General features: G+C 33.7%; 73 protein-coding genes, 1 tRNA gene and 1 pseudogene (1 of these 75 cut by a window edge). 26 read left to right on the top strand and 49 right to left on the bottom strand.

Annotation, left to right across the window (positions count from 1 at the left end; translation table 11 throughout):
- Together gcvP and IPN31_14160 are read left to right on the top strand one after the other, a co-directional pair.
- Window positions 1-2031: aminomethyl-transferring glycine dehydrogenase (gene gcvP / locus IPN31_14165; GenBank protein MBK8683020.1), on the top strand; the 2031-nt coding region annotated here is incomplete at its 5' end.
- 33 nt (window positions 2032-2064) lie between these two features.
- Entirely contained in the window at window positions 2065-3345 is a 1281-nt protein-coding gene (locus tag IPN31_14160; protein ID MBK8683019.1) for an acetyl-CoA hydrolase/transferase family protein, read from the top strand.
- 12 nt (window positions 3346-3357) lie between these two features.
- Here IPN31_14160 and IPN31_14155 read toward each other — a convergent pair whose 3' ends face one another.
- The 3 genes from IPN31_14155 to IPN31_14145 all read right to left on the bottom strand — a co-directional run bounded on the left by IPN31_14155 (window position 3358) and on the right by IPN31_14145 (window position 5259).
- On the bottom strand, window positions 3358-3750 hold the full coding sequence (locus IPN31_14155; protein MBK8683018.1) for a T9SS type A sorting domain-containing protein: 393 nt from the start codon (window positions 3748-3750) through the stop codon (window positions 3358-3360).
- 463 nt (window positions 3751-4213) lie between these two features.
- The gene (locus tag IPN31_14150) at window positions 4214-4624 is read right to left on the bottom strand and encodes a hypothetical protein (protein ID MBK8683017.1); all 411 of its coding nucleotides are present in this window, start codon (window positions 4622-4624) and stop codon (window positions 4214-4216) included.
- A 17-nt stretch (window positions 4625-4641) separates the two neighbouring features.
- On the bottom strand, window positions 4642-5259 hold the full coding sequence (locus IPN31_14145) for a hypothetical protein (protein MBK8683016.1): 618 nt from the start codon (window positions 5257-5259) through the stop codon (window positions 4642-4644).
- Between the two features lie 356 nt (window positions 5260-5615).
- Between IPN31_14145 and IPN31_14140 the strand changes: the two genes are divergently transcribed.
- Window positions 5616-6650, top strand: a complete 1035-nt coding sequence (locus tag IPN31_14140; protein MBK8683015.1) for an acetyl-CoA hydrolase/transferase family protein — start codon at window positions 5616-5618, stop codon at window positions 6648-6650.
- 23 nt (window positions 6651-6673) lie between these two features.
- On the opposite strand, the gene IPN31_14135 is transcribed toward IPN31_14140, so the two are convergent.
- The 4 genes from IPN31_14135 to IPN31_14120 form a co-directional block, all read right to left on the bottom strand.
- Window positions 6674-7273, bottom strand: a complete 600-nt coding sequence (locus IPN31_14135; protein ID MBK8683014.1) for a hypothetical protein — start codon at window positions 7271-7273, stop codon at window positions 6674-6676.
- Between the two features lie 485 nt (window positions 7274-7758).
- Window positions 7759-8997, bottom strand: coding sequence for a T9SS type A sorting domain-containing protein (locus tag IPN31_14130; protein ID MBK8683013.1), 1239 nt, complete (start codon window positions 8995-8997; stop codon window positions 7759-7761).
- 117 nt (window positions 8998-9114) lie between these two features.
- Entirely contained in the window at window positions 9115-10056 is a 942-nt protein-coding gene (locus IPN31_14125) for an alpha/beta hydrolase (protein ID MBK8683012.1), read from the bottom strand.
- Window positions 10037-10231, bottom strand: a complete 195-nt coding sequence (locus tag IPN31_14120; protein MBK8683011.1) for a hypothetical protein — start codon at window positions 10229-10231, stop codon at window positions 10037-10039. Before IPN31_14120 ends, IPN31_14125 begins: the two co-directional genes overlap by 20 nt.
- A 101-nt stretch (window positions 10232-10332) precedes the next feature.
- Between IPN31_14120 and IPN31_14115 the strand changes: the two are divergent.
- Window positions 10333-11299 (top strand): annotated as a pseudogene (locus IPN31_14115) (deoxyhypusine synthase family protein).
- A gap of 11 nt (window positions 11300-11310) precedes the next feature.
- On the opposite strand, the gene IPN31_14110 reads toward IPN31_14115, so the two are convergent.
- The 4 genes from IPN31_14110 to IPN31_14095 all read right to left on the bottom strand — a co-directional run bounded on the left by IPN31_14110 (window position 11311) and on the right by IPN31_14095 (window position 14212).
- Window positions 11311-12264, bottom strand: coding sequence for a DUF3078 domain-containing protein (locus IPN31_14110; protein MBK8683010.1), 954 nt, complete (start codon window positions 12262-12264; stop codon window positions 11311-11313).
- A 76-nt stretch (window positions 12265-12340) separates the two neighbouring features.
- On the bottom strand, window positions 12341-12754 hold the full coding sequence (gene mscL / locus IPN31_14105) for a large-conductance mechanosensitive channel protein MscL (protein ID MBK8683009.1): 414 nt from the start codon (window positions 12752-12754) through the stop codon (window positions 12341-12343).
- Between the two features lie 97 nt (window positions 12755-12851).
- Entirely contained in the window at window positions 12852-13328 is a 477-nt protein-coding gene (locus IPN31_14100; GenBank protein MBK8683008.1) for a GNAT family N-acetyltransferase, read from the bottom strand.
- A 269-nt stretch (window positions 13329-13597) separates the two neighbouring features.
- Window positions 13598-14212 (bottom strand): YigZ family protein, encoded by a 615-nt coding sequence (locus IPN31_14095; protein MBK8683007.1) that lies wholly within the window; start codon window positions 14210-14212, stop codon window positions 13598-13600.
- A 178-nt stretch (window positions 14213-14390) separates the two neighbouring features.
- Here IPN31_14095 and IPN31_14090 point away from each other — a divergent pair, with 178 nt between their 5' ends.
- The 6 genes from IPN31_14090 to IPN31_14065 all read left to right on the top strand — a co-directional run bounded on the left by IPN31_14090 (window position 14391) and on the right by IPN31_14065 (window position 21095).
- Window positions 14391-15053: a nitroreductase family protein gene (locus IPN31_14090; protein ID MBK8683006.1), complete on the top strand. Its 663-nt coding sequence runs from the start codon at window positions 14391-14393 to the stop codon at window positions 15051-15053.
- 104 nt (window positions 15054-15157) lie between these two features.
- Window positions 15158-16414: a hypothetical protein gene (locus tag IPN31_14085; GenBank protein ID MBK8683005.1), complete on the top strand. Its 1257-nt coding sequence runs from the start codon at window positions 15158-15160 to the stop codon at window positions 16412-16414.
- 32 nt (window positions 16415-16446) lie between these two features.
- The gene (locus IPN31_14080; GenBank protein ID MBK8683004.1) at window positions 16447-16839 is read left to right on the top strand and encodes a hypothetical protein; all 393 of its coding nucleotides are present in this window, start codon (window positions 16447-16449) and stop codon (window positions 16837-16839) included.
- Between the two features lie 116 nt (window positions 16840-16955).
- Entirely contained in the window at window positions 16956-19352 is a 2397-nt protein-coding gene (locus IPN31_14075; protein MBK8683003.1) for a T9SS type A sorting domain-containing protein, read from the top strand.
- 63 nt (window positions 19353-19415) lie between these two features.
- Window positions 19416-20546 (top strand): glycosyltransferase family 4 protein, encoded by a 1131-nt coding sequence (locus IPN31_14070; GenBank protein MBK8683002.1) that lies wholly within the window; start codon window positions 19416-19418, stop codon window positions 20544-20546.
- A gap of 21 nt (window positions 20547-20567) precedes the next feature.
- On the top strand, window positions 20568-21095 hold the full coding sequence (locus IPN31_14065) for a hypothetical protein (protein MBK8683001.1): 528 nt from the start codon (window positions 20568-20570) through the stop codon (window positions 21093-21095).
- 16 nt (window positions 21096-21111) lie between these two features.
- Here IPN31_14065 and IPN31_14060 read toward each other — a convergent pair whose 3' ends face one another.
- The 9 genes from IPN31_14060 to IPN31_14020 form a co-directional block, all read right to left on the bottom strand.
- A complete protein-coding gene (locus IPN31_14060; protein MBK8683000.1) occupies window positions 21112-22152 on the bottom strand; it encodes a response regulator in 1041 nt (346 codons plus the stop codon).
- A complete protein-coding gene (locus IPN31_14055; GenBank protein MBK8682999.1) occupies window positions 22149-22526 on the bottom strand; it encodes a response regulator in 378 nt (125 codons plus the stop codon). Before IPN31_14055 ends, IPN31_14060 begins: the two co-directional genes overlap by 4 nt.
- A gap of 9 nt (window positions 22527-22535) precedes the next feature.
- Complete coding sequence (locus IPN31_14050; protein MBK8682998.1) at window positions 22536-24617, bottom strand: hypothetical protein; 2082 nt, start codon at window positions 24615-24617, stop codon at window positions 22536-22538.
- A 9-nt stretch (window positions 24618-24626) separates the two neighbouring features.
- A complete protein-coding gene (locus tag IPN31_14045) occupies window positions 24627-25856 on the bottom strand; it encodes a GHKL domain-containing protein (protein MBK8682997.1) in 1230 nt (409 codons plus the stop codon).
- An 851-nt stretch (window positions 25857-26707) separates the two neighbouring features.
- Window positions 26708-30151 carry a GAF domain-containing protein gene (locus tag IPN31_14040; protein MBK8682996.1) on the bottom strand — a complete coding sequence of 1148 codons (3444 nt, stop codon included), beginning with the start codon at window positions 30149-30151 and terminating at the stop codon, window positions 26708-26710.
- A 72-nt stretch (window positions 30152-30223) separates the two neighbouring features.
- The gene (locus tag IPN31_14035) at window positions 30224-33748 is read right to left on the bottom strand and encodes a hypothetical protein (protein ID MBK8682995.1); all 3525 of its coding nucleotides are present in this window, start codon (window positions 33746-33748) and stop codon (window positions 30224-30226) included.
- Entirely contained in the window at window positions 33748-39006 is a 5259-nt protein-coding gene (locus tag IPN31_14030; protein MBK8682994.1) for a nuclear transport factor 2 family protein, read from the bottom strand. The genes IPN31_14035 and IPN31_14030 overlap by 1 nt, the downstream gene beginning before the upstream one ends.
- A gap of 142 nt (window positions 39007-39148) precedes the next feature.
- On the bottom strand, window positions 39149-41749 hold the full coding sequence (locus IPN31_14025) for an SUMF1/EgtB/PvdO family nonheme iron enzyme (protein MBK8682993.1): 2601 nt from the start codon (window positions 41747-41749) through the stop codon (window positions 39149-39151).
- Between the two features lie 256 nt (window positions 41750-42005).
- Entirely contained in the window at window positions 42006-42404 is a 399-nt protein-coding gene (locus IPN31_14020) for a hypothetical protein (protein MBK8682992.1), read from the bottom strand.
- Between the two features lie 154 nt (window positions 42405-42558).
- On the opposite strand from IPN31_14020, the gene IPN31_14015 reads away from it, so the two are divergent.
- Window positions 42559-42909 carry a hypothetical protein gene (locus IPN31_14015; protein MBK8682991.1) on the top strand — a complete coding sequence of 117 codons (351 nt, stop codon included), beginning with the start codon at window positions 42559-42561 and terminating at the stop codon, window positions 42907-42909.
- Window positions 42906-43307: a hypothetical protein gene (locus tag IPN31_14010; GenBank protein ID MBK8682990.1), complete on the top strand. Its 402-nt coding sequence runs from the start codon at window positions 42906-42908 to the stop codon at window positions 43305-43307. The genes IPN31_14015 and IPN31_14010 overlap by 4 nt, the downstream gene beginning before the upstream one ends.
- A 14-nt stretch (window positions 43308-43321) precedes the next feature.
- On the opposite strand, the gene IPN31_14005 is transcribed toward IPN31_14010, so the two are convergent.
- Window positions 43322-44299 (bottom strand): haloacid dehalogenase-like hydrolase, encoded by a 978-nt coding sequence (locus IPN31_14005; protein ID MBK8682989.1) that lies wholly within the window; start codon window positions 44297-44299, stop codon window positions 43322-43324.
- 271 nt (window positions 44300-44570) lie between these two features.
- Between IPN31_14005 and IPN31_14000 the strand changes: the two genes are divergently transcribed.
- Complete coding sequence (locus tag IPN31_14000) at window positions 44571-46178, top strand: hypothetical protein (protein MBK8682988.1); 1608 nt, start codon at window positions 44571-44573, stop codon at window positions 46176-46178.
- Between the two features lie 13 nt (window positions 46179-46191).
- Here the strand turns inward: IPN31_14000 and IPN31_13995 are convergent, their stop codons facing one another.
- The 9 genes from IPN31_13995 to IPN31_13955 all read right to left on the bottom strand — a co-directional run bounded on the left by IPN31_13995 (window position 46192) and on the right by IPN31_13955 (window position 55470).
- Window positions 46192-47475, bottom strand: coding sequence for a hypothetical protein (locus IPN31_13995; protein MBK8682987.1), 1284 nt, complete (start codon window positions 47473-47475; stop codon window positions 46192-46194).
- Entirely contained in the window at window positions 47465-47875 is a 411-nt protein-coding gene (gene rnk, locus IPN31_13990; protein ID MBK8682986.1) for a nucleoside diphosphate kinase regulator, read from the bottom strand. The genes IPN31_13995 and rnk overlap by 11 nt, the downstream gene beginning before the upstream one ends.
- A 251-nt stretch (window positions 47876-48126) precedes the next feature.
- Window positions 48127-48483 (bottom strand): 6-carboxytetrahydropterin synthase QueD, encoded by a 357-nt coding sequence (gene queD / locus IPN31_13985; GenBank protein MBK8682985.1) that lies wholly within the window; start codon window positions 48481-48483, stop codon window positions 48127-48129.
- Window positions 48484-48581: 98 nt separating this feature from the next.
- Window positions 48582-49940 carry a flippase gene (locus IPN31_13980; protein MBK8682984.1) on the bottom strand — a complete coding sequence of 453 codons (1359 nt, stop codon included), beginning with the start codon at window positions 49938-49940 and terminating at the stop codon, window positions 48582-48584.
- On the bottom strand, window positions 49940-51238 hold the full coding sequence (locus IPN31_13975; GenBank protein ID MBK8682983.1) for a polysaccharide biosynthesis C-terminal domain-containing protein: 1299 nt from the start codon (window positions 51236-51238) through the stop codon (window positions 49940-49942). The genes IPN31_13980 and IPN31_13975 overlap by 1 nt, the downstream gene beginning before the upstream one ends.
- A 50-nt stretch (window positions 51239-51288) precedes the next feature.
- Complete coding sequence (locus IPN31_13970) at window positions 51289-52473, bottom strand: MFS transporter (protein ID MBK8682982.1); 1185 nt, start codon at window positions 52471-52473, stop codon at window positions 51289-51291.
- A gap of 1 nt (window position 52474) precedes the next feature.
- The gene (locus IPN31_13965; protein ID MBK8682981.1) at window positions 52475-53848 is read right to left on the bottom strand and encodes a hypothetical protein; all 1374 of its coding nucleotides are present in this window, start codon (window positions 53846-53848) and stop codon (window positions 52475-52477) included.
- Window position 53849: 1 nt separating this feature from the next.
- Window positions 53850-54428 (bottom strand): redoxin domain-containing protein, encoded by a 579-nt coding sequence (locus IPN31_13960; protein MBK8682980.1) that lies wholly within the window; start codon window positions 54426-54428, stop codon window positions 53850-53852.
- Complete coding sequence (locus IPN31_13955) at window positions 54418-55470, bottom strand: agmatinase family protein (GenBank protein MBK8682979.1); 1053 nt, start codon at window positions 55468-55470, stop codon at window positions 54418-54420. Before IPN31_13955 ends, IPN31_13960 begins: the two co-directional genes overlap by 11 nt.
- Before the next feature lie 84 nt (window positions 55471-55554).
- On the opposite strand from IPN31_13955, the gene IPN31_13950 reads away from it, so the two are divergent.
- Window positions 55555-55971, top strand: a complete 417-nt coding sequence (locus IPN31_13950; GenBank protein MBK8682978.1) for a hypothetical protein — start codon at window positions 55555-55557, stop codon at window positions 55969-55971.
- Between the two features lie 11 nt (window positions 55972-55982).
- Window positions 55983-56477, top strand: coding sequence for an asparaginase (locus IPN31_13945; GenBank protein ID MBK8682977.1), 495 nt, complete (start codon window positions 55983-55985; stop codon window positions 56475-56477).
- A gap of 410 nt (window positions 56478-56887) precedes the next feature.
- Here IPN31_13945 and IPN31_13940 read toward each other — a convergent pair whose 3' ends face one another.
- The 10 genes from IPN31_13940 to IPN31_13895 form a co-directional block, all read right to left on the bottom strand.
- Complete coding sequence (locus IPN31_13940) at window positions 56888-57316, bottom strand: hypothetical protein (protein MBK8682976.1); 429 nt, start codon at window positions 57314-57316, stop codon at window positions 56888-56890.
- A gap of 54 nt (window positions 57317-57370) precedes the next feature.
- On the bottom strand, window positions 57371-58582 hold the full coding sequence (locus IPN31_13935) for a T9SS type A sorting domain-containing protein (GenBank protein ID MBK8682975.1): 1212 nt from the start codon (window positions 58580-58582) through the stop codon (window positions 57371-57373).
- A complete protein-coding gene (locus IPN31_13930; protein ID MBK8682974.1) occupies window positions 58582-58980 on the bottom strand; it encodes a hypothetical protein in 399 nt (132 codons plus the stop codon). The genes IPN31_13935 and IPN31_13930 overlap by 1 nt, the downstream gene beginning before the upstream one ends.
- A 181-nt stretch (window positions 58981-59161) precedes the next feature.
- Window positions 59162-59500, bottom strand: coding sequence for a response regulator (locus tag IPN31_13925; GenBank protein ID MBK8682973.1), 339 nt, complete (start codon window positions 59498-59500; stop codon window positions 59162-59164).
- Window positions 59494-59655 (bottom strand): hypothetical protein, encoded by a 162-nt coding sequence (locus tag IPN31_13920; protein MBK8682972.1) that lies wholly within the window; start codon window positions 59653-59655, stop codon window positions 59494-59496. Before IPN31_13920 ends, IPN31_13925 begins: the two co-directional genes overlap by 7 nt.
- A gap of 24 nt (window positions 59656-59679) precedes the next feature.
- The gene (locus IPN31_13915) at window positions 59680-60030 is read right to left on the bottom strand and encodes an Hpt domain-containing protein (protein ID MBK8682971.1); all 351 of its coding nucleotides are present in this window, start codon (window positions 60028-60030) and stop codon (window positions 59680-59682) included.
- Window position 60031: 1 nt separating this feature from the next.
- Window positions 60032-60433 carry a response regulator gene (locus IPN31_13910; GenBank protein MBK8682970.1) on the bottom strand — a complete coding sequence of 134 codons (402 nt, stop codon included), beginning with the start codon at window positions 60431-60433 and terminating at the stop codon, window positions 60032-60034.
- Complete coding sequence (locus IPN31_13905; protein MBK8682969.1) at window positions 60384-61361, bottom strand: hypothetical protein; 978 nt, start codon at window positions 61359-61361, stop codon at window positions 60384-60386. The genes IPN31_13910 and IPN31_13905 overlap by 50 nt, the downstream gene beginning before the upstream one ends.
- Before the next feature lie 46 nt (window positions 61362-61407).
- Complete coding sequence (locus IPN31_13900) at window positions 61408-62160, bottom strand: NRDE family protein (GenBank protein MBK8682968.1); 753 nt, start codon at window positions 62158-62160, stop codon at window positions 61408-61410.
- 33 nt (window positions 62161-62193) lie between these two features.
- On the bottom strand, window positions 62194-63363 hold the full coding sequence (locus IPN31_13895; protein MBK8682967.1) for a class I SAM-dependent rRNA methyltransferase: 1170 nt from the start codon (window positions 63361-63363) through the stop codon (window positions 62194-62196).
- A 50-nt stretch (window positions 63364-63413) separates the two neighbouring features.
- On the opposite strand from IPN31_13895, the gene IPN31_13890 reads away from it, so the two are divergent.
- The gene (locus IPN31_13890; protein ID MBK8682966.1) at window positions 63414-64259 is read left to right on the top strand and encodes a UbiA family prenyltransferase; all 846 of its coding nucleotides are present in this window, start codon (window positions 63414-63416) and stop codon (window positions 64257-64259) included.
- Here IPN31_13890 and IPN31_13885 read toward each other — a convergent pair.
- Window positions 64256-64678, bottom strand: coding sequence for a hypothetical protein (locus IPN31_13885; protein ID MBK8682965.1), 423 nt, complete (start codon window positions 64676-64678; stop codon window positions 64256-64258). The two genes, IPN31_13890 and IPN31_13885, sit on opposite strands and share 4 nt — an antisense overlap.
- A gap of 51 nt (window positions 64679-64729) precedes the next feature.
- On the opposite strand from IPN31_13885, the gene bioB reads away from it, so the two are divergent.
- Window positions 64730-65707 carry a biotin synthase BioB gene (gene bioB / locus IPN31_13880; protein ID MBK8682964.1) on the top strand — a complete coding sequence of 326 codons (978 nt, stop codon included), beginning with the start codon at window positions 64730-64732 and terminating at the stop codon, window positions 65705-65707.
- 166 nt (window positions 65708-65873) lie between these two features.
- Here bioB and IPN31_13875 read toward each other — a convergent pair whose 3' ends face one another.
- Window positions 65874-67802, bottom strand: coding sequence for a T9SS type A sorting domain-containing protein (locus tag IPN31_13875; protein ID MBK8682963.1), 1929 nt, complete (start codon window positions 67800-67802; stop codon window positions 65874-65876).
- Window positions 67803-67906: 104 nt separating this feature from the next.
- Here IPN31_13875 and IPN31_13870 point away from each other — a divergent pair, with 104 nt between their 5' ends.
- The 3 genes from IPN31_13870 to IPN31_13860 all read left to right on the top strand — a co-directional run bounded on the left by IPN31_13870 (window position 67907) and on the right by IPN31_13860 (window position 73086).
- Window positions 67907-69682 (top strand): hypothetical protein, encoded by a 1776-nt coding sequence (locus IPN31_13870; GenBank protein ID MBK8682962.1) that lies wholly within the window; start codon window positions 67907-67909, stop codon window positions 69680-69682.
- A 201-nt stretch (window positions 69683-69883) separates the two neighbouring features.
- On the top strand, window positions 69884-70798 hold the full coding sequence (locus tag IPN31_13865) for a T9SS type A sorting domain-containing protein (GenBank protein ID MBK8682961.1): 915 nt from the start codon (window positions 69884-69886) through the stop codon (window positions 70796-70798).
- Between the two features lie 359 nt (window positions 70799-71157).
- Entirely contained in the window at window positions 71158-73086 is a 1929-nt protein-coding gene (locus tag IPN31_13860) for a T9SS type A sorting domain-containing protein (protein ID MBK8682960.1), read from the top strand.
- Window positions 73087-73209: 123 nt separating this feature from the next.
- Here IPN31_13860 and IPN31_13855 read toward each other — a convergent pair whose 3' ends face one another.
- The 3 genes from IPN31_13855 to IPN31_13845 form a co-directional block, all read right to left on the bottom strand.
- Window positions 73210-73773, bottom strand: coding sequence for a fasciclin domain-containing protein (locus IPN31_13855; GenBank protein MBK8682959.1), 564 nt, complete (start codon window positions 73771-73773; stop codon window positions 73210-73212).
- 283 nt (window positions 73774-74056) lie between these two features.
- Window positions 74057-74866 (bottom strand): anti-sigma factor, encoded by an 810-nt coding sequence (locus IPN31_13850; GenBank protein MBK8682958.1) that lies wholly within the window; start codon window positions 74864-74866, stop codon window positions 74057-74059.
- Window positions 74856-75407: an RNA polymerase sigma factor gene (locus IPN31_13845; protein MBK8682957.1), complete on the bottom strand. Its 552-nt coding sequence runs from the start codon at window positions 75405-75407 to the stop codon at window positions 74856-74858. The genes IPN31_13850 and IPN31_13845 overlap by 11 nt, the downstream gene beginning before the upstream one ends.
- A gap of 205 nt (window positions 75408-75612) precedes the next feature.
- On the opposite strand from IPN31_13845, the gene IPN31_13840 reads away from it, so the two are divergent.
- A complete protein-coding gene (locus IPN31_13840; protein ID MBK8682956.1) occupies window positions 75613-76740 on the top strand; it encodes a pyridoxal phosphate-dependent aminotransferase family protein in 1128 nt (375 codons plus the stop codon).
- A complete protein-coding gene (locus tag IPN31_13835; protein ID MBK8682955.1) occupies window positions 76737-78293 on the top strand; it encodes an FAD-dependent oxidoreductase in 1557 nt (518 codons plus the stop codon). The genes IPN31_13840 and IPN31_13835 overlap by 4 nt, the downstream gene beginning before the upstream one ends.
- Before the next feature lie 3 nt (window positions 78294-78296).
- Here IPN31_13835 and IPN31_13830 read toward each other — a convergent pair whose 3' ends face one another.
- Window positions 78297-79814, bottom strand: coding sequence for a serine hydrolase (locus IPN31_13830; GenBank protein ID MBK8682954.1), 1518 nt, complete (start codon window positions 79812-79814; stop codon window positions 78297-78299).
- Between the two features lie 10 nt (window positions 79815-79824).
- Window positions 79825-80436, bottom strand: a complete 612-nt coding sequence (locus IPN31_13825) for a WbqC family protein (protein ID MBK8682953.1) — start codon at window positions 80434-80436, stop codon at window positions 79825-79827.
- Between the two features lie 111 nt (window positions 80437-80547).
- Between IPN31_13825 and IPN31_13820 the strand changes: the two genes are divergently transcribed.
- The gene (locus tag IPN31_13820; protein MBK8682952.1) at window positions 80548-81972 is read left to right on the top strand and encodes a GWxTD domain-containing protein; all 1425 of its coding nucleotides are present in this window, start codon (window positions 80548-80550) and stop codon (window positions 81970-81972) included.
- A gap of 57 nt (window positions 81973-82029) precedes the next feature.
- Window positions 82030-83082: a glycosyltransferase family 2 protein gene (locus IPN31_13815; GenBank protein ID MBK8682951.1), complete on the top strand. Its 1053-nt coding sequence runs from the start codon at window positions 82030-82032 to the stop codon at window positions 83080-83082.
- On the opposite strand, the gene aroQ is transcribed toward IPN31_13815, so the two are convergent.
- Window positions 83065-83496, bottom strand: coding sequence for a type II 3-dehydroquinate dehydratase (gene aroQ, locus IPN31_13810; GenBank protein MBK8682950.1), 432 nt, complete (start codon window positions 83494-83496; stop codon window positions 83065-83067). The genes IPN31_13815 and aroQ overlap by 18 nt on opposite strands.
- Before the next feature lie 81 nt (window positions 83497-83577).
- On the opposite strand from aroQ, the gene xerD reads away from it, so the two are divergent.
- Window positions 83578-84480, top strand: a complete 903-nt coding sequence (gene xerD, locus IPN31_13805; protein ID MBK8682949.1) for a site-specific tyrosine recombinase XerD — start codon at window positions 83578-83580, stop codon at window positions 84478-84480.
- 49 nt (window positions 84481-84529) lie between these two features.
- Window positions 84530-84613 (top strand) — tRNA-Leu (locus IPN31_13800).
- 40 nt (window positions 84614-84653) lie between these two features.
- On the opposite strand, the gene IPN31_13795 is transcribed toward IPN31_13800, so the two are convergent.
- Window positions 84654-84779 carry the 3' portion of a PspC domain-containing protein gene (locus IPN31_13795; GenBank protein ID MBK8682948.1) on the bottom strand. 102 nt of this gene lie beyond the right edge of the window, so the window shows 126 of its 228 coding nt (coding positions 103-228); its start codon lies beyond the right edge, outside the window — the gene reads right to left on this strand; its stop codon occupies window positions 84654-84656.

The raw sequence follows: 84779 nt of genomic DNA, 5'->3' as shown, positions 1-84779 counted from the left end.
GCATATTTTGCAACAAAAGATGAATTTAAAAGAGATATTCCTGGAAGAATAATTGGTGTCTCCATTGACAAATACGGTAACAATGCTTTGCGTATGGCTTTACAAACTCGTGAGCAACATATTCGCAGAGAAAAAGCAACTTCAAATATTTGTACTGCACAAGCATTGCTTGCAATTATGGCCGGAATGTATGCAGTATATCATGGTGAAGAAGGTATTAAAAATATTGCAACGAAAGTGCATAGCCTAACTTGTTTAGTGAAAAATGGATTAGAAAAATTAGGCTATAAAATTTTGAATGAATCCTTTTTTGATACAATCACTATTGAAGCATCAGGAAAAATAGATGCGATTAAAAAACAAGCACTTGATGCAGAAATGAATTTCTTTTATGGAGAAAATAATATTTCAATAGCGCTTGATGAAACTTCAAATTTGCAGGATGTAACGGATATTATTAATGTGTTTGCAAATGCATCCGGCAAAAGCAATGGTCAATCTCCTGATACAAAAAATGTAACCTCATCACTGCAAAATAATCTGCTCAGAGAAGATGATTTTTTATCACATCCTATCTTTAATTTATATCACAGCGAAAGTGAAATGATGCGGTATATTAAACGATTGGAAAATAAAGATCTTTCATTAACTACATCCATGATTCCATTGGGATCCTGTACAATGAAATTAAATGCTGCTACGGAATTGTTTCCGATTACATGGCCGGAGTTCAGTGCTATGCATCCGTTTGTTCCAAAAGATCAGGTGAAAGGCTACTATGAAATATTAACTGAGCTTGAAAAAGATTTATGTGAGATCACAAGATTTGATGCATGTTCATTACAACCGAATTCAGGTGCGCAAGGCGAGTTTGCAGGCTTAATGGTAATTCGTGCTTATCATATTGATAAAGGTGATTCGCACCGCAAAGTAGTTTTAATTCCGGCTTCTGCTCATGGAACAAATCCGGCGAGCGCAGTAATGGCAGGAATGAAAGTAGTTGTTATTAAAAATGATGCTTTAGGAATTATTGATATTGAAGATTTAAAAAATAAAGCACAGCTACATAAAAATGATCTTTCCTGTTTAATGGTTACTTATCCTTCTACTTATGGAGTGTATGAAGAAGCTATCACCGAGATATGTAATATTATTCATGAGAATGGCGGATTAGTTTATATGGATGGTGCAAATATGAATGCACAAGTGGGTTTGACCAGTCCTGCAAAAATTGGTGCCGATGTTTGTCATTTGAATTTGCATAAAACATTTGCAATTCCTCATGGCGGCGGCGGTCCGGGCATGGGACCTATTTGTGTAAACGAAAAATTAAAACCGTTTTTACCCAAACATTCATTTGTGGAAACCGGTGGTGAAAAAGGAATTAATTCGGTGAATAGTGCACCATTTGGAAGTGCAAGTATTTTATTGATTTCTTATGCATATATAAAAATGTTGGGAGCTGATGGTTGTACAAATGCAACGAAGTTTGCAATACTAAATGCGAATTATTTAAAAGCATGTTTAGAAAAACAATATGATGTGTTGTATTCCGGTGAATATGGTAAAGTAGCACATGAATTTATTATTGATTTCAGAAAATGGAAAAACAGTATTCATCTTGAAGTAGAAGATATTGCAAAGCGATTAATGGATTATGCATTTCATGCACCCACTGTTTCTTTTCCTGTTGCAGGCACATTAATGATTGAACCAACAGAGAGTGAAAGTAAAGAAGAGTTAGACAGATTTGTGGAAGCAATGCTTTCTATCCGTGCAGAAATTGAAGAGATTGAAAATGGTAAAGCAGATCAAGTGAATAATGTTTTGAAAAATGCACCGCATATTTTAAATGATATTACAAGTGATTCCTGGAGTCATCCTTACACAAGAGAGAAAGCTGCATTTCCTGCGCCGTATGTGCGTGATAGAAAATTCTGGCCAAGCGTGGCAAGAATTAATAATACTTATGGCGATCGTAATTTAATTTGTGTGTGTCCGCCAATAGAAGATTATGTAGATGTAGAATAAGCAAATGTGTAAACTATTTTTTTTATGAATCCAATTCCTCCATATGTAAGTGCTGAAGAAGCATTGCAATGTATTCATTCGGGTGATACTGTATTTATTCAAGGCAGTGCGCAAACTCCAATAGCCATGTTGCATAAGCTTGCAGAAAGGAAAAATGAACTGCGAAATGTGCAACTTGTATTCATAAGTTTATACGGCGATATTATGTTGGATAAACCGGAATATGAAGAAGCATTTGATTTAAATTCCATGTTTGTTTCAGGAACGCTCCGCAATGCAGTTAACGAAGGACGAGCAGATTATATTCCTGTTTTTTTAAGTGAGATTCCGGAGTTGTTTAAACAAAAAATTCTGGATTTGAATGTTGCAATAGTACAGGTTTCTCCGCCGGATAAACATGGCTATTGTTCACTCGGTGTGTCAGTAGATATTGCACGTACTGCGGTGAATACAGCTAAGCTTGTTATTGCACAAGTAAATCCGAATGTTCCTCGCACACATGGCGATAGTTTAATTCATTCCACACGATTTCATAAAATGGTTTGGATAGAATCACCTTTACTTGAAATAACTTTTGGAGAAGAGATTTTGGAAAGTGATGCGTTGATTGGAAAATATATTGCAGAATTAATTGAAGATGGCAGCACTCTACAAATGGGAATTGGTTCGATCCCGGAATCTGTATTGCGATGTCTTACCAATCATAAAAATCTGGGTGTACATACTGAAATGTTTTCGGATGGATTAATACCCTTATTTGAAAGTGATGTAGTTAATAATAAATTTAAAGTAATAGAGCCAAACAGAACTGTAACAGGTTTTGCTCTTGGTACAAAAAAATTATATGATTACGTGCATGATAATCCGGGGTTTGCTTTTATGGATATTGATTATGTGAATGAACCTGCAGTAATAAAATTAAATCCAAAAGTGTGTGCAATTAATAGTTGTATAGAAGTAGATCTTACCGGACAAGTAGTTTCTGATTCAATTGGTACATATCAATATTCAGGTGTGGGCGGACAAATGGATTTTATTCGTGGTGCTGCATTAAGTGTAGGAGGTAAACCTATTATCGCACTTTCATCAAGAACGAAAAAAGGCATTTCACGTATTGTGCCGATACTTAAACCCGGTGCCGGTGTTGTTACCACTCGTGCGCATGTGCGCTATATAGTTACTGAATATGGTGTCGCATTTTTATTCGGGAAAAATTTACGACAACGAGCAAAAGCATTAATCGAAATTGCACATCCGGATGATAGAGAATTGTTGCATAAATCTTGTTTTGAAAGGTTTAAGATTTTTGTATAAAAAGAATTGCTCTCACTCCACCATCACTTTCAAAGTAGTAACCAACCCAGAATTTTCACTTTTCAGATATACCAAATAAATTCCGGAAGGCCAACCGACAACAGAAATATTTGTGTTTGTTTGAAAACTGTTTGAAATAATTTCTCTGCCGGTGATATCCATAATTTTAAATTCAATTATTTCCGCATTATCAGTGAATAAAGTAAATTCTTTATTCGTGGGATTTGGATATAATTCTATATTGAATTCTGTATCTGAAAATTCGTCTGCTAAGCGACCTGTATAGAAGGGTTGTTGACAATGTACTGTTGCTAACAAAGAACACAACTCTACATACATTACTGCTTCTCTGTATAAAGTATTACAAACTCCCTTTGTTAATCCTTGAGGATAATTTTGATTCACTTTATTTTTCAGATAAAGAAAACTCTGATACGCATAATTATAATCACCATCAAGATATTTTAAATATGCAGTTCTGAATTGTTGACCAACTGTTACTGTTCCTCCACCACCGGGTTTTGGTATTGTAGAATTGCATGAAGTAGCTGCAAGACGCAGTGTAATTTCTTCTTCGGTTAACTCTTCTTCACAATATTCTTCATCACAAGTGCATGAACTTGGTTTAGTTATTATCTAATCATCCGTATCAAAATTTATCGAAGTACAAGGATGCGTATCCTCATCAAATCCTGCTTGAAGATAGCCAATTGCAGGACCCGCTCCGGTTTGCCAATGATTATGTTCCGCTAAGATTTCTGTGCCACCTAAATCATCTGCATCATAATAATCATAGCATGCTTGTATGCCATATAAATTTCCATCAAAACGATTTGGTATTGGATTACCCGGATCATCATCATTATTATCATGTATTATCTGATGAATAATACATCAGGTTGCTATCCAGCGCATATTCTTTAATGACATTATACTTATAGTTAAGAATAGTTATTGGAACAATATTATTTATTGCATCAGCATTCACCATGTTGCGCAAAGAATCAAGGGTAATAATTGAATTATTAAGGTTGACCGAACCGACCTTCATGTCGAGCAAAATCTGCCTAAAATTATGCATACTTATAGCTGTATCATTAATTATATTAAAGGTATCCGCTTTGCCGAAGCGGTATGTCTTATCATATAAAATTCCGGTGCTCATATCGGTGGTGTCCAGATACATGAAAATGCTGTCGAGCTTGCTGAGCGTCTGTTGAGCGTAGGTTTGATTTTTAATAAATAAACTGAGTGCAATGAGTAGGGTGTAGTATTTCATGTTGTTGGTTCAAATGGTTAATAAAGTATTTCGTAGTAAGTAGTGTCAAAAGCCGGGCAATAAATTGAATCCGTATAAGTTTCTATACCGCTTGTAGTAAAATCTTCTAATACCCAGTAAAGTGGCTTATATTGATTACCAAAAATAACGCCTGTTAAAATTGTATCAAGTTCAGTTGCGCTTACCCAAAAAGAACCGTTAAATGGAGTCATTCTGAACTCAGTATTTATTGTAAACGGCATTGTATCTCTTATAGTTAATTTCAACCACCCCTCCGGATGCAAATACACAATAACATCTGTTTCACCTCCGGTATCATCAACAAAAGTTATATTATCGGTTTGGTTATTCCAATATTGGTCTTTTATTGCCTGCACATAATAGCTATAGCCATTGCGGGCTTCAAAATCAAAAGTGAATTTGCCTGCGGCATCAGAATATATTTCGTCAATTAAAACACCGCCTAAGCCAAAGGCGCTTTCGCCGTCTGTTTCAAATAACCCTACATCGGCATTTGCAATTCCCGCATTGGTGGTTTTGTCTTTTACGCTGCCGTTAATAAATGTTGGTCCGCTTTCTTTTTCACAAGAAATAATTAATAAGCTTATTATCGTTAATAAATATATTTTTTTCATAATCTTAATGTAGATTAGTCTATTCAAGTTATACAATTAAATAAAATGATAAATAATTATTCTGGTGTAATATATTTTGCAACTTGTATTCGAAACTCAAAAGAATAATTAAATTATTCATGGTTTATACTTTTGGATTATCTAAATTAAATCAGATAATTATAAAAAACAAATTTATTTTTAAGTAAAGAATAGAATAAATGTGTTTTATTTTAATATTTGCGATTGAAATTTAGGATTAAATAAATAGTAAAATAAAATTTACTTAATTAAACGTAGGTTCTCAAAGGCTTACGCACAATGCTGCGTTTTGAGGAACTTGGTACGGCGGGGGAACATGTGAGGAAGAAAATGCAGTGAACGAAGGAAGAGCAGATTATATTCCTGTTTTTTTAAGTGAAATTCCGGAGTTGTTTAAACAAAAAATTCTGGATTTGGATGTTGCAATAGTGCAGGTTTCTCCGCCCGATAAACATGGGTATTGTTCGTTGGGTGTATCAGTAGATATTGCACGCACTGCGGTGAATACATCTAAGCTTGTTATTGCGCAAGTGAATCCAAATGTACCTCGCACACATGGTGATAGTTTAATTCATTCCACACGATTTCATAAAATGGTTTGGATAGAATCACCTTTACTTGAAATAACATTTGGAGAAGAGATTTTGGAAAGTGATGCATTGATAGGAAAATATATTGCAGAATTATTTGATGATGGCAGCACTTTACAAATGGGAATCGGATCGATACCGGAAGCTGTATTGCGATGTCTTACCAATCATAAAAATTTGGGTGTACATACTGAAATGTTTTCGGATGGATTAATACCCTTATTTGAAAGTGATGTAGTGAATAATAAATTTAAAGTGATAGAGCCAAACAGAACAGTAACCGGTTTTGCTCTTGGCACAAAAAAATTATATAATTACGTTGATGATAATCCCGGGTTTGCATTTATGGATATTGATTATGTGAATGAACCTGCAGTAATAAAATTAAATCCAAAAGTATGTGCAATTAATAGTTGTATAGAAGTGGATCTTACCGGACAAGTAGTTTCTGATTCAATTGGTACATATCAATATTCAGGTGTGGGCGGACAAATGGATTTTATTCGTGGTGCGGCTTTAAGTGAAGGTGGTAAACCTATCATAGCACTTTCATCAAGAACGAAAAAAGGAATCTCCCGCATTGTACCCATACTTAAACCCGGTGCCGGTGTTGTTACCACTCGTGCGCATGTGCGCTATATAGTTACTGAATATGGTGTCGCATTTTTATTCGGGAAAAATTTACGACAACGAGCAAAAGCATTAATCGAAATTGCACATCCTGATGATAGAGAGTTGTTACATAAATCTTGTTATGAGCGATTTAAAATTTTTGTCTAAATAGAATTGGGTTCAATTAAAAGTTAGTAAAGTAATTCGTAATAAGTTGTGTCAAATGCAGGGCAAAAAATAGTATCTGTATTTACCGCAACACCATTTAATCCCCAGTAAATTACAATATTAGTATTTCCATTAATTTGAAAGGTCATTAGAGAATCTATTTCATTCCCATAAAAATGAGCAGTAAATGGACCATTAATTCCTAATTGATCCCAAGGTTCTGAAGGTAAAATATTTTGAACATGCAATTTTATATATCCTTCAGGACTTAATAGCACATCTTTAATTTCACCATATTGTATAAAGGTAAGTCCAGTGCTTTCTATATAATGTTCCTTATTTGCTAGCAGGGCATAACCATATCCAATTATTTTTTCGAATTCAAACTCAAAATTTCCATACACATCAGTTACTAAGGAATCCTTATAATAATATCCAGCACCTGGGGAGTCACCGCTTTCTAATAAATAAATTGTGGCATTTGGAATACATTCGCCTGTTGTTTTATCTCTCACAATCCCGCTTACTCCGGTATAAGGTTCAGGTGTATAATTCAAATCACAAGCAGCTAAAATGAAAACTATGCTGCAAATAAATAAAAATATAGAGTATTTAAATTGCATGCATCTTTTTTTGGATTATCTAAGTTAATGCAGGAAAAATAAAAAAGCGAATTTATTTTAAGGTAAAGAAAAGAGTGAATAGGTTTTATTTTAATATTTGCGATTATAATGTGTGATTTAATAAAAAGAAAAATAAAATTTTATTAAGGATAGTCAGGTTCTCAAAGGCTAACGCACAAGGCTATGTTTTGAGGAATCTGCTGGCACGTTGGGGGGGAACATGGCGGGAAGGAAAAAGAGCGAATGAAGTTTATTCTCCACGGTTGTCGGCCAATCCGATTTATTAATTAAAAATTCTAATCGCTATTTTTTACTACTGGATTTAATAATTAACCCAGCATTTAAATTTTCAAAAGTTAATCTGTTACATACCTATTTAATCCGGAAGATCTTTTATGGATTAGACGCAAACCATGGAGAATAAAAATTTAATTACTCTTCGGTAAATCCGTGTAAGGAAAATGTTGTACTTGTATTTAAACTATTTATTTTCCGCAAAATAATTTTCCGGATATAAAATTTGTAGGTGATTGCATTGTGATTGTGTAAATACCTGTCGGAATATTTATATCAATTAATTCATCCTTTTGAGTAATTGTTTTTGTAAATACTTTCTTACCGGCAATATCATAAATTGAAAGATTTGTATCTCTAAATAAGTCGTAAGAATGCACATGAAGTTGAGCATCGGCATAATAAATATTTGCTGACGATTGAAGTGATTGTATAGAAACAGGTAAATTCAATTCAACACCATTTGAAACATCTGAAACACTCATAGGGTAAGTTGCAAAATGGTTATAACTTAACACACCTGCATAATAAATAACTCCGGGAACAATATCAAATCCAAAAATGTCTTTTACATCTTCAGTAAAATTTGCAGTTATATTTTCACCGGTAGGCAAAATAGAAGTAAATCTATCCTCTGGTAAAGCCAAAGCAAATTCTGTTGTAAAATATGCACTTTCGTTTGTTGGAGAAATAAAAACATGATAAGCATCAATGGCAGATTCTTCTTCTGCTTTTGTAAAATTCACTTGTAAATCAGTTACATTTAAGTTGTCCGAAATATCTGAAAGTAAAACATCCGAAACTTTACCGGTAGCCTCAGCAATTGTTCCAGTAGTTCTGCCCGCAATTATAGGTACATCAGGTAATGATTCATAAGCATAATCGTGAATTGTTATTTCATAAAATTCATTCATACTCATGCGTATCCAGCCGTAATGATATTCACTATCAATTTTAAATTTGATGGCGCAAAATTTTTCAGATTTATTTACCCATGATCCCAGCATCTGACCACTACCATAACAAGGGTAATCATCTTGTGAAACTGATGCAAATATTATTTCTTCATTTGCAAACTGCATATCTGCGCTTATGGTATCTTCTGCATTGAGTACAGGTGCTACTTTCTGCACATTTAAATATGAAGAACATTCTCGAAATGAACTGTCCAAAATATATCCTGCCGCATTGCTTCCCAAAGGTTGAATAGCAGCGAAATACTCATATCCTGCATAGGCAGTAAAACCCCAACTATACACTTGAAAATGGAAATCGTTGGTTCCATCGCCATTTATATCCATATCAAAACCATCATCATAATATGGCAATAGCATTTCATCCGGATCTATATCTGTGTAAATGATTTGTGCATCAGATTTCTGAGCAATTAATAAAAAAGATACACTTAATGCAGAATAACCAATCAGCATTGTATTGAGGTTTGTTATTTTCTTTTCATAATAATGCTTTATCAAATGTAAATATAATCTCAGATTATTTGTAAACCTATCATCACTTTAATTGACTGATATATTATGACTAATTGTTTACGTTATCTCCAACTCTGCTTTAGAATTATTGTAGGTTAATCCTGCAAATGCATTTAAATCATTCACCATCGCAAATTGTTTTATACTGCTTGGAATTTGTGAATTACTTGTAATAAAATACCGATGATCATCTCCTTTTTCTTTTAATTTAAGATCATGTAAATTATTTGCATTCACCGGAATAATAATTCCAACTTTCATTTTTTTCTTGCGCAATCCTGTTGTACCTAATCGGTCTTTCATTGCAAATAAAAATCGTGAAAGTGAAAGTGCGGAATCATCCATTCTATAAAACACAAATACTTTTTCTGCAATTCTATCTACGTTTTCCAAAATGCATTCCGGTTCAAATACGTCATTATCTAAATCGGGCGCCATCATAAATGCTTGTTGAAATTTCGGGAGCTTTGCTTTTTTATATCGTGTTATCTTTTTTACAAAATATCCGAACACCTGATTACCCATTGACTGTGTCATGATGCTGAAATTTTTTTGATACACATTTTTATAAAAATCCGCATCCTCTTTTTTTACATATTGCTCACCAAAACGCCAAAGCTTTTCATAAAAGTTTGAGAGAATATTTCCACATGCTTTTGTTCTTTCCAATGTTTGATTCCAATTTACCATTCCGATTTTTTCGGGTAATATCTTTCCGGTTTGGCTTGGCCAATTATACATGATAATGCGTTTAAAAGGACTGTTAGGATCAGTTATATATTTCTCATGCATTTGTTTTAAAAAATCAATTGCCTTGGCTTGAGATACCCAAAATCCGAAGAGAAAAATTAAAGTTTGATTTTGTGTTGTATTTCCCGATTCATATTCTGTTTTAATATCCTGATATAATTCAGCAAAAAAACGTTGTGATCCTTTTAATTTTTCAATAGAACCTAAGCGGGAATATTGCACTTGCGTTTTATTTTTTAGAAATTTCATATTCATTTTTTAATTCAGGAATTATTTCAACAGAATTGTCGGCACAATTAAAAAATGCAAATCTTGTATTATACACTTCCTGAGTATCCCAATCATCTAAGAATACTTCTTTTTCAAATTGCCATGCATAATTGCGATTGCTAAAAATGTAATGGCGAGTCGTAGTTGATTTCATATTGTTGGATTTACAACATCTAATCTACACATAAAATAGAATAATTGGATTCAGTATCTATAAAATAATCATTTACTTTGTGGGCATAACAAAGAAAAATTATGGGACCTATATCACAATTCATGCAACATCATTATCGTCATTTCAATTCAGCCGCTTTAATGGATGCAGCTAAAGGATATGAAACACATTTGAATGAAGGTGGGAAGATGATGATTACACTTGCCGGTGCAATGAGTACTGCTGAACTTGGAATTTCACTGGCAGAAATTATTCGTCAGGGGAAAGTAGATATTATATCATGTACAGGTGCAAATCTTGAAGAAGATATTATGAATCTTGTGGCGCATACGCATTACAAACGTGTACCGCATTGGCGTGATTTAACACCGCAAGATGAATGGGCTTTATTGGAAAAAGGATTGAATAGAGTAACGGATACTTGCATTCCTGAAGAAGAAGCATTTAGAAAAATTCAAAAACATATTCAAAAAATATGGACAGATGCACAAGCAGCAGGTGAGAGATATTTTCCTCATGAATATATGTATAAATTATTGTTGAGTGGTGTGATGGAAAATGATTATGAAATTGATAAAAAAAATAGTTGGATGCTTGCAGCAGCAGAAAAATATTCCGATCATAGTTCCAGGCTGGGAAGATAGTACGATGGGAAATATTTTTGCTTCTTATTGTATCAAAGGTGAATTGAATCCTTCCACTATGAAATCAGGAATTGAATACATGATGTTTTTAACCGAATGGTATAGAAATAATTCAGCAGGCAAAGGAGTTGGATTTTTCCAGATTGGTGGTGGTATTGCCGGTGATTTTCCTATTTGCGTAGTGCCGATGATGTATCAGGATTTGGAATGGCATGATGTACCGTTCTGGAGTTATTTCTGTCAGATTAGTGATTCAACTACATCCTACGGTTCTTATTCAGGAGCAGTACCCAATGAAAAAATAACCTGGGGGAAATTAGATATCAATACACCGAAATTTATAATTGAAAGTGATGCCACCATTGTAGCACCACTTATTTTTGCTTGGTTATTAGGTTGGTAAAAAAATATTGATTATTCTAATTTATCACCAATAGTATAGCTTAATCCAATACCGAATATTTCTTTGAATTGTGTTCTGGGTCCTTCATCAATTTGAACATTAGCGTCATTATAAATTGGAATAATTATATCATGATCATAAATTACTTCTAGGTATAAAGAGAGGGTAAATAATTTTCCAAGGGCATAGGAAAATGTATTATAAAAATTCACATCAATATTTCCTCGATTTTCTTTAATAGGATCAGTAAAATTATTGAACAAAGTAAGTTTACCAGTGGTATTGAATTTTGGTGCAAGATCAACACTAAGGGTAGCAATTAACGAAGCACCAAATTCACTGCGAAAGCTATCACCATCTGTTACAATATTTCCCAAAGAATCAATTACACCTGGAGTATTTCCGTAAGTACCCAATGCAGCGATATAGGGATCCATAACAAATGTAAATTTTCCGGTTGCAGGCGAGAGATAAAGTGAAAAATATTCGGTGGGTTTATAATCTAAACCAGCCGATAATGTGAGATATCCCAGGCCAAAAAAGTCTGAAATTGGAGTGGTTGCTTCTGGATCCACAATGTAATCATATCCCGGTCTGAATTGCGAAAGAAAGTTTACCAAACCTGCATAATAAAATTTACCAAACGCATATCTGCCATATTTGGAGTTAAGTTCCATACGGTCATTATTTTTTCTGATATCCTGATTATCATTTGCAGTAACCACACCGTAATTCAGCATGATCATATTATCCCACGATGATTTTTCGAAATTATAATTCGCATATAAATTAATAAATGCATTTCCGGAAAATGAATTTTCACCACCAGATGCCCAGTTGGTTAAACTGTTTTGATTAAAGGTTAAAGTAGATAATCCGCCAACTGTCCAGATAGTATCTATTTGTGAAAATGTATTTGCAATAGAAAATGAAAATACAGCGAGAATAAAAATTATTTTTTTCATAGTTTGTTTTTTGAATTAAAAAAAAATTCCATAAATCGTAATTCATGGAATTAATTGTAAATAATATAAAAGCAGTTTATTTTTTTAGTAAATCTCTGATTTCCATAAGTAACACTTCAGATGAAGTTGGCGCTGGTGGTGCAGCAGGTACGGCTTCTTCTTTTTTCTTCATTGAATTAATTCCTTTGATAACCATGAACATTACAAAGGCAATAATTATAAATTCAATGGCTGTTGAAATAAATGTTCCGTATTGAATAGCAACTTCTGCATTTGCTACTTTTCCTTCCGCATCCATTGTGGCATCTTTAATTACATATTTCCAATCTGACATATCTTTGCCTTGAATCATTCCGATTGGAGGCATTACGATACCATTAATAAATGTAGTGGTAACTTTTGCAAAAGCGGCGCCCATTACAAAGCCCACAGCAATATCTACAAGGTTGCCTTTCATGGCAAACTCCTTAAATTCTTTCAACATTCCCATAAAATTTCAGTTTTAGTTTAAATTAATTTGATTCAGGATAAATATTCTTTATAAACTTTCAAGAAGAAGGAAACACATCAAGCGTCAATTTGTTTATTTAAAAATTGATCATAACCTTTTCAACGTTGCGCAACATTTCTACATGTTCAATTCCATCCAAAAGATAAGTATCGCTATTCACAACAAAGCCATAATTTTCATAAAACTTTAACAGGTATTGTTGGGCTTCTAAACGGATTGAAACTTTTCCGTAACGGTCGTCAATAAACGCCATTGCTTTTTCCATCAATATTTTTCCCAATCCTGTTCCACGCACGTCTGTATGTGTTGCAATTCTGCCGATGGAAACATCGGGGACTGTAACACTTGGTTGCACAATGCGACAATAAGCAAGCACTCTTCCATCATCATCTACACCAAAAATATGTTCGCTAAACTGATCCTTTCCATCCGCATCCAAATAAGCACAATTCTGCTCTACCACAAACACTTCCTGTCGTAAACGGAAGATTGCATTCAGTTCAAATACATTCATTTGATGAAAACTCCGGATCTTCCACAATAAATTTTTCATAAGTTTTTTTGTAATTACAATTCAATTTTATCAAACACATTTTTCTTTTTCTAGGTTTGTTGATAATTTGATATTAACTGTGAATAAAACGAGGGTATTGTATAGCGAATCTGGACTTAATCTAAATTGACAGTTAACATTGACTATTGACATAGACCATTGACAAAATACTCATCACCTATCACTCATTATTGATTACTCATTAATTTTTTTTCATTTACCATTTACCCTTTACAATTGCTAATTGTTAATTGCCTATTGTTTATTGCTTATTCACCCTTCACCATAGTCAATTCTGCCTGCCAAAATTTTTCAATTAAAGTTTCCAAATTTTCTTTTTGTTCTGCCTTAATTCGAATATTGAAATTACATTGAGTACCATATTCTATTTCAAAAACAGATGCACCCATTTGGTTGAGTGCATGAATGAGATTATTAAAATATTGCTCTTCAACAGAAACGGAATAGTGATGAAAAATATCTTTAATAATTACTGTATTATTTTCAATTGCATTTTCGGCTGCTGTTTTATATGCACGAATAAGTCCGGGGATACCTAATTTTTTTCCACCATAATAACGTACAACACAAATCGCAATATTGGTGAGTTGATGACTGCGCAATACATTAAGAACAGGTAAGCCAGACGAACCTGCAGGCTCACCATCATCGCTGCTTTTTTCTATTTCATTATTTATACCCAAGCGATAAGCAAACACAATATGCACTGCTTTATGATGTAATTTTTTTAATTGAGTTCTATAAGTATTAATATCACTTTCAGAATTAATGGGATAAGCAAATGCAAGAAACTTACTAGACAATTCTGAATAACTTCCTTCTGAATTAGTATTGATGGTTCTATATTGATTGGATAATTGCATTTCACCAAAACTAATTCTTTGCCTATAGACTATTGACAATGACTATTTACCATTGACTATTGACAAAAAACTAACTATTAATTTCATTACCGATTTATTTTTTCACTCACTACTCACCATTAACTATTAACTACTCGTTCCGAACAAGTAATTTCACTAATAGAAAACAAATCAAGCAATGAAGAAATATCCATTTATCTCCTATCATCATGCAACATACTCCAATAAAGAAATGGAGGAGAGAAGCAAAACTTTTTATGCATTTATGCAGAAGAGAAGATCGGTGAGAATGTTTAGCAGCGACCCCATTCCTGATGAAGTAATTAATAATATTATTATGACAGCATCCACTGCTCCATCAGGTGCAAATAAACAACCCTGGACTTATTGTATCGTTACGAATCAAGAATTAAAACATGCAATTCGAATGGCTGCCGAGAAAGAAGAAAAAGAAAGTTATGATAGGCGCATGCCTGCCGATTGGTTAGAGGATCTTGCTCCATTAGGTACGGATTGGCATAAAGAATTTTTGGAAATTGCGCCTGTATTAATCGTGGTTTTTAAACGTAATTATGAAATAGTGGATGGACGTAAAAAGAATAATTATTATGTAAGCGAATCTGTGGGACTCTCCTGCGGAATGTTGTTGGCGGCAATTCATAATGCGGGATTAATTGCACTTACACATACACCAAGTCCGATGAATTTTCTGAAAGAATTATTGAAGCGACCTGAAAATGAAAGTCCATATTTATTAATACCTGTTGGTAAACCACATCCTGAAACTACAGTGCCTGATATTCAAAGAAAAAAAATGGAAAGTGTGATGATAACGTATTAAAAATGTTGTCACAGAGTGGAGAAGAAAGTAAGAATAAAAATTTGAATCATGCAGTCTTTTACTTGCGCACTTCATCATAGTTTCTAAATTCGCTTCTCGTAACAATGACCTCTTTAGGAATAAACATCAACTGGGAATCTGTAGGGCTGTTTGCACGCAACATTTCTAATACTACCACCTTTGACGAAACCTGTCAGGTTATTGGCAATTTTATAATTGACAGTATAGGCTTGGAATATTGCATGGTATTTTCTCAGGAACAAAAGGACGGAGTATATATTCGCCGGTCACTAATAACCCGTTCAAAATATTCAAATGGTATTATAGATTTTCCGGTATATCTGAAATCAACCGATGCTTTTGAGCGTATAAAAAAAGATGTTTGCAAAATCATCAGACATGATAGATCAGGATTCTTTGAATCAGAACCAATGACTTCCGGTTCCTATTTAGTGATTCCTGCCGGGGCAGATGAATTTCCGTATGCATGTATAATTGCGGGTGATAGTGGCAATATTGAAATTGCCAGTGGAGATAAAGAATTGGTTCGGGCAATATGCAGTATAGCGGCTGGTGCGCTGGCAAAATTTCAAGTTGTAAATAATGCGATAGCAAAGGATAATAGTTATCAAGATTTAAATATTGATCAATCACGCCAATTAAAAAATATCAATGATAAACTGATTCGTTCCAATGATGAATTGAAACAATTTGCATATTCTGCTTCACATGATTTACAGGAACCATTGCGCACCATTTCTAATTATATTGGATTGTTTTTCAGGCGATATGGATCTATCATTGATAATGAAGGAAAAGAATATCTGGAGTATGCAAAGGATGGAGCAGAACGCATGCATAACATGATAAAAGATTTGCTTGCTTATTCACGATTAGATTATATTGAAGAACCGATGAGTGAGTTTAATGGTGAAATAATGCTGGAAGAAGTGATGCGGAATATCAAAGTGAGTATAGAGGAAAATGATGCCATTGTTTTCTATAATGATTTGCCCGGTGATATGAAAGGATATCAAAAAGAAATTGTAAGATTATTTCAAAACCTGATTGAAAATGCTGTAAAATTTAAGGGTGGTGCCGCACCTATGATTTTTATAGAAGTAAAAGATTTAAAAAATAAATGGGAATTTGGTGTCACCGATAATGGAATTGGAATAGATAAATCTTTTCACGATAAAATTTTCCAATTCTTCTCACGCTTACATTCGTCAGCCGAATATAAAGGGTCAGGATTGGGCCTATCCATCTGCAAAAAAATTGTTGAGAAACATAGTGGTGAAATCGATGTTGTTTCATTTCCACAAGAGGGAAGTACCTTCCGTTTTACTTTAGCCAAATAATAATTTTAAATTTTGGTGTTTATTTTTACTGAATGGCTGTAATCAATTCCTTCGAATTTTATTATTTATCTACATGTGATACGTGTCGCAGAATTATGAAGGAATTGGAAATTGCAAAATATCCATTTCGATTTCAGGATATTAAAACTGAAAAAATTACACCAGCACAAATTGATTTTTTAGCAAATAGGGCAGGAGGTTATGCACCTTTGTTCAGCCTAGTTGCAAGAAAGTATACAGAATTGAATCTTAAAAATCAACAACTTTCTGAAATGGATTACCGGAATTATATTCTTGAAGATTACACATTTTTAAAACGACCTGTAGTTGTAATTGGTGAAAATATATTTATTGGAAATGCAGCCAATAATATTGAGAATGTAAGAAAACAGTTGAGCAAAATAAAAAATGAATTTTCTAAATAATGAAAAGCAACTGCTTTTAGTAATCAGATTTTATTGTCAATCTATTCTCCTTTTTAACAATAATATTTTCAATTGAAATAAAATATTGAATAACTTCAAACTTCAAACTTGTAACAATGAAAACTTCTACTCCTCTTTTACATCTCTCACTGATTACGCTGTTATGTTTAAATATAAATAATGTGCATGCTATTTCCTGCGATGCTGGTGAAGTAGGTGTTGTTATTTTAATTGATCCGGATTCTTGGCCTGCAGAAACATCCTGGGCTATTACGGATGCCGATGGAGTTATTATAGCAGAGGGCGATGCTGAAAGTGATAGCTTATGTGTTGCAGAAGGCACGTGTTATACATTTCATTTGTACGATAGTTATGGTGATGGAATTTATACACCACATGGAGTTGAATTATTTTATGATGGTGCACTACTCGCAACATTTACCGGCGACTTTGATTATTCTACTTCAATAGATATGGGCTGTCCTCCGGGCACTTCTTGTAGCTCTGCATTTGATGTTACAACAGGAACATATACCGCATCTGCTCCGAATACATGGTATAAATTTATACCTGAAGAATTTGGGACTTATCAAATAACTACTTGCGATTTAGAAAATACTTGCAATACACAAATTTGGGTGTATGATCATTGTGCAGGATTAATACCTTCTGAGTTTGCAGAAGGAACTACTTATTACAATGATGATTGGTGTGATGAACAATCTTTTATCAGTGGAATATTTGAAACGGAAAAAGAATATTATATCCGTATCGGTGATATAGAAACTTCTTGTGAGGGTTCCGAAATTAATTGGCAGATAACTTATATAGGTCCACCTTCTGGTTGTACAGATCCTTATGCATGTAATTATTCTCCACTTGCAGTTATTGATGATGGCTCTTGTATTTATCCCGGCGATCCGGATTGTCCGCTTGGTCCTGACTTAACTCTTGACTCAACATATTTTGATGGATTACCATACTTCAGTTCAGATTTTAGCATTGAATCGTATAATGCAGATTGGGATGATTGTGCTTTTGAAGAGGCTTGTGTTACAGGTGTAGGTACTCGTTATGTTTTAAAATTTGGTGTGAAGATCGATAATATAGGAGATGTGGATTATCATCTTGGTTCACCGGGTGATGGCGCTCCGGGATTTATTTATAGTCCGTGTCATGGTCATTGGCATTATGCTGATTATGGTGAATATATTTTGTATGATGAGTTTGGAAATGAAATTCCTTCAGGACATAAAAATGGGTATGCAGTTATGGATGTCGGTTGTTTTGATGGTACTCCAAAATATGGTGGAGGCAATATGGGAATCTCCGCCGGATGTTATGATATTTATGGTCGAGGTACCAGTTGTCAATGGGTCGATTTAACTGATATTCCTGATGGTAATTATACATTGGTTGCAAGAGTTAACTGGCTGAATAATCCGGATGCAGATGGCAATACAGAAATAAATCTCTCTAATAATTGGACTAGCGTATGTATCAATCTTGAAAGAGATGCGCCGGGTGATATGCCAACAGTTACAAGGGTGGATAGCTGTGCACCCTATTATGATTGTTATGGTGAAATTTTTGGTTCGGCAAAATATGATTGTAATGGCGAATGTAATGGCTTTGCACGAGTTGGTGATTTAAATGCAGATACTGCCAGAACTGCTGTGGATGTGGATGAATATATAGAAAGAATTTTATCAAATACGATTATTGCAGCTTCTTGTAATGATGCAAATGGTGATGGTGATATAGATGTTTATGATGCGGCAATTGTTGATGGTTGTGCTTGGCAGGAAGCTGGTGTTACGCATATTATTAATTTATGCAATATGCCTTACGGATTTTTAAATACTAGTGATACAGTAACTTTCAATATTGGAGAAATAAATACAGCAGAAGAATATATTGATATCTATGCAAAAAATATGACTGCGGATATTTTAGGATTTCAATTATCCTTAGATGGACTTATAATTGATTCAATAGAAAAGCTTGCACCATCTATTGAAACAAGTGATTTTCAAATTCAACACAGTGATAAAGAAATTATCGGATTGGGTTATAATGAGCAAGGCTTTATCAAAAATATTACACCACTGCCCTTATTCAGAATATATTTCACTACAATCTATCCTACTACTATTTGCATTGATTATGTAACTACAGCAATTAATGAAGACTATCATGAAGTAGTAGCATTAAAAAATGATGCATGTTATACACTCACCAGCATTAACGATTTAGTATATAGTACTGACTTATTAAATATCAATATATATCCGCATCCGATAACCGAACAATCTGTGTTTAGTTTTAATAATTATCTGCATACAGATTTTTCATTATACCTGTATGATTTTACCGGAAGATTATTGCGGGAATATCCTACCACTTCCGATGATGAATTTATAATTAATAAAGAGGAGCTTCCTTCCGGTATGTATATTTATAAATTAAAAAGCGAACAAATTTCCAGTCAAGGGAAATTTATAATTCAATAGATTTTAATGCAATTTTAAGAACATTGTTATAAAATTGCCTTCTCATTAAATTTAAATTGTTGCATGCGTATAGGGATAGATGCAAAACGTATTTTTCATAATGCCACAGGTTTAGGCAACGGTAATCGCACATTAATTCAGATGTTGATAGACCATCATCCGGAACATGATTATGTGTTATTTACTAATGGCATTAAAATAAATCCGCATATACGAGGTAATTCCGAAGTGTTTAAATATACAGGCGCATTCAAAGGCTTGTGGCGCAGCAGAGGAATTGCAAAGGATTTAATAAAAAAACAAATTGATCTTTTTGTGGGACCCTCCAATGAAATTCCATTTACTTTAAAAAATATTGACATGCCATCTATAGTGTTGATGCATGATATTATATTTAAAAGATATCCAAATCAATACCCGTTATTTGATAGAGTAGTTTATAATTTTAAATCCAAATATGCTTGCAAAAATGCATCGCATATTGTAGCCGCAAGTGAAACAACAAAACAGGATATTATTGAATACTATAATATTTCTCCGGATAGAATTTCTGTGATCTATCAAAGTTGTGATGCTTCTTATTTTCAGAATCTAAACAGATTTCAAATACAAACAGTTAAAGACAAGTATGCTTTGCCGGAGAAATTTATTTTAAATGTGGGTTCGGTAATTGAAAGAAAAAATTTGTTGAATGTATGTAAGGCATTTTTGTTAATTCCGGAAGCAGATAGAATACCTGTTGTAGTAATTGGAAAAGGAAAAGCATATGAAAAGCAGGTAAAGGATTTTATAAGAATAAATAATCTTGAACAATGGTTTGTATTTCTTACCAATGTCCCTAATGCAGATTTACCTCCAATTTATCATCTTGCAGAATGCACTATTTATCCTTCTTATTGCGAGGGATTTGGAATACCTGTTTTGGAAAGTATGGTGTGTGGAGTGCCGGTAATCACAAGCAATATTTCATCAATGCCGGAAGTGGCGGGCGATGCTGCAGTCTATTTTGATCCTTATGACGCAAAGAGTATTGCAGATGCAATTATGCAGGTACATAGCGATCCTGATTTAAGAAATACGATGATTGAAAAAGGCAGAAGGCAAGTCAAGAAATTTACAGGAACTGATTTAGCTGATCAATGGAATACTGTATTCAGAAAAGTCAATTCAGAACAACAACGCATTTCAGCTTAACTTAGCAACAAATATTTTTGTATGGAAAATTTAGGTGTAGGTTCCCGTATTAAACACAGTAATCTTGGTGTTGGTGTAATCGTACATGTGCACAAACGCCTATATGAAATTTGTTTTTTTGATGCAGGTATGAAAAATATTCCACGTTCGGAAGAGATGGAAATTATTGAAGCTATTGCACAAGAATATTCTGAAAGTTTTAATGAAGCAGAAGATGCATTAATGAAAATTTTGCAAACATGGAGTGATGTAACTGAGGTGATTCATATTGCAGATAAATGGGAGAAAGGTAATTTGATTTTACAACCCTTTGATAAGAATCTAGCGAATAAAGAAATTCCTATAGAAACATTTTTTCATAAGATAGTAATGTTGCGTGATCGCTTGCGAGTAATGGAACAAAAAATAAATGCCCATCCCAAATTTACCGATGCAGAGAAAGTGGAAATGCAACAATACATCACCAGAATTTATGGTAGCCTTACCACATTTAATGTCTTATTCAAATTGAAAGCAGATTATTTTGAAGGAGAAAAATCTAAAGAATAATTTCTCGATAAATCAGTTAGCTGATAACGTTATAAATAGTTACTGGATTTGCTTTATGTTTTAAACTTACTTCACCCACTTTTACACAATTGAAGGATTGTTTTACTTTTTCATAAGAAGATTCACTGATGATAATATTTCCTGGTTCAGCGATTGATTGCAATCGCTGAGATGTATTCACTGAGTCGCCGATTACTGTATAATCCAAACGTTTGAGATTTGCCGAACCGATATTTCCCGAAATCATTTCTCCACTATTAATGCCAATGGACACTTGCGGTTTATAGGAATCAATTTCTGATAAAGCAGGTAATGCATTAATTTTTTCACGTACTGCAAGGCAGGCATCAATCGCACGATCTAAATGAAAATCGCCACGGAATACAGCCATAATTGCATCGCCAATAAATTTATCTATATAACCATTTTGCGCAATTATTTCTTTCACCATTACATCAAAATAATTATTCAGCAATTTCACAACTACATCCGGTTTGGCAGATTCACTAATATTGGTGAAACTGCATATATCTATAAATGCAACTGTTGCTTCTATGGTTTCATTATCTGTAAGTGAATTTTCAAACTCTTTACTTTCCATGAATGTAAGTACATTTTCATCTACATACATTTTTAGAATATTATTTTCCTTAATAGCTTGAAGCGTTTGTTGCATTTGTCGCACGTGAATAATTGTTTTCTCTATGGTGAGTGAAAGGTCTTCAAAATTTACCGGCTTGGTTACAAAATCAAAAGCACCACGATTCATGGCAGTACGAATATTCTCCATATCGCCATAAGCAGAAACCATAACTGTTTTTGCAAGTGGTCGCAATTCACTGAGTTTTGTCAATAGAGTAAGTCCATCCATTTCAGGCATATTAATATCGCTAAGTACAATATCAATATCGGGATTTTCGGACATTTTAATTAAAGCATCTTTACCGTTTAAAGCAAATACAAATTCATATTGATGATCCCGTATTTTCTGACGGAATTTTTGTTGGATTAAAACCTGAAGATCAAGTTCATCATCTGCAACTAAAATTTTTGTCATACTAATCTGGATTTAAGTTTTTCTTTTAATGCAATAAAGTCAACAGGCTTGGTTAAAAAATCATCAGCACCCAACCGTTTTGCAATATTGAAGTTTTCAGCATCACCATAAGCAGTAATCATCATCACCACCGGTGGCGGTTCGTGATATTTGGTTTTTATTTTTTCCAACAATTCCAAGCCGCTCATTCCCGGCATATTAATATCAGATAATATCAAAACGGCTTCTTGATGCAATTCTCCCAAATAGCTCAAGGCTTCTTCTCCCGAAAAAGCAAACGCAAATTCCATTTCGCCATTTTTTATTTCCTTGCGAAATCGTTGTTCAAATAGTACTTGAATATCATGCTCATCATCTACTACTAGGATTTTCATATATAAAATTTAAACCTGTAAAATAATAATAAATTTTGAACCCTCTCCTTCTTTTGTCTCCACTAACAATTCTCCGCCATGTCCTTTTGTTATAATATCATAACTCAAACTCAATCCCAATCCTGTTCCTTGTCCTGTTGGTTTGGTTGTGAAGAATGGTTGAAATATTTTATCTAATACTTTTTGAGGGATTCCATTTCCATTATCACTTACTTTTATTTCTACATTTCCGTTTATCTTTTTCGTGCTGATTGATACTGTTGGTTCGTAATCAGTAATTCCGGATTTTTTTTTTTCATCTACAACCCCGATAATTCGATCGGGACTTTCGGCTTTACTTCGTTCGCCTACAGCATAAAATGCATTGGTAAGTAAATTCAAAATTACTCTTCCGATATCCTGTGGTATCACATTTATTTTTTCCAATTTCAGATCAAAATCTGTTTTCATTGTAGCGTTAAAGTTTTTATCTTTTGCTCTCAACCCATGATAACTTAATCGTAAATATTCATCACACAATGCATTAATATCTGTAGGCTCTTTTTTGCCTGTGCTACTTCTTGAATGTTGCAACATTCCTTTCACAATTGCATCGGCTCGCTTACCATGATGATTTATTTTTTCTTCATTTGATTCGATATCATTTGCAATGATTTTTACTTCCTCATAATTACCTTTCTTAATTTCTTCTTTCATTTCAGCAATCATTTCCCTATTTACTTCTGAAAAATTATTGACGAAGTTCAACGGATTCTGAATTTCATGTGCAATGCCTGCAGTAAGTTCTCCGAGGGAAGCCATTTTTTCGGATTGGATGAGTTGAGTTTGTGTCTCTTTTAAATTCGCAAGAGTATTTCCTAAAATTTTATTTGTCTTCTGCTTTAATTTATTATTTCTATAGAGAATAAAGGCAATAATAAAAAATACAATTACAACAACAAGTAAAAGAATCACTCTATTCTTATTTTTATTTATAATTGTTTGGGTTTCCAATTCCTTCAATCTCAATTTTTCTTCACTGCCAATACTATGAAATTTGCTAAGATTATCGATGTGAATTTTGCTTAAACTATCGCTGATATTTGTTGCCAAAGCCATATACTTATAAGCGCTATCATACATGAAATTTTTGTTGTAATTCAAGGCAAGTATTTTATAAACATCCACTATCTCGGGAATAATAGTACCTGTTAAACCATAGTAAAATATTGCCTTTCTTGCATAAAAAATGGCAGAATCTGGATGGTTCGTATCATAATATATATTTGCCAAAGAAGTGTACGCTAATGCCGGACCTATTACATTTTCCTCTGTAATCATGATATTTAATCCTTGGAAAATGTATTTTTTTGCTGAATCAAGTTTGCTTTGTAATCGGAATATCTCTCCTATAGTGCTTAATGAAACGCCTTTATAAATTTCGGAAGTATCCCTTTTCTCATATTCCATTGTTTTTCTTTGATAAAGGAGTGCTGAATCGAATTTGTTTTGAGTAATATACACTTCTACTATATTGCTTGTTATTCCGGAGATAAGATACCAATCGGTAGTTTCATTTTCAATGAGTTGTTCAGCTTCTAATAGCACTTTTAATTTTTTGTCTTGGCTTCCTGTTAATCCGTACAAAATCCCTAAAGAATTTTTGATCCAGGCTTGTAATTCCTTACGATTTTTCTCTGCATCTCCCTGCAAATAGGGTTCTATAAATTCTGTTTGCAGGATGTTTTTACCAATATTTTTTTCTTCCGACAATTTCGTTGCCTCCACTAAAAATTTCAACGAATTTGAATAATCTCCAATATTTAAATACAAATATGCCAGATCACATAAAATAAATCCCTGATAGTATTTTTGATCTAATTTTTTTGCAATGTCAAGAGCTTTATACCCATAAATTAGAGCACTGTCTCTGTTCGATTCAACATTTGCGGTTAAAAACTGAGCATATTTATTCAGTAAAACTGTATCGTTTAAAATTTCGCCAGCATCTTGGTTATTCGTTTTCTCATTATTTTTTTGAGAAAAGGAAAAAACAGATAGTAAAGTAAAGAAGAAGGTAATACATAATCTTATTGAAAAAAATTGCGCCATTTTATTTTATTATTGAGTGATTGAAATTATAAAAGTTGATCCTTCACCTTCTTTGGTCTCCACTTTTAATTCCCCGCCATGTGCTTTAACAATATCATAACTTAAACTCAATCCCAAACCTGTTCCCTGCCCGGTAGGTTTTGTGGTAAAGAAGGGTTGAAAAATTTTATCTAATACTTTTTGAGGAATACCATTTCCATTATCATTTACATGTATCTCAATATGCTTATTCACTTTCCTTGTATTTATTAAAACGGTGGGTTCATATCCATCTCCTAACTGTTTTTTCTTTTCGCTTACAGCATAAAATGCATTAGTTAATACATTCAAAATAACTCTTCCAATATCTTGCGGGATTATATTTATTTTTTCAAGAGTTTGATCAAAATCCGTTTTCATTGTAGCATTAAACGTTTTATCCTTTGCTCTTAAACCATGATAACTCAATCGTAAATATTCATCACACAACGAATTAATGTCAGTAAGTTCTTTTTTTCCTGTGCTACTTCTTGAATGTTGCAACATTCCTTTTACAATAGCATCAGCTCTTTTGCCGTGATGATTTATTTTTTCTTCATTTGCTTTTATATCATCTGCTAATTCTATTGCTTGTTGCTTATTGCCAATTGCTAATTCTGTTTTTAATTCATCAATCAATTCTGAATTCACTTCACTAAAATTATTCACGAAGTTTAATGGGTTTTGAATTTCATGTGCAATGCCTGCGGTAAGTTCACCAAGGCTTGCCATTTTTTCTGACTGAATGAGTTGGGATTGGGCAGACTTTAATTCAGATAATGTTATTTCTACATTTTTTTTCTGTACTTCTATTTCTGTTTTTTGCTTTTGCAAAAGCTCGGTTGCTTTTTTTCGGTTCCTGTTATTTCTATACAATAGAAATGCTATCAACATAAAAACTCCGATACCAATTAGCAATACATAAATTCTAATAGTGTTCTCCTTTTCAATGCGTTCATTTTCCTGGTCTTTTATTTTTATCTGTTCATTAAATCCTATATTTTGGTATGCATATATTTTTTCTTTTTCTACTCTGTTTAAACTGTCATCTAAGGTTTTGGAAAGCCGCAGGTATGTAAACATACTGTCTTTATTTTCCTGTTCTTTATATAAAAGGTACAATGTGTTATATGCCTGGCTTACTCTGTCCAAACCGCCAAATCTATTATCATCTTCCAAAGCTTTTTTGGCATAATACAAAGCGCTATCTATCTGGCCCATTGATCTGTAAAGATCAGATAAAGACAAATAAGTGTTTGGTAGCTGCACAAGGCTATTTACTTCAATATTTGCAATAATTGCTGAATCAAAATATTTTTTTGCAAATTCATTTTGACCTTGTTTTAGATAAACATTCCCTATCGTATTATATACATATCCCTTATAGGTTTTATAATCTGAAATGTTCATTTGTTGTATACTTTTGCGGCCAAAAAAAAGCGAAGAATCCAGTTGATTAAGTGCGTAATAACATTGAGACAGATTTGCTGACACAAGGGCAATTACTGCACTATTAGGAATGCTTTCGCCGATTCTTAATGCATGGTATAAGGTTTCTTTTTCTTTGGTTCTGTTTCCGGTGGCCTTATACAATTGTGAAAGATCATTATTAATAAATCCAAGGCTTCTCAACCTTGCTTGTTGAGGATCTTTTTCTATTGAGAAAATGGTGAGCATCCAGATATTTTTTTCGCAATCCGGATTTTCCAAGATATTAATTCCTTCAATAAAGTATTCAAGAGATAGCGGATAATTTTTTAAATAAGAAAGTACCCAACCTGCCTGGTCCAGCGCATCTGCTTCCCATAATTTGAATTGAAGTTTTCTTGCCAATACCAACTGTTGTTGATGGAAGTACAGGCTGCTATCCCTATTTGTTTCCTGATAATGAAAACCCAGACACCTGGATAGGAACATTTTCGTGGTATCATTATCCGTAGTCTTCAACAATATGAGCATGCTGTCAGCTTGTGAATTGCTCCATGTTTCAAAATAAACATCTTGCTGTGCTGACGCAAAGGCCGGTATTAAAATGAAGAGGCTTATTTTTAAAAATAATTTCATGTATTGCGTTATGTTGTCGGTAATTGAATAGTAAATGTTGTTCCTACATTTTCTTTCGTCTCCACTTTTAATTCTCCTCCATGACCTTTAGTAATTATATCATAACTTAAACTTAATCCCAATCCGGTTCCCTGACCTGTTGGTTTTGTTGTGAAAAATGGTTGAAATATTTTATCCAAAATGGTTTGTGGAATGCCATTGCCATTATCAGTTACACTCACTATTATTTTTCCGGAAGTTTTTTTTGTGCTAACCGTAACCATTGGTTCATAGCCTTCACCATTTAATTTCTTCTTTTCGGTAACAACATAAAATGCATTGGTAATTAAATTCAGAATTACTCTACCAAAATCCTGTGGTATCACATTTATTTTTTCCAATGTCAGATCGAAATCTGTTTTCATGTTTGCATTAAATGATTTGTCTTTTGCTCTTAACCCGTGATATGCCAATCGTAAATATTCATCAGCAAGTTTATTAATATCAGTTGGCTCTTTTGTTGCGCTGCTGCTGCGACTGTGTTGCAACATACCTTTCACAATTGCATCTGCTCGCTTACCATGATGATTTATTTTTTGTTCATTTTCTTTAATGTCTTTTGCAATTGCTTTTACTTCAGATAAATTTCCTTTATCGGCTTCTTCATTTAATTCGTCAATTAACTCTGCATTTACTTCCGAGAAATTATTTACAAAGTTTAATGGGTTTTGAATTTCATGTGCAATCCCTGCTGTAAGTTCTCCGAGCGAAGCCATTTTTTCAGATTGGATAAGTTGATTTTGTGTAGCCTGCAAATCGGCAAGTGTACTATTCAATTTTTTATATGAATTTGCATTATTGATAGCAATACCAACATGGGCAGCAATTGTACTCAGCAATCGCATATCATCCATATTAAATATATTTTCCTTTTCGGTACCTTGCACACTCAATACGCCAATAATTTCTTCACCCACAAATATTGGAACACCTAAATAAGAACTGGCTTTTGTTCCAATACGCTCAACACCTAATTCTTGTGTTTTCTTTCCTACTTCATTATTCAAGAGCAATGGTTTTTTCTTTAAAAAAATCTGCGATGTGAGTCCTTCACCTAACGGTAGAGGAGGATATTCATCTCCATAACCATAAGGAAAATTAATGATGCTGTTTTCTTTATCTAAAAGAGCGAGATAGACGATATCTGCATTAAATAATGTCCGCACTTTTTCGCCAACTAAATAAATGAGTTTATCAATTTCGAGATGCCCGGCAATTGCCTGGCTAATACTATTTACCGAACCTAATTCTGCAGCTCTCTTTTTACTTTCATCAAATAATCTCGCATTTTCCAGAGCCATACTCATTGTATTTGAAACAGTAGTTAATAGGCGTACTTCTGATTCGCTGAATGCATCTTCTTGCAGATAATTCTCTACACGAATCAATCCTTTAGTTTCATTGCCAACAATAATCGGCACCATTATCAATGATTTGCTTTTATCTGTACCTGGAATGGTAATGGAACCGCTAATACCAAGTTTTGCTGCTTCCTCTTCGGTATTTTTATTAAGTATCAAAACCTTTCCTGTATCTATAACATACTTAGAATATGGAGTTGGATCACCGGAAGGAATTTCTAATCGTTCTCCATGTTCGTATTCATATGGAAAGTGTAAAGTGTTTTTTTCTTTATCATAAATTCGTATTCCGATATCTTTTAGTTTGAGTGCTTCTCTAAATTTATCACCGACCAAATTTATGATTGAATTGAAATTTAATTCTTCTACCAGACCTTCCTGAATGCCATTTAAAATTGCAAGTTCTGCATTGCGTTGTTGTGTTTCGTTTAACAGACGAGAAGTTTCTTCAAATAACCTTGCATTTTCTAATGCAACTCCCATATTTGATGCAAGTGTGAGCAGAAGTTGTCCATCCTTTTCAGAATAGAGCTTCTTTTGATCCAGGTCTTGAACTGTAATTACTCCCGTAGCAACATTATTATGAACAATAGGAACGCCCATAAATGATTGGGGCATCTCTCCATCCAATATTCCTTCTCCACTATGTGCAATAATTTCTTCACTTGTTCCAAAAATGAGTGTTATCCTTTTTTCGATAATTTCTTTTCTGTCAATATCAATCGGACTTGGCTTATCAAAATAAAATCTGTTATTTTTTTCAACTACATATCTGTGATGCACAAATTCAGAATTGGAATTGTCATAAGTGGAAATAGAAACTATTTGTGCATTAAATACTTCTCGAATTTTTTCACCAACCAAATCAACAATGCTTTGAAAATCTAATTGCTTTGCAAGTCCTTCGCCCACACTATTTATTATTCCAAGTTCAATTGCACGTTGTTTCGATTCTTCCAATAATGATTTTGCTTCAACAAATAATCGGGCATTTTGCAGAGCAATGCCCATATTCGCAGAAAGCGTAGTCAGCAATCGCACATCTGTATCGGAATAGGCATTGCGTTTATAACTCTGAATACTTACCACACCTAATATATTATTATTAAACAGGATAGGAATTCCGAGATACGTTTCAGTAATATCTGCATCGCCAATATTGGTATCTATTATAGCACCCTGTTGTTGTTGTTCTATATAATCACCTAATAATAAAGGTTTGCGTGAGTGAATAACCTTTGATGTTAATCCTGTACCTAACTCAAATGGTTCCACTGTTTCATAACCGCCATAAAAGGAGTAAGGAACACTTATCATTGATGAGCCTTCATTCAATAATAGAATTTCAGTTACTTCCGCCTTAAATATTTCTTTTACTTTATCACCAACAATTTTTGTAACAGTACTTACATCTAATTCTTTTGACATCGCTTCACCCACACTATTGATGATTGCTAATTCAGCAGAGCGTTGTTCCGTTTCAGTTAAAAGTCTGGAGGTTTCTTCAAAAAGTCGTGCATTTTGAATGGCTGTTCCCATATTGGTGGAAAGAATGGAAAGGAGTTGTACTTTATCAGTATCAAAATCATTTTGATTATAACTTTGAATACTAACAACACCCAACACATTTTCCCCAATGATAATAGGAACGCCGATATAGGTTTCTGTTTTTTCTTCTTCAGTTTGTGCAATAACGCCTAATTTTTCCTGTTCTGCGAACGAACCTAAAACAAGAGGTTTGCGTGATTTGATAATTTTAGATGTAAGACCTTCACCAATCGAAAATGATTCTGCATTTTGATAATCACGATAATAAGAATAAGGAATATGGATAGTGTTGGTTTCCTTTTCCAACAATAATATTTCTGTTACTTCCGACTTGAAAATTTCTCTTACTTTATCGCCAATAATTTTGGTAATACTTGAAATATCTAATTGTTGCGAAATCGCTTCACTTACACTGCTGATGATTGCCAACTCAGCTTCTCGCTGAGCCAGCTTATTCTTGAGTAAATCAATTTCATTGCTATTTGCTTCATTTCCAGACTGCATGTTTTTTGTTTTATATGTACCCCGTGATTTTAATAGAATATTAATATTAGCACTAAAATATTTAACCGTGATTCAGACAACAGGTAACAAAATAATAAACACACTTCCTTCTCCTTCTTTCGTCTCCACTTTTAATTCACCGCCATGTCCTTTTGTAATAATATCATAACTCAAGCTCAATCCCAATCCTGTTCCTTGTCCTGTTGGTTTGGTAGTGAAGAATGGTTGGAATATTTTATCTAATACTTTTTGAGGGATGCCGTTTCCGTTATCACTTACATGTATCTCAATATGCTTATTCACTTCCCTTGTATTGATAGAAACGGTGGGTTCATATCCATCTCCTAACTGTTTTTTCTTTTCGCTTACAGCATAAAATGCATTCGTCAATAAATTCAGAATTACTCTTCCTATATCTTGTGATATAATATTTATTTCTCCAATGCTGTTATCAAAATCAGTTTTCATTGTTGCATTAAATGTTTTATCCTTAGCTCGTAATCCATGATAGGAGAGACGAAGATATTCATCGCATAATGCATTAATATCTGAAAGCTCTTTTCTGCCTGTACTGCTTCTTGAATGTTGCAACATACCCTTTACAATTGCATCTGCTCTTTTGCCATGATGATTTATTTTTTGTTCATTTGCTTTTATATCATCCGCTAATTCTATTGCTAATTGCTTATTGCCAATTGCTAATTCTGTTTTTAGTTCATCAATTAATTCTGTATTCACCTCCGAAAAATTATTTACAAAGTTTAATGGATTTTGAATTTCATGTGCAATGCCTGCGGTTAACTCACCAAGTGAAGCCATTTTTTCTGATTGCACTAATTGTGATTGGGTAGTTTTTAAATTCTCTATAGATTCTTGTAGTTGTTTTGTTCTATGAGTTACTTTCTCCTCTAATACTAAATTCTTTTTGCGTAATGCTTTTGACCGGTAGTGAATATACCCTCTGATGCTTGCACTAATTATAAGAATATATAGCACATAAGCCCACCAGGTTTTCCACCAGGGAGGAAGAATTTTTATTGTAATACTTGTTCCTGTGTTGTTCCAAACTCCATCGCTGTTTGCAGCCTTTACTTTAAAAGTATAAGTGCCGGGAGAGAGGTTGGTATAAGTAGCATTACGTTGTGTACCTGCCTGTATCCAATCTTTATCATAACCCACTAATTGATAAGCATATTGATTATTTTCTGCATCTACAAAATGCAAAGCCACGTATTGAAAATTAATTCTATTCTCATTATATCTCAATACAATTTTTTGATTTACTTCAGTATATACAATAGTGTCCTTTCCAAAGTCAGCACCATCAGGTTGATATCGGACGGATTCAATAACTACGGAAGGAGGAACCATATTCGCTTTTATGTCTGCTGGGTTAAAAGACATGATACCTTTTGATAAGTTTATATAAAAAGTGCCGATGGAATCTACATATATTAAATTTTGTCTTGCACCTGCTAAATGTTTTGATAAATTGTCAAAAACAACTATACTTTTATCCTCAGGGTTAAGCCTTGAAAATCCACGTTCTGAACCACACCAAATATTACCAGCATTATCTTCCTTTAGATATTGGACTGTATTATGCAATAGGCCATCTTGTTCAGAATATTTTGTTAATGTGCCGGTATTTTTGTCGAACAAAAACAGGCCGGATAAATATGTACCTACCCAAAGTCTTTTTTTACTGTCTTCTAATAAGCTGATTACACAATAAAAACCCTGATCATTATCTAAGTAACTTTTAAATTGATTTGTTTTTATATCAAAACGATTTAATCCACCATTGTTAGTACCTATCCATAATATACCTTCATCATCAAAAAGCATACTGCTAATTTGATCATCATCCAATTTATTATTGGGTTTCATTTCACCATCATTAATGATATAAGGATATCGTGTAAACTTTTGAGTTTGAATATTAAAACTGCACAGGCCATTGCTATATGTTCCTATCCATATATTTCCATTTTTGTCCGAAATAATTTTTCGAATTGTATTACTTAAAATGGAAGTACTGTCATTAGGATCATTTTTAAATTGAGTTACTAATTTTGTTTTAGGGTTATAACGAAACAAACCTGCAGACCAAGTACTTATCCATATATTGCCATCTATACCTACAATTACCTGAGTGATATTTTTGTAGACTTCCTTTTGATTAATATCAATGTTACTGAATTTGTTTGTCTCAGGATGCCATGCAAATAAGCTAATATTATCTGCAATAAAGCCAATACTATCTGCGTGCGACCCAACAATTCTGAAGTTAGAGGTATTACTTTCTTTTATAGCAGATATTTCATTCGGGTTAATAGATTGAGTAGCAAATAATGTTTTTTGATTATTAATATAAGAGATTCCAGACCAGGGCGTATTAACCCAAAGTGTACCATACCTATCGTAAAATAATGTATTGATAAACTGAAACTTCGGCAAATTTCCTTCTTCATTATCGCTTGGATAAATAGTTGCTAAAGCCGTTTTGGTATCTAAATAGCAAATGCCGGAAAAAGTACCTCCAAGCCATAAATTCCCAACGTTATCTGCTACTAGTGTACGTATATAAGTAGTGTTAATGGTGCCTTTTTCAAAAGGAATTACATAGTTGGTAAATGTGCTGTTATTATGATTAAATAATGAAATGCCATGTTCAGTGGCAAACCACAATCTTTTCAATGAATCTGTGAGAATATTTATACAATTAAATGCTAGTGCATTCTGGTCATTGCTATCAGGACTAAATACGATATACGCTTTTGTTTTAGTATTTAATTGTATAATATCTCTGCCTACTAATGTAGGATTTATATGATTAGTATTATTGGATGCGTATGTATTTAACCAAAGTATGTCCGGGGTAATAGGATCTTTAGTAATGCCGACAAACATGTGATTTTTTAAATATTGTGATAAATCAAAGTAGGGTTTAAAGGAGTGTGAAGTAGTATCAAAATAGCTCACCAAACTGTCGTTGTAAATCCAAATTATTCCGGCATTATCTTTTACAATATTTCCGTTATTATTTAATGCCAAATAATTTTTCTCCTTTTCTTCGGATCCATATTCTTCCAAATTAGCTTCGAGCGAATTGAATCTGTATAAGTGCATTTTATTGGTATTGTATTTATTTATCAATAACCAATAAATATTATTTTGATTATCTGCTTCCCATGCTATTACAGAGCTGCTCTTCAGTGTGTCTGCCAATTTTTGATCAATGGAAATACCTTCAAATTTATCTGTATTAGAATCATAATAATAGATACCATTTTGACCGGTGAATGCCCAAATTTTTCCATTCCTATCTTGAAGTAAATGTTTAATAGAATTAGTGGGAATTTGAATTCCTTTTTCACTTAACATAGGATATGGTTTAAGATAATATCCATCATACCTAACTAATCCATTTTGAGTACCCAACCATAAATACCCCTTATTATCTTCTAAATAGGATTGAATATATGCTTCCGGTAATCCATCCTGAACAGTTATGGTATTAAAATATGGTTTTTTATTTTGCGCTTGTGCAATACCTATTTGAAAAATTAGTACAGCAAGAAAAATTTTTTTCATTATTGTTTTTTGACTGACAATTGAATTATAAATGTTGTTCCTTCACCTTCTTTTGTTTCCACTTTCAATTCTCCACCATGTCCTTTTGTAATAATATCATAACTCAAACTCAATCCTAAACCTGTACCTTGTCCGGTTGGTTTTGTTGTGAAGAATGGTTGAAAAATTTTATCCAATACTTTTTGAGGTATACCATTGCCATTATCACTTACTTTAATTTCTACTATAACACCAATCCTTTTTGTAGTGATTGAGACAGTGGGTTCATATTTTATTAAACCAGATTTTTTCTTTTCATCAACAGCATAAAATGCATTGGTCAACAGATTTAAAATTACTCTGCCAATATCCTGTGGTATGATATTAATTTTTGAAATGCTTAAGTCAAAATCTGTTTTCATATTTGCATTAAACGATTTGTCTTTTGCTCTCAACCCATGATAACTTAATCTTAAATATTCATCACAAACTACATTAATATCTGTTGGCTCTTTTATTCCGCTGCTGCTTCTTGAATGTTGTAACATTCCTTTTACAATACCATCTGCTCGTTTGCCATGGTGATTAATTTTTTCAAGATTTTGAATTATATCTTTCATGATTTCTTTTGCATCATCAAGATTACCTTTTTCCAATTCATCTTTCATTTCATCCAACAATTCTTTACTCACTTCGGAAAAATTATTTACGAAGTTTAATGGGTTTTGAATTTCATGAGCAATGCCTGCTGTCAACTCACCAAGTGAAGCCATTTTTTCTGCCTGAATAAGTTGAGATTGTGTTGACTTTAATTCAATCAATGCTTCTTCTGCTCTTTTCTTTTCTGTCTGTAATTTAATTAAATCCTCTTCTGCCTGAATAGCATGTGCTTCGGCAATTTTTAAATCATTAAACCGAGTGAAAGTAAGATTGAATACTGCTGCAAAACGTTCTAACAATTTTGTTGTTTCTTCCGCTTGTTCCTCTGGTGAAGCAATACCAATAAATCCTTTTGAGAAATATGCAATAGTTTGTATTCTACGATTTTGAGATAGTCCGTCTTTAAATGGTATTTGCATTTCTTCGGCGAGATAATGAAAGTAGTTTTTTAATTCTTCACCTTGCATGTCAATAGTTAAAGTGGTTTTCTTTTCTTTCCAACCATTGTACATTTTTTTTACAGATGCATTTTTTTCTATGTTTAAAACAAAATGATTTGCAATCTTAGTCCCATCTTCATTGGTTGCCCATGCTTCTATGTTGCCGTTTTCCTCCTTAATTATTCCAATAAATAAACGATTGGGTTTTAAACCAAGATGCATCAATTGTTGAAACACTACTACCGATGTTTCTGCAAGTTCATCTGAACTTTGCATAGCCATAGTTCTTGCCCGCACTCTTTCTAAAGCAAGTTGTATTTGTGCTTCTTTAGCCTGTGCTTCTGCTTGTGCTAAATCTTTATATCTCTTGTATGCAAATGCAAATACATTTCTAAATCTTTTTAAAACTAATTTTTGTTCATCGCTTAATATGCCGAAGTTAGATAAGCCGATTCCACCATCACCAAATGAATAAAAGTTATAAGTAAGTTGATTGATATTTAATAATCGGGTATCTTCTTCTTCACCATTTTTTATGCGTAGATCAATAAGGTCTTGTAGGTCTTGTCCTTCCAAAATTATTTCAAAAAAAGCATCATTGCTGGATTCCATTTTTCGCACTTGTTTTTCAATAATTGGATGATCATAGTACGACATCAATGTTATGCTTTTACCCATTTCAGGAGAGTAATCATAATCTAAAAAAGTTTCATTTTCTTCGTTATGAATATCTATAATGGAATTGCGAATATTTTTAAATCCAAGTTCATATAATTGATCGTACAACACTTGAGTTATTTCTAATAACTCATCCGATTTTTGCAAACCAAGTGTAACAGATCTTACCTTTTCTAATGAAGCTTCTATTTTAGCTTCTTTTGTCTGTGCCTCTGCTTTTTGCAGATCGAGGAAACGGGTATATGTTTGTTGAAATACTTTTCCAAAACGCATTAATATTTTATTCTCTTCATCGGAATAAGGGATGCCTGAAAAGTTCTCCATGTAGAGGGAAGCATTATCAAATAAAACAGTAGCTGCTGCCAGACCCGGACAGCTTAAATAAAAATCTATTGATGCTTTCGGTAAATCGGGAACATATGATAGAAGCTGATTGTAAAATTTATTTTTTTCTTCAAAATTTAAATTGGTGGTAAAGTAATCTTCGTCTTTTTCTTTTGCAGCATTAAATTGATTTGCCCAAACAGATTCAAAATAGGGATGCGTTATTTTAGAAGGAATATCTTGCTCATCTGCAATCCAAAAATGCCAATCATCTTTTGGTTTATAATCAACAACAAAACCTGCGTGATCTAAATTAATTTTTAAACTGGTGAGTTGCTGATACACAATTTTTATAACGTCTTTAAGCTCTTCACTTTTTTGCATACCCATGGAATGGCTCCTCACTTTTTCCAGCGCCGCTTCTATCTGTGCTTCTCTTGCCTGTGCTTCTGCTTTTTGCAGATCCAGGAAACGGGTATAGGTTTGTTCAAATACTTTTGAAAAGCGTATGACTAAATTAATTTCCTGTTCCGAAAGTGATCTACCGGAATAATCATTGATGAATATGGACGAATTTTTCTGAAAGGCCGCTGAATAAGAATAAGTGTTAGCAGCAAGACAATAGTCTTTTATTTCCTGAGGTGTATGTTTATAGTCGCTAAATTGAAAAATATGATTTAAAAAAGATCGGCTTTCTTCAGCAGTGTATCTGGGAGCAATGAAATCCAAACCTTCCATTTTAGCTTTCCAATAATCAGAAAGTATAGGATGATCAAAATAAGTTTGATAAAATTTAATGGCAGAAGGGAAACCAGGATTTTCCAGCCACTCTATCTGATTTTTTGAACCTTCAATATGTGTAACAAGTGCCACTCCATCATCAACCGGTAGATTCAACTCCCTCATTTTTTCAACAATAACCGTAACCACTTCGCCCAATTCTTCTGCTTTGTGCATAGCCAGCGAACGGCTCCGTACTTTTTCAAGTGCGGCTTCTATCTGTGCTTCTTTTGCACTGGCTTCTGCTTTTTGCAAATCAATAAATCGTGTATAAGTCTGTTCAAATACTTTGGCAAAACGTTTGAAAATAGCATGTGCTTCTGTAACAGATTCGTGCGTATGAAATGTTAAATATCCATTATTGAAAAATGCAAAATGGTAAATCATTTTCTCTGGAAAAACATAATTGCTTTCTCTCAATTTTTTTATTACTTCTCCAATGCCTGTAAGTGTAATTAAATAATCAAAATGTTTTATTAATGCTTTACCTTTTACTACTATTACCTTGAAATCTTCATTATTTTTCTTTGCAGAAATTACTTCTTTATATATTTTACTTTCTGTATGTGGTAGTGTGAATGGTGCTTGTAAACTTCCCTCTGGTGAACTCATCCAAACAGTTGCGGTTTTTTCATTTTCATCCCAGATATTAAAACCACAACTGCCTGTTTCTATACCCAGGTTTTTTAATTGCTGAAAAAGAATAATAGCTGCATCCTGTAATTCATCACTATGTTGCATTGCCATAGTTCTTGCTCTCACTCTTTCCAATGCAAGTTCTATTTCAGCTTCTCTTGCTTGTAGTTTTGCTTGCGCAATATCTGAATAGCGCTGATAAGAAAGATTAAAAACATTGCGGAAGCGTTCTAATATTTTAACTTGTTCTTCGCTTATTGCTTGAAAAGATGAAATACTTAATGCGCCCAAACCTATTGAATAAGAATAATAATATACAGAGGTTGCTTTATTCAATTTAGGGTCAGGCAAATAACCAATTGATTCACGAAATTGTATCCATGCTTTCATTTCATTTTTCGGAATAATCACTTCGGCAAATGCATCATCTGCTTTTTTCAAATCATCTATCCATTTTTGTAAAACGGGATTTGTTTTGTAACTCATTTCAATAAAGCCGGTGATGCCATAGTCAGAATAATAATAGCTTTTAATAGTCTCTTTGCTATCATTATTAATTATCATTTCTGTATTCCGTATATCGGCAAAATTCAATGCTTTTAATTCAGTAAATAATGTTTCTCCAATACTCGCTAAATCTTCGGGCTTGCGCATAGCCATTGCAATTGCTCTTACTCTTTCAAGTGCTGTTTCTATTCTTGCTTCTTTCGCTTGTGCTTCAGCGTTTGCAATATCTATATAGCGTTGATAGGAAAGATTAAAAACATTGCGGAAGCGTTTTAGCAATATTTTTTTCTCACTACTGATAGGGCCAAAGGTGGAAATGCCGATAGAACCTATACCGATAGAGTAAAAATAATAGTAGAGGCCTTTAGTTGTAGCAAGTCTTGAATCAGTTTTTTCACCAATTTTTTTTCTGAATTTTTTCCATTCCGTTAAATCCTTCCCTTCGAAGTATGTTTCAGAAAAAGCATCTTTGGCACTTCGTATTTTTTTTATTTGTTTTTCTACAAGTGGATGAATAGTGTATGTTAAGTGATTTGTGGTTTTGCCAATCTCATCTGAATAATCATAGTTGATAAATGATTTGTCAGCATCATTGTGAATATTAATCATTGTATTGCGCATCTCGCCGAATCCAAGCGTATTGAATTCTTTATATAAAGTTTTGCAGATGTTCAATAGGTCGTCTGGCTGATGCATTGCCATCGCTTGCGCTCTCACTCGTTCAAGTGATGTTTCTATTTCCAGTTCACGGTTTTTTATTTCTAATTCTGCAGTTCTTCTTTTAATCGCATCTCTTAATTCTTGATTTTCTTTACTTACTTTTTCCCCACCTAGCGTTTCACCTTCTTGTGCTTTTGAATCGGGCATTGAAAAATGCTGATAGATAAATCGCCAACCTTCCGATTTTTTTTGAAGCACAGATGTAAACCGAAATTTGCCATAGTAAGCCCATTCTGATTCCATCAAAAAATAGGCATCAAAAATTTCAGTAATAAAAACTAAACCATCAAAAATTTCAATTATGCGAGTCTTATTTTTTATATCCGTTTTCCCAGCAAGTTGATCGGCAGTGGCTTTAAAAAAAATAGTTGTGTCCTTCCGATTTAAAAATTCTTCATTGTTGGTTGAGCCGATAAAATGGTAGGCATCATCTAAGTACGAATTATATGTTTTAACATCACCATTTAAATAACTATTTAACCAGGTGTCGTATGCTTCGGTAACTTCTTCTTTTATTTTTTTTATCAGTTTCATTTATTGTAATTAATTTTCTTCATTCCTCTTAATTCTATCAGAAAAAGTTTTCGTTTATGGTAACTCTTTATTAAATCTATGGTTTAAATAATATTTTCAATATCATTTCAATTCTTTTTTAAAATATATATTGAATTTATAATTACTGTGTTTGCCCCAAATATTTATCATACCAAAATAAAGACTCTTTCAGAAATTCTGCTCTTGGCACTAAATGTCCTGATTCATAAATTATGAGTTTTTTATCATTCGACGGCGTTCCTAAAAAATTAAACATTGGTTTTTGAGAAGTTTCCACAGGAAAATACATATCATATTTTCCATTGAGCATTAGTGTTGGTTGTGTAATTCTTGGCAAATAATTGATTTGGTCGGATTCGGGAAATGCTTTTGTCATACACATTCCTCCAACATTGAGTACTAAACAAGAAATGCGCTTTTCAACTGCTGGAATTATACCTCCCAAAAATCCACCCCAACTCCATCCCAAATATCCAATTTTATTTGATTGAATATCCTTTCTTGTTTCTAAATAGTCAATGCATCTTGATACTTCCTTACACCACATGCTTACATGATCTTTATATAAAGCAGTTTCAGCCGGTAAATCAGATTTAATTTCACTAAAACGCTCATGTGTTCCTTTGTATATCGGACGCATAATAGCTCTTCCACTTTTTAATATGAAATCAATACGATAAATAGTTTGAGGATCATATTTTCTTGAAAACAAATCACCCGATCCGGGAAAAAACAGTATCGTCTGATATGGACCTTTCATATTTTTTGGAATATAGAGATAAGCTTGCATTCGCTCATTATTATATCCCGCATCAAAAGATATTTTTTCGGCAGTCCAAAATTCACTTTCAATTACAGAATCAATTGTAGCATTCAATGGATTTTTGTCATACACAAATTGTCGTAGAAAAATATTAAAAGTTGCATCATCAACCGGCTTTTCTTCTTTAAAATTTCTAAAGGCCATGGGCACGTCCTTATCTAATATTGCTAATGTCGTATCATCAGGTAATGTTTGCATACACCGAAATCCATTAGTGGGACTTCTATCAATTGCTTGTTGTACATAGCTGTCGTTAAATGCATAAGTAGGATCATTAAAGCCACCACCTAAAATATATTTATACTCATCATTATTACTCGAATTAAAACACCATTCACGCACATTACCTGCCAGATCATAAATACCAAAAGAACAATAACCGGGTTTGCTTCCAACATCTACTATTGATTTTCCTCCTAAATTGCTGAGTGGTACAATCATTTCTGTTCTCGAAGTTTCTGCAACTAAACCCCAATGATAAATTGTAGGTAATTGCTTGCCTGCATATTTTGCATACGCCGCTGCTTCGTACCATGAAATACCAGAGACGGGTTGATTCTCCGTACCATCAATATAGCTGCCTGCTTCCCAAGTTGAAGGTCCGGCTCTTGAAGTCCTATCTATAAATAATAATTTGGCTTCATCAAGCGAAATTATTTTACCTCCGGAAATAATTGGATAGTTCCAAAATGCAGAGTTGTTGTAACCACCGGCATCCATAAATTCTTTGTATTGCTTGTTAGTTACTTCAAATTTATCCATCAGAAATTCATCAACTATTTTACCACCATGTTGTTCCAAACCAACAAGAAATAAATAAGATAAATTTTGTGGAATGCGCACCATGTTTTCAGGTAGCTCGTTCATTGCGTCCATCTTAAGCGTATCTATATCCGGACCTAAGCGCCAATAAGCACCGGGTCCTGCATATTCAATAGTTTGATATCCTTCCTTACGAAACTCCATGCGCAAATAGCTGCGAGAGAATCTTGCATCAACGATTGGTGTTACACCGGCTGATCGCCAAGGCGCATCCAATTTTTCATAATCTTTCCAAAAAACTTCTACACCTTCTGGTTCAGTAACTATAGTGAAAGTGCTGGCAACTTGTTCAAGTAATTTGTTTAAAACAGAATCTTTGGGAATATATTTATTAGCTTCTATCGCTAGGTCATACGCTTCAGTTGGTGGTCTGAAATTTTCCTCAACCAATTTCTGAATTTTAGGAATTAATGTGTTTTTAGCATATTGTTTTTTAAGAATAGGAGGGACGATAAAATAATATGCAAGGGCGAGAATTAATAAGATTGCAATCACCCTTATAAACAAAGTATTTTTTTTAATAGAGAATTGTTTGCTTACAAATTTTAAACCTTTGCCCTCTAATTTTTTATTTAGTGGGACTTGCAATCCACTATTACTTATTGCAAATATTTCTATTGGTTCAATCACATTTTTTAAGGTGTATTTTCCAAGCGAAACCGTTTCAATATCCTTTTGATTTTTAATATCATCCTGCACTTTAGCAGAAATAAAAATGCTGCCGTTGATTGCAAAGGACTCAAGTCGGGATGCAATATTTACACCATCACCATGCACATCACCCTCATCAAAAATTACATCTGCCTGATGAATACCAATCCTCAGTGGAACCACTGGTTTTCTTTGCATCTCAAGTTGAACAGCAATTGCAACTCGAACAGATTCTATTGCGCTATCGAAACTACATAGGGCGCCATCACCACTATATTTAATTACTCTCCCACCATGAATTGCAATTTCTGTTTCAAGTTTGGTTTTCAGTTTATTGCGGAGCTCTAATGCTAATGTTTCGTCTTCCTGCATTAATGCAGTGAACCCGGCAATATCAGCAAACATAATGGCAGCAAGTTGACGCATGATTTTTTTATTTTATGGGATGATTTTTAACGAGCAGATTATTTACACATTTAACAGCTCTTGTATTATTTAAAATTGTAATTGATACAATACTTTGGTTTAATAATATTAGTTGAGTGGAAATAACAGAATGGAATTTACAAAGTGAAAGATGCATATCACTAATGAGTTGAGTGTATTAATAAAACAATGGTATAAATACAACAAGAATAAGAAGAAGTTAAAACTGTTTTATGATGGGGGAGCTTAGATAACTTCATTTGTTTTCTTTAATTTCTTTCAACTTAATTTCTTCAATATCGGCTTCCATTTTTTCTTTTTTCATATCTACACGCAAAAGTTGAAATGCACTCATATAAATATTTGCTACCCATACTAAAGAAAATCCACTGATTATATACCCTCTCCAGTCCGGATATAATAATTTAAATTGGGTAAGTAATAAAAAAAAAATAGTTACATAATGACTGAAGCAATATTCGCAAGTGAACAGATAAAAGAATTTACATTTTAAAATACTTTTACTGTTTTTAGATTTTTTGAGACAGTATTCTCTTGGCTCTCTGGTAATTTCTTCATGGGTTATTGTCCAAGCAATACAAGCAATTGGAATTGCTAATAAAAACAGATAGGCAATCTGGGTAGATAGTTCCATTAAGATGGGTTTAGGGTTGTTAAATAATTTTATGCCATTTTAAAGGTAAGAAAACGCATCAGAAAGTCCGGCTGTCAACTAAATTTTATTAAAATTGTTCTATAATTATTTTTAAAGGTTTAGCTTATATTTGACCTCAATTTTTAAGATAAAAATGAAAGACACTAAAGAAATAATAGCAGAATTATTTGATTCAGTAAAGGACCTGATTCAAACGCAATACGATATTCTGATGCTGACATTTACGGTTCAACTTTCTAAGTTAGTCGGTTCAATATTGGGTAAGTTGGTATTTATAATATTTATGTTAATCGGGATTTTTTTCGGCAGTATAGCACTTGCATTTTATATTGGGTCAAAATCTGGAGATACTTTTAAAGGGTTTGCTTATGTGGCGGCTGGATATGTATTAATTGGATTAATTGCATTGTTCATACGCACTTCATGGTTGAAGAAAATATTTTTGAAAACTTTTGCTAATCAGATTTATAATAACGAAGAATGAGAAACACAATTCAAACTGCCGATGACGTCCAGGTGGAATTTGCCAGACTGAGAGCATTAAAGGAAGGGTATGAGGATAACATCAAAGATTCTATATCCGAATTACAGGAGTCGCTTAAGCCTATCAATATAATCAGAGAAGTATTTGATAGTGCTAAAGAAAAAATTACTGATGGAAGAAGCCTAATGGATACTCTAAAATTGGGGTTTAAATCAATCACGCAAGATAGCAGTTTCAAAAAAGGACCAAGTACTATCATTAAAGGAATAGCCAGCTTGTTGTTTTTTAATATTATTAAAGGAACACAAGGTGACAAGAAATTCGATTGGCGATTATTTGCAAATGGTCTTGTGCATGATCTTACAAATAATGATTCAGAAAAAGAAGATGATGATTAATTGAATGTTAAGGATTAATTCTTAAACACTTGCTTCCAATCTTTTTGTATATCCACTATTATCCAATTATATTTTTCGGCATCATCTAATCCTTTATTTAATTTACCAATAGCTGAATTTCTATCATAAGCAAATTCACGAATAGAATCCGTGTGATGTACCAGCAAACACATATTCGGTTTATCACCCGCACTTGTCCATTGCAACATTTGATAATCACCATCAGAATTACCGCTGGCAAACACAGGTCGTTTACCTATGTATTGATAAATACCAATTGGTTTTCCGGCACCATCATCAATAAAATTTAATTCTGGTAATTTTTGTATTGTAGGCACATCATCTTTTATAATATATTGTGTTTTTCCCGAAGATCCGATAACCTGATAAGGAGGAATGCCATACAAGGTTTCTGCAAACACTCTCATAAAATCAACACCACCACCAGATACAATAAATGTTTTGAAATTGTTTGCACGCAAATAATTTAATAACTCTAGCATGGGTAAATAAATCATATCCTTATAGTGTTTTCCCGTAGCTGGATTGGAGGCAGTGTCAATCCAATTTTTTACAACTAAGCTAAAACTGTCGGTGCTGATATTTGCATGAGTAGCCATTATAATTTCTAATAAGGCATGTTCACCACCCGCCAATACATTTGAAATATTTCCTTCAAGAATTGATTTATAGGGTTCCTGATTTTTCCATTCAGGATGACTGGGAGCCAATGCTTTTATTCGATCAATTGCAAACGCAAGTTGAAAATATATTGGTTGTTCAGCCCATAGCGTTCCATCATTATCAAAACATGCAATACGATCTGCAATGGGAATAAAAGATTGATTTGTTGAGTCAGTAGTTTTTGAAACAAATTTGATAATGGCATTTTTTGTGGGTGTATCATTCCAGGAGGAAAGTACATTTTGTGAAGTGATTTCCTGAGTAATTTCCTTCTTAGTACCAGTTTTTTCACAAGCACTTGAAGACATCCATACTACAAAAGTTAAAATGAATATTACAGTTGAAAACTGTGGTGGTTTACAAGTGTTATTTATTGAAAATCGCATCGGTATTAAGTTGCTAAGTAAAATGAATTTTTAAAAATACATAAAAGTGATTACTTAAATTTTCTTATTTGGATAATTATAAACTTTTGAATTTACAGATTGATTTATATTCATACTCACCTATCATTCAACTTAATTATTTTTGAAGCTTAAATGTGTTTCATTCAATTTTAAAAACTATAACTAAAGTATAATGCGATCTGGATTTGAAAGCAATATTAATTCACTAAAATCTCTCGTTAATCGATTTGATGAGGAAAGCAATACACAGAAAATTACGCTTTTAGAATTACTGTCCAAGAGAAAGATTGTGTGTAATAGTATATTGAACGAGTATGTAAATGCATTACTTTTTATATGTGCTTTTCCAAATAATAAAAAAGTGAAGTTGATTGCTGAAAGTGAGTTGAAAAGAATTACAACAACATTAAAATCTGCGCAGAGTAAGTCAAAAGTGCAATATGTAAATTCCGGCCTTCCTTTTACTGAATATTTAGGTTGCTTCTCACATACGTTTGTTTCCTTGCTTTCTACCCATCCGGGTTGTGAAGTACAACTTAGTTCAATAGAGAATACCAAGTTTGATTTAAATGATATTTTGTATCTCACATTGCCTCCTATGGAAAGGAGTATTACAACTTCCGGCTATTCAAATTTTGATTTGATGGATGCACTTTTAGTAAATGAAAAAAAGCGACTTCCTTTTATACTAAATGAATTGAACCGAGTAAAAAACCAAACTTTTGTAAAAGACTTTTTATATGATGGTTTGGAGATTTATGTGAAGTTAATTCCCCGAAAGAAAGAGTTTTCAAAAATCTATAACCGCATTGCGAAACAAGAAGTATATTATCATTCGGAGATAATTAAAAAATTCGATCATATTGAATTATTAAATAGAAACGTAGCTGCTAACACATTAAATCAAAAAGAAAAAAATGATCTCTTATTTGTAATTAATAATGCTATGGCTGTAACTGCCAGAGAAACAGATACCGTTACTTATATGGATGAAAATTCATTGCAGTTTTATGAATTGGAGAGAGGGTTATCTGTTGCAATTTATGGTATGATTTCCGAGCGACAATTGCCTTTAGAATCCTATGTGGGATATACATTATTTAAAAATGAATTTCCTGTAGCGTATGGTGGTGCCTGGGTTTTTGGCGAGCGTGCTGATTTTGGAATAAATATTTTCGATGCATTTCGTGGTGGAGAATCGGGTTATATGTTTTGTCAGTTGTTGCGTGTATTCCGACAAGTATTTCAAATTAATTATTTTCTTGTAGAAGCATTTCAATATGGCTTGGATAATCCGGAAGGAATTGACTCCGCAGCATTTTGGTTTTATTATCGCTATGGATTCAAACCATTAAATAAAGAAATAAATATGATTGCAAATATTGAATACAAAAAAATATCTGCATCAAAAAAATATCGCACAAGTAAACGTATATTATTGAAATTTACGGAAAGTAATATTGCACTTAATCTCGGCAAAAAAATCCCGGTGAGTATTGGTGATATTACTACAAAAGTTCGACAAATGATTCAGCGAGAATATAAGGGTGATAGAGAGCAGGCGGAGATAGGTTCTTCCAATTTATTTTTAAGTAATACTAACTATAATGAAACCTTAAACACAAATGAAAATCTGGTATTGAAAGAAGTGGCATTATGGGCAAATGCGTTTCAAATTATGGATTCAAATAAGTTAAAAATTCTAACTCAAATAATTAAAACAAAACCAGTTGACGTGTATGCATATCAACAACTAATTCTGCAATTTTTTAAAGATTAAGAATTCTGTAATATCAGGGTTCTGATTTTTTGTATTTCAACACATTAATACTTCCTTTTACAAATCCGTTTTTATCACCTTCTGAAGAAATTAAAAGGTCTCCGTTTTCATAAAAACTCAAACCCTCAGGTTTATAATAAATATCGGAAGACAATGGGATTACATTTTTTAATTTCTGTTTATTATAAATAGCAATTATTCTATCCTCTGCGGAGAGGATATAAATTTCATTTGTTTTTGGATGAATAGCAATTGCTGAAGGATTAAATTGAATTGTAGTATTTCCAATTTCAGGATAATGCGAAGTAAGAAAATTCGATAATTCAGGAATATCAATTTCTAAATACGATTCTAATTTTGAAAGATTATGCATTTCTGCACGATAGATAATTCTTTTATCGTTGGATTGATTTATTACTGCATCTTTATTTGCAAGATATAAATATCCGTTGTTATAGCAAATGCCTTCAACATTTAAAGTTTTAACAGGCAGCGGTAATGAAGTAATATTCGAATGATTATCTAAATCATATTTAAATATATGTCCATCGCTTCTTAATACTATTAATACATTTTCAAATATCGTGATATCTTCAAAATCACCGACATCTGTAAATCGAAAACTGTTTACAATTTCTTGCCTTTGAATATTGTACTGAAAAATAGAACCGAGTTCGTCTTGTACACAATAAATATTTGCAGAATCTGCGATAGCTAATCCCGATATTTCACGCAATAACTCAGGCATTTCATACACGGAATCCGGATTTAAAAAATTATATTGCGCATCCACATACATTTTATTTTGTGTGATGTTTTGAAAATCCCATTTTTGAGAAACATCCACCGGCTTTAGTTTTAACCACTTGCCATCTAAAGAAAAATAAACGTTCTGTTCAATACCTTCTTTAATAATTTCAACTTTTAAAAATGAAGTATCAGGCGTTATAATTTTTGAAATTTCGTCCAATACAAATCCGGGATAGCTCTTCAGCAGTTTTTTATTAATTATTTCAAATGGAACTTCCTCTTGTGATACCCCAAACGAAGTATATAAAAGCGTATTTTCTTTCATCACAATCTCGAAAACTTTACCATCACAAATAAAATCAACTTCATAAATGCCTTCCTCTTTCCGCTCCACTTCTATAATATCGGGATTGGCACATTGTTGTTTAATAATATTTAAATAGGATTGCGGTATTTGTTTATTGCCGCTATTCGTTTGTCCATTGCATGAAATAGCTAACAAGATTACAGCAACAAATCCAGCATGTTTCAAACTTTTATAAATCATAGTCGCCTGTTGCTTCGGGTTGGTATATAATTTCCTCAATTTTAATTTTTGTAAGTCCGGCAGGTACTATCCATTCAATTTCGTCATTTACTTTATACCCGATTAAAGCAGTCGCAATAGGTGAGAAGATAGATATTTTGTTCTCTTTTATATTGGATTGATCGGGATATACAATTTGAAATTGAATATGCTTTTTTGTATTGGTAAAACTTATTTTAACAATAGAATTCATGGTTACCACATTGGAAGGAATGGCTTCCGGTTCCACAATCTTTGCGGATTTTAATTCTTGTAATAATAGTTCTGCCTCTTTGTTATTAATGGATCTAAAGTTTTTTGCGTCCTTAATACACTTTGTTATTCGGGCATAATCAAGTCTGTTAATAATAATATTCTTCATAATTACTTTTTTAAAAAATTCAATAAAATATAAATGATTTGTTTCAGGAGATAAATAATCCAATAACAGGAATTAAAGGAAAAACTAAGATAATGAAAAAATCAGATTGTGTTTAATAATTGCTGAGATTTTTTCTTAATAATTCTGTTTTATTTGTCTTTTTGGTAATTGATTATAAAAGAGTTAACTGTTTTTAATTGAATGTTATTTAAACCCAAATTAAACTTAATAGTTCAAAAGTATGATAAGCGTTATTTACCTTCATAAATCACTCCTGAACTTGGTGTTTCGTGTAATTCAATTTTTATGAGTGAAGGGATTTCTGGTTTAATTTTATTCCAAAGCCAGATGGCAATATTTTCACAAGTAGGATTTTCCAAACCCGGTATATTATTCATTAATTGATGGTCAACTTTATTCACCACAGGCTCCACTACCTTTTTTAATTCTGCAAAATCCATTACCCATTCCAAATGTTTAACCAGAGGACCTTCTATATGTAACACCATACGATAAGTATGGCCATGAATTTCTTTACACTTATGTCCTTCCGGCACGTTAGGTAAAAAGTGGGCTGAATCAAAAAGAAATTGTTTGAAAATCTGCATAGCAATTAAATTTCTGCAAAGTTGCCAAATTGAATTGTAATTATTGGTGTAACTATAGAAGAGAATTCATTTATTAGTCTATGAAATATTTTTAGCTATTATCTGAATTTTATTTTTTTCAATTCTCGTATTGCGGGAATGATAAGAATTACCCTTAGTAAACTTTTATTTTGCTCAATAAAAATTTTACGGGTAGCCTTTGGAATTGCATACGCAAAATAATAGGCAAATGCATATGATATTAAAGTAGCCATTGCAGCACCATTAATACCGTATATTGGAATTAAATACATATTCAATACAATATTGGCGATGGCGCCAATGGCAGAGTTTATCATCCAATAGCGTTGGTTGTTTTCTAATATTAACCAACGATTACTAATTGATCCAAAAAAGATAAATAGGCTGCTGAAAATATGTATTTGTAAAGTAGAAAAAGAGCCACTGTATTCACCACCAAAAATAAAAAGGATAATGAATTTTGAGAATATACTTACAGGAATTATTACCGAAAGTGCAACAACAATAAGTAAGATATACATCTGACGTATGCGATTCATAAATAGCGTATTATTTTCCTTATGCGCATTAACTAATGCAGGATATAAAGAGCCGCTGAGAATCCAGGGAATTGTAATCCATGCTTCTGAAATTTTAACAGCTGCTGCATACAAACCAACAGCGGTATCATCCAACATGTGTTGTAACATCACCTGATCAACTTTTAAATAAATAGTGGTGAGCATACCGGAAAATATTAATGGCCAGGAACGTCCTATTAAACTGCGAATTATTGGTATTGAAAATTGCATGGAGCGCACACTATTTCCCATGCGGCGATAAAATATTAATAGTATGCTTCCTACAATTGCGGAATCAATTGCAAATAAATAAATAAAATATATTAGGGGGAATTCATTTACTACAAGATAGATTTTTAATATACTAATACAAGTAAGTGAAATGAGTTGTGCAATAACTGTAAACTTTGAAACAACCTTTGCCTGAAAATATAAATTGATTACTTCAAAAGATCTGATAATTGGTTGCAACGATGCAAGAAATAAAAGCCAACGCATTGCATTATCTTCTTCGGTGAAAGAGGAAGCAATAATTATAAGTACAGAAGCTAAAATGCTACCTGCAAAACGAATAAAAAGGCCACTGCCCATCAACATGTTTTTTTTATCCGGATCGTTCAGCAAATCTTTTACTAAAATATTGTTGGTACCTAATGAAGCCAGCACTGAGAATATAGCAACATAACTAATTACATAATTATAGATACCGAATTGTTGCGGACCTAAATAGCGGGCAACCATTGCACCGATAATAAGTGCAACCAGCATTTGGATTGCACGGGCACCCAGCAGCCACCCGGTATTTGTTGCATAGCGTTTAAAGCCTGAGTTACCGGTGAAAAAGTAATTGTACCAACGTTTGAAAAAGTGAAACATCAGTTGCTTTTACGTTTTCTAAATTTCAGAAAAATAATTCTGCGTGCCTCAGGAAATTCTCGTGAATAATACATTTTTCCCAATAGCAATAAAAAGAAGCTAAGTGCGCTTGCTATCGCTGCACCAAGAATTGAAAATTGCGGGATTAAAATAAAATTCAACAGGATATTAAATACCGCAGCAGCAACGGTAGCTTTTACAATTGCAATATCATGTTTGCGCACATATAAAATATAATGGAAAATAAGTGTAGCATTAAATATCATTTCTGCAATCACTAAAATTATAAATGCATCGAACTGCTGAAGGAATTCATTTTTATCTAAAAATAAAATGATGGGATAAATGATAATCAGTAAAAGGATAGCAGCTAATACAGTGAACAAGGCCATCTGTTTTGTAAACTTTGATTGCGTTATTCTGTAATCATAATTTGAGTGATGGAAGTTTTCAATTAATCTGGGAGAAAAAACAATTACAACTGCGGTATGTACTATTATTTCAACCAGATTTGCCATGCTGGAATAAAATGTATAGATACCTACATCTGTTTTTGTATGATAGTAATCAATAAAATATCTGTCGGCAAAATCAATAAGTTTAAATGCGATAGTGCCGACAAAAAACAACAGACTTACTTTAACACCTCTTCGAATCCATTGCCAGTCAATAGGAATATTTTTAAAGGATTTGAATTTGAATTTCGAAAAGAAATAAATAGATACAGTCATGGCCATAATTCCCCCACTGGTCCAAAACAGGAAAATTATTTTAAGTGGTTTGAAATTATCATATCCGGCACTCCATAATAACACCAGAATAAACGCCCATAAACCGGTGCGCAGAAATAAAATAATATTAGCAATCAGTGGTTTTGAAAAAACAACGAAAGTGCGATAGCTCTCTTGCGCTAAATGTTCGAATATGAGAATGATATAAAAGAATAATATGAATTTCATTTCAATCACACCGAAAAAAAATAATAAACTCATCAGTGGAAATAAAATGATATAACTGATAATATAAAACACAAATTGATTGCGCAATAAAGCACCTCGTTCTTCCTCTGGATATTCTAATATACTACGAGTGGAATAAGTGTAAAAATCTAAACCAACTAGATATAATGATAATGCAATGGAAGTGCTGAAAATACCCCATTCCCCTAATTGCTCGGTGGTAACATGTTTAGCTAAAAATATTACAAACAAGAACTTACCGGTGAGTGAAAGTCCCCGTAATATCAGATTAATAGTTGTTCGCTTATCTAAGAGTTTTAAGTACCCTGGTAATTGCATGATAGTATAGCTGTGCTAAGTAACAAACTTTTAATGGATTGTAGAGATTATCATGTGCTTGCAAATTGTTGAGGAGGACGCAGTTTTATAAAATAAAGAATTACTATAACACTTACAACAGCGGTTAATCCGAATGCCCATTCTGCATTAACAGTAAACCATATTAATCCCGCAAGGCTGCTGGCTACAAATGCACAAATACTATTAAGCGCACCATAAGCACCCAATGCAGTTGCTGTTTCTTGTTTTGGTGCTACTAAGGAAATCCATGCTTTGCTTATCCCTTCCGTTGCTGCGGCATACACGCCATATAAAAAGAAAAGTATCCAGAAAATACCGGGCACATTTAAGAAAGCAAAACCGAAATACACCAGTGCATAAATAAAAAGTCCTGCAATAAAAGTTGTTTTTATTCCAATTTTATCAGCAAGTATTCCGGCAGGAAAAGAAAATATTGCATACACCAGATTATAAAAAATATAAATGCCGATAACCAAAGTATCTTCCATTCCTGATTGTTTCATTTTCAACAATAACAAAATATCGGTGCTGTTAAATAATGCAAATAATAATAATCCACCTAATAATTTTTTATATGCCGGATCGGCATGTCGCACATATTTTAAAAACTCAAGAAGCCCCGGTTTTTTTTGTGGTGGTTCAATGGTTTTTTTTTCTTTCAATAAAAATAATAGTGCAACACTTATTATTCCGGGAGCAAATGCAATAAGAAACAAAGCAGTAAACTGACCGGGAAAAAAATATAAATAAATTAATGCAATCATCGGCCCCAGCACTGCACCCAATGTATCCATACCTCTATGAAATCCGAAGATGCGTGCTTTCGTTTCCCGGGTGGAAGCATCGCTTAACATGGCATCTCTTGCACCTGTTCGTAATCCTTTTCCAAAACGATCTGTAGTGCGTGCAAAAAATATCCAAAGCGGATATGTAAATGCTGCCATCATCGGTTTTGAAACAGCACTTAATAAATATCCTAAGCGCACAAATGGCAATCGTTTTTGTGTGAGATCCGACACTTGACCGAAGTATCCTTTGCTTAATCCTGCTGTGGTTTCCGCTACACCTTCCAATACACCAATTAATAAAATACTGAAGCCGATACTTTCAAGATAAACTGGCATTACCGGATACAACATTTCACTTGCCATATCAGTAAATAGACTTACTGCGCTCAAAACAAGTACAGGCCGTGTAATATATTTTAGGCGCATGTTATTCTAATGAAATATTTTCAAGACTAATATTTTCATCACCGGTTTGATACGACATGTATGTAAAAATAAATTGAAACATTTCGTTTGTTGTTTTCATGCTTTCAAACGGATTAGATCTTTCAATTATAACTTGTGGAGGATTGTATGGATTGTTCGGATTATATTCTGTGTTATCATAAGTTGCTTCAGCAATAATTCTTGAACTTGCCGGAATTTTCTGCACCTTTTTAAATGTATAAAAATATTGCCAGCGGAAATCCCATTTAGGAATTGACACCAGTGGAATAGTATCATTTTGCGGAGTAACTGCATAGGCAATAAAAGATTTTCCCAATAAATGCATGTGCGGATTTACAGTGAGCATGGACAAGTCTGCCTGCACTTTATATTCTGTTCTGAAAGTCATTATTGCTCCGGCCGGAATTACTAATGGAGGTTCAATACGGGTTTCACCAAGTGAGCCCATTACTATTTCATATGTAGGACGCTGAGGGGGAACATCAGTTAAAAAAATATTGAAGTAGGAACCATCATCTATAGTGTCAACAGGAGAGGGGCCATAATGAATATCATTAATAAAAAAAGCATTGAGTGTTGTTAAGCGATAACCGCCAATTCCTTTTGGATATACAGCAGGAGAAACACCGGGTAAATAATTGCAAACCAATGGAATTAAACTGGGGTAAGTGCCATCATCATTTTTATTTTGCATGCGATTATTTACTTCTTCCGCAGTGAGTGTAAGATCTGTTGGAATTACTTTTTCTCCTGCAAATAAATCTGTTTTATTTCCGGCAGTATATTGAATCAAGTTTGCATTCATGTGATGCAATAATTTTTTGTTGCCGGGAATAAATTCAATGGTGCGAATAAATTTATCATGGTCTGCTTCAAACGGTATTTTCATTAAAAAGAATTGATCTTTATTATTCCCGGGCAATTGAATTACTTCAGGAAATTTTACCACCATATCGGGTACACCAATCTGTGATCCTTCGGGAAAATTTGGCGGTATCGGGATGTTTGTGGAATCGCCAATCGGGCTGCCATTTTCTACCCATGTTAATAGCATTTCTTTTTCTTTTTCAGTCAACATACGTTCGCCAACAAAAGAAGAATAATTTGGATCAGCAGGCCAGGGTGGCATAAAACCGGATTGCGTAACTTTTACAATTGTCTTTGCTTTTTTACGCACATCATCATAAGTAATTAATGAAAAAGGTCCGGCAGAATTCGGACGATGACATGGTGTGCAATTCTTATAAATTATCGGTGCAATATCATTGCTGAATGTAATCGTCTTTTCCTTTTCATTTTTACATGAAAATAAAATTGCGCAGATAATAAAAAATAGTAGATATATTTTTTTCATGCTATTCAATAAAGCAACCAACCGCAGGCGCATGTGTAACAGCAACTTCTCTATCACTCAATAGTGCTTCAATCGCATCCATTAAATAAAATTCCGTAATCACTTCACGCTTTTGTCCGAGATCAACAGCCCAATTATCTATTGCACCGCTATAACGAACAGTACCTGTGCTATCCAATACAAATGTTTCAGGTGTGATAGTCGCATTTAAATAATTGGTAAGTTTTTTATCTCTGTCCAATAATAAAAATCCCTGCACATTATATAATGTTTTAAAAGAATCAATTTTCTGTTCTGAATAAAAATTGCCGGGAACGATTCCAACAAATAACACATCCATACCATCATACTTTTTTTGTAAGTCATTTAAATTTTTTGTGTAATTCTCACTCAATGGACATTCGGGTGAAAAAAAAGTAATTACCGAAACAGCATGTTTGTAAACGTATTCAAATTTAAATACGGTTTTATCTAAGGTAGATAATTCGATGTTGGATAATGATTCGTCCGTGCTTTTATTACAACTCCACATCAGAGTTAATAATAGAAAGGATAAAAATATGTTGTTGTTATTTGCCATTGCTTTTTAAAGTAAGATTACACATTTTTAAAAGTAAACGGGCTCCTACATTGCCATCCCATTCATCATTGCCCGGAGCCACTTCCACAAGATCAAAACCGATAATTGTTTTACCGGCATCTACAAGACTGCGCATCAGAAAAATTACTTCATCCATTTCAAATCCACCCGGAACCGGAGTACCTGTATTCGGACAAAGTTTTGGATCTAATCCATCAATATCAAAACTGATATATACTTGTTGAGGCAATGCATTTATTATTTCGTCGCATACATTTTTCCAACTGCCTCCTGCATGTATTTTATTTTTTATTTCGTGAAAATGAAATGCAGAAATTTTTTCTTTCTCTTTAGCAATGATATCTATTTCTGCCTGACAAACATCACGCAAACCCACTTGCACTAATTTTTTTAATTGTGGAATTTGCAATGCATTAAACATAATAGATGCATGCGAATAATTAAATCCTTCATACGCTTCCCGCAAATCGGCATGTGCATCAATATGTAATAATCCAAACTCGCCATAATGCTGTCCGCATGCCTGCATATAACCCAAAGGAGTGCTGTGATCGCCACCTAATAAGCCCACAATTTTTCCCTCTTTCAGCAGCGTAGTTGTTTGTTCAAAAATCCATTTCCGCAATCCTTCACATTCTGCATTAATTTCAGAAAGTGCGTCTTGCATATTTTCTGCATTTCCGGATTCAAGCAAGCGAATATATTCCGCAGCTTTACGACGTAGTGTTACATTTTTTTGATTCCATTCTGCCGGCGATTGCAACATAAATATTCCACGTTGCCAAGCATCGGGTAAATCATGATCATATAAATCAGTTTGTTTGGATGCTTCTAAAATAGCATCCGGACCTTTTGCTGAACCCGCTTTATAGGAGACAGTAACTTCCCAAGGAATGGGCAAAATAATCATCTCACTTTCTTCATAATTAAAAGGAAGTCCAAAGAGTTGACCATTGTCTGCACCAATTCCATTTACATCAAAGGATTCAATTTTTTTCTGTTTTGCTTCTGCATATTTCATGCATCAAAGATAAAAGGTATTGTAAAAAATATGTTGTTTAATCTTAAAGTTGCTAAGTTTGTTTTTGTGAATGAATAGTGTTCAATGATTTTAGAAGAAAGGAATATCATCAAGGCTATTGATAAGAAAAATTTTCCATTTATGATGGCGGGTATTTTTTTGTCTGTTACGTTTTTAGCGGTATTAATTGCGGCAGTTCTAGGTTTTGAGAATGATGTGTTATGGATGATAGGTGGTACTGAGTTGCTGATATATGTTATTGGCAATGCACTTTGCACTTTAGTAGTGAAGAATACTGGGCGTTATTTAAAACGTACTATGGTCGCTTATATCTCTCATCTTTTTTTAATGAGTGGTTTTATATGGCTGTTTACAGGTAATGGTTTTTCATTAAAAGAATCTGTTATACCTATTTATTTAGCATTGATATTTTGTTTTATAATGTCTTTAGCATTGGTTCTATTTATTCGTCAAATGTTGAGTATGCTTAAAGACCAGTAATTTTACACCCTATGAATATTACAATAATTGTTACCGGTGGTACATTCGATAAGGAATATGATGAGATACATGGAAATCTATATTTTAAGGATACACATTTAAATGAAATTTTGAAGTTAGGCAGATGTACTGTTCCGGTGAATACAAAAACATTGATGATGATAGATAGCTTATACATGAATGAAGCAGACAGAGAAAAAATTGCAACGGAATGTGCGATGTGTGATGATGATAAAATTGTAATTACGCATGGAACTGATACTATGGTAGAATCAGCAGAAGTACTTGCGGGAAAAAATATTGATAAAACTATTGTACTTACCGGCGCAATGATACCTTATAAGTTTGGCAGCTCTGATGGATTATTTAATATGGGTTGTGCTTTAGCTTTTGTGCAATCTTTACCACATGGCGTTTACGTTACCATGAACGGCAGATATTTTCTCTGGAATAATGTGCGCAAAAATCGGAAGACAGGATTTTTTGAGGAAATAAAAAATGTATAGAACTTATTGGCGAACAAGGAAAAAGTTTCGGGTTTCGGGTTTTATGTTTCGAGTTCCAGGTTTCAAGTTAAAAAATTCGGTCATCATTAATTAAAGGTATTTTTTTGGCCATTGGCTTTTTAATATAAATAACTCATAATGAAAAAATTACTTATTACGAATTGTCCATTCATTCTACTTTCCTAATTCTTCATTCTTAATTTTCTATTCACTTCCACTCACCATTCACTAAAAACATTTGCATTTCTAAAAATAAAACTCTACACTTGTAAATCCAATCATCTTAAAAACTAACTACCATGAGTAATTTTATACTTAACAAAGTTTTCAAAAACACGCAACTCGATACTCGAAAAATTCTTCGAGTATTTAATACTCTTTCTGATATTTAAAGCGGGCAATGTGCATGGTCAACAATATATGATGAAGATGTAATTTGAAATTATGAATACTTCAATAAAATATAAAGCATTTACCTCCGCAACGTCCCCAAGCTGCGCAAGGGAGACGATGCGAGAACGGAAAAAAACTTCTGCTTCTTCAATTTCCTGCACACCCACCCCAGCAAGCTGGTAACTAAATAAATTTTGCCAGTTTACGCCGCCATCAGTTGTTTTCCATAAGCCGCTTGAGCCTGTTCCAGCATATACAGTATTTATGTTCGATGGTTCTGCCCATACAGCTATTATTTTACCCTGCTTTGATTCTTCATATTCATAAGGGCCAAGCAATTGCCAGTCAGAACTTAAAGTCGGTGAGGCTGTGCAGGGTAATTCCTGTGCGGATATATTAAAAATATAAAATAGACAGGAAGCTAAAAGAGTAATTGAATTTTTCATATTGATAAAAATTATGGTGAAATAATGAATTGCGTATTGAATAAAATGGCGGATTTATCTGAAATTGAAATGATATACATGCCGGCAGAGAGGATCAGCAACATTAATTTTTACTTCTTCAAAAATATAAAGTGATGAATCATACATTTTTCTGCCGGACAAATCCTGTATTACAATATAAAATTGGCTTTCTTTAGCATTACTTATTATTGTAATTTCATCACTCGCAGGGTTTGGATAAATTTCAAATAGATTTTGCTCTGTTATTTCAGGTTCAGTTATTTCTACGGTTGTTAAATCAAAAGCAATTAACCAGGCATCGGTTTCAAAGTAGAAATTTCTTTCATACCCGCACTCAATATCAAAGTCTGGGAATGAATCAGGGATGGTATTTTTAATAAAGGCATATAACATATTATCCTTCAAAAGTATGTCGCCATTAAAACTGCCACATGCCAAATCGCCACAGTTATCACTGCCGCCAAAGTTTTTGCTCCATAATGTATTGAAGTTGCTATCGGTAGCAAACAGCCAGTAATCCAACTCTTCTCCATTGTTATAATTATCAGGCAAGTCATAATCAGGCGATGCGCTTGCACCTATAAAGTAAAAATTTCCACTTGTCTTATCTTCAATCACCCGTGCAAAACCTTCGAATTCACTACCTCCCCATTGCTTATAAAAGGTTAAATCAAGATTGGCATTAAAAATTGCCATCGCTCCCTCATCGGAATCGTGTTCAGGGGAAGTAGGATATAATTCAGAATCCGGATCTCCCTGTCCAACGATTAAAAAGCCATCATTATAAGTCATTACTGTAGGGCCGGTATAAGTATATAAATCTGTATCCCCCGACATAAAACTTTCGTCCACAATATTGCCGAGGCTGTCTAATTTTACGATCCAACGCTTGTCGCCGCTGATACCGCTATCTGCCAAATCATAATCATTGCTGTGAGCACCTATATTAATGATGTAATAACCCCGCTCGTTTTCAATGATATCACCCAACGGTCCATCATCCCCGCTGCCACCCAGCACTTTCAACCAAATTATTTCACCAGCACTATCTATTTTAATTACAATCGCATCATCATCTCCCGCACCACCCGGATAATGAAATGGGATGTCTCCACCGGCGGCACTGCTGCGGCCGGTGAGTAAAAAGCCGCCATCTTGTGTTGGAAGCAACCCCTCAATCACATCTGTGCCGGGACCGCCAAAAGACTTTTGCCAAAGTTGATTACCAATGTTATCGGTTTTCATTAAACCAATGTCCAAAAACCATTATTCTCCCCACAATCTATTTCAGTAGCACCACCATAAATATATGATTCATCGTTAAGTTGAAATATTTTATTTGCAGTAAACTGGCAATCATAATATCCTGAAAATTTTTGCCATTCAATTTCAAGATCGGAATTAAATTTTATAATCCAACCATTTGAATATGGTATCCCAGTTAAATCTCCATTGGTTGAAGAAGTTAAGATACTGGCTAAAATTCCCCCATCTGTGGTATGAATAGCATCAGAAAAAAAATCATTGGCACTTCCTCCATAACACCTCTGCCATGCTATCTCCGGCCCTGTGGGTACTTGTGCATTAATATTAAAAGCAATTGCAAATAAAAAGGTGGTGATATAATATTTTGCTTTTTGCATAGTAGAAAGAATTGGAGAGTAAGGTAGGGATTTTTTGTTAAATAAAAAAGAATAAAATACTGTTTGTTAAAATGATAGAGATCGGAATGCAGAATTGTAGAACTGGAGAATTGTAGAACTGAAAAGTGTAATTGTATAACCGTGTAATAGTGGAACTGTTTAGTTGAAAAAAAGTTTGAGGTCAATTTTTCAAAAACCCAATGGAAAGGGCCACTATTAAAATTAATCCCCAGATTAAAACTCTGTTTAATGTTCTGTATTTCTCCAGATTTTTTATTACTGATCGGTGTTTAAATAATCTCTCAATTGTATTTTCTACATGAATAAAACTGGTTGCATTTTTTACAATATAATCATAAGCACCTTCCCGCATACACTCCACTGCAATATCAATTTTATCCTGTCCGGAAATCATAATCACTTCTGTATCCGGATAATTTTTTTTGATATGTCCTAAAATTTCCATACCGCTGCGGGCCTGCTTATCTACTGCATCCAGATGGTAATCGAGAATTACAATTCCCGGTTTTTATCCATATTGTCGTTGCATTGTTCACCGGTTTTATAAGTATAAATTTCAAAAAACGGGAAATCTGTTTTTAAATGATCTTCCATCATTTGTGCATGCATGGGTTCGTCGTCAACTATAAATACAATTTCTTTTGTGTTACGCATGATAAAATATTTTTTTTAAAATTATTAAAATTTTTGAATGGCGTTTTGTAATTGTTCCACTGCAATTTTACAAGTTCTGTCTAACTCTTCAATCATCATTGCAATGACTTCCGGTTTTTTTTGCTCTGCTGCATATTCTTCAATACGCAAAACCGTTTCTTTCACCGAATCAATTCCCATATAACTCAACTGCGGTTTTAATGAATGTGCTACCGTGCGCAATTGATCCCAATTGGAATTATTATGCAATACCCGCATTTGATGAATAGCATCCGGTGCACTTGATATAAACATGCCGATATATTTTTTCATTTTAGATGTATCGCCACGAGTAAAGGATTCCAGGAAACTGAGATTGATAACTTGTTCACTCATTTTAAATTCGATGTATTGATTTAGAAATTTTTTCAATTAATTCTTCAGCAGTAAATGGTTTTCCAACAAAAGCATTCATGCCGCTTTCATAACATTTATCTACTTCTGCTTTTATCACACTTGCCGTCATTGCAATAATAGGAATTGAATTAATAGCAGCATCATTATTACTGCGAATAAGCCGGGTTGCTTCATATCCATCCATTACCGGCATTTGAATATCCATTAGCACAATGTCGTATTTATTATTTAATATTTTTTCTACTGCTACTTTTCCATTTTCTGCCACATCCACGGTTACATTTTCAATAAGTTCTTCCAGCGTATCCACTGCCACCATTTGATTAAATTCATTATCCTCTACCAATAATATTTTCAGATTTGCAAGTGCTGCAGTATCCACTGTTTTCTTTTCGGTGAAAGTATATCCGGTTTTTATCAGAGATTCCGAAATGCAGTGTAAAAGAAAAATCAGAACCTTTACCTAACTCACTTGTAACATTAATATTTCCATTTTGTAATTCCACTAAACGCTTGCTGATAGAAAGTCCTAAACCTGTTCCGCCAAATCTTCTGGTAGTGCTGGAAGTTTCCTGAGTGAAAATATTAAAGATATAATTCAACTTATTTGCAGCTATGCCAATTCCGGTATCAATCACATTAAATTGCAGCGTAACCTCATCTTCACTTTTATCAATACTGCTTACCCGAATTGTTATGCCGCCCTTCTCAGTAAATTTAATTGCATTGCTTGTCAGATTCATTATTATCTGATTCAATCTGTAGGGATCTCCAATTATAATTGCCGGCACATTGTCATCAATTTCATAATCCAGATGAATTGATTTTTCTTCTGCATTTAAGCGGAAAGTAGTTACCACAGTTTCTAATTCTTCTTTGATATTAAAATCAATTTTCTCAAAATTTATTTTACCTGCTTCAATTTTTGAGAGGTCGAGAATATCATTGATAATCACCAATAAATTATCTGAAGAATGTTTTATGGAGTTGAGATATTTAAGCTGATCTTGTTTTGGTTCTTTCTCCAACAATAATCTTGTTAATCCAACAATTGCATTTAAGGGAGTGCGGATTTCATGACTCATATTGGCAAGAAATTGTTCCTTTGCTTTTTCGGAATTCTCTGCCCGTTCTTTTTCCTCTTCTAATTCCTTTGTTTTTTCCTTTACTTTTTCCCGCAACCATTTTTGAATACGGCTGGATTGTGTGATACGTCTTTGGGTAAAAAAATAAATTATAAAGGCCAACACCACCATCAGCAATAGGTCGTAAATCCAAGTATCCTTTGTGGCTAAAAGTAAAATATACATTGTATGGAGGAGAGTCGGCATACTTATTAAAAGGCTAAAGATATTTTTATTTTATGGTAAACTTAAACTGTTGAAAATCCGCAGGCACAAAGCTTTTTTCTATAAAATTTACTTGTTGATTTTTGTCAATTCTTAAATAACTGGTTAATCGTGTTCCGTAATTTTCCGTTTCAATAAACATTGCAGAAAGTTTTTTTTCTAACTCGGGAGGAACACCGGTGTTTGGAAGTGTATTTTCTGCTGCCAAATTTTTATCTGAGAGTAAATCAATCATTGTATTTTCTGTGAATACATTTTTATCGAGTAATTGTTTAAAGGCTTCTTTGCTTTGTTGAGTTTTTGGCCAGGGTGTATCTAAAAATGCATTGCTTAATCCGTAAACGCCCGGAGTAATTTCTTCCCAGCGATTGCCTTTATTAGCGTAGTAAAATAACTGTTCCGTATCGCCATAAATCAAATTAAAACCATTGTATTCAGAACCGTGATTTTTTAAATATTCGTGAAATGTATCCAAAGAAATTTCTTCATTTAAAAACATCGGAATCAGTTCACCTCTTGATTGCACATTTTCTTTTATATGTTGTGGATCCCGGTAATTCGTGAGCGCAGCAAATTTTCCTTCTTTTGTAATACCCATCCAGGTGCCGCCATCTTTTAAATCTCTGCCGGCAAGTATGTTCGGTTTGTCTTCCCACCAATGCAAAGATTCTGTTGGTCTATTATAAAATTCATCTCTGTTGGCAACAACTATCAATGGATAATCGGTATGATATTTAAAAGCAAAATTTATTAAACACATCTTGAATTGCTAAAATTTTTATTTGATATCAATTTATAAAACCTGTACAACATATCCTTTCAGATAATTAGTTTCTTCCACACCCCATATAATAGGATGGTCTTTAGATTGTGTAAGATATTGCACCTGCCTGATTGTTTTGCCTGCATCCATTGCCGCATCATATAATACCTCATAAAATAATTCAGGCTTCATAAAATGCGAACAGGAAAATGTAAGTAAAAAGCCACCGGGTTTCACCAATTTCATTCCACGCAAATTAATTTCTTTATACCCTTTAATTGCAGAGTCCAATCCTTTTCTGTTTTTTGTAAAAGCAGGAGGATCCAAAATCACTACATCATATTGTTTACCTTCTTTCACCCAGACAGGTAGTGCATCAAATACATTAATAGTTTCAAAACTGATATTTTCAAAATTATTTAATGCAGCATTTTTTTTTGCCAATGTAATTGCATCTTCGGAAGCATCAATTGCATGCACATGTTTTGCACCGAAATGCGCCGCAAATAATGCAAAGGAACCAGTATATGTAAAACAATCTAAAACTTCTGCATCTTTTACAATATGTTGTAAGGCAAGTCTGTTTTCTTTTTGATCTAAAAAAAATCCGGTCTTTTGACTGTCGAGTAAATTCACATGAAATTGTACACCGTTTTCCTGAATAGTAAATTTTGTTTCGCAAGGCGGAGATAAAAATCCAACCACTTCTTCTAATCCTTCTAATTTTCTTATAGGCACATCATTGCGTTCAATTACTCCCACAGCTCCTAAATCCTCCATCAAAATTTTTGCAATATCATCTTTCCATTTATCGATACCTGCAGCCAATGATTGGATTACATACACATCTTTAAATTTATCAATCACCAATCCGGGTAAGCTGTCTGCTTCACCAAATACTAATCTGTAATTTTCTGTATAGCCTAATTTTTCTCTATACGATTTGCATTTCAACAATGCATTTTTGAAAAATTGATAATCAATTTGTTCCTCAGGATTGCGGGTAAGTATTCTGCAATTAATTCTTGAATTCAAATTAATATATCCACGACCGATAAATCTATTTTTAAAATTATAAATCTCAGCCACATCTCCCGGAGTGGGATCGCCTGTTATTTTTTCTACTTCATTAAAAAAAATCCATGGATGTCCTTGTTCAACTCGTAATCCTTTTCCTTTACCTAAATAAACTCTAATCACTAACTTGTAAATTTGAGCGCAAGTTATCGTTTTCTGTGAAGAGTTTTTTTGTGAAATATATACAAGCAATTTTCTACTCCAATATATTTATTGCGATATGTGGTATTGCTTTTTATCGCCGTGGTTTAATCTTATATCAAAATGAAGAACATGCGTTAATTGTAAGTTTCTTTGTTTTTACTTCTACACTTTTCACCTATTTATTTATTCGCCTTGCATCTATGGATCGCATTAAAATGTATAAAAGCAGTGGACGAAGAAATTTTTTAGTTAATGTAACTAATGGATTAATTATTCTTACTGTGTTGAGTGCAATCGCTACCGGTATTTTATTTTTCGCATTACCAAAATTTATTCAATATGTGTTGATAGTGCCCGGAGTAATTTCAATATTGTATGGATTGCCTGTGTTTAAAAAAAATGGTACATGGAAAAAGTTGCGGGATGTAGGCGTAACTAAAATTTTTATGATTGCTTTTGTATGGGCATTTACCGGAGCAATTCTTCCTGCAATGAGAGATTTAAACTGGGAAATAAACTGGTGGTTATTCGCAGCCGATTTCGTATTTATTTTTGCTATCACTATTCCATTTGATATAAAAGATCTGGAATCAGATGCTTTGCATAATGTGAAAACAATTCCTTTTTATATTGGTAAAGAACTTTCCTATTCACTTGCATTTGTGCTTCTATTTATTGCGGGAGTTTGTTATGCATTTGCAGCGCAGAATTTAAGTGTAAATGTGTTGCCGCCCTTAACTATTGCGGTAATAATTACAGGAATATTATTATATGCAACACGTTACAGCAAAAAAAACTTAATTTATTTCGGATGGATAGATGGCACTATACTATTGCAATATCTTCTATTATTAAGTTATCAGTTATTGCATTAAATACAATCGCAGGGATTTGGGTTTTGCAATTCCAGATGTGTAATCCGATTGCCTTCATCGCCGGATTCTAATATAAATGTTATCTGCTTTCCTTTTGATGTTTCTCCAGATAAAGAATATTTGCTGTTGTGGCAGTTGGAAAAATCACAACTATTATAATCCACATTTGAAACTGCAAATAATGTTTTTAATTCTTCTGTATCCATTCCTTCGCATTGCATCACACAAACTACGTTATCGGATAATTGAATATCATTTTGCTGTAAATCGGCCAGCACTTTTTCATCAAGTGCTTCTTTGGAAATTGCTGAAGTTTCTTTAGCCTGATTGTTTCTATAAATGGTACCACCCAGAAATAATCCACCTACCACAAGAAGAAAAATCAATTGTTTTTTATCTATATGTTCAATAATTCCCATTGCTCGTTTTTACAAAGTTAGTCAAGTGCTTAACTTTACCCAAAATCTATTATGCAAGAGATACGGAATAACTGGACAAAAGAAGAAATTTCAGAAATATATTATATGCCTTTGCTGGAGTTAATGTACAAAGCATCCACCATGCAAAGACAGTATCATGCAACAGGAGAAGTGCAGGTGTGTACATTGCTTTCTATAAAGACAGGAGGATGTCCTGAAGATTGTGCTTACTGCCCGCAAGCTGCCCGTTATAATACAGATGTTGAAGTACAAAAATTATTGGAATACGATGAAGTAATTACAAAAGCATTGATTGCAAAAGAGAGCGGAGCAACCAGATTTTGTATGGGTGCTGCATGGCGCAATGTGCGGGATAACAGTGATTTTGATAAAGTACTTGGAATGGTGAAAGGTGTGAGTACTATTGGAATGGAAGTATGTTGCACTTTAGGTATGCTCACTGAAACACAAGCACAAAAATTAAAGGAAGCAGGATTATATGCATACAATCATAATTTAGATACCAGTGAAGAACATTATGATGAAATAATTTCTACACGCACTTATGCAGATAGATTAAAAACAATTGAAAATGTAAGTAAAGCTGATATTTCTGTTTGCAGTGGTGGCATTATCGGATTGGGCGAATCAGAAGAAGATCGTATTGCAATGTTGCATGTGCTTTCCACTATGCACAAACATCCTGAAAGTGTACCGGTAAATGCATTAGTTCCTGTTGCGGGAACACCATTAGAAAACCAACCTCGTGTGAGTGTTTGGGAAATGGTGCGCATGATAGCAACAGCAAGAATTATTATGCCGAAAGCAATGGTGCGTTTAAGTGCAGGACGCAATCAAATGTCAACAGTAGAACAAGCCATGTGTTTTATGGCAGGAGCCAATTCAATTTTTGCCGGCGAGAAATTATTAACAACACCCAATCCTGATTTTGATGCCGACAAAGCAATGTTCGAACTGTTAGGTTTAAAACCTCGTGTTGCATTTAAAGAAGAAGTTGCTGTGGAGTAATGGAATGGTATTTTCTAAAAAAATTTCCTTTATAAAAAACTGTTGGGTTCATTCATAGAAACATTAAGTGGTAATGCAACAGGATTTACATACAATAATTTAATATATTAGAATAGAAACCAACAGACAAGTTCTTGATTTTATCCAACTTTAAAATTGAGATTTTTTACTCTTTCAACCACTTTAAAATGGCTGTCCCTTCTTCTGCAATTATTTCTGTAAAATAAATACCGGCAGGTAAATGCGAAATAGATGCAATGTTATTTTCAAAAATCACTTCCACTGTTTCTCCGATATTATTTCGGGTGATAATGCTTTTGATGTTTACATTATGTTGTAATTGTATGGTAGTATTTGCAGGATTTGGAAATAAAATAATACTACTTCCATCTATTGTTTCAATCGCAACACCTTCATCAATTACACCATCACAGTTATCATCAATGCCATTTAATATTTCCGGTGCACCGGGATAAATATTTTCGTTTGTGTCATCGCAGTCTGTATTGTCGGTTACATATCCTGATGGAATAAAACAAAACATTTCTTCCGTATCGGGATTACCAAACCCATCACCATCAGCATCAATATAGTAAGCAATAAATACAGCGTCTTCATCTATTGTTCCATTACAATTATCATCCACACCATTACAAATATCTATTGCTGCAGGATTCATCATATTATCTGCATCATTACAATCGGTACTATCAATTACAAATCCTACAGGTATATCGCATGCTATAGTATCAGACAAAACATCACCAAATCCATCTCCATCCGTATCTGCATAAAACACATCTTCGCAGATGCCGAGTTTTACAGTCCAGAAATTATATGTGCTATAGGTAGCTGTAACATCAAAATCTGAGGAACCGGAGTAGCCGGTAATAACAATATTATTGTCTAAAGTTGGAATTACTTTGTGTGCAAATTCAAGCCCGGAACCGCCTATTGATTTTTGCCAGATTATATTTCCTGTACTATCTATTTGCAAAATCCAATAATCTCCTTGTCCTTTATTCTCAGTTACATCTCCATCGTCAGAAGTTGACACTCCTACTAAAACATAACCATCTAAATAATTAGATATTATGCACCTTCCATCTTCAGCATTTTCTCCTCCAAAACATTTCTGCCATTCTAGTTCACCACTTTCATCTAAGGAAATAAGCCAGTAATCGTCAAATCCATGTGACCCGCTTACGTCCCCATTGTTGGAATAGCTTACTCCCAAACACATATACCCACCCTCCGGTTTTTCAACTATCGAATAGGCTTCATCTTCATTGGAGCCTCCATACGTTTTCTGCCATTCCAATATCCCTGTGCTGTCTAACTTAATTATCCAAAAATCATTGATGCCTTTATTTTCACTCACATCACCATCATAACCCAATGTATAACCGGCAACTATAAAACCGTTATCGGCAGTTTGTAGAATATCATTAGGAATATCTCCTTCACTTGAGCCATAAGTTTTTTGCCAGATTATTTCTCCATCTATATCTATTTTAATTATCCAATAATCATATCCTCCTTTATTTTCTGTTACATCACCATCAGAACTGGATGAGGCACCGACTACAATGTAATTCTCATCCGTAGTTTGTTTTATTTTATATGTACCTTCTCCTTCAGATCCTCCAAAACACTTTTCCCATTCTATATCCCCTGTCTCATTAATTTTAACTAACCATAATTCACTACCTCCATGGTTAAATGTAATATCTCCATCATCCGAAAGTACGCTGCATCCCAGTACATAACCTCCTTCTATACCTTTACAGATTGTATTTCCATAATCATAATCAGAACCGCCATAGGTTTTACTCCATATAATTTCCCCTTCTCCATCTGTTTTTATTACTAAAACATCATAAAGCCCATGATTATAATCTATATCACCATCTGTGGAAGGTGAATAGCCTATAGTAATATACCCACCGTCATCTGTAGCTAAAATATCTTGTGCTCTATCATCTCCATTTCCCCCATAAGTATGTTGCCAGAGTATTTCCGGGGTTTGTGCAGTTAAATTATGTATATGAATAAGAAGTGCATTAAACAGAAGAAAAATCAAAGTGAATTTCATGTTATTTCATTTAATGTGCAAAACTAAAAGTAATGTTTCTACCCGTTATTATGAAATGAAAATTTGATAATCAGAATTAATTTTTTTCACCTAAATAATTATTTATGAAAACAAATTTACCCATTCAAAAAAATCAACTCTGCAAAAGCATTTCCCTCACCTTATCTCTTTTATTTAACTGTGCTTTACCTATAATTGTAAGTGCTCAGGTGGAGTCTGATTCCACAGAAGTGGAGCCATACTTTTCAGGCGACACGGTAGCTATATACACTTCGGGACTCGACAGTATTTATGTAACTTATGCAGAAGCCATTCCTGATTCCATTATGGAAACTTTATGGGTAATAAACGACCCTTATAAGCAAATGATAGTAGAACTCACACACCAGCATTTACCTGTAAACCAGGGGGTATATGGAATAAACCTCTCTGATTTTTTTGGTGAGAATAAAGCTAATTATGATAATAATATTAACTACTCTGCCATACCTGATCCCTGGCAGGCTGTTGCAGACCTTGCACCAAAAACCCTTCGGATATTCAGCGGTGCCGCCGCTAAGTTTATGCACCCCACCCGCCCGGCTTATGATCCTGTAAACATGGTTACTTATGGTGGCTATGGATACGACTGGACTGAGATGATCAGTTATTTTGATGCGACAAATTCTACACCTGCCCCTACTTATCTGTCTGGAGAATATAATTTTTCCGCTATTAAAACTCAATTAGATGGTGGATGTGATGCACTTCCTGGAGATTGTAATTGGTTAATCGACGGCGTAATTCCCAGAATGCTTGAATTCTATGGTAAAAGTATAGCTCAACCTACATTTGATCCTACAGATACTGATTTTGATGAATTAGAAGAACAGCCCATGTATATAAACCAGTTTATTGATCTGGTGGATTTTATTGAAACAGAAAACCCCGGGCACGAAGTAGAAGTTATTTATTGTGTGAATATAGAATCTATGTCTGCCACTGAAATGCTGGAAGTAATTGAATATTTATTAGATAATGAAATTAATCTCGTGGGTGTAGAACTCGGTAATGAAATATATAATCAGTTTTCAAATCTTGCAATGGGTTTTACAGATTTTGATCATTATTGGAAATATATAAATGGGGATGATTATACGGATACCGATGAACAGGAAGCATTGGAATTTGCATTGGCAGACGATGTTGAAAACGATCACGATTTTATTAATACGATAAGAAGTCATTCATCAATTCAGATTTTCTCAATAAAAATTGGTCTGCCTGCAATGAATACACCCAACTGTGGAAGATCCTATGATTTTCCATTATTTGCACCGGAGGAAACAGAATATGATACCGCCAATGCCATGATGTTTAGTACCCCGATTCTTACAGATCCTGATCCTGAATACGAAGATTTGGATTGTGATTGTTTTTACCCGGATTGGAACGCTGACATGGTGGATCACTACGATGATAAATTAGTTAACCCTACACGATATTTATTTGATGCTATTATTTTTCACCCATATTATAATACTTCCAATTCTTCAAATTCCTGTGATGAAAATTCCAACTGGCGAGATATTATGTTGCAGCTTCATCCGGATTTCGACCCAGACCACCTTTCTGACGCCCCTATAACAAGTGGTTATCAATATGACGATGGTGCTTGGGATTATGTAGATGACACATATAGTTTGCCATTAACTGACGAACGTTTGGAAAAAACATATTTTGAACTTGCAGGTATTCATTATCCAGATGCCGGGGATGATCTTGTTCCAGGTAATTTTAAAGAATTTACCCGTGATAGAATTGATATTTCATTTGAAGAACATGCTGGACAGATGTTATTTACAGATGATGATGAAGGTCCAGATTCAAAAGAAGTATAGTTTACAGAATATAATTTAAATGATGATGTTAAATTACCTTCCGGATCTTATGCAAGTTCTAATGCGAAGCAATTTTCAAATTTTACTGGAAGTGCTTCGAACACATTTGCACACGCTGCTATGTTGCAAAACTGGTTTTTGTGGAATGTAAAAGTTAATTATAATAATTTTTATACTTCAAATTTCTTAACTAGAGCTACTTTGCAAAATTCATTGGGTGGCAGCAATACAATGTTAAGCACCAACAGTGATACAACTGATCAGGTTTTGCTTAATGAAATAACTGATTGCGAATCAATAACTGAATATCCATATTTTGTGAGAAGGGCAACTTATTTTGCTGTTCAATTATGGCGACCAATAATTGATAATGATTTGGATTATCTTAAAACCACAACTACTATGGCTTCATTAAATAATAATTTGGCACCAAGTGTTTTTGTAGATGATAATCCTTTAGATCCTAAAATTTATATTTATTATACCAATGTAACTAATAAAAAACAATGGTTTGGAATAGATCCGGGTTCTATAGTTGAAATATTCGAAGATCCGCTTTTATATGAAGCCATATTGTTCCCTCCAACTGTAAGTTCAAAAATTTTTGTTGCAGACCAGTTATATTCCACTGCGGGTAAAAATCCTCTTTTTGCAATAAATGATGCCTACAATTTGTGTGAAGATGCCGTGCTTGCAGAAAATCGTTTTGAGTTGACAACTACAGAGAATTATTTTCCAATGGTTAATTGTCCAACTGCATTTGCAGCAGGAGCGCCTAATGGGCTTTGCGTAGAAATGCCTCCGGTTTCAATGGGATATATTGTAATTCCTATACACTTTAATGAATTAAGAACCCGTGAATTAAATTCCGAATTCTCAATCTTCCCTAATCCGGCTGATAATTATTTTTTCGTTAAACAAGTAGAAGAATCAGATACTCCTAAAACATCGGAAATAAAAATTTATAATTTATTTGGGAGCTTAATTAAATATGTGATTTCAGAAGAATCCTATACCTATATTGATATTTCAGATCTATCTGCTGGTGTTTATACAATTGAGGTAACAACCGAAGGTAGACCTGCGCAAACAGAAACATTAATTAAAATTCAGTGATTGTATTTTTAAATTAAAGGAGAACCAAATAATAGTTTTCCTTTAATTTAATAATTGATTCACCTTTTTTCAGAAGGCGAAATTTTACCTGATTTTCTTCTCACCATGTCCCCCACCTTTCCAGCAGGTTCCTCAAAACATTGCCTTGTGGGTTAGCCTTTGAGAACCTGCGTGAGTGATATTTAAATCATCCCATTATTAATTATTCATTCTTACTTTTTATTTTTTTTCCAGTTCTACACTTTTCAGTTTTACAGTTCTACAGTTCTACAGTTCTACATTTTTCGATTCGACAGTTAAACAATTCAACAATTCAACGATTCGACAATTCTCACCGGGTTTTCTTTTATTTTTATAGAATGAAATACATCACCGGGGTTATTCTTTTATCCATTGCTATTACAAAATGCATTGCACAGGTCTCTTCAGATTATGCAGTTTTGGTTTCTGCAAATGTTTATTCTTCACCACCTACAATTCAATTACAATGGCCACAATATTTATCTGCAACAGAATATATGCTGTATAAAAAATCACCTGAATCTTCAGTTTGGGGAACATCTATTGAATCTTTAAGTGGTGATGCAACAGAGTTTACAGATATGGATGTAACTGAAAATGTAGTTTATGAATATCGTGTGGTGCGCAACACAACTTCCGGAATAACAGGTGAAGGATATATTACTGCAGCAATTAATTTGCAAGCTCAAGACTATCGTGGTAAATGTTTATTGATAATTGATACTACCGGAAAATCAAGTATAGAAACAGAAGTATTGCGATGGATGCAGGACGTTTCAGGTGATGGATGGGCAGTTGAAAAACAGGAAGTATCTGTAGCTCAAAATGTGGAAGATATCCGAACAATAATAAGTAATGCTTATGCGGCAGACAGCACATTGAAAAGTGTATTTCTTATCGGTCATGTTGCAGTACCATATTCCGGTGATATATATCCTGATGGTCATCCCGACCATGAAGGTGCCTGGCCTGCCGATGCAATTTATGGTGATATAGATGCAATTTATACAGATGAAACAGTGGATATTACAATAGCATCACGAACAGAAAATTGGAATGTGCCCGGTGATGGAAAGTATGATCAAAGTATTTTAAAATCAAAAATTGAATTAGCAATTGGAAGATTGGATATGTATAATCTTCCTACTTTCCCATTGACTGAATTAGAATTAATAAAAAATTATTTAGATAAAAATCATGCGTTTCGAATGGGTGAAATTGCAACGGTTCAAAGAGGATTGATTGATGATAATTTTGGTGCTTTTGGTGGTGAAGCATTTGCAGCAAATGGATGGAGAAATTTTGCACCGATGGTTGGAAGCGACAGTATTTTTGAAATGGATTATTTCAGCACGATGGATACAGCTAATTATTTATGGAGTCTTGGTTGTGGTGGTGGATGGTATCAAGGTGCAGGTGGAATTGGAAGTACGTCGGATTTTGCATCATATGCACCTAATGGAATTTTTACATTGTTGTTCGGTAGTTATTTTGGTGATTGGGATACGCAGGATAATTTTTTAAGAGCGGCACTTGCAAGTGGAAATATTCTTACTAATGCATGGGCAGGCAGACCTCATTTAAACTTTCATGCAATGGCAATTGGTGGTACAATCGGAAATTCAATACGTATTTCTCAAAATAATACTTACACATATACTACAGGATATTTCCCGCATTATATTCATATTGCCTTAATGGGCGATCCTACTTTAAGAATGCATGTGGTGAAGCCTGCAAATAATATTGCTTGTGCTATATCAGAAATCCCAAATACAATTGATATCAATTTTGAACCATCCGATGATGTTGTAATCGGCTATAATATTTATCGCAGTGATACTGAATTTGGCATTTACACACGGCTAAATGAATTACCTGTTTCAGACTTATTTTACACTGATTTAAATCCGATGGATGGAATAAATTATTACATGGTGAAAGCGGTGAAATTAGAAGAAACACCTTCCGGAACATATTACAATACAAGCACTGGAATTACTTGTTCCACTGATATTACGTTAGTAAATATTTCTGATCCAACACAAACAGCATTTGCAATTTATCCAAATCCGGGGGTTGATTTTTTCACTTTAAAAACAAATATTATTTCAGATTTTCCTTTACAGATATTTAGTATTGATGGGAAATTAATTTTAGAATTTTCAATAACTCAACCTGAAACTTTTATCAATATAGAATCCTTGAATGCGGGAATTTATTTAGTGCGATATAACGGGGAAAATAAAACACTGGTAAAACTTTGATATCGCAATTCATTTCTTTCAATTGTTTTTAATCATATGAATAAAACAAAAAAGGCTCACCATTGGCGAGCCTTCTTTTTGTAAACACAAACACTACTTACTAGGCAATTACACTTTAAACAATTACTTAGGTAATAATACTTTATCAATAACTTGGATAACACCATTGCTTTGCATTACATCATAAACCGTAATGTTTGCCATATTACCTGATACATCACTTACTATAATGTTGCGATCTCCATTCATTGAAAATGTAAGGTCTTCACCATTCACAGTTGTAATCATTGCTTTCCCGTTATTTTTCTTAATGAGTTTCATCAATTCTGCAGAAGTATAAGTACCACTGATAACATGGTAGGTTAATACACTTACAAGCTTCGATTTATTTTCAGGCTTTAAAAGATTATCTACTGTTCCGGCAGGTAAGTTTTCAAACGCATCATTTGTTGGAGCAAACACCGTAAATGGTCCTGCACTTTGTAATGTTTCTACAAGACCTGCCGCTTTTACCGCTGCTACTAATGTTGTATGATCTTTAGAATTTACTGCATTTTCAACAATATTCTTTTTAGGATACATCGCCTCGCCGCCCACCATTGTGGTGTTGTCCATGTTTTGAGCAAAAGTGGTTGTTGCCATAAAAAGACATACAATTACACTTGTTTTTTTAATAAGATTTTTCATTTTGTTTTTTTTGATTTTGTTAATGAATATGATTGATTTACGATGTCAGTTCTGATTTGGATTTATTTTATTGAAAAATAAATCAGGCAATCACTAATATTAATTCTGAATCATAACACATTTTTTTCGATGCGATATGATATGGAAATAAAATACTGGAATTGCAAAGTGTTACAATACTGTTTGTAGAAAAATGCGAGAAGTAAATCATAGAAGTTTATCGTTTATTTCAACGATATACGAGAGAGAAGTATGTCTGGATTTTTGTAGAGCAGATTTTTTTTTAAACAGAACCCAGAACCACCATAGATTCTAAAGTTGGTGTTTTGCTGCCGCCTTTAGGTTCAATAGTAATTGCAAAGGCTTGTACATTTTTAAAGGAATCCATTTTTTGTAATGTACCCTGATTGTCTGCTAACAGGCCTGCGCTCACCGGTGTTCCATCCACAATTGCCCAGAGTTGATATTGAGAATTCGCAGAAAGTTTTGGCAATCCTGCGGATGCAATAAATACTTCTGCATTTTGAGTATTCCAATAAATATAAGCGGCTGCTTCCTGATGTGCAGGTAAGCCATTTAACCGGATAGTGCGTGTGTCGGGACTTATTACAAATGCAAATTGCTGTTCCATTGCATCGAAAGAAGCTTTCTGTGTTTCTAATCTTTCTGCAATTCTTAGATTGGTACTATTTAATTCGGAAATTAGATTTCGGGTATGTTTTAATTGACCACTTAAATAAATATTCATAATAAAACTGGTGAGTAATAATAATAAAACTGCAGCGGCAAGATAAGGCTGAATTGAAATAAGCTTTTTTACAATAGTGGTTGATGGCGGAGTAATTACAATAGGTTTAATAGTAGGAACAGTAGTTTCCATTTTATTCCAGATTTCATCCATTAATTCTTTCCTCGGTTCTATGCGATTAACCTCAGAATAGGATTCTAAACTCTGTTGAATTTCATTTATTTCATTGCGGATTTCGGGATACTGTAAAGCAAGCTGTTCTACTTCGTTGCTTGCTTCTGCATCCAGCAAACCAAGTACATAGCTTTCTATGATACCAGAGTTTATATATGCATTAATATCCACCAGGCTTTATTTTTAAAGATTCTCGCAAATGAATAATAGCCGATCGTATTCTTGTTTTAACCGTTCCTAAAGGTATTTGTAATTCTTCTGAAGCTTCTTCATGGGTTCGGCATCCATAATACACTGTTTCCAACACTAACTTATGTTCGGGCTTCATTTTATTTATTACTTCTATTAATCCAATGTGATCCACAGCTATTTCTGTTTTTAATAATTCATTATAATGTACGGTATCATCCGGGTTTTGGATTTTATACTTTACATGTTTTGAACGCAGGTAGTCAATGGATTTGTTTTTTACAATATTGCTGAACCATGTAAACAGTCTGCCTTTATCAGCACTATACTCATCTGCTTTTTCCCATAGCTTTATAAAGGAGTCCTGGAGAATATCTTCAGCGGCAGTTTCTGATCGTGTAATTTTTTTTGCTAATCCTAATAGTACAGGAGCAAAGTATTTGTATAATACTTCATAACCCTGTCGGGATTTTGAGCGAAGTGCTTCCACTAATTCTTCTTCGGTATATTTGTTAGTAGTCAAAATGAAAATAGGCTATAAATGTAATTGTATTTTTTTAAAAGGTTAGTGTAGAATAGAAATTGGAGTCTGAGTGAGACAAACTGGGTTTTCGTTTTTCATTACCATTTAACATAGTCTTTTGTCAAATGTTCATATTATATACATTGAGCAAGGAGTAATTCAAATTATTTGACTTTGCTCTTGAATATTTAATTTCAACCTTGATATGCAAAGTTTAATAGATCGCCTTGAAGAATATTTATTGAGGAGAAAGATAAATGATGCCTTAAGAGAATTAAAAACCGAAATTAAGGGAATAGATTTTTCTTCAAATGATTATCTCGATTTTGCGCAGGATGCAAATCTTCAACAACTTATTTTGCAACAATTGCAATCTTTAAAACAATTCGGCTCCGGTGGTTCCCGATTGCTTACAGGAAATAATGCTTTGGTGGAAGAAGTGGAAAAAGCAATTGCAATTTTTCATCAATCGGAAAGCGCATTATTTTTTAATTCAGGTTATGAAGCAAATGTGGGATTAATTTCTACTGTTTGTCGTCGTGGAGATTTAATTGTTTACGATGCGTTGTGCCATGCATCATTGCGGGAAGGAATTCAATTGAGCAATGCAAAAAGTGTTTCGTTTACACATAATGATTTACAACTTTTAGAAAAGCAATTACAAGCGGAAGGAAATCAAAAATTTATTATTACAGAATCTGTATTTTCTATGGATGGCGATATGTGTCCTCTACCTCAAATTGTTGCTCTTGCAAAAAAATATAATGCAAATATTATTTTGGATGAAGCTCATGGTACAGGTGTAATAGGAGAGAAGGGTGAAGGATTAGCGCAATCATTAATTCTGCACAATGCAATTTTTGCAAGAGTACATACCTTCGGAAAAGCAATTGGTTTTAATGGTGCTGTTGTTTTGGGAAATGCCGTGTTGCGCAATTATCTGATTAATTTTTGTAAACCATTTATTTATACCACTGCGCCGAATATGTTGCAATTAGTTGCAGTGCAAGAAGCCTATAATTATTTAAATCTGCATTCATCACTTGTAAAAAAATTACAACTATTAATTCGACATTTTAATACTACTACAAATGCTTTGCAATTACCATGTATTCCTTCGGATAGTGCAATTCATTGTTTGGTAATTTCCGGAAATTCAAATGTGAAAGCGATGGCACAATCATTATCTCAAAACGGATTTGATGTGCGTCCGATTTTAAGTCCTACAGTTCCGGCAGGTAAAGAACGATTGCGAATTTGTCTGCATGTGTTTAATACAGAAGAGGAAATAACAGTATTGTTACAAACTATAAAAAGCTTGATAACACCATGAAGCAAATTATTGATATAGTAGTAACTCCGGCACAGGCAGCAGATGAACTTGTGATTAAAAATATTCTGCAAAAGCAATTTAAAATTCAAGATGATTTTAATTTCCGCATTACAAAAAGATCTATAGATGCAAGAGCTAAGCAAGTGAGAATAAATTTAAAAATTGAGATATATGTAAATGAAAATTTACCACAAGTTGATTTTAATATTCCTGATTATACTTCTGTAAAAAATGCAAAGCAAGTTATTATCATTGGTTGTGGACCTGCCGGAATTTTTGCTGCAATTCATCTGATTAAAAATGGATTGAAACCTATTATTTACGAACGAGGAAAAGATGTGCGGTCACGTCGTTTTGATCTTGCGAAAATAAATAAAGAAGGCATTGTTAATCCTGAATCTAATTATTGTTTTGGTGAAGGTGGCGCAGGCACTTACAGCGATGGAAAATTATATACACGTTCTGATAAAAGAGGTGATGTGCAATCTGTGTTAAACACTTTTGTTCAATTTGGTGCATCAACGGATATTTTAATTGAAGCACATCCGCATATCGGAACGAATAAGCTGCCGAAAATAATTGAAGCAATGCGCCATTTTATTTTAAATGCCGGTGGCGAAATTCATTTTAACAGCAAATGCACAGATATAAATTTTGCATTTGGAAAAATTACCGGCATAGAAATAAATCATACAGAAAAAATAAAAACAGAACAGCTCATATTAGCAACAGGACATTCGGCAAGAGATATTTTTGAGTTGTTGCATTCTAACAATATTGTAATTGAAGCAAAACCATTTGCATTAGGTGTGCGCATTGAACATCCGCAGGAAATAATTGACAGCATGCAATATCATTGTGAAATTCGTGATCCATTATTACCTCCGGCCTCCTATAATTTTACTGAACAAACAAATGGCAAAGCAGCATATTCATTTTGCATGTGTCCCGGTGGAATAATTGCGCCGTGTGCTACATCGCAAGAAGAAATAGTTACTAATGGATGGAGCCCGAGCAAGCGCAATAATCCATTTGCAAATTCAGGATTTGTGGTGAATATTGATTTGAAAGATATGAATGCTTATGAAAAATTTGGTGCTATGCAAGGTCTCCAATTTCAGAAATCTGTGGAACATGCAGCATGGAAAGCAGGAGGATGTACACAGGCTGCGCCGGCACAACGCATGGTGGATTTTGTGGAAAATAAAGTGAGTAATAATTTACCTGATTGTTCGTATCAACCCGGAATTGTAAGTTATGATTTATCGCAAGTGTTACCTGCATTTGTTGCTGAAAACTTAAGACAGGCATTTAAACAAATACAGAAAAAACGCAATGCATATTTTACTAATGAAGCAGTGCTTGTTGCAACAGAATCACGAACTTCATCTCCGGTACGCATTCCACGAAATTCAGAAACTTTACAGCATATTCAAATTGCAGGATTGTATCCCTGTGGTGAAGGTGCAGGTTATGCAGGTGGAATTGTGAGTGCTGCTATGGATGGTATTCGTATAGCAGAAAAAATTGCAAATGAAGTAGTGAAAAATTAATTATTATTCTTTGCGATAAAAATCATAAGGTTGCAAATCCACAAAATCATTTACTGTTAAAGTAAACTTGCTGATTATATTTTTCTCTTGTTCGAAAGACACTTTTCTTATTCCATAAGTAGGATCTGAATAAGTACACAAAAACACATTTTCACCCATCGGTTCTAATTTCGCAGTCATAAATTGATGATGCGGAAAACTGATTTCTAAATTTTTACCATTGTACTTAATAAAGATGTCGCCATACAATGTATTGGTGTATGTACCCACATAATCTTCTATGGGTGATGCAGGTGAATTATGCTCTGCTGCTATGGCTTGCCACGCATGTATTTCTGTCCACGTTTCTTTATCTCCGGGTTCTGTATAAGAATAATAAATCTCACTGATATTTCGATAAGGCATGGAAAAATAAGATTCAATTATTTGCATGCGCAATGCATCGTATAATGAATTGGCATCTGTATTTGTAAGCACAATAATTCCAAAATTTTCTTCCGGAATAAAACAAACAGAAGTTACAAAACCATTCGAGCCTCCATCATGACTAAAAACTCTTCTCCCTTTATAATCATTAATATTCCAACCCAAACCATAAGTATTAAAATGCATATCCGGATAAAGTCTGGAATATACATCACGCACTATTGTTCGAGACTTGTATGTATTCATTAATGCATTGTAAGGCACTACTTGTTTGTTGTTATATTTTCCTTTATTCAATTGCATCATCACCCAATGACTGAGATCATTTACGGAGGAATTTATACTTGCAGCAGGACCAAGATTGTCCACATTCGCATAATCTAATTTCACTAATGCATTATCCACTAATGTGTATGGTGTACATTTATTTTTATCTTTTAATAAATCATCGAGAGTTGTAGAACTGCGTTTCATTTCCAAAGGATCAAAAAAGCGATGTTGTATAAAATTATCCCAGGTGGTATCAGTAACATTGAATAGAATTTCACCCGCAGTTACAAAGCCCACATTACAATATCCATAAGTATCTCTGAAATCATAAACCATTTCCTGACGAGCCATACTTTCCACCATTTGTTTGCGTGTGAGATTACTGTTCCAATGTAAAAAATCACCTTCAAAAGTTTCGTATCCCAAGCGATGACTGAGCACATCTTCAATGGTTACCATTTTCGTGATATTGGGATTTATCATTTTAAAATAATCTAAATATTCGGTTACCTTATCATCCAATTGGATATCTCCTTGCTCTTGTAATATTGCCATTGCAGTGCCTGTAAATGCTTTTGAATTGGAAGCAATTTGAAACAATGTATTTTCATTTACGGGAGTTTTTGTATCCAAATTTTGAACACCATAACCTTTGGAAACCACCACCTTTCCATCCTTCACAATTGCGACTGCCATACCCGGAATATCCCATCTTTGCATTTCCCGTTGGATATAATTATCAAGGCTATCCGTTACAAAAGCAGGTTGTGCAAATGCATACGATGTTATAAGAATGGAAGAAATTAGAAATAGAAACTGTTTCATAATGGTGTGATTAAAATTTATACTTTCCTTTATTGCAAAGCAAATCAAAAATGCTGAGATCTTTTTGAAATTCAAATCTATCCGAAAATACCTGCGTATAATTTTCCACTTTTTCAATGAGAGGTTCATACACTTTCCCGGGTCGTAAATAATTGCGTTTATCATCAACACTTTCATCTGTTGAGGAAATATAATTTTCAGTAAATGAAAATTTTGCATTCACTTTTATATACTCTAAAATAATTTGCAACAGTTTATAATTTAATTCAATAATACTATCCCATTTCTTATGATATATGGGTTGGAATAGATCTTCAAAATATTCAAAATAAGGCGAACGGCGATAGCAGGAACATAACGTCATAAAATGAATTTTCTGCCAGGGTTCAGTATTGCTTATACGTAAATCGTGTAATGGTTTGTGGTGATGTTTGCCGTGTTGCAAAGGCACTGATAGCATCAGTACACCATTCGGTCCTAATATTTTGCAGCGATTTGTATAGCTGCCTTTTTCATAGTGTGCATGTATATCCAACAAAACGTTTTCATAGCCGGCCACCAAGGAAAACCACGAAATGGAAGGCAGGTATGGCAACTCTATTAAGACCGTTTTTTTTGACATCCGTTTGAAATTATAATGCGAAAATAGTCGTTGCAATTATTAACTTTATACAATAGAATTTTAAAATATATGAAGCAGCTTAGTACATTCCTTATTCTATGCATATTTTTTTTGCAAGTTCACGCACAGGATTTAAGAACCGGAGTAAATATTCGCACGGCGCAATTTTTTCTTCCCGGCGAAGGGCCTTATGTTGAATTATATATAGTGATTGCAGGCACAGAAATTCAATACGAAAGAAATAAAAAGCATTTGTTTGAAGCAGGGGTTGAAGTGCAAGTGGTAGTGTTGGATACAGGTGCTGTATTTACATTTGATAAATATAATTTGGTTACTCCCAATATTATTGATACCGGAAAAATTAATTTTAGTTTGATGGATCAAAAGCGATTGTTTCTGCCAAATCATACTGCCACTGTTGAAGTTACTTTAATGGATTTGCAGGATTCCACAAACAAATATGAATTCACCGAAGTAATATTGCCTGCAGAGGAAAATGTAATTGCAATTTCTGATATACAATGGGTGGATACAATTAAGCAAGCAGGAAAAACCACACAATTCACTAAAAATAATTATGATTTGTTGCCTTATGCAGCAGATTTTTTTCCAACAAGCAGAACGGAAATAAATTTCTATGGTGAGGTATATAACACAGATAAGTTTACAAATGGCGAAGATGTATTAATTACATTTGGAATCCGCAGTGCTTCTTCCGATGCACATAATCCGAATTTTTATCAATATACAAAAGGCAAAGCTGCACCTGTAATTTCATTTTTGCGGGAAATGGATATCACCAATCTTCCAAGTGGTAATTATAATTTGGTTGTAGAAGTACGCAATAAAAAAAATGAATTAATTGTGGTGAAGAAGCAATATTTTCAACGAGCAAAAGTGGGAGCAGTTACTTCATATGATAACATTGATATGGTGGATATTTCCAACACATTTGTTTATGATTATTCAGAAGAGCAATTAAATTATTTTCTGGATATTATTAAACCGAGAGCAACTGCAAGCGATGCAAAACTTATTGAATCATTAACTCCCAGAGTTGATATTGAAATGAAGAAGAAATTTCTCTACAACTTTTGGGTTCAACGCAATCAGGCAGATCCCTATGGGGAATGGAAGCGATATTTAGAAATGGTTACGGCAGTGAATAGAGAATTCGGATCACCAAGTAGGCCGGGATACCGCACAGACAGAGGTAGAGTTTATCTTCAATACGGACAACCCAATGATAGAATTATGGCACCTAATGAACCGAATGCATATCCTTATGAAATTTGGTTTTATAATGTGTTGCCTGATAACCAAACCAAAATCGGATTTGCTTTTTATGACCGTACCGCAGTTACCAATGATTATAAATTATTACATAGCAATGCAAGAGGTGAACTGCAAGATTCCCGTTGGAAATTAGTATTATATGAAAATGTTGCTGCGCCAAATATCTTATCAGATTTTGATCAAACAGATATTACCGATAAGCTCGGCAGAATAAGACCTGCTGACGTTTACAATTTCTGATTTTATTGAGATACAAGTAAACATCTTATATTTACCTCACTGATGGAACAGGATGACATTCTTGATAAACCTTTAGTTGCTATTGTTATCCTCTCATGGAACGGTAAGCATTTCCTTGAAAAATTTCTACCCTCCGTAATTACAACTTTTTATTTGCCTCTTGATTATTATGTAATTGATAACGCATCCACCGATGGTACAGAAGAATATTTAAATACCAATTTCCCGCAAATAAAAGTGATTCGTTTAAAAGAAAATGAAGGCTTTGCAAAAGGATATAATATCGGGTTGGAACAAATTAGTGCTGATTATTTTGTGCTGTTAAATCAAGATGTGGAAATTACACCGGGATGGATTGACTCCATGATAAGTGTTATGGAAAAAAATCCTGAAGCCGCTGTATGTCAACCGAAAATGTTATCCTATGAGGAAAAAAATAAATTTGAACACGCTGGTGCTGCAGGAGGATATTTAGATAATTTCGGATATCCATTTTGTAAAGGAAGAGTATTTAGTTATTTGGAAATGGATGACGGGCAATACAATGTAAATGAACCGGTATTTTGGGCTTCGGGTGCAGCGTTATGTATTCGTTCCGAATTATTTTTTCGCATGAAAGGATTTGATGAAGATTATTTTGCACATATGGAAGAGATTGATCTTTGCTGGCGATTAAAGCGATGTGGTTATCAGATTCTCGCAGTAAATGATGCGGTGGTTTATCATGTGGGAGGTGGTAGTTTAAGTAAAGAAAATCCGCATAAAACATATCTCAATTTCAGGAATAATCTCAGTATGTTATTTAAAAATCTGGATGTGATTGAGTTGTTATGGAAAATTCCTGTGCGAATTGCGTTCTTTGATTTATTAGCAATTGTAAATGCATTACTTCAAAAGAAATGGAAGAATGCATGGGCAATAATTCGTGCCGATTGGTATTTTATTTTCTCAATCCCAATGCAAATTTCAAAACGCACACGCACAAATCACATCATTTCAAATAGTAAAATTGCAGTATCCACAGTAAAACAAAAAGGATTTTATCCAAAAAGTATTGTGTGGGCTTTTTTTATTAGAAAGAAAAATAAATTTTCAGATCTGCGATTTTAAATCAACCAAAAATTTTATTGCAAGCGCATATCCTTTTAATCCCAAACCGCAAATTAATCCCTTACATTTTCCGGCAATTAAATCTGTATGGCGATATGCTTCTCTGCTAAATGTATTTGAAATATGTATTGCCACAACCGGAGCAGTGATAGCAGATATAGCATCTGCAATTGCAACACTGGTATGCGAATAACCTCCGGCATTTATAATTATTCCATCCACTTTAAAACCATGTACATGCAAAGTGTCAATAATTTCACCTTCTATATTGCTTTGAAAATAGGTGAGTGAAACCTCGGGATTATCACTTTGCAATGTTTTAAAATAATCCTCGAAAGTTTGTGAACCATATATTTCAGGTTCTCGTGTTCCTAATAAATTTAAGTTAGGTCCGTTTATAATTAATATCTGCATCGTGTACAAAATTAGTTTAATTCACATTTTTCTGTGTTGACTATAAAAATAAATGCAAGTGTATGGTTTTAATTTCAAGCAATGAATTGGAAGGGGAGTATTAAAGAATTTAAAGCGTATCTGCAATTGGAAAAATCTCTTTCCCGCAATTCTATTGAAGCATATTTACATGATGTAGAAAAGTTATCTGAATTTATTGCCATGTATTATCCGGATATACTTCCTGAAACAATTACTCGTGAACATCTGGTAAAATTTATTCATTTTCTGAATGAGTTGGGAATGAACGACAGATCGCAGGCACGTATGATTTCCGGTGTCCGTGCATTTTTTAAATTTTTATTATTGGATGATTTGATTGATGTGGATCCTTCTCAATTACTTGATCTTCCCAAACTCAGTAAAAAATTACCGGATACACTTAACATTGAAGAGATAAATAAAATTTTAGAATGTGTGGATATGAGCAGGCCTGATGGTGTGCGTAATCGTGCGATATTAGAAACATTATACAGTTGCGGTTTGCGTGTGAGTGAATTAACGGAATTAAAAATTTCTGAACTATACTTAAATGTTGATTTTATTAAAGTAACCGGCAAAGGCGATAAAGAAAGATTAGTACCGATTGGCGACAGTGCAAAGAAATGTATTACCACTTATCTTGAAAATACTAGAGTGCATGTGCCTGTTAAAAAAGGATATGAAGATCATGTGTTTTTAAATCGTCGGGGTAAAAAACTTACCCGTGTGTATATTTTTTTGATGTTGCGGGAATATGCGGCTGCTGTTGGTATTCGCAAAACAATTTCGCCACATACATTCCGACATTCTTTTGCAACACATCTTATTGAAGGCGGTGCCGGATTAAGAGCAGTGCAGGAAATGCTGGGACATGAAAGTATAACTACCACTGAAATTTATACCCATCTCGACAGAGAATTTTTAAGAGATACATTGATTCAATATCATCCTCGTTTCAAGTAAAATTTCGAGATTAAATTTTGGCTGCTATCTTTGCCGCCTGTTCTATTATGCCCAGGTGGCGAAACTGGTAGACGCACCAGCTTGAGGGGCTGGCGTTCGCAAGAATGTGCAAGTTCGAATCTTGTCCTGGGCACTTTTCAAATACTCTTCAAATACATTTTAAGCTGAAAAAATTACTGAAATAATTCTCTGATTGGACTCAGCTTATCCCGCATATAATTTTTTAAATTAATTACAAATGCAAGACTCATATAAATTAAAATGGGTGAGCCCAAAGTGAGGAAAGTAATGTAGATAAA

This window comes from Bacteroidota bacterium (assembly GCA_016715425.1).
Classification (GTDB): Bacteria; Bacteroidota; Bacteroidia; order Chitinophagales; family BACL12; genus JADKAC01.
The sequence above is the reverse complement of the archived record's forward strand: the minus strand, read 5'-3'. Positions and strand labels throughout refer to the sequence as shown.

Coding starts and splice junctions, on each gene's coding strand:
- IPN31_14040 (MBK8682996.1), bottom strand. CDS start 30,151: ATGCAGTCTGGAAATGAAGCAAATAGCAATGAAATTGATTTACTCAAG.
- IPN31_13900 (MBK8682968.1), bottom strand. CDS start 62,160: ATGTGTTTAATAAATTTTGCTTTTAAATATCATACCGATTATCCATTG.
- IPN31_14130 (MBK8683013.1), bottom strand. CDS start 8,997: ATGCTGATTGGTTATTCTGCATTAAGTGTATCTTTTTTATTAATTGCT.
- IPN31_14015 (MBK8682991.1), top strand. CDS start 42,559: ATGAAAGACACTAAAGAAATAATAGCAGAATTATTTGATTCAGTAAAG.
- IPN31_13825 (MBK8682953.1), bottom strand. CDS start 80,436: ATGTCAAAAAAAACGGTCTTAATAGAGTTGCCATACCTGCCTTCCATT.
- IPN31_14080 (MBK8683004.1), top strand. CDS start 16,447: ATGGCTGTAATCAATTCCTTCGAATTTTATTATTTATCTACATGTGAT.
- IPN31_13905 (MBK8682969.1), bottom strand. CDS start 61,361: ATGTATATTTTACTTTTAGCCACAAAGGATACTTGGATTTACGACCTA.
- mscL (MBK8683009.1), bottom strand. CDS start 12,754: ATGGGAATGTTGAAAGAATTTAAGGAGTTTGCCATGAAAGGCAACCTT.
- IPN31_14050 (MBK8682998.1), bottom strand. CDS start 24,617: ATGGCGCAATTTTTTTCAATAAGATTATGTATTACCTTCTTCTTTACT.
- IPN31_13870 (MBK8682962.1), top strand. CDS start 67,907: ATGAAAACAAATTTACCCATTCAAAAAAATCAACTCTGCAAAAGCATT.
- IPN31_14095 (MBK8683007.1), bottom strand. CDS start 14,212: ATGCAATTATCCAATCAATATAGAACCATCAATACTAATTCAGAAGGA.
- IPN31_14145 (MBK8683016.1), bottom strand. CDS start 5,259: ATGAAAAAAATATATTTATTAACGATAATAAGCTTATTAATTATTTCT.
- IPN31_13830 (MBK8682954.1), bottom strand. CDS start 79,814: ATGAAACAGTTTCTATTTCTAATTTCTTCCATTCTTATAACATCGTAT.
- IPN31_14035 (MBK8682995.1), bottom strand. CDS start 33,748: ATGAAAAAAATTTTTCTTGCTGTACTAATTTTTCAAATAGGTATTGCA.
- IPN31_14010 (MBK8682990.1), top strand. CDS start 42,906: ATGAGAAACACAATTCAAACTGCCGATGACGTCCAGGTGGAATTTGCC.
- IPN31_14020 (MBK8682992.1), bottom strand. CDS start 42,404: ATGGAACTATCTACCCAGATTGCCTATCTGTTTTTATTAGCAATTCCA.
- IPN31_13960 (MBK8682980.1), bottom strand. CDS start 54,428: ATGGCAAATAACAACAACATATTTTTATCCTTTCTATTATTAACTCTG.
- IPN31_14000 (MBK8682988.1), top strand. CDS start 44,571: ATGCGATCTGGATTTGAAAGCAATATTAATTCACTAAAATCTCTCGTT.
- IPN31_14120 (MBK8683011.1), bottom strand. CDS start 10,231: ATGAAATCAACTACGACTCGCCATTACATTTTTAGCAATCGCAATTAT.
- IPN31_13915 (MBK8682971.1), bottom strand. CDS start 60,030: ATGAGTGAACAAGTTATCAATCTCAGTTTCCTGGAATCCTTTACTCGT.
- bioB (MBK8682964.1), top strand. CDS start 64,730: ATGCAAGAGATACGGAATAACTGGACAAAAGAAGAAATTTCAGAAATA.
- IPN31_13975 (MBK8682983.1), bottom strand. CDS start 51,238: ATGCAATTACCAGGGTACTTAAAACTCTTAGATAAGCGAACAACTATT.
- IPN31_14025 (MBK8682993.1), bottom strand. CDS start 41,749: ATGCGTCAACTTGCTGCCATTATGTTTGCTGATATTGCCGGGTTCACT.
- IPN31_14075 (MBK8683003.1), top strand. CDS start 16,956: ATGAAAACTTCTACTCCTCTTTTACATCTCTCACTGATTACGCTGTTA.
- IPN31_14070 (MBK8683002.1), top strand. CDS start 19,416: ATGCGTATAGGGATAGATGCAAAACGTATTTTTCATAATGCCACAGGT.
- IPN31_13995 (MBK8682987.1), bottom strand. CDS start 47,475: ATGATTTATAAAAGTTTGAAACATGCTGGATTTGTTGCTGTAATCTTG.
- IPN31_13840 (MBK8682956.1), top strand. CDS start 75,613: ATGCAAAGTTTAATAGATCGCCTTGAAGAATATTTATTGAGGAGAAAG.
- rnk (MBK8682986.1), bottom strand. CDS start 47,875: ATGAAGAATATTATTATTAACAGACTTGATTATGCCCGAATAACAAAG.
- IPN31_13885 (MBK8682965.1), bottom strand. CDS start 64,678: ATGGGAATTATTGAACATATAGATAAAAAACAATTGATTTTTCTTCTT.
- IPN31_13875 (MBK8682963.1), bottom strand. CDS start 67,802: ATGAAATTCACTTTGATTTTTCTTCTGTTTAATGCACTTCTTATTCAT.
- IPN31_13955 (MBK8682979.1), bottom strand. CDS start 55,470: ATGAAATATGCAGAAGCAAAACAGAAAAAAATTGAATCCTTTGATGTA.
- IPN31_14045 (MBK8682997.1), bottom strand. CDS start 25,856: ATGGGCCAGATAGATAGCGCTTTGTATTATGCCAAAAAAGCTTTGGAA.
- IPN31_14030 (MBK8682994.1), bottom strand. CDS start 39,006: ATGAAACTGATAAAAAAAATAAAAGAAGAAGTTACCGAAGCATACGAC.
- IPN31_14065 (MBK8683001.1), top strand. CDS start 20,568: ATGGAAAATTTAGGTGTAGGTTCCCGTATTAAACACAGTAATCTTGGT.
- aroQ (MBK8682950.1), bottom strand. CDS start 83,496: ATGCAGATATTAATTATAAACGGACCTAACTTAAATTTATTAGGAACA.
- IPN31_14125 (MBK8683012.1), bottom strand. CDS start 10,056: ATGAAATTTCTAAAAAATAAAACGCAAGTGCAATATTCCCGCTTAGGT.
- IPN31_13860 (MBK8682960.1), top strand. CDS start 71,158: ATGAAATACATCACCGGGGTTATTCTTTTATCCATTGCTATTACAAAA.
- IPN31_13970 (MBK8682982.1), bottom strand. CDS start 52,473: ATGCGCCTAAAATATATTACACGGCCTGTACTTGTTTTGAGCGCAGTA.
- IPN31_14090 (MBK8683006.1), top strand. CDS start 14,391: ATGAAGAAATATCCATTTATCTCCTATCATCATGCAACATACTCCAAT.
- IPN31_14135 (MBK8683014.1), bottom strand. CDS start 7,273: ATGCAATTTAAATACTCTATATTTTTATTTATTTGCAGCATAGTTTTC.
- IPN31_13855 (MBK8682959.1), bottom strand. CDS start 73,773: ATGAAAAATCTTATTAAAAAAACAAGTGTAATTGTATGTCTTTTTATG.
- IPN31_13920 (MBK8682972.1), bottom strand. CDS start 59,655: ATGCGTAACACAAAAGAAATTGTATTTATAGTTGACGACGAACCCATG.
- IPN31_13940 (MBK8682976.1), bottom strand. CDS start 57,316: ATGAAAAATTCAATTACTCTTTTAGCTTCCTGTCTATTTTATATTTTT.
- IPN31_13930 (MBK8682974.1), bottom strand. CDS start 58,980: ATGCAAAAAGCAAAATATTATATCACCACCTTTTTATTTGCAATTGCT.
- IPN31_14005 (MBK8682989.1), bottom strand. CDS start 44,299: ATGTCTTCAAGTGCTTGTGAAAAAACTGGTACTAAGAAGGAAATTACT.
- IPN31_14150 (MBK8683017.1), bottom strand. CDS start 4,624: ATGAAATACTACACCCTACTCATTGCACTCAGTTTATTTATTAAAAAT.
- xerD (MBK8682949.1), top strand. CDS start 83,578: ATGAATTGGAAGGGGAGTATTAAAGAATTTAAAGCGTATCTGCAATTG.
- IPN31_13945 (MBK8682977.1), top strand. CDS start 55,983: ATGAATATTACAATAATTGTTACCGGTGGTACATTCGATAAGGAATAT.
- IPN31_13935 (MBK8682975.1), bottom strand. CDS start 58,582: ATGAAAACCGATAACATTGGTAATCAACTTTGGCAAAAGTCTTTTGGC.
- IPN31_13835 (MBK8682955.1), top strand. CDS start 76,737: ATGAAGCAAATTATTGATATAGTAGTAACTCCGGCACAGGCAGCAGAT.
- IPN31_13950 (MBK8682978.1), top strand. CDS start 55,555: ATGATTTTAGAAGAAAGGAATATCATCAAGGCTATTGATAAGAAAAAT.
- IPN31_14085 (MBK8683005.1), top strand. CDS start 15,158: ATGACCTCTTTAGGAATAAACATCAACTGGGAATCTGTAGGGCTGTTT.
- IPN31_14060 (MBK8683000.1), bottom strand. CDS start 22,152: ATGACAAAAATTTTAGTTGCAGATGATGAACTTGATCTTCAGGTTTTA.
- IPN31_14100 (MBK8683008.1), bottom strand. CDS start 13,328: ATGAAAAATTTATTGTGGAAGATCCGGAGTTTTCATCAAATGAATGTA.
- IPN31_14055 (MBK8682999.1), bottom strand. CDS start 22,526: ATGAAAATCCTAGTAGTAGATGATGAGCATGATATTCAAGTACTATTT.
- IPN31_14110 (MBK8683010.1), bottom strand. CDS start 12,264: ATGAAAAAAATAATTTTTATTCTCGCTGTATTTTCATTTTCTATTGCA.
- IPN31_13965 (MBK8682981.1), bottom strand. CDS start 53,848: ATGAAAAAAATATATCTACTATTTTTTATTATCTGCGCAATTTTATTT.
- IPN31_13980 (MBK8682984.1), bottom strand. CDS start 49,940: ATGTTTCACTTTTTCAAACGTTGGTACAATTACTTTTTCACCGGTAAC.
- queD (MBK8682985.1), bottom strand. CDS start 48,483: ATGCAGATTTTCAAACAATTTCTTTTTGATTCAGCCCACTTTTTACCT.